The organism is Variovorax sp. 10N412 (genome assembly GCF_056394985.1).
This window is the reverse complement of the sequence record NZ_JBFTIO010000008.1, coordinates 111,294-223,468: the sequence shown is the minus strand read 5'-3', so window position 1 is coordinate 223,468 and position 112,175 is coordinate 111,294. Positions and strand designations below refer to the sequence as shown.

Annotated in this window: 101 protein-coding genes and 1 pseudogene (1 of these 102 only partly in view); 55 read left to right on the top strand and 47 right to left on the bottom strand. The window is 67.4% G+C overall.

Annotated elements, in window-relative coordinates:
- Together AC1DJH_RS20440 and AC1DJH_RS20435 are read right to left on the bottom strand one after the other, a co-directional pair.
- On the bottom strand, positions 1-99 hold the 5' portion of the coding sequence (locus tag AC1DJH_RS20440; RefSeq protein ID WP_435486261.1) for an SDR family NAD(P)-dependent oxidoreductase. Its footprint begins 651 nt before the window's first position; only the first 99 of its 750 coding nucleotides appear in the window; the start codon lies at positions 97-99; its stop codon lies off the left edge, out of view.
- A gap of 124 nt (positions 100-223) precedes the next feature.
- Positions 224-1,204 (bottom strand): LysR family transcriptional regulator, encoded by a 981-nt coding sequence (locus tag AC1DJH_RS20435; protein WP_478186942.1) that lies wholly within the window; start codon positions 1,202-1,204, stop codon positions 224-226.
- A gap of 100 nt (positions 1,205-1,304) precedes the next feature.
- Here AC1DJH_RS20435 and AC1DJH_RS20430 point away from each other — a divergent pair, with 100 nt between their 5' ends.
- Both AC1DJH_RS20430 and AC1DJH_RS20425 read left to right on the top strand, forming a co-directional pair.
- Positions 1,305-2,555 (top strand): YbfB/YjiJ family MFS transporter, encoded by a 1,251-nt coding sequence (locus AC1DJH_RS20430; RefSeq protein ID WP_478186941.1) that lies wholly within the window; start codon positions 1,305-1,307, stop codon positions 2,553-2,555.
- 28 nt (positions 2,556-2,583) lie between these two features.
- A complete protein-coding gene (locus AC1DJH_RS20425; protein ID WP_478186940.1) occupies positions 2,584-2,961 on the top strand; it encodes a hypothetical protein in 378 nt (125 codons plus the stop codon).
- Positions 2,962-2,977: 16 nt separating this feature from the next.
- Here AC1DJH_RS20425 and AC1DJH_RS20420 read toward each other — a convergent pair whose 3' ends face one another.
- Positions 2,978-3,760, bottom strand: coding sequence for a hypothetical protein (locus AC1DJH_RS20420; RefSeq protein ID WP_478186939.1), 783 nt, complete (start codon positions 3,758-3,760; stop codon positions 2,978-2,980).
- Positions 3,761-3,789: 29 nt separating this feature from the next.
- On the opposite strand from AC1DJH_RS20420, the gene AC1DJH_RS20415 reads away from it, so the two are divergent.
- The gene (locus AC1DJH_RS20415) at positions 3,790-4,176 is read left to right on the top strand and encodes a hypothetical protein (protein WP_478186938.1); all 387 of its coding nucleotides are present in this window, start codon (positions 3,790-3,792) and stop codon (positions 4,174-4,176) included.
- A gap of 40 nt (positions 4,177-4,216) precedes the next feature.
- On the opposite strand, the gene AC1DJH_RS20410 is transcribed toward AC1DJH_RS20415, so the two are convergent.
- From AC1DJH_RS20410 to AC1DJH_RS20395, 4 genes are all read right to left on the bottom strand, one after another.
- Positions 4,217-4,555, bottom strand: a complete 339-nt coding sequence (locus AC1DJH_RS20410; RefSeq protein ID WP_478186937.1) for a MoaF-related domain-containing protein — start codon at positions 4,553-4,555, stop codon at positions 4,217-4,219.
- Positions 4,556-4,566: 11 nt separating this feature from the next.
- Entirely contained in the window at positions 4,567-5,388 is an 822-nt protein-coding gene (dkgB, locus tag AC1DJH_RS20405; protein ID WP_478186936.1) for a 2,5-didehydrogluconate reductase DkgB, read from the bottom strand.
- Positions 5,389-5,442: 54 nt separating this feature from the next.
- Positions 5,443-6,645 (bottom strand): MFS transporter, encoded by a 1,203-nt coding sequence (locus AC1DJH_RS20400; protein ID WP_478186935.1) that lies wholly within the window; start codon positions 6,643-6,645, stop codon positions 5,443-5,445.
- 142 nt (positions 6,646-6,787) lie between these two features.
- Positions 6,788-8,368 (bottom strand): hypothetical protein, encoded by a 1,581-nt coding sequence (locus tag AC1DJH_RS20395; protein ID WP_478186934.1) that lies wholly within the window; start codon positions 8,366-8,368, stop codon positions 6,788-6,790.
- A gap of 454 nt (positions 8,369-8,822) precedes the next feature.
- Between AC1DJH_RS20395 and AC1DJH_RS20390 the strand changes: the two genes are divergently transcribed.
- Positions 8,823-9,134 carry a hypothetical protein gene (locus tag AC1DJH_RS20390; protein ID WP_478186933.1) on the top strand — a complete coding sequence of 104 codons (312 nt, stop codon included), beginning with the start codon at positions 8,823-8,825 and terminating at the stop codon, positions 9,132-9,134.
- A gap of 143 nt (positions 9,135-9,277) precedes the next feature.
- Here AC1DJH_RS20390 and AC1DJH_RS20385 read toward each other — a convergent pair whose 3' ends face one another.
- Both AC1DJH_RS20385 and AC1DJH_RS20380 read right to left on the bottom strand, forming a co-directional pair.
- Complete coding sequence (locus AC1DJH_RS20385) at positions 9,278-9,703, bottom strand: hypothetical protein (RefSeq protein WP_478186932.1); 426 nt, start codon at positions 9,701-9,703, stop codon at positions 9,278-9,280.
- 50 nt (positions 9,704-9,753) lie between these two features.
- Positions 9,754-10,785: a M35 family metalloendopeptidase gene (locus AC1DJH_RS20380; RefSeq protein WP_478186931.1), complete on the bottom strand. Its 1,032-nt coding sequence runs from the start codon at positions 10,783-10,785 to the stop codon at positions 9,754-9,756.
- A 362-nt stretch (positions 10,786-11,147) separates the two neighbouring features.
- Between AC1DJH_RS20380 and AC1DJH_RS20375 the strand changes: the two genes are divergently transcribed.
- From AC1DJH_RS20375 to AC1DJH_RS20360, 4 genes are all read left to right on the top strand, one after another.
- The gene (locus AC1DJH_RS20375; protein WP_478186930.1) at positions 11,148-13,316 is read left to right on the top strand and encodes an FG-GAP repeat protein; all 2,169 of its coding nucleotides are present in this window, start codon (positions 11,148-11,150) and stop codon (positions 13,314-13,316) included.
- A 130-nt stretch (positions 13,317-13,446) separates the two neighbouring features.
- Positions 13,447-14,004, top strand: coding sequence for a DUF3455 domain-containing protein (locus AC1DJH_RS20370; protein ID WP_435438041.1), 558 nt, complete (start codon positions 13,447-13,449; stop codon positions 14,002-14,004).
- 114 nt (positions 14,005-14,118) lie between these two features.
- Positions 14,119-14,643, top strand: coding sequence for a sigma-70 family RNA polymerase sigma factor (locus AC1DJH_RS20365; protein ID WP_435486459.1), 525 nt, complete (start codon positions 14,119-14,121; stop codon positions 14,641-14,643).
- Positions 14,640-15,389, top strand: coding sequence for an anti-sigma factor (locus AC1DJH_RS20360; RefSeq protein ID WP_478186929.1), 750 nt, complete (start codon positions 14,640-14,642; stop codon positions 15,387-15,389). The genes AC1DJH_RS20365 and AC1DJH_RS20360 overlap by 4 nt, the downstream gene beginning before the upstream one ends.
- A gap of 186 nt (positions 15,390-15,575) precedes the next feature.
- Here AC1DJH_RS20360 and AC1DJH_RS20355 read toward each other — a convergent pair whose 3' ends face one another.
- Positions 15,576-16,970, bottom strand: coding sequence for a HEAT repeat domain-containing protein (locus AC1DJH_RS20355; protein WP_478186928.1), 1,395 nt, complete (start codon positions 16,968-16,970; stop codon positions 15,576-15,578).
- A gap of 72 nt (positions 16,971-17,042) precedes the next feature.
- Here AC1DJH_RS20355 and dapF point away from each other — a divergent pair, with 72 nt between their 5' ends.
- The 4 genes from dapF to AC1DJH_RS20335 are packed head-to-tail and all read left to right on the top strand — an operon-like array spanning position 17,043 to position 20,215.
- Positions 17,043-17,918 (top strand): diaminopimelate epimerase, encoded by an 876-nt coding sequence (gene dapF, locus AC1DJH_RS20350; protein ID WP_478186927.1) that lies wholly within the window; start codon positions 17,043-17,045, stop codon positions 17,916-17,918.
- On the top strand, positions 17,915-18,616 hold the full coding sequence (locus tag AC1DJH_RS20345) for a DUF484 family protein (protein WP_435438046.1): 702 nt from the start codon (positions 17,915-17,917) through the stop codon (positions 18,614-18,616). The genes dapF and AC1DJH_RS20345 overlap by 4 nt, the downstream gene beginning before the upstream one ends.
- On the top strand, positions 18,613-19,248 hold the full coding sequence (locus tag AC1DJH_RS20340) for a YdcF family protein (protein ID WP_478186926.1): 636 nt from the start codon (positions 18,613-18,615) through the stop codon (positions 19,246-19,248). The genes AC1DJH_RS20345 and AC1DJH_RS20340 overlap by 4 nt, the downstream gene beginning before the upstream one ends.
- Positions 19,223-20,215, top strand: a complete 993-nt coding sequence (locus tag AC1DJH_RS20335) for a tyrosine recombinase XerC (protein ID WP_478186925.1) — start codon at positions 19,223-19,225, stop codon at positions 20,213-20,215. Before AC1DJH_RS20340 ends, AC1DJH_RS20335 begins: the two co-directional genes overlap by 26 nt.
- Before the next feature lie 29 nt (positions 20,216-20,244).
- Here the strand turns inward: AC1DJH_RS20335 and AC1DJH_RS20330 are convergent, their stop codons facing one another.
- Positions 20,245-20,835 (bottom strand): DUF4276 family protein, encoded by a 591-nt coding sequence (locus AC1DJH_RS20330; protein WP_478186924.1) that lies wholly within the window; start codon positions 20,833-20,835, stop codon positions 20,245-20,247.
- On the bottom strand, positions 20,832-22,037 hold the full coding sequence (locus tag AC1DJH_RS20325) for an AAA family ATPase (RefSeq protein ID WP_478186923.1): 1,206 nt from the start codon (positions 22,035-22,037) through the stop codon (positions 20,832-20,834). The genes AC1DJH_RS20330 and AC1DJH_RS20325 overlap by 4 nt, the downstream gene beginning before the upstream one ends.
- 148 nt (positions 22,038-22,185) lie before the next feature.
- Between AC1DJH_RS20325 and AC1DJH_RS20320 the strand changes: the two genes are divergently transcribed.
- Both AC1DJH_RS20320 and AC1DJH_RS20315 read left to right on the top strand, forming a co-directional pair.
- On the top strand, positions 22,186-23,418 hold the full coding sequence (locus AC1DJH_RS20320) for a class I SAM-dependent rRNA methyltransferase (RefSeq protein ID WP_478186922.1): 1,233 nt from the start codon (positions 22,186-22,188) through the stop codon (positions 23,416-23,418).
- 118 nt (positions 23,419-23,536) lie between these two features.
- On the top strand, positions 23,537-24,595 hold the full coding sequence (locus tag AC1DJH_RS20315; RefSeq protein WP_435486234.1) for a CobW family GTP-binding protein: 1,059 nt from the start codon (positions 23,537-23,539) through the stop codon (positions 24,593-24,595).
- Positions 24,596-24,741: 146 nt separating this feature from the next.
- Here the strand turns inward: AC1DJH_RS20315 and AC1DJH_RS20310 are convergent, their stop codons facing one another.
- A complete protein-coding gene (locus AC1DJH_RS20310; protein ID WP_478186921.1) occupies positions 24,742-26,250 on the bottom strand; it encodes a YdgA family protein in 1,509 nt (502 codons plus the stop codon).
- Between the two features lie 403 nt (positions 26,251-26,653).
- Here AC1DJH_RS20310 and dksA point away from each other — a divergent pair, with 403 nt between their 5' ends.
- The 21 genes from dksA (at position 26,654) to AC1DJH_RS20205 (ending at position 51,062) form a co-directional block, all read left to right on the top strand.
- Positions 26,654-27,619 carry an RNA polymerase-binding protein DksA gene (gene dksA, locus AC1DJH_RS20305; RefSeq protein ID WP_478186920.1) on the top strand — a complete coding sequence of 322 codons (966 nt, stop codon included), beginning with the start codon at positions 26,654-26,656 and terminating at the stop codon, positions 27,617-27,619.
- 46 nt (positions 27,620-27,665) lie between these two features.
- Positions 27,666-29,360: an STAS domain-containing protein gene (locus AC1DJH_RS20300; RefSeq protein ID WP_478186919.1), complete on the top strand. Its 1,695-nt coding sequence runs from the start codon at positions 27,666-27,668 to the stop codon at positions 29,358-29,360.
- Between the two features lie 58 nt (positions 29,361-29,418).
- Positions 29,419-29,964, top strand: coding sequence for an ATP-dependent protease subunit HslV (gene hslV, locus AC1DJH_RS20295; protein WP_478186918.1), 546 nt, complete (start codon positions 29,419-29,421; stop codon positions 29,962-29,964).
- Positions 29,965-29,966: 2 nt separating this feature from the next.
- Positions 29,967-31,295 carry an ATP-dependent protease ATPase subunit HslU gene (gene hslU / locus AC1DJH_RS20290; RefSeq protein WP_472120206.1) on the top strand — a complete coding sequence of 443 codons (1,329 nt, stop codon included), beginning with the start codon at positions 29,967-29,969 and terminating at the stop codon, positions 31,293-31,295.
- A gap of 273 nt (positions 31,296-31,568) precedes the next feature.
- Positions 31,569-31,997: a division/cell wall cluster transcriptional repressor MraZ gene (gene mraZ, locus AC1DJH_RS20285; protein ID WP_013539433.1), complete on the top strand. Its 429-nt coding sequence runs from the start codon at positions 31,569-31,571 to the stop codon at positions 31,995-31,997.
- Positions 31,998-32,005: 8 nt separating this feature from the next.
- Positions 32,006-32,929 (top strand): 16S rRNA (cytosine(1402)-N(4))-methyltransferase RsmH, encoded by a 924-nt coding sequence (gene rsmH / locus AC1DJH_RS20280; RefSeq protein ID WP_435438055.1) that lies wholly within the window; start codon positions 32,006-32,008, stop codon positions 32,927-32,929.
- Positions 32,930-32,931: 2 nt separating this feature from the next.
- Positions 32,932-33,297, top strand: coding sequence for a cell division protein FtsL (gene ftsL, locus AC1DJH_RS20275; RefSeq protein ID WP_478186917.1), 366 nt, complete (start codon positions 32,932-32,934; stop codon positions 33,295-33,297).
- On the top strand, positions 33,294-35,042 hold the full coding sequence (locus AC1DJH_RS20270) for a peptidoglycan D,D-transpeptidase FtsI family protein (protein WP_472120210.1): 1,749 nt from the start codon (positions 33,294-33,296) through the stop codon (positions 35,040-35,042). The genes ftsL and AC1DJH_RS20270 overlap by 4 nt, the downstream gene beginning before the upstream one ends.
- 2 nt (positions 35,043-35,044) lie before the next feature.
- Positions 35,045-36,613, top strand: coding sequence for a UDP-N-acetylmuramoyl-L-alanyl-D-glutamate--2,6-diaminopimelate ligase (locus AC1DJH_RS20265; protein WP_478186916.1), 1,569 nt, complete (start codon positions 35,045-35,047; stop codon positions 36,611-36,613).
- Entirely contained in the window at positions 36,610-38,043 is a 1,434-nt protein-coding gene (locus AC1DJH_RS20260; protein ID WP_478186915.1) for a UDP-N-acetylmuramoyl-tripeptide--D-alanyl-D-alanine ligase, read from the top strand. The genes AC1DJH_RS20265 and AC1DJH_RS20260 overlap by 4 nt, the downstream gene beginning before the upstream one ends.
- A 15-nt stretch (positions 38,044-38,058) precedes the next feature.
- The gene (gene mraY / locus AC1DJH_RS20255) at positions 38,059-39,237 is read left to right on the top strand and encodes a phospho-N-acetylmuramoyl-pentapeptide-transferase (RefSeq protein WP_472120216.1); all 1,179 of its coding nucleotides are present in this window, start codon (positions 38,059-38,061) and stop codon (positions 39,235-39,237) included.
- 7 nt (positions 39,238-39,244) lie between these two features.
- On the top strand, positions 39,245-41,452 hold the full coding sequence (gene murD / locus AC1DJH_RS20250; RefSeq protein ID WP_478186914.1) for a UDP-N-acetylmuramoyl-L-alanine--D-glutamate ligase: 2,208 nt from the start codon (positions 39,245-39,247) through the stop codon (positions 41,450-41,452).
- Complete coding sequence (gene ftsW, locus AC1DJH_RS20245; RefSeq protein WP_472120220.1) at positions 41,449-42,747, top strand: putative lipid II flippase FtsW; 1,299 nt, start codon at positions 41,449-41,451, stop codon at positions 42,745-42,747. The genes murD and ftsW overlap by 4 nt, the downstream gene beginning before the upstream one ends.
- Positions 42,744-43,808 carry an undecaprenyldiphospho-muramoylpentapeptide beta-N-acetylglucosaminyltransferase gene (gene murG / locus AC1DJH_RS20240; RefSeq protein ID WP_435441250.1) on the top strand — a complete coding sequence of 355 codons (1,065 nt, stop codon included), beginning with the start codon at positions 42,744-42,746 and terminating at the stop codon, positions 43,806-43,808. The genes ftsW and murG overlap by 4 nt, the downstream gene beginning before the upstream one ends.
- Positions 43,805-45,274, top strand: a complete 1,470-nt coding sequence (murC, locus tag AC1DJH_RS20235; protein ID WP_478186913.1) for a UDP-N-acetylmuramate--L-alanine ligase — start codon at positions 43,805-43,807, stop codon at positions 45,272-45,274. Before murG ends, murC begins: the two co-directional genes overlap by 4 nt.
- Positions 45,271-46,242 carry a D-alanine--D-alanine ligase gene (locus AC1DJH_RS20230; protein WP_435441252.1) on the top strand — a complete coding sequence of 324 codons (972 nt, stop codon included), beginning with the start codon at positions 45,271-45,273 and terminating at the stop codon, positions 46,240-46,242. Before murC ends, AC1DJH_RS20230 begins: the two co-directional genes overlap by 4 nt.
- Positions 46,243-46,244: 2 nt before the next feature.
- Positions 46,245-47,033, top strand: coding sequence for a cell division protein FtsQ/DivIB (locus AC1DJH_RS20225; protein WP_478186912.1), 789 nt, complete (start codon positions 46,245-46,247; stop codon positions 47,031-47,033).
- A 28-nt stretch (positions 47,034-47,061) separates the two neighbouring features.
- Complete coding sequence (gene ftsA, locus AC1DJH_RS20220) at positions 47,062-48,291, top strand: cell division protein FtsA (protein WP_013539446.1); 1,230 nt, start codon at positions 47,062-47,064, stop codon at positions 48,289-48,291.
- Between the two features lie 168 nt (positions 48,292-48,459).
- Positions 48,460-49,680, top strand: coding sequence for a cell division protein FtsZ (gene ftsZ / locus AC1DJH_RS20215; RefSeq protein ID WP_435441254.1), 1,221 nt, complete (start codon positions 48,460-48,462; stop codon positions 49,678-49,680).
- Positions 49,681-49,947: 267 nt separating this feature from the next.
- Positions 49,948-50,871, top strand: coding sequence for a UDP-3-O-acyl-N-acetylglucosamine deacetylase (gene lpxC, locus AC1DJH_RS20210; RefSeq protein ID WP_435494036.1), 924 nt, complete (start codon positions 49,948-49,950; stop codon positions 50,869-50,871).
- A 14-nt stretch (positions 50,872-50,885) separates the two neighbouring features.
- The gene (locus tag AC1DJH_RS20205) at positions 50,886-51,062 is read left to right on the top strand and encodes a hypothetical protein (protein ID WP_435441256.1); all 177 of its coding nucleotides are present in this window, start codon (positions 50,886-50,888) and stop codon (positions 51,060-51,062) included.
- A 30-nt stretch (positions 51,063-51,092) separates the two neighbouring features.
- On the opposite strand, the gene ruvC is transcribed toward AC1DJH_RS20205, so the two are convergent.
- Positions 51,093-51,641: a crossover junction endodeoxyribonuclease RuvC gene (ruvC, locus tag AC1DJH_RS20200; RefSeq protein WP_435445100.1), complete on the bottom strand. Its 549-nt coding sequence runs from the start codon at positions 51,639-51,641 to the stop codon at positions 51,093-51,095.
- A 150-nt stretch (positions 51,642-51,791) separates the two neighbouring features.
- Between ruvC and AC1DJH_RS20195 the strand changes: the two genes are divergently transcribed.
- Positions 51,792-53,864, top strand: coding sequence for an ATP-binding protein (locus AC1DJH_RS20195; RefSeq protein WP_478186911.1), 2,073 nt, complete (start codon positions 51,792-51,794; stop codon positions 53,862-53,864).
- A gap of 95 nt (positions 53,865-53,959) precedes the next feature.
- Here the strand turns inward: AC1DJH_RS20195 and AC1DJH_RS20190 are convergent.
- The 3 genes and pseudogenes from AC1DJH_RS20190 to AC1DJH_RS20180 form a co-directional block, all read right to left on the bottom strand.
- Positions 53,960-54,112: pseudogene (locus tag AC1DJH_RS20190) on the bottom strand (phosphatidate cytidylyltransferase); the annotation flags it as partial.
- Positions 54,109-54,234 carry a hypothetical protein gene (locus tag AC1DJH_RS20185; RefSeq protein ID WP_478186910.1) on the bottom strand — a complete coding sequence of 42 codons (126 nt, stop codon included), beginning with the start codon at positions 54,232-54,234 and terminating at the stop codon, positions 54,109-54,111. The pseudogene AC1DJH_RS20190 and the gene AC1DJH_RS20185, both read right to left, overlap by 4 nt.
- Before the next feature lies 1 nt (position 54,235).
- Positions 54,236-55,117: a lysophospholipid acyltransferase family protein gene (locus AC1DJH_RS20180; RefSeq protein WP_478186909.1), complete on the bottom strand. Its 882-nt coding sequence runs from the start codon at positions 55,115-55,117 to the stop codon at positions 54,236-54,238.
- A 9-nt stretch (positions 55,118-55,126) separates the two neighbouring features.
- Between AC1DJH_RS20180 and AC1DJH_RS20175 the strand changes: the two genes are divergently transcribed.
- Positions 55,127-55,543 carry a ribosomal maturation YjgA family protein gene (locus AC1DJH_RS20175; protein ID WP_478186996.1) on the top strand — a complete coding sequence of 139 codons (417 nt, stop codon included), beginning with the start codon at positions 55,127-55,129 and terminating at the stop codon, positions 55,541-55,543.
- Here AC1DJH_RS20175 and AC1DJH_RS20170 read toward each other — a convergent pair.
- Genes AC1DJH_RS20170 through AC1DJH_RS20150 form a run of 5 tightly spaced genes read right to left on the bottom strand, consistent with a single transcriptional unit; the run spans position 55,509 to position 60,774 of the window.
- A complete protein-coding gene (locus tag AC1DJH_RS20170; protein ID WP_435441261.1) occupies positions 55,509-56,252 on the bottom strand; it encodes a transglycosylase domain-containing protein in 744 nt (247 codons plus the stop codon). The genes AC1DJH_RS20175 and AC1DJH_RS20170 overlap by 35 nt on opposite strands.
- Positions 56,249-57,115 (bottom strand): shikimate dehydrogenase, encoded by an 867-nt coding sequence (gene aroE, locus AC1DJH_RS20165; protein WP_478186908.1) that lies wholly within the window; start codon positions 57,113-57,115, stop codon positions 56,249-56,251. The genes AC1DJH_RS20170 and aroE overlap by 4 nt, the downstream gene beginning before the upstream one ends.
- A 49-nt stretch (positions 57,116-57,164) precedes the next feature.
- Complete coding sequence (locus AC1DJH_RS20160; protein ID WP_435441263.1) at positions 57,165-58,016, bottom strand: energy transducer TonB; 852 nt, start codon at positions 58,014-58,016, stop codon at positions 57,165-57,167.
- Positions 58,017-58,065: 49 nt separating this feature from the next.
- Positions 58,066-60,132, bottom strand: a complete 2,067-nt coding sequence (locus AC1DJH_RS20155; RefSeq protein ID WP_478186907.1) for a ribonuclease catalytic domain-containing protein — start codon at positions 60,130-60,132, stop codon at positions 58,066-58,068.
- Positions 60,133-60,180: 48 nt separating this feature from the next.
- Complete coding sequence (locus AC1DJH_RS20150; RefSeq protein WP_472120243.1) at positions 60,181-60,774, bottom strand: YqiA/YcfP family alpha/beta fold hydrolase; 594 nt, start codon at positions 60,772-60,774, stop codon at positions 60,181-60,183.
- Positions 60,775-61,180: 406 nt separating this feature from the next.
- Here AC1DJH_RS20150 and AC1DJH_RS20145 point away from each other — a divergent pair, with 406 nt between their 5' ends.
- The 6 genes from AC1DJH_RS20145 (at position 61,181) to AC1DJH_RS20120 (ending at position 68,428) form a co-directional block, all read left to right on the top strand.
- A complete protein-coding gene (locus AC1DJH_RS20145) occupies positions 61,181-61,936 on the top strand; it encodes a response regulator (RefSeq protein ID WP_472120244.1) in 756 nt (251 codons plus the stop codon).
- Between the two features lie 6 nt (positions 61,937-61,942).
- Positions 61,943-63,778, top strand: a complete 1,836-nt coding sequence (locus AC1DJH_RS20140; protein WP_478186906.1) for a sensor histidine kinase — start codon at positions 61,943-61,945, stop codon at positions 63,776-63,778.
- A gap of 32 nt (positions 63,779-63,810) precedes the next feature.
- Positions 63,811-64,965, top strand: a complete 1,155-nt coding sequence (gene rodA / locus AC1DJH_RS20135) for a rod shape-determining protein RodA (RefSeq protein ID WP_435441268.1) — start codon at positions 63,811-63,813, stop codon at positions 64,963-64,965.
- Positions 64,966-65,027: 62 nt separating this feature from the next.
- Entirely contained in the window at positions 65,028-66,488 is a 1,461-nt protein-coding gene (gene tldD, locus AC1DJH_RS20130; protein ID WP_435441269.1) for a metalloprotease TldD, read from the top strand.
- A gap of 58 nt (positions 66,489-66,546) precedes the next feature.
- The gene (locus AC1DJH_RS20125) at positions 66,547-67,080 is read left to right on the top strand and encodes a hypothetical protein (RefSeq protein ID WP_472120250.1); all 534 of its coding nucleotides are present in this window, start codon (positions 66,547-66,549) and stop codon (positions 67,078-67,080) included.
- Positions 67,081-67,309: 229 nt separating this feature from the next.
- Positions 67,310-68,428 carry a 3-deoxy-7-phosphoheptulonate synthase gene (locus AC1DJH_RS20120; protein ID WP_478186905.1) on the top strand — a complete coding sequence of 373 codons (1,119 nt, stop codon included), beginning with the start codon at positions 67,310-67,312 and terminating at the stop codon, positions 68,426-68,428.
- A 19-nt stretch (positions 68,429-68,447) separates the two neighbouring features.
- Here the strand turns inward: AC1DJH_RS20120 and AC1DJH_RS20115 are convergent, their stop codons facing one another.
- Positions 68,448-68,957, bottom strand: a complete 510-nt coding sequence (locus AC1DJH_RS20115) for a cupin domain-containing protein (protein WP_435486457.1) — start codon at positions 68,955-68,957, stop codon at positions 68,448-68,450.
- A gap of 5 nt (positions 68,958-68,962) precedes the next feature.
- Positions 68,963-70,375 (bottom strand): UDP-N-acetylmuramate:L-alanyl-gamma-D-glutamyl-meso-diaminopimelate ligase, encoded by a 1,413-nt coding sequence (gene mpl, locus AC1DJH_RS20110; RefSeq protein WP_478186904.1) that lies wholly within the window; start codon positions 70,373-70,375, stop codon positions 68,963-68,965.
- 111 nt (positions 70,376-70,486) lie between these two features.
- On the opposite strand from mpl, the gene AC1DJH_RS20105 reads away from it, so the two are divergent.
- The 7 genes from AC1DJH_RS20105 (at position 70,487) to AC1DJH_RS20075 (ending at position 76,885) form a co-directional block, all read left to right on the top strand.
- Positions 70,487-71,083, top strand: coding sequence for a hypothetical protein (locus tag AC1DJH_RS20105; protein ID WP_435441273.1), 597 nt, complete (start codon positions 70,487-70,489; stop codon positions 71,081-71,083).
- Positions 71,084-71,629 (top strand): TlpA family protein disulfide reductase, encoded by a 546-nt coding sequence (locus AC1DJH_RS20100; protein WP_478186903.1) that lies wholly within the window; start codon positions 71,084-71,086, stop codon positions 71,627-71,629.
- A 101-nt stretch (positions 71,630-71,730) separates the two neighbouring features.
- Complete coding sequence (accB, locus tag AC1DJH_RS20095; RefSeq protein ID WP_435486209.1) at positions 71,731-72,189, top strand: acetyl-CoA carboxylase biotin carboxyl carrier protein; 459 nt, start codon at positions 71,731-71,733, stop codon at positions 72,187-72,189.
- 2 nt (positions 72,190-72,191) lie between these two features.
- Complete coding sequence (gene accC / locus AC1DJH_RS20090; protein ID WP_435441276.1) at positions 72,192-73,541, top strand: acetyl-CoA carboxylase biotin carboxylase subunit; 1,350 nt, start codon at positions 72,192-72,194, stop codon at positions 73,539-73,541.
- Positions 73,542-73,555: 14 nt separating this feature from the next.
- A complete protein-coding gene (gene prmA, locus AC1DJH_RS20085; protein ID WP_478186902.1) occupies positions 73,556-74,446 on the top strand; it encodes a 50S ribosomal protein L11 methyltransferase in 891 nt (296 codons plus the stop codon).
- Between the two features lie 84 nt (positions 74,447-74,530).
- Positions 74,531-75,916, top strand: coding sequence for a zinc-ribbon and DUF3426 domain-containing protein (locus AC1DJH_RS20080; RefSeq protein ID WP_478186901.1), 1,386 nt, complete (start codon positions 74,531-74,533; stop codon positions 75,914-75,916).
- 66 nt (positions 75,917-75,982) lie between these two features.
- Complete coding sequence (locus AC1DJH_RS20075) at positions 75,983-76,885, top strand: carbohydrate kinase family protein (protein ID WP_472120266.1); 903 nt, start codon at positions 75,983-75,985, stop codon at positions 76,883-76,885.
- Positions 76,886-76,998: 113 nt separating this feature from the next.
- Here AC1DJH_RS20075 and AC1DJH_RS20070 read toward each other — a convergent pair whose 3' ends face one another.
- The 8 genes from AC1DJH_RS20070 to AC1DJH_RS20035 form a co-directional block, all read right to left on the bottom strand.
- Positions 76,999-77,553, bottom strand: coding sequence for a histone H1-like DNA-binding protein (locus AC1DJH_RS20070; protein ID WP_435441280.1), 555 nt, complete (start codon positions 77,551-77,553; stop codon positions 76,999-77,001).
- Between the two features lie 197 nt (positions 77,554-77,750).
- On the bottom strand, positions 77,751-78,992 hold the full coding sequence (locus AC1DJH_RS20065; RefSeq protein ID WP_478186900.1) for a ribonucleotide-diphosphate reductase subunit beta: 1,242 nt from the start codon (positions 78,990-78,992) through the stop codon (positions 77,751-77,753).
- Between the two features lie 224 nt (positions 78,993-79,216).
- Positions 79,217-82,132, bottom strand: a complete 2,916-nt coding sequence (locus tag AC1DJH_RS20060) for a ribonucleoside-diphosphate reductase subunit alpha (protein WP_435441282.1) — start codon at positions 82,130-82,132, stop codon at positions 79,217-79,219.
- Between the two features lie 349 nt (positions 82,133-82,481).
- Entirely contained in the window at positions 82,482-83,096 is a 615-nt protein-coding gene (ampD, locus tag AC1DJH_RS20055; protein WP_478186899.1) for a 1,6-anhydro-N-acetylmuramyl-L-alanine amidase AmpD, read from the bottom strand.
- Positions 83,083-84,636, bottom strand: coding sequence for a sigma-54-dependent transcriptional regulator (locus tag AC1DJH_RS20050; protein WP_435486202.1), 1,554 nt, complete (start codon positions 84,634-84,636; stop codon positions 83,083-83,085). The genes ampD and AC1DJH_RS20050 overlap by 14 nt, the downstream gene beginning before the upstream one ends.
- A 4-nt stretch (positions 84,637-84,640) precedes the next feature.
- Positions 84,641-86,338, bottom strand: a complete 1,698-nt coding sequence (locus AC1DJH_RS20045) for a two-component system sensor histidine kinase NtrB (RefSeq protein WP_478186898.1) — start codon at positions 86,336-86,338, stop codon at positions 84,641-84,643.
- The gene (locus AC1DJH_RS20040) at positions 86,335-86,595 is read right to left on the bottom strand and encodes a PP0621 family protein (protein ID WP_435486200.1); all 261 of its coding nucleotides are present in this window, start codon (positions 86,593-86,595) and stop codon (positions 86,335-86,337) included. The genes AC1DJH_RS20045 and AC1DJH_RS20040 overlap by 4 nt, the downstream gene beginning before the upstream one ends.
- Complete coding sequence (locus AC1DJH_RS20035; protein ID WP_472120274.1) at positions 86,592-87,404, bottom strand: cytochrome C assembly family protein; 813 nt, start codon at positions 87,402-87,404, stop codon at positions 86,592-86,594. Before AC1DJH_RS20035 ends, AC1DJH_RS20040 begins: the two co-directional genes overlap by 4 nt.
- A gap of 194 nt (positions 87,405-87,598) precedes the next feature.
- Between AC1DJH_RS20035 and ffh the strand changes: the two genes are divergently transcribed.
- The gene (gene ffh, locus AC1DJH_RS20030) at positions 87,599-88,987 is read left to right on the top strand and encodes a signal recognition particle protein (RefSeq protein WP_478186897.1); all 1,389 of its coding nucleotides are present in this window, start codon (positions 87,599-87,601) and stop codon (positions 88,985-88,987) included.
- A gap of 89 nt (positions 88,988-89,076) precedes the next feature.
- Here the strand turns inward: ffh and AC1DJH_RS20025 are convergent, their stop codons facing one another.
- The 8 genes from AC1DJH_RS20025 to AC1DJH_RS19990 all read right to left on the bottom strand — a co-directional run bounded on the left by AC1DJH_RS20025 (position 89,077) and on the right by AC1DJH_RS19990 (position 99,296).
- On the bottom strand, positions 89,077-90,216 hold the full coding sequence (locus AC1DJH_RS20025; RefSeq protein ID WP_478186896.1) for an AAA family ATPase: 1,140 nt from the start codon (positions 90,214-90,216) through the stop codon (positions 89,077-89,079).
- The gene (locus tag AC1DJH_RS20020) at positions 90,213-91,115 is read right to left on the bottom strand and encodes an RNA ligase family protein (RefSeq protein WP_472120278.1); all 903 of its coding nucleotides are present in this window, start codon (positions 91,113-91,115) and stop codon (positions 90,213-90,215) included. The genes AC1DJH_RS20025 and AC1DJH_RS20020 overlap by 4 nt, the downstream gene beginning before the upstream one ends.
- A gap of 324 nt (positions 91,116-91,439) precedes the next feature.
- Positions 91,440-93,455, bottom strand: a complete 2,016-nt coding sequence (gene mdoH, locus AC1DJH_RS20015; RefSeq protein ID WP_472120279.1) for a glucans biosynthesis glucosyltransferase MdoH — start codon at positions 93,453-93,455, stop codon at positions 91,440-91,442.
- Between the two features lie 402 nt (positions 93,456-93,857).
- On the bottom strand, positions 93,858-95,246 hold the full coding sequence (locus AC1DJH_RS20010; RefSeq protein ID WP_435441292.1) for a sigma 54-interacting transcriptional regulator: 1,389 nt from the start codon (positions 95,244-95,246) through the stop codon (positions 93,858-93,860).
- A complete protein-coding gene (locus tag AC1DJH_RS20005; protein ID WP_472120280.1) occupies positions 95,243-95,863 on the bottom strand; it encodes a hypothetical protein in 621 nt (206 codons plus the stop codon). The genes AC1DJH_RS20010 and AC1DJH_RS20005 overlap by 4 nt, the downstream gene beginning before the upstream one ends.
- Positions 95,864-95,971: 108 nt before the next feature.
- Positions 95,972-97,399, bottom strand: a complete 1,428-nt coding sequence (locus tag AC1DJH_RS20000; protein ID WP_435441294.1) for a sensor histidine kinase — start codon at positions 97,397-97,399, stop codon at positions 95,972-95,974.
- Positions 97,399-98,766: a tRNA (N6-isopentenyl adenosine(37)-C2)-methylthiotransferase MiaB gene (gene miaB, locus AC1DJH_RS19995; protein ID WP_478186895.1), complete on the bottom strand. Its 1,368-nt coding sequence runs from the start codon at positions 98,764-98,766 to the stop codon at positions 97,399-97,401. The genes AC1DJH_RS20000 and miaB overlap by 1 nt, the downstream gene beginning before the upstream one ends.
- A gap of 71 nt (positions 98,767-98,837) precedes the next feature.
- Positions 98,838-99,296 (bottom strand): hypothetical protein, encoded by a 459-nt coding sequence (locus tag AC1DJH_RS19990; protein ID WP_478186894.1) that lies wholly within the window; start codon positions 99,294-99,296, stop codon positions 98,838-98,840.
- 186 nt (positions 99,297-99,482) lie between these two features.
- Between AC1DJH_RS19990 and AC1DJH_RS19985 the strand changes: the two genes are divergently transcribed.
- Both AC1DJH_RS19985 and AC1DJH_RS19980 read left to right on the top strand, forming a co-directional pair.
- Positions 99,483-100,733, top strand: a complete 1,251-nt coding sequence (locus tag AC1DJH_RS19985) for an efflux RND transporter periplasmic adaptor subunit (RefSeq protein ID WP_478186893.1) — start codon at positions 99,483-99,485, stop codon at positions 100,731-100,733.
- Between the two features lie 55 nt (positions 100,734-100,788).
- Positions 100,789-103,965 carry an efflux RND transporter permease subunit gene (locus AC1DJH_RS19980; RefSeq protein ID WP_478186892.1) on the top strand — a complete coding sequence of 1,059 codons (3,177 nt, stop codon included), beginning with the start codon at positions 100,789-100,791 and terminating at the stop codon, positions 103,963-103,965.
- Positions 103,966-103,969: 4 nt separating this feature from the next.
- Here the strand turns inward: AC1DJH_RS19980 and AC1DJH_RS19975 are convergent, their stop codons facing one another.
- From AC1DJH_RS19975 to AC1DJH_RS19955, 5 genes are all read right to left on the bottom strand, one after another.
- Positions 103,970-104,644, bottom strand: a complete 675-nt coding sequence (locus AC1DJH_RS19975; protein WP_478186891.1) for a CAP domain-containing protein — start codon at positions 104,642-104,644, stop codon at positions 103,970-103,972.
- Between the two features lie 256 nt (positions 104,645-104,900).
- Complete coding sequence (locus AC1DJH_RS19970; RefSeq protein WP_435441300.1) at positions 104,901-105,545, bottom strand: histidine phosphatase family protein; 645 nt, start codon at positions 105,543-105,545, stop codon at positions 104,901-104,903.
- A 19-nt stretch (positions 105,546-105,564) separates the two neighbouring features.
- The gene (locus AC1DJH_RS19965) at positions 105,565-106,182 is read right to left on the bottom strand and encodes a DUF4136 domain-containing protein (protein WP_478186890.1); all 618 of its coding nucleotides are present in this window, start codon (positions 106,180-106,182) and stop codon (positions 105,565-105,567) included.
- A gap of 46 nt (positions 106,183-106,228) precedes the next feature.
- Positions 106,229-107,158: a tRNA 2-thiocytidine(32) synthetase TtcA gene (gene ttcA, locus AC1DJH_RS19960; protein ID WP_435441302.1), complete on the bottom strand. Its 930-nt coding sequence runs from the start codon at positions 107,156-107,158 to the stop codon at positions 106,229-106,231.
- 84 nt (positions 107,159-107,242) lie between these two features.
- Positions 107,243-108,175 carry a LysR family transcriptional regulator gene (locus AC1DJH_RS19955; protein WP_435482601.1) on the bottom strand — a complete coding sequence of 311 codons (933 nt, stop codon included), beginning with the start codon at positions 108,173-108,175 and terminating at the stop codon, positions 107,243-107,245.
- Positions 108,176-108,274: 99 nt separating this feature from the next.
- Here AC1DJH_RS19955 and AC1DJH_RS19950 point away from each other — a divergent pair, with 99 nt between their 5' ends.
- Positions 108,275-109,498 carry an MFS transporter gene (locus tag AC1DJH_RS19950; protein ID WP_478186889.1) on the top strand — a complete coding sequence of 408 codons (1,224 nt, stop codon included), beginning with the start codon at positions 108,275-108,277 and terminating at the stop codon, positions 109,496-109,498.
- A gap of 8 nt (positions 109,499-109,506) precedes the next feature.
- On the opposite strand, the gene AC1DJH_RS19945 is transcribed toward AC1DJH_RS19950, so the two are convergent.
- Entirely contained in the window at positions 109,507-109,896 is a 390-nt protein-coding gene (locus AC1DJH_RS19945) for a dihydroneopterin aldolase (protein WP_435441305.1), read from the bottom strand.
- A gap of 8 nt (positions 109,897-109,904) precedes the next feature.
- The gene (locus AC1DJH_RS19940; protein ID WP_478186888.1) at positions 109,905-110,681 is read right to left on the bottom strand and encodes an SDR family oxidoreductase; all 777 of its coding nucleotides are present in this window, start codon (positions 110,679-110,681) and stop codon (positions 109,905-109,907) included.
- A 77-nt stretch (positions 110,682-110,758) separates the two neighbouring features.
- On the opposite strand from AC1DJH_RS19940, the gene AC1DJH_RS19935 reads away from it, so the two are divergent.
- Positions 110,759-111,874, top strand: a complete 1,116-nt coding sequence (locus AC1DJH_RS19935; protein WP_478186887.1) for a class I SAM-dependent methyltransferase — start codon at positions 110,759-110,761, stop codon at positions 111,872-111,874.
- Positions 111,875-112,175: the final 301 nt, after the last annotated feature.

Here is a 112,175-nt window from a genome sequence, read left to right as displayed (position 1 = left end):
GCCGTCGGCGAGCAGGCGGCGGGCGATGGCGAAGCCGATGCCGCTGCTGGCGCCGGTGACGACGGCGGTCTGGCCGCCCTTGGGGTTCTGTGCAGTCATGATGAGTTTCCTTCCGGTTAGCGGGCCGCGACATGCGGCGCCGTCGTGGAAGGAAGTGTGGATTCAGCCGTTCAAAGAGTGAATGCCCGACGTTCGGCGAACAATCTTCCGTGCAGCGAGCGAATCAGCCGCGCCGCGGCTTGGAAACCGTCTTGGCCCTGGCCTTCGGCACAGCCTTGGCCTTGGGCGCACAAGCCTCGCTCCACGCCGCGAAGCCCGCGCGCAGCTTGGGCAACGCAAAGTCGACGAAGGCCCGCACCTTGGGCACCGACAGCCGCCCGTGCGGCGACACCAAGTGCACCGGCAGCGGCGGCGCCTCGTCGCTGGCCAGGATGATGCGCAGCCGACCTTCCGCCACCTCGTCGGCCACGTGGTACGAGAACGAGCGCAGCACGCCGCGCCCTTCGGCCGCCGAGGCCACCGCCGCGCGCAGGCTGTTGACCACGAAGCGCGGCGTGAACTGCACCGTGCGCGGCATGGTGGAGCCCGCTTGCGGCGTGAAGCTCCACGAGTCGATGCCGAAGTGCGTCATGGCCACCACCTGGTGCTGCGCCAGGTCTGCCGGCTGTTCGATGCGCGGGTGCCGCGCCAGGTAACGCGGCGACGCCGTCACCACGCGGCGCACCTCGCCCACCGGCAGCGCCACCAGCGTGGAGTCGGCCAGGTGCGCGATGCGCAGCGCCACGTCGATGCCCTCGTCGATCAGGTTGGCCGGCCGGTCGAGCAGGTGCAGGCGCACCGACACCGTGGGGTGCGCGTTCATGAACTCGTCGAGGATGGGCCGCAGCAGCGCCTCGCCGACCGCCACCGCCGCCGTTACCGTCAGCCGGCCGCGCGGCGCCGAGCGTTCGCCTGCGGCGGCGATGTCGGCCTCTTCCAGGTCGGTAAGGATGCGCCGGCACGCCACCGCATAGCGCTCGCCCGCGTCGCTCAGGCGAATGGAGCGCGTCGTGCGGTGCAGCAGCTCGGCGCCCACGTGCGTTTCAAGGAACGCGATGGCGCGGCTCACGGCCGCGGGCGACTTGCCCAGTTTGCGGCCCGCGCCGGCCAGGCTGCCTTCGGCCAGCGCTGCGACGAAGACCTTCATGGCGTCGATGCGGTCCACGATTCTTCCTTGTTCCGAAATACTGAATGCCCAAGCATAGGGATTCACTCGCAGCGCGGCAATCCATAGCATCGAAGCATCGATTCACTGGAGAGCTTCCATGGCCGCAGGCCCGCGCATTGCCGCCGCCGATACGGTGACTGTTCCGCACCAGCTGCATCGCGCCGCACCGCCGTGGCGCGCCATCCTCGCGGGCTTTTGCGCCACGCTGGTCGGGCTGGGGCTGGCGCGCTTCGGCTACACGCCCTTGCTGCCGGCCATCATCGAAGCGCGCTGGTTCAGCGCCTCGGCCGCCACCTACCTCGGCGCGGCCAACCTCGTGGGCTACCTGCTGGGCGCGCTGCTCGGCGGGCCCATGTCGGCGCGCTGGCCGGTGCGCACCGTGCTGCGCGCCATGATGCTGGCCACGGCCGCCTCGCTGCTCGCCTGCGCATGGCCCATCGACTTTGCATGGTTCTTCGGCTGGCGCGTGGTCTCGGGCATTGCCGGCGGCGCGCTGATGGTGCTGGCCGCGCCCACCGTGCTCGCGCACGTCATGCCGCAGCAGCGCGGGCTGGCCAGCGGCATGGTGTTCGCGGGCATCGGCCTGGGCATTGCGGCCTCGGGCACGCTGGTGCCCTTGCTGCTGCGCCAGGGCCTTTCGGCGACGTGGCTCGGGCTGGCCGTGCTTGCGCTGCTGCTCACGGTGGTTGCGTGGCACGGCTGGCCTGCGTCGGAGGCGGCGCCTGTGGCCCATGCCGCGCGTGCGGCACATGTGCATGCGTCGCGCCCGCCCGTCGCCAAGGGCGCGCTGCGCACGCTGACGATCTCCTACGCGCTGAACGCGGTGGGCCTCGTGCCGCACATGATCTTTCTGGTCGACTTCGTCGCGCGTGGGCTGGGGCAGGGGCTGGCGGTCGGTGCGCAGTACTGGGTGGTGTTCGGGCTGGGCGCCATCGTTGGCCCGGTGCTCAGCGGCTACCTGGCAGACCGCGTCGGCTTCGGCGCCGCGCTGCGCATCGCCTTCGGCGTGCAGGCGGTGGCGCTCGCGCTGCCTGCGCTGGGGCTCATCGGCCACGGCGGGCTCATCGTTTCCAGCGCGGTGGTCGGCGCCTTCACGCCGGGCATCGTGCCGCTGGTTCTGGGCCGCGTGCAGGAACTGCTGGCGCACCATCCGTCGCTGCAGAAGGCGGCATGGAGCCGCGCGACCACCGGCTTTGCCGTGCTGCAGGCCAGCGCGGCCTACGGCATGTCGTGGCTGCTCGGGCATTCGGGTGGTAACCATGCGTTGCTCTTCTCACTGGGCGCAGGCGCCCTCGTGTTGGCACTGCTTACAGACCTTGTTGCCGGCAGGCTGCACCGCGTGCGGTGAATCAGCCTGCCGCACGTAGACTGCGGCGATGGAACGCACAGGGGAAGCACAACGCAGCCTGCAGCCCGTGGTGGAGCTTCGGGAAGAGGGGGCGTTTTACGCCTACTCCGTGCGCGCGCCCCGCTACAAGGGGGTAGTACCGCCCAGCTCGTACGAGGACTGCGGCTTTGCCACCCTCGCCGAGTGCCTGAGCGACGTGGCCAACGCCCTCGGCGGCGACTTCAAACGCATCTACGTGCGGCTGCACGGCCACTGCGTCGGCGAGCGCGACATTGCCGAGCTTCGCCAGTCGCCGGAACTGGTCGCGGCCGCGCTGAGCGCCGCATGCGATCCGCTGAACCTGCGCCCGCTGCCCGGTACAGAAGCCGCTCCCCGAGAGATGGAAGGCCAGATCGCCGCGGGGTAGGCCCCGCGCGAAATGGTCACTCCACGTAACGCAGCCAAAGGTGCGTTCGGCCTTCGATGGCCTGGGTGAACGCATCGGCCAGTGCCTGCCGGTGTTCGTCGTCCGCGTTGTAGAGCGCGCACAGGTCCGCCGCAATGGCCTTGGCTGCCGCCGCATCTGGCGGCGCCGCACGCAGATAGCCCAGATACGACGCACCCACGCCGATCAGCTCATAGCCGTGCGCGCTGTGCAGATGGCGCGCCACCGCAAAGTTCAGCGCCGGGCTCAGGTCGCAGGTGAAGTAGCCGTTCGGAAAGGCCGCGAGCGCTTCATGCGGTTGCGAGACTGGCACCACCAGCGCCGACACCGGCTGGTCGAGCAGCGACAGTGGATCGTTCTGGTAGCCGATCCATTCCTGCAGCCCTTCGTCGTCCAGCGTGAGCCCGTGCGCGCAGGCGTCGTCGAACGAGAACGTGGCCGTGTGCTTGCGAAAGTTGTGCAGGCAGATGAAGAACTCCGCCTTCGTGCTCAGGTAGCCCAGGTACTGGCCGTCTTCGAAGCACTCCGCGGGCAGGCCCGAAATGTCGAGGCCGGCGACGTCCTCCAGCGCCATGTTCATGCGCGCATGCCCGGAGGTGTAGCGCGCCTGGCCGAAGTCATCGAGTGAAAAAAGCGGCGTGCAGCCGGGGTGGTCGGCGGCAATCTGCCGGCGGGCCACGGCCAGCTCGTCAAGGCTGGCGATGTCGCTCAACCGGTACTCGTCGCACAGGCCCTGCGAGGGGTTCGCGTTGGCGCTGTTGCCGCAAAACTTGATGTCCATCGAGGTGTTCCGCAGGAGGGGGGCCGGCGATGGTCGCACAGCCCCGGGGCGTGGCTGCGCCCGGCCCCAGACATGCGCAACTGTCCTACTCCAGCATTGCACTTTTGGCAGTTTTCTCGTTTTCGCGCGATGCAGAAAACGGAACCATGTCTACCTATGAATCAGTGCTGCAGGAGACGGGCCGCTTCGAAGTCGTCGATGCGCGCGACAAGACAGCCACCGTGCTCGAGTACACGGAGTGCCTGTACCGCGTGAGCATTTCAAAGCGGTACCCGGCGATCAGAGGCGCTACCAGCTACAGGCTGCTCGACGGCACGCCGCTGCGCCGATCGAAGAAGGGCTTCTTCGACACGCTCGACGGCATGAAGCGCTTCTTTGTCGTGCAAGGGGTCGAGACGCCGGAAGCGGCGTGCTGACTCCCGCGCCTTTCAGCCAGCGCTTGCAGCGTCGTGTTCATCACGGCGCCTTCACTTCGCGCAAGGTGCCGGCCATGCGAACGAAGTCGTGCCCAGCCGTCGTGTAGTACGAGCGCGATTGCCCGGCCTCGAAGTCGTCGACGTGCACGACCGTGCCCTTGTCGGCCTCTTGCCACGAGAGCGCGTAGAGCCCGGGGGCGAGCTGCTCGCTCTGGTAGCGCACCTCGGCGGTCGCGCCGGTGAAGGGGCCGGCCGTGACCTCGTAGCGCATCGTCTGGCCGTCGGCCGCGTAGATGTTCAGCGCGGTCATCGTGTCGCCGTAGCGCACTTCGAACGTACGGCCCGCGAAAGGCAAGGCGCTTGCCATGTCTTTGCTCATGGCGTTGCCGTTCAGTCCCACGCCGGCGACAGGCCGGCCGGGTCGGTGAGGCGCTCATTGCGGTCGAGTGCGGCCATTTGCGCCATGTCTGCGTCCGTCAGCTTCAGCTGCTGCGCCTTCAGGTTGCCTTCGAGGTTCGCGCGCTTCGTGGACGACGGAATCACCGCGTAGCCCAGCTGCATCGCCCACGCCAGCACCACCTGCGCGGCGGTGGCGCCGTGCGCCTTGGCAATGGCCTCGACCACTGGGTCGCTCAGCACCTTGCCGTACGCCAGCGTCATGTAAGAGGTGATCCGAATGCCCTGGCTCGCAGCGAAGGCCGCCACCTTGCGGTTCTGCAGGTAGGGGTGCAGCTCGATCTGGTTGGTCGCGACGTTCTGCGCGCCCACGGCGGCAATGGCTTCCTTCATCAGCGCGATGTTGAAGTTCGACACGCCGATGTGCTTCGTGAGCCCCTGCGCCTTGGCCTCGGTCAGCGCGCCCATGAACTCGGCCACCGGCACCGCGTTGCCGGGCGAGGGCCAGTGAATCAGCGTCAGGTCCACATGGTCGGTGCGCAGCTTGGCCAGGCTGTCTTTCAGGCTGGGCACCAGCTTGGCGGCGGCGTAGTTGTCGGTCCAGATCTTGGTGGTGATGAACAGGTCTTTGCGGGCCACGCCGCTTTCGGCGATGGCCTGGCCGACTTCGGCTTCGTTGCCGTAGATCTGCGCCGTGTCGATCACGCGGTAGCCCACGGCGAGGCCGTTCTTCACCGAGTCGATGACCACCTGGCCCTTCAGGCGGAAGGTACCGAGGCCGAAGGCCGGGATGGTGTTGCTGTTGTTCGTGTTCATGTGTTGTCCTTGTGCGTTGAAAAAAAAGATGAGGAAAAAAAGCAGAGAGGCGGCTCAGTGCCCGACCGGCATCGGCCCCGACGCCCGCACCGGAATGCCGGCCCGGCGGTCGAGCGCGCCGCTCCAGTAGGTGAGGCCCAGCGACACCAGCACCACCAGCGCGCCGATCCAGGGTGTGTGCATCAGGCCCAGGTGCGTCACGATGAGGCCGCCGGCCCAGGCTGCGAGGGCAATGCCCAGGTTGAAGGCCGCGATGTTCAGGCCCGAGGCCACGTCCACCGCCTGCGGCGTGAAGCGTTCGGCCTGCTTCACCACGTACACCTGCAGGCCCGGCACGTTGCCGAAGGCCACCGCGCCCCACATCAGCACCGCCACCAGCGCCAGCCACTTGTGCGGCGCCGCGAAGTTGAAGACCAGCAGCACGGCGGCCAGCAGCGCGAAGATGATCTTCAGCGCCGGCACCGGCCCCAGCCGGTCGGCCAGCTTGCCGCCCCAGATGTTGCCCACCGCCACCGACACACCGTACACCAGCATCACCCAGCCCACCGCCCCGGCGCTGAAGCCCGACACGTCCGTGAGGATGGGCGCCAAGAAGGTGAACGGAATGAAGGAGCCGCCGTAGCCGATGGCCGTCTTGGCATACACCAGCAGCAGGCGCGGCTCGGCCAGCACCTTGGCTTGCTGCGCCAGCGAGGCCGGCGGCGTGTGGCGGATGTTGGAGGGCACAAAGATCCAGCTGCCGATGAACGCGACCACGCCCAGCGCCGACACGGCCAGGAAGGTCTCGCGCCAGCCGAAGTGCTGCCCGATGAAGGTGCCCAGCGGCACGCCCGTGACCAGCGCCACCGTGAGGCCGGTGAACATCACCGCGATGGCGCTCGCGGCCTTTTCCTTGGGCACGAGGCCGGTGGCGATGGTCGAGCCGATGGAGAAGAACACGCCGTGCGCCAGGCCCGTGAGCACGCGGGCGGCCACCAGCGATTCATAGCTGGGCGCCTTCCACGCCAGCAGGTTGCCGACCGTGAACAGCGCCATCAGCCCGAGCAGCAGCGCCTTGCGCGGCAGCTTGCCCGTGAGGGCGGTGAGCACCGGCGCGCCAATGGCGACGCCCAGCGCGTAGAGGCTGACCAGCAGGCCGGCGGAGGGAAGGCCGATGCCGAGGTCGGCAGCGACGGTGGGGATGAGGCCAACGATGACGAACTCGGTCGTTCCGATGGCGAAGGCGCTGAGGGTCAGCGCTAGTAGGGCGATTGGCATGGGGCACTCCTTCTTGGGTGAGGAGGAGTGTCTTGCGGATACCTTTGCGGATTAAGGCCTGTGCGCAGAGAACATAGTTGACTTCAAATCAATAATAGATTTGAGGCGAAATAAGCGCACGTTGAGCGTTTTTTTTGGGGGGTTAGCCTTCGTAAATCAAAGATGATTTTCTAATTGATTCATCTTTATTGGCGGCGCTAAGGTCTACGATTTGAAACTCATGCACTTTGCGGGCTGCTGTGTATTGACTCAAATCCAACATGTATGCCTCGTATAACTCCCCGGACGCCCCTTTTTTCAAGGTTACTCGGGATTTCACGGGGTGAATCAAGCGCAAGTCAATAAGCTGATCAATAGCTTCTCTAATGGGGCCGGCGAGCTTCTGGGAAATCAAGAAAACATTGCATTTTGATTTTTCCGTGCAAAACGCTACTAGTGACTGCAAGGCCTCCTCTAAAAATGCTCGCTCGGAATCAGTGTCTCTTTTAAACTCTTCTTCTTTTAGGGGTGCATATTCTCCAGTTGCGCGATTAACGTCCTCAGCACCAATTTTTTGCCCTCGATGATGGTCTTTGTCGCGATTTCTTGCCTGTGATATCGAAGAAGCAAAAATTCCGATGAAATCCCGCGTTACACCGCCAGATGCAATTGTTAGCCTGTCAATGGCGGTCGGATTTATTAGCCCCTTCATCGTGACTGGAGGGCTTTCCGTCATCAAATTGGAGAGAATTTTTCGTAGAAAATCTCGCAGCGTGGAAAATTTCTCAAGAGAAATATCGAGATTGATTTCTTTTGCATCGTCGCCCAACTTCATTCCGATCGGCGGATCAGAGTGTTCATACCATTGGCTGCGATGCTTGATCGTGCCTATCTTCAGCCATAGAGAATTTCCCTTTGCAACTCGGTGAAAATAATCTATCACCTTCGCTTGATCGGATTTTCGAATGTGATACAGATCGTCCAATATCAAAAATGACGGACCATCTGCCAAGCCGGATAATTCTTTGAAAAAGCGTTGAAAGCGCAGAATGTTTTGATGTAGATACTCTACTTTGTGTGAAACATATTTCGACTGTTCCTCTGTACTGTCGGCGGCCTTTTTGCTTCCGGCAATTTTGGATTTTGTCTTTATGGCGCTGACATCACTGCCAAGCTCAATTTCAACCGATTGATTTTTTTCCGACGAATTGGTCGTTTTTGTTTGCTTTTCACTGGATTCGGGTTGTGTGAGTTGGTGCTCCAGCGCATCGATTAGGGATTTGAGCTCATTGGATAGTAGAGAGGTCTTGTCGCGCTTAAATGGCGGGCGAGTGGGAATCGCGTTATACAGTTTTCGCCAAAAACTCGTCTTTGATGCTGGTGCGGTAGCCGCGCTATCTAGCCAATGCTTGAACTCATGAAGACTCTTTATAAGAACACTAATTAGCACATCTGGATAGGAGTGACCTTTAAATGTCTCCATATCTACAAATGCTATTGGACGACGCGTGACGGTCAAATCTGCCGCCATTTTTCTTAAAAGGCTGGATTTTCCCGATCCACGCCTGCCAAACACTAGATGATGTTGGCTTGATTTGGCGCGAAGTAAAACGCCAGGAGCGGGTTCAATAAATCTTTGCGCTCCAGCCGGGGTTGCACGCATAACTTCTTCGCAGAGAACAAGTAATTGATCCACTGCTTCAAGGCCTAGTTCAGACTCACCTTTAACTACTACTTTTGGCACGAGATTCCTCCAGCTGTGTTTTACTTTATTGTCCAGAATGGGACGGCGCGCGTTAACACACTAAATTTAATGAACAACGGATCGTTACATGCTTGTGCTTGTTTTGTCTACCCCAAAAACCGGGGGGTCCACATCAATCATGCGTGTATCTGCAAGAAGACGGCTAAGACGCGTCCGCTGACTTACCCGTTCGTCTGTATATACTGCTCTTCGCCGCGAAAAAACGCGGCCGGGTTTGGAAGCCCGTCGAAGTTCTGCGTCGAAAGCCGCAGTCACCGCACATGGTCTGCGGCTTTTCTGTTTGCGCCTCCAGTTTTGGCGGCTCGAACGGGAAGGCGCAAGCCTTGCCGGTTCTCGTCAGAGCTTCCCGGTCTTCCAACCCGTTCGAGCTGCCGCCACCGTTTGGAAGCGGGTGCGGCGGTTGTTGCAAAACCGAAGTTCTGAAAGGCCTCCCATGGCTGAATCTGCATCCGCCCCCGCGCAACCCAGCGCCCGTCCCACTTCCCCCGCAACCGAGCTGAACGACCTCGTCATCCAAGCCTGCGACGACGCCGACAGCCTCGACGGCGTCATGCACGCCTACACAGCGCTGGAAAAACTCGTAGACACCGGCGCCTCTGCCGACAGCGAGGAGCCGAGCGGCCCCCAACTGAGCGCCTTGCTCGGCTTGCTCAACGAAAAGCTGATGGCCCGCATCGAAGCCATCAACGCCACGACCGGCGCCGTGCAAGCCGCCCTGCGAGGCGTCGCGCTTCACGCGCGCTGACGCAGCGGCAGCGCCAGCATTCAGGCAGCCGGCCCGCCCGGCTGCCCCACCTGACTCCCATTGCTCCGACCACCCGCGCTACTCCAGCGCAATCGCCTGACGTCAGACCAGGATCAGTGCCAGGCGGGCAATGGCTCGACCTTTCATCGACGTTGATCCAGCGGGTTGTAGAGCGGGTCGCCCCTCTGGCACGGACACTCGTGGGGGCATGCAGGCAAAAAGTCGATATCGACGCGTTTCACCAAGTTGCTTCCCGCTGGCGCAGGCATGGTGGCGACGTACCCTTTGGTGGGAATGTTGACTTCCCGCACGTCGAATTGCAGGTCTTCCTTGATGACCCTCGCAACATTTCTGGCGCGCCTGACCCCCAGGTTGCTCGCGTCGTGTTCGCCGAATGCAGCTTGCGTCGTCAAGAAAAGCGATTCGCGATTTGGATACTGCGTGCGGAGCACGGCAGTCCAGTTTGCGAGTTTGAGAACCTCCTTGGCCGGAACCGTTGCGGAGTTCCGCTCGAAGACGACGCCGATGCTTCTGATCGGGCTGCAGGCCAGTGCGGCTGGTGCGAGCAATACAGCGAGAGATGCGAAAAGGCACCCCCGAATGGTTTGCCGATGCCCGTTCATTTGGAAGCCTTTGGATCAACGCCAAGAATGTAGGCGGCGATGCTGTCTGCGTTGACCCGAAGCGCCTCAAGGTTCTGGCTGTTGACCTGACTTCTTGATTTGGCCGTGCCGTACCACGTGTCGTTCGCGCTGAATGTGTCGTCGAAGTGCGTGACCTCATGAATCAAGGTCAAGAGTCTGGAGTCGCCGTCGCGAACCTTGTCGGTTCCGAAGATGACGCGGTTGTCGTGCTCGAACTCGCAGTAGGGCAGCGCAATCGCGATGGTGTGGGTCGCTGTGTCTGGCTTGCATACCGCCGCAACGGTGCCGCGACCGTTGTCCATAACGCAGGTCACCAACTTTCCACTCGCTGTGAAGCGAACGAAGTTTTTCCATTCCAGTCCCTGAAGCACGCGAACGCATGCCGCCAAGCCTTTGCGCAGGTGTTCACGCGTGCTCTGGTCGGCGATGCCAAACCACATCCTGACGCGAGCCTGGGCTTCCTCGTCCCAACGCTCCAGTTCGGGGAGACGTTTCTTTGTGATGTAGTCGACTGCCATGTCGCGCAGTTTCAAAGTCGAGGTCGCGAACTCCTTGTTGGTCATGTTCGGGCAGATGTTCTCGGTCTGTTCGGCCTCCGGTGGGTGGGTGACGGCGGCGTCAACCGTCTTCTTGAACGCGGCCATCTCCAGTCCCGGAGTGGTCGCTGCGTCGGTGGCAAGTGCTGCGGCATAGGTGGTTGCTCCAAGCGCGTTCGCATCGTCATCGTCGTATGTCGCCGTCTGCTGCAGCACAGAAAGCAGCGGCTGCGGTACCTGGCAGTGGCAAAGGACGACGTCGCCCTCCAGCGCTACCTCCGATATGAACAGCGCCCGCCGCGGCCCACCCGCCTTGGCGATGATGCCGACGCTGTTGCACCCCTCGCAATACGCCCTGCCGCCGATCAGCGCGGCTCGGTGGCCATACAGATCGAACATCGGCCCGTCGTACGGCAGCACCCGGCCGCCGGGTGCCGGCGGATCGCCGACCACGAGAATTTTTCGCATCATCTTGGAACCTCCCAGTTGTGGTCTGGGGGTTCTAGAAGGATGCGGCCGATGACACTGTGGCCCAGTGTCAACCGGCCTGAACTTTGTCACGCTGGTAGCGGTTTCGTTCAAGGCGGTTGCTGATTGGCCGCACACCAGCCGCGTGTGAACAGGGCGTCGGGTGCTCCCCGCAGCGAAATAAAGGAGGAGCGAAGCGGGGGACATTCGCGGAGGGGAGTACCCGGCGTCCTGTGCACCCGCCCTGAACAACAGGCCTCCCAACGAGCGCCCGACAAGCAAAGCTACCTGTTCTCGGGTATGGCCTTCCCCCCCACCCTGACATACCATCGCCAGCGACAAAAATTGACACAAGGGTTGCGCAGATGGAACAACAGCAGTCGGTGCGAAGCCACCTCCGGACCAGGCGTGCCCTGCGCATTGGTACCGCACTGGCAGCCCTGTTCATCGCCGGCTGCGGCGGAGGCGGTGGCAGCGGCGCAGGCACCGGTTTCCTGCCCATCGTCTCCCCGCCGCCTGCGGCTCCCCCCACCAGCTTCACCATCGGCGGCACCGCCACCGGCCTTGCAGGCACCGTCGTCCTGCGCAACAACGACAAAGACGACCTGAAGCTCATGGCCGATGGCGCCTTCGTCTTCGCCACCGGCGTCGTCACCGGCAACCCCTACGCCGTCACCGTCGCCAAGCAACCCGAGGGCCAGACCTGCGCCGTCAGCGCGGCCCAGGGCACCGTCGCCGGCGCGAACGTGGGCGACGTGCGCGTGGTCTGTGCCGCGCAGACCTACGCCATCGGCGGCACGGTCAGTGGCCTGGCCGCCTCGGGCACGCTGGTGCTGCGCAACAACGGCGCCGACGAACTGAGCGTGTCGGCCAACGGCGGCTTCAGCTTTGCGCAGGCGCTGCCGCATGGCGCGGCCTTCGACGTGACGGTGCGCACGCAGCCGGCGGGGCAGCTCTGCACGCTGGCCGACGCGAGCGGCATCGCCACCGCGCCGGTCACGGCCATCGCCGCGACCTGCGTGGCAGACCCGGCGCTCGCGCCGCCGCCCGTTCCCGCGGTGCCTTCGGTGGCGTATGCGCCCAAGGCGTTTCTGTTCAGCTGGGCGGCGGTGCCCCAGGCCACGTACTACCGGCTCGGCGAAGACCCGACGAGCAGCGGCGTCTTCAGCGTGCTGGCCGGCAACCTTGCCGGCACCACCTACGCGCGGCAGAACCTGGTACTGACCGCGCCGCCCGCCGCCTACCGCTATGCGCTGCAGGCCTGCAACGCCAACGGCTGCAGCCCGTGGTCGGCGCCGGTGCTGCCCGACGCGACACAGGCCATCGGCTACTTCAAGCGGCCGGCGGGCCTCCTGGGCAGCTCCAGCCTGGGCCAGGGCCGCAACGCCGTCGCGCTCACGCCCGACGGGCTCGTGATGGCCGTGGCCGACAGGCTGGCGAACGCGGTCCACCTCTACAACAACGACGCGGGCAGCTGGCGCTGGACGCAGACGCTGGTGTGGCCCGACGCCGCGCCGGGCAGCATCAGCCTGTCGGGCGAGGGCACCCTGCTTGCAGGGCGCAATCAGAGCGGCGCCATTCCGGGTGGCCAGGTCGAGGTGTACCTGCGCGGGCCGCAGGGGTGGACGCACAGCGAGACGTGGACGTCAACGGCGCCTCGCAGCCTCGGCGATTTCGGCGCGGCGGTGAGCGTGTCGCGCGACGGCTCGGCGGCCGTGGTGTCGGAGTACGGCGTCACGGGGCCGGGCAATTTTTATGTGTACCGCAGGACCGCGGGCCAGTGGGCGCTGGAGCAGCGCATCGACGCGCCGAGCGGCCAGGGCGGCTCGCTCTTCGGCGCCTCGGCCACGATCTCCCTGGACGGCGGCACGATCGCGGTCGGCTCGCAGTACGAAGACGTGGGCGGCCTCGCCAAGGCCGGCGCGGCGTACGTGTACAGGCAGGCCATCGGCCCCGGAACATGGACCCTGAACACGCGCCTCGCGCCGCCCGCGTCGGCGGCCGGCGCCTGGTTCGGCGGCTCCGTCGCCATGTCGGGCAACGGCGACGTGGTGACCGTGGGCGCAGCCCGCGACGAAGACGCCGGCTACACGGCGGCCGGCGCGCTGTACGTGTACCGCCGGGTCGGCGCGGGCTACCAGCTGGAGCAGCGCATCTCCGCGCCCTTTCCGCAGCAGGAGGCCCGCTTCGGCGCCAACGGCACGGCGGTCTCCGACGACGGCTCGTTGATCGCCGTTGGGAGCTTCGTCGACGGCGCGGCGTCCGCTGGCGTGAACGGCAGCATGGTGCCAGCAGGGGCCCAATCGGGCGCTGTCATGCTCTTCGAGAAGCGCGCACCGGCGTGGCAGCTGAAGACCTTCGTGAAGGCCCCCAACCCGGGCAGCGGCGATGCCTTCGGCTACGGACTGGCGCTGTCGGCGTACGGCACGACGCTGGCGGTCTCGGCGATCTGGGAGGCAAGCAGCGCGACGGGCATCGGGGGCGACCAGTCGGACAACGCCGCGCCAAATTCGGGGGCGGTGTACCTGTATTGAAGGGGCGGGCGGCCCGGCGCACTCGCGCAGAAAAAAATATCCGCATCGGGTGCATCCGAACGCGCCCCTGGCGTGTAGACCCCTCAGCAGCGAGGAGCTGCTGACCTTCTACAACCCCAGGAGTAATTCCATGCACACCACCCGTTCGATCGCCGTGCTCGGCGCCGTTTCCGCCGCAGCTTTCCTGACGGCCTGTGGCTCGATGTCGATGGCCCCCACGTTCAACCAGTCGAGCCTGCCGCCCACCATCCAGGTGCCGGCCGGCAACAAGGTCGCCATGGAAACCGTGGGCAAGGGCGACATCACCTACGAATGCCGCGACAAGGCCAACGCCCCCGGCCAGACCGAATGGGTGTTCGTCGGCCCCGACGCCAAGCTCATGGACCGCAGCGGCAAGCAGGTCGGCAAGTACTACGGCCCGCCCGCTACCTGGGAATCGATGGACGGCTCCAAGCTGACCGCCACGCAGCTGGCCGTTGCGCCGTCGGGCCCGACCAGCCTGCCGTTCCAGCTCGTCAAGGCCAACCCCGCCATGGGCTCGGGCGCCATGACCGGCGTGACCTACATCCAGCGCGTGGCCCTGCAAGGCGGCGTGGCACCTGCGGCCATGCCCTGCACCCCGGCCACCAAGGGCCAGAAGCAGGTCGTGCAGTACCAGGCTGACTACATCTTCTGGAAGGCGTCCTGATCCGGGGGTGAATGCGCGGCGGGGCCGCCGGGTCCGACTACCATCGGGGCCTTGCCCACCCCCCCGCCGCCGACCTTGCCCGCCGCAGAACCCTTCGACTACGACGCCGCTCTCATGGCCTGCGCCCGCGGCGACCGCCAGGCCCTGCAGCAGCTGTACCAGCGCGAGGGCCGCTACCTGATGGGCGTGGCCCTGCGCATCGTGCGCCAGCGCCAGCAGGCCGAAGACGTGCTGCACGACGCCTTTCTCAGCATCTGGCAGCGCGCCGAAAGCTTCAACCCTGCCCGCGGCGAAGGCCGCGGCTGGATCTACAGCGTGGTGCGCAATGCCGCGCTGAACATGGTGCGCAGCGGCGCGCGCCAGGTGCATGTGAGCGAAGAGGCGGCGGAAGTCATCGACGACCAGGCCGCGCTGGCGGCCTATGCCTCGTCGGCCGACCCGTTCGAGCTGCGCGCCGACCTGGGCAAGCTCGAAGGCTGCCTGGGCGGGCTGGAGCCGGCGCGGCGCGACTGCATCCTGTATGCGTACGTGGAAGGCTGCTCGCACGGCGAGATTGCCGAGCGGCTGCAAACGCCGCTGGGCACGGTCAAGTCGTGGATTCAGCGCGGCATGCGCACGCTGCGGGAGTGCATGGCATGAGCACGACCCCTGGCAACGGCATCAGCAAAGATTTCGAAGACATCGACGCACTGGCGGGCGAGTACGTGCTGGGCACGCTGTCGGCCAGTGCCCGCGCCGCGGTCGACGCCCGCATGCGCACCGAGCCCGCGTTGCGCGACGCCGTGCAGGCCTGGGAAGCACGCCTGCTGCCGCTGACCGCGCTCGCGCCGCCGGTCGAGCCGTCGCCCGCGCTGTGGTCGCGCATCGAACAGAGCCTCGGGCCTGTGGCCAGCAGCGCCGCGGCACCCAAGGCCGCACCGGCGCGCGCATCTGGCCTCGCCAGCTGGTGGAACAACCTGAACCTGTGGCGCGGCCTGGCCGCCGGCGGTTTCGCCGCTGCCGCGCTGATGGTGGCCGTGATGGTCACGCGCCCGCTGCCTTCGCCGCAGTACATGGTGGTGCTGGTCGCCCCGCAGGACAAGGCGCCCGGCTGGGTGATCCAGACCAGTTCGTCGCGCCAGCTGAGCCTGGTGCCGCTGGGCACTTTCGAGGTGCCGCCGCAGAAGACGCTGCAGTTCTGGACCAAGGCCGACCAGTGGCGCGGCCCGGTGTCGCTGGGCCTGGTGAAGCAGCAGGGCCAGACGCTGCGCATTCCCATCGACAAGCTGCCGCCGCTGGAGCCCAACCAGCTGTTCGAGCTGACGCTGGAGCCCGAGAACGGCTCGCCGACCGACCGGCCGACCGGGCCGATCCAGTTCATCGGGCGTGCGGTGAAGGTGCTGTAGCCGGCGACGCGTTTGCGTTTGCATTTGCCTTGCTCCTTCCCCCTCTGGGGGAAGGCCGGGATGGGGGCAGGCAGAGCGCCTGGTGGGTACGCCGCTGGCCCCCACCCCAGCCCTCCCTCGGGAGGGGAGGGAGAAAAACCTTGGGTCCGTCGCTGTTGACCAGGCGCTCTACAGGCTGCGCGCGGCTTAGTCCTCGCCCTTCAGCACCGACTGCGCAGCGGTTCGCACGCGCTCGTCGGTGTCGTGCTGCGCAGCGTGTGCCACCGCCGCATGCCAGGGCAAGCCTTCGGCTTTCCATTCGCCGATGGCCATGGCGGCCGTCCATCGCACGTCGGCATCGTCGTCTTTCAGCAGGCGCTCGGCCAGCACCGGCAGCACGCGCTGGCCGACGGCGCTGCCCGCGCCGCGCTCCCAGCACAGGTTGGCCGCGTGCCGGCGCATGAAGGCGTGCGGCGACGCGAGCCCGCGCAACACCTCGTCGACCTCGCCGGGGCGCAGGGCGCAGTAGCCGCTGCCGGGGCTGAGGATGTCGAGCGCCAGGGCGACCGTGGCGGGCGGGCCCTCGAGCAAGGCCTGCAGCGGCCCGTAGTCCAGCGGCAGCGGTGTGGGGTCGCGAAACGACGAGTAGGGCGCGCACAGGCCTTCGACGGCCATCCTGGCGGCGTCCGGCAGGCTGTCTGCGTGCTGTGGCTGTTGCGCCAGCAGCGCCAGCAGCCAGTCGCTCTGCCCCAGGTACGCCAGCGCCCGCGCGGCCCAGGCGCGAGCGGGTTCGTCGCGTGATTTCGCCATTTGCGTCTTCAGCGCGTCCAGCACTTCGGGCGTGGCCACGCCGATGGCGCCCAGCAGCAGGGCGCTGTCCCACCCGCGTTTGCTCTTGCCCTTGCCGTCGCCCATGCGCGCGAGCAGTGCGGGCACGGCGGGCGCGCCGATGGCGGCCAGCTGCTTTCTGGCTTCTTCGGAGCCGATGGCGCCGACTTCGCGGTCCAGGCGGGCGACCAGGAACTCGACGCGCTCGGCGACAGGCAGCGCGGCCACGCGGGCGCGTTCGCGGTCGTCGCGGGCGTCTTTCTGGAAGATGCGCTCGAAAGTCGCATCGCCGAGGCAGCGCCGGGCCAGCGCGGTGGCGTATTCCTCGTCGTTCACGAACATGACGAAGTCGGGCGTGAGCTGGGGCGCGTCGCCGAGGGCTTCGCGCACCTTTTGCGAGGCCGACACCAGCATGTCGAAGCAGTCTTTCTCGGCCTGCAGCCAATCGGCGCGCGAGCCTTGGCGGGCGGTCTTGTCCGCGGCGTCGGCGGCTTGCTGGAGCGCGTCGCTTTCGAAATCGACCAACTCGTGCGCCCAGTCGGCCGGGTTCCAGTCGGCGTCCCAGAAGTCGTCGGAAGACTGGTCTTCGTTCTCGCGCGCCGATACCGCGTTGGCGCCCAGCGAGGGCAGGGTGATGACGCCGTCGCACTCGCGGTACACACCATGGAAGGCGGCCACGTAGAACCGGTCGTTGGGGTTCTGCGCCATTAGTTCGCGCAGTGCGCGCAGGGCGTCCTCGACGATCAACGGTTCCAGCGCTTTCCAGTGGTTCATGCAGGCCTCTCCCTCGGGGTCTCGTTTGGGCCTGCGATCGTAAAGGGCGGTGCCGGTGGCGATAATCCCGAGATGCGAATCCGCTTTACCAAGATGCAGGGCGCCGGCAACGATTTCGTCGTGCTGGACGAAACACGCGGCACGCTGGGCCTCAGCGCCGCGCAATACCGCTTTCTGGCCGACCGCCATTTCGGCGTCGGCGCCGACCAGATCCTTACCGTGAGGCCATCGCCCGCGGAAGGCATCGACTTCCAGTACGTCATTCACAACGCCGACGGCGGCGAGGTGGAGCAGTGCGGCAACGGCGCGCGCTGCTTCATGCGCTTCGTCAGCGAACACAAGCTCACCGACAAAAGCGAAGTGCGCGTGCAGACGCTGGCCGGCGTCATCGCCCCGCGCATGGGCGCCGACGGCCGCGTGACGGTCGACATGGGCGCGCCGGTGTTCGAGCCCGCGCGCGTGCCCTTCGATGCGGCCGGGCTCGATGCGCAGCCCGACGGTTCATGGGAAAAGTGGCACCTTGCCCTTGGTACACATGCGAGCAGCGCTATCGTTTCGGTAGCGGTGCTGTCCATGGGCAACCCGCACGCGGTGCAGGTGGTCGACAACGTCGACACCGCCCCGGTGGCCGAGCAGGGCCCGCTCATCGAGCACCACCCGCGTTTTCCGCAGCGGGTGAACGCGGGCTTCATGCAGGTGGTGGACCGCACGCACATCCGGCTGCGGGTGTTCGAGCGCGGCGCCGGCGAAACGCTGGCCTGCGGCACGGGTGCCTGCGCGGCGGTGGTGGCGGGCATCCGGCTCGGCCTGCTGGACCGCAGGGTCGACGTGCAGACGCACGGCGGCATTCTCACGATCGAGTGGCAGGGCGAGGGTCAGCCGGTGCTGATGACGGGCCCGGCCACCACGGTTTTCGAAGGCGACATCGAGGTTCCCGACTTGACATGACTTCCTCCTCCAATAACAACGACGCCAACGCCATGAACCCGATCACCGAGGACGACATCGCCAACTACCTGGCGAACACCCCCGACTTCTTCGAGCGCCATGCCCAGCTGCTGGCGCAGGTGCAGCTCACCAGCCCGCACGGCAACCGCGCCGTGAGCCTTCAGGAGCGCCAGGCCGAGATGCTGCGCGAGAAGATCAAGGCGCTGGAGCATCGCCTGATGGACATGGTGCGCCACGGCACCGAGAACGTGGTCATTGCCGACCGCCTGCAGCGCTGGACCAAGGGCCTACTGACCACGCGCGACCCGCGCAGCCTGCCGTACCGCATCGCGGTCGACCTGCAGTCGCTGTTCCTGGTACCGCAGACGGCCATCAAGGTGTGGGACTGCAGCAGCGAATACCTGAACGAAGCCTATGCCCAGTGGGTGAGCGACGACGTGAAGGCACTGGCCACTTCGCTGACCTCGCCGTACTGCGGCCTGAACTCGGGCTTCGAGGCGGCCGACTGGCTGCCCGAGCCCAAGTCGGCCCAGTCGATCGCGCTGATTCCGCTGCGTGCCGACGCCGAGTCGCCGGCCTTCGGCATGCTGGTGCTGGCGTCGCCCGACGCGCAGCGCTTCAACGCCGAGATGGGCACCGACTTTCTGGAGCGCATCGCCGAGCTGGCCTCGGGCGGACTGTCGCGGCTGCGTCCTTGAGCCGTCCGCGCGGGTTGCGGCGCCGCTTGCAGGTCTTGCTGGCTGGCGTGCTGCTGGGCGGGGTGCTGGCGTACGCCGCCATCGGGGCCTTCGTGTGGTGGCAGGCCGAAGAGCTGTTGGCCAACCCGCCGCAGCGAGTGGCCGACGCGGCGCTGGTGCTGGGCAGCCGCGCCTATCTGGACGGCAAGCCGCACCCGTGCCTGTCGGGCCGGGTCGATACGGCGGTGGCGCTGGCCAAGGCCGGCGTCGTCAAGCAGCTCGCCTTCACGGGCGGGGTGGATTCCGAAGACGGCCGCATCGAGGCCAAGGTGATGCAGGAGCGCGCCGTGGCGCAGGGCTTTGCCGGGCCGATGCTGCTGGAGCCCGCGTCTACCTCGACGCGGCAGAACCTGTCGCTGTCGCTCCCGCTGCTGCAGGTGGCCGGGGTGCGCAGCGTGGTGATCGTGTCGGAGCCCTTCCACCTGTGGCGCGTGCAGCGGCTGGTGAAGATGAGCGGTTTCGACCGCAGCTTCGACGTGCAGTACGCGGCGGCGCCCACCTCGTGCTGGAACGCGCTGGGGCCGTTGTCGAAGGGCGCGTTGCGCGAGCCGGCGGCCATCGTGAACAATGCCTTCCGTGGATTCCTCTTCTGAAGCCGCGCTTCCGGCCGATTCGGGCTGGATCGACAAGTACCTCGCGCATGTGCGCGTGGAGCGCCGGCTTGCGGCGCGCACTGTCGAGCTCTATGCCTTTCATTTGAAGGCGCTGACCGACAACGCGGCCGAGGCCGGGCTGACGCTGGACCGCGTGCAGACCGCCCACATCCGCCGCTGGATGACCCGGCTGCACAGCGCCGGGCGCGAGCCGCGCGGCATTGCGCTGGTGCTGTCGTGCTGGCGCAGCTTCTACCGCTGGCTGGGCCATGAAGGCCTGATCGGCTTCAACCCGGTGCAGGACGTGCATGCGCCCAAGGCGGGCCGGCCGCTGCCCAAGGCGCTGGGCGTGGACGACGCGGTGCGTCTGGCCGAGCTGTACGACCCCGAGGCCGACCCCTGGACCGAGACGCGCGACGGCGCCATCGTCGAGGTGCTGTACGGCTGCGGCCTGCGCGTGAGCGAGCTCACGGGGCTCGACGCCCAGGCCAGCCACACGGCGCGCGGCTGGATCGACCTGGACGCGGGCGAGGCCACCGTGCTGGGCAAGGGCAGCAAGCGCCGCATCGTGCCACTGGGCAGCAAGGCGGCCGAGGCGGTGCGCGACTGGCTCGCGGTGCGCGGCAACTGCGCGGCCATCACCGTGGCGCAGGTGCGCGACCCACAGGCGGCCGCGGCCCTGTTCATCAGCGCCAAGGGCGTGCGCATGTCGTCGCAAGCGGTGTGGAAGCTGTTGCGCGAGCGCAGCCTGAAGGCCGGCCTGGCCGCGCCGGTGCACCCGCACATGCTTCGCCATTCGTTCGCCAGCCACGTGCTGCAGTCGAGCAGCGACCTGCGCGCGGTGCAGGAGTTGCTGGGGCACGCGAGCATCGCGACCACACAGATCTATACACGGCTGGACTTCCAGCACCTGGCCAAGGTCTATGACCAGGCCCATCCGCGGGCTAAAGCAAAAAAAGAAAATTAAGAGTTGCGAGAAATGGCTCTACGGGGTTTCTAGCCGCGGTGATGCTTGTGCCATTCGCTGCACAGTTTCTTGAATGAGCGACTTGAATCAAATGCTTGTTGAAGATCCATGCGCGCTGAAAATGCAGGCTGATCAGTTGTCTCGTTGTACCCCGCTCCGCCCATTCTTCTGCTTAACCAACCTTTGGCGTTCCTTGGAATCTCAGGGGCGGCGGCATCTATTGGGTTGTCAAGAACGAAGTTGCGCATTCCATGTAAAGACGGCGCTGCGGCGATGAACCAAGCTTCATATTCGCGATTTGCCAGCACTACTGAGACTTGGCGATGGGGCACGATTTCTTGTGCACGTCTAAGAATTTCGGCGCCACGGGTGGCGGGGCAATCGTCGTCGGCATCCAGTAACACCAGCACCCAGCCGTTATCTTCACACTTCGCCGCCGCAAGCAGCAAGTGCCTACGGAATTCTGCCTCTCGGTTCAAAAATCGATCTTTGTAGACACGAATTGGTGCAGGTATCCGTGCGGGCAATTCAGGTGTTTGCCATTCGCATAGTCGACGAAGCAAAATAGGCACAGCGGCCACTTCACCGTCGCCCTCAACGATGCAAGCTACGTTGATCAAGATGCGACTCGCCCAAATAGCTCGACCTGTTTTTGACTCTGTGCTTCCAAGATCGTGCGATCAGGGACTAATTGATTCATGCGCAAGAGCTCGCCCGCAGAAAAAAGATGGTTTCGCATCGACTCGCGTGACGCAAGATCCAGCGGACCGATCTTGGTTTCTCCGCCTTCTGATACGACTGCTAGAAGCGCGCTTGCATCCAAGTTTCTGTCGTCCAAGAGGTCCGGACTATGGCTCGTCACTATCACTTGAGTCTTCTTGGATGCTCGAATCAATGCCTCTCGCAATGCTGCACTAGCAGCTGGATGAAGTGCGGTTTCCGGCTCTTCAACTCCTATCAGCGAAGGCGCGTAGTCTCGATTGCTTTGAAATAGAGCTGTTAAGACGCCGAGTGCGCGCAGTGTTCCATCCGACATGTTTTGCGCCAAGAAGCGCCAAGGATGCTTCGAGCCGGCCATGTCTTGGCGAAACTCCAAAGTCTCCATCGGACCAATTTTCTTTCGTTCCACGCCCTGAACCATGGGGGCCACAGTTTGCAAGTACTCTTGGATCACAATCATGGCATCGGGTGCGAATCTTTCAAGATGCCCAATGACACTGGCAATGTTTTCTCCCACAGGCTTGAGCAGCCGACCGTCTTGAGGGCTCTGCATTTCTCGCATCAACTTTGGGTTCAAGTTGTAGAACCCCATTGACGTCAGAGCATCAAAAACAGGACGAAATGTGGTGAGGCCTGAAAGGCTGACCAGTGCGAGACGGTCCGAAGTCACCGCTGGAAAGGTGGGCTCGCTGCTTCGTTTGAGGACGCCACGCTCGATTCGAAAGAATGGACCCTTTCCAACTCCACCGATCGCACACTCTTCAGTTTGCACTTCGTGGCCGAGCCCTTGACGTGTTCCTACTTCGAACGCGTAGTGACCTGGTGTGCCGTCGTTCAGCACAAACTCCAACCGGATGCCAAAATGAGTTGGATGCCCATTTGATCGTCTGCGGACCTCAGATAAGCCCCCTCGCTTGTTCAACGCGTTGTCTAACGATCCTGTCAAGGCATCGCCCACTAGATGAAGCGCATCGAGAAAGTTGCTCTTACCGGAGCCATTTGCCCCGACCAGATACGTCAGCGGGCCGAGACCGACGTCGCAACTGCCGATGCTTCGATAGTTTCGCAGCACGACGCGGTTGAGAAAAATTGGAGCGCTCACCTTGAGGGCCTTTCGGATTCGAATGTCGCTGAAAATGCCGGGTGGCAAGTATCCAGCGCTGTGTAGCTAACGTAGTTTCGCACGTGGGATCGTGATCAACGTTTCCGTCACTGTGGACGCCGGAACTGCCAGCAAAGATTTATCAAAAATGAAAACCCTTCGCCTCAAACCCGGCAAGGAGCGCTCGCTCCTGCGCCGACACCCCTGGGTCTTCGAATCGGCCATTGCGCGCGGCGGCGCCGACTCCGGCGAAACGGTGCGCGTGGAATCGCACGAGGGCGCCTTCCTGGCCTGGGCCGCGTTCAGCGCGGAATCGAAGATCCGCGCGCGGGCGTGGAGCTTTGTCGAAACGCAGCGCATCGACGCGGCGTTTCTCGCGTCGGTGTGCGTGCGCGCAGTAAAGGCCCGGAGCCTGTTCGACCTGCAGAGCGACGGTGTGCGCATCGTCCACGGCGAGGCCGACGGCCTGCCGGGGCTGATCGTCGACCGCTACGGCAGCGGACCTGACGGGGTGCTGGTGGCGCAGTTTCTCTCGGCCGGCGTGGAGCGCTGGAAGGACGTGCTGGCCGATGCGCTGCTCGCCGCCACGGGCCTCACCAGGCTTTATGAGCGCTCCGACGCCAGCGGGCGCGAGCGCGAAGGGCTCAAGCCCGTCACGGGCTGGCTGCGCGGGGAGGGCGCCACCGAGATCGCCATTCGCGAGCACGACTGGCGGCTGGGGCTGAACATCGCGACCGGCCACAAGACCGGCTTCTATCTCGACCAGCGCGACAGCCGCCAGCGCTTTGCCGAGCTGGCGAAGCACCGGCGCTTCAAGCGCGTGCTGAACTGCTTTTGCTACACGGGCGGCTTCACCGTGGCGGCGCTGGCCGGGCTCAAGGCCGCGGGCGCGCTCGACGGGGCCGAGCTGGTGTCGGTCGATTCGTCGCTGCCGGCGCTGAACCTGGCGCGCGCCAACGTCGCGCTCAACGGCTTCGGCGGCGAGGGTTCGGGGGTGAAGACGGAGTTTCTCGACGCCAACGTCAACACCCTGCTGCGCGAGTTTGTCGACCAGGGCCGCACCTTCGACGCCATCGTGCTCGACCCGCCCAAGTTCGCGCCCACCGTGGCGCACGCCGAGCGTGCCGCGCGGGCCTACAAGGACATCAACCGCCTGGCGCTGAAGATCCTGGAGCCGGGCGGCGTGCTGCTGACCTTCTCGTGCTCGGGCGGCATCGGCGCCGACCTGTTCCACAAGATCGTGGCCTCGGCGGGGCTGGACGCGGGGGTGGACGGCTACATCAGCGAGCGCCTGGGCGCGGCGCCCGACCATCCGATGACCATCGAGTTCCCCGAGGGCGAGTACCTGAAGGGGCTGGTGGTGGTCAGGAAGCCGCTCTGACACAGGGTCTGACACTTCCTTGACCCCTTCGCCAACGCAACTCAGTGGCATTGGCTAAACTTCCCGCCACGCCTTTTTCGGCTCTTTTCCTGTTTTCCGCTTCCGGAGCACTCCCCCCATGGCCCTCATTCCCGCGACCATCCTGACCGGCTTTCTCGGCTCGGGCAAAACCACGCTGCTCAAGCGCATCCTGACCGAGGCCCACGGCCAGAAGATCGCGGTCATCGAGAACGAGTTCGGCGAAGAGAACATCGACAGCGACATCCTGGTGACGGAGTCTAAAGAGCAGATCGTGCAAATGAGCAACGGCTGCGTGTGCTGCACCATCCGCGAAGACCTGCGCGAAGCGCTGCAGCTGCTGGCCGCCAAGAAGCGCCAGGGCCTGCTGGACTTCGACCGCGTGGTCATCGAAACCACGGGCCTGGCCGACCCCGGCCCGGTGGCGCAGACCTTCTTCATGGACGACGAGATCGCCGAGAGCTACCTGCTCGACTCGATCCTGACGCTGGTGGACGCCAAGCACGCGCCGCAGCAGCTCAACGACCGCCAGGAAGCGCGCCGCCAGGTGGGCTTTGCCGACCAGATCTTCATCAGCAAGAGCGAGCTGGTGTCGGCCGAGGAAACCGAGGCGCTCATCCACCGCCTGAAGCACATGAACCCGCGCGCGCCGCAGCAGAAGGCGCACTTCGGCGACGTTCCGCTGAAGGACATCTTCGACCTGCGCGGCTTCAACCTGAACGCCAAGCTGGACATCGACCCCGACTTCCTGAAGGAAGACGACCACGGCCACGATCATCACGACCATGACCACGCGCATGGCGAGGCCTGCGACCACCCCTCGCACAAGCACGAAGGCCACGGCCACCATCACCACACCGACGACGACGTGAAGAGCTTCGTCTACAAGGCCGACCGCCCCTTCGACCCGGCCAAGCTGGAAGACTTTCTGGGCGCCATCGTCAACATCTACGGCCCGCGCATGCTGCGCTACAAGGGCGTGCTGAGCATGAAGGGCACCGAGCGCAAGGTGATCTTCCAGGGCGTGCACCAGCTGATGGGCAGCGACCTGGGCCCGGAATGGGGCAAGGACGAAGCGCGCCAGAGCCGCATGGTGTTCATCGGCATCGAGCTGCCGCGCGAAATCCTGGAGCAGGGCTTGGAGCAGTGCCTGGTGTGAGCCGCTGAATTGCTTTGCTCCTTCCCCCGCTGGGGGAAGGTTGGGAAGGTTGGGATGGAGGCAGGCCTTCGATCAGGCGCTGTGTTTTCCGGGGAGGCCGTCGTGCCCCCACCCCGGCCCTCCCCCAGCGGGGGAGGGAGAGATCGCTAGTTGCCCGGCGCGCCCAGCGGCTTGCCGTTGATCTTCAGGCTGCCTTCGGTGAACTCGATCTGGCCGGTCACGTCGTCGCCGTCGCGCTTCACGAAGCCCTTTTCCTCCCCTTGCTCGACTAGGCCGGCCACCATTTCGGGAGGAGGCGTCTGGCCGCTCTCGGCGCCGGTTTCGGCCAGCTTCTCGAGCCACTTCATGGGCAGGCGGGCATTGGCCTTGAGCGCGCCGCGCTTCATCAGCAAGGCGGTGCCGGGCAGTTGCAGGTCTTCGTCGGTCACACCGGCCATGCCGGCCATGTAGCTGATCTCGCCGCGCTTGCCGTCGATCTCGACCACCATCTTGTCGATGCCGGCTTCAGGGCTGTACTTGGCCATGGCCTTGAGGTCGGGGGCCAGCTGGTCGGCCAGGGCCTGCATCGCGGCCTGCGCGGCCTTGCTGCCGCCCTTGCCGCAGCCGTTGACGGCGCTGGACTGCATCCAGGCGTCGGCCAGCTTCTTGTAGGTGGCGGCGTGGATGCGGCGCGCGCTGCTGGTCAGCTCGAACTTGTCGATCTTGGTCTCGCCGATCTTGCCGGTGCCCTTGACGGTGCCGCCGGACGCGTAGAGGCCGTCCTTGATGCTGGCTTCGCCGAGCAGGTCGAGGCCCTGCAGCAGCACGGTGGTCACGATCTTGGGCGGGGTGTCGGCCGGCACGGCCGAGGCGCCCAGCGGGCCGCCGGTCTTCCTGACGACGAGCTCGAGCGTGTCGAGCTTGCCCTCGGTCTTGCCGGTGGACAGGAACCAGCCGGCGCTGCTGTCCATGTCGGCCTTGGCGGTGAGCTTGCCCATCTTCATGGTGGTGCCGGTGGGCGCGTCGCTGAAGTCCAGGCCGGGCATGGTCATGTCGTAGCGCACCTGGGTGCGCGCGGCGTTCACTTCCATGCGGGCCTGCGCGCCTTGCCAGGCGAACTGGCCCTTGCCTTCTTCGGTCAGCTTGGCGGGAGCGACGACCAGGTCGGTGGTGAAGGCGCCGCCGAAGCCGACCTTGGTGTGCGAGGTCAGGGGCTTGGCCTCGCCGAACAGCTTCTTCAGGTCGTCCTGGGTCTTGGCGTCGAGCACCAGTTCGCTGTCGATGGTGGCGGCCGCGAGCGAGCCGCCGGCGATCGGGCCGTGGTGGATGGTGTCGCGGATGGTGATGCGCAGCGGCTTGGGCGGCTTGGCGTCGGCTTCTTCTTCGTCGTCGTCGGCGTCCGCTTGCTCGCCTTCGGCCGGCTTGGCCGGGGTGGCGGGGGTGGCTGCGGTTGCATCGGCCGCGCAGCCGATCTCCAGGGTCACGGTGCTGACGGCGCCGAGAAAGCCGCGCTCGTACTGGCGCTCGATCACGCGCACCAGCGCGGTCTGCTTGGGCAGCTCTGCGAAGGCGCTGTCGTAGCGCGACTTGACCTGCGACCCGGCGTACCAGGTGCTGCCGCCGTAGGCCACCACGATGGCTGCGGCCAGGACGCCCAAAACTGCTTTCTTGCTCAAGGTTCTTCTCTCTTTTATGTCGAATGATGGGATAAGCCCCCACTGCCGAATGGGCAAACCAGGGCAGGGCGCGGGCCTGCGTTGTCCCCCCGACAACGCCGCGCGATGCTAACGGAGTTGCCGGCGGCGCCGACCGGCGGGCACGGACAACGCGCGCGTCGGCGAGTTCTCTATACAATCGCGCGCCTGTTCCGCCAGCCACGCCTCGTCCACATGGAAGAGATGTGACTTGTGGCACGGGGCTCCGCACGTTTCTGGCGGGCTTTCGGGGGTATAACCCCGGGGTTCGTCACTGGCGAGCACCCGACAACGGAGACACCGCGCGGCCTGAAGGCCGCAGGGTCTCCATGGGAGGAGACACCCAGTGAAAGCGCGTTCCAGTTCGTCAAAGGAGCCAGTCACCGTGAAGAAACCCGCCGCCAAGGCCACGCCAGCAACCAAGCCCGCCACCAAGAAGGCGCCGGCTGCGAAGCAGGCTGTACCTGCGGCAAAAAAGGTTTCCGCTGCTGCACTCGACTCCGCCGCGAACGAGAAAAGCGCCTCCAAAAAGCCCGCAGCACCACCGGCCAAGGCCGAGACCGCTGCGAAGAAGTCCGCCAAGCCTGCCACTGCTGCAACCAAGACCGCAGGCGCGGGTCCATCGTCATCCAAACCTGTCGGCCGCCCTGCTGCCGTTCCTTCTGCCCCCCCGAGTCCCATGAAAAAAACGGCTGCCGCCTCCACTTCCGCCCCGGCGACACCCTCGATGCCCGCTCAAACCGCCACGCCCGCTCCCGCGCGTGGTGGCCGCGTGTCCCGGCTGTCGCAATTGACCGTTCCCTCGATGCCGCAGTCCGTGGCATCGACCGCCGCCAAGTCCAGCTTCTCGCAGGCACCTTCCACCGCGCTGGTGCCGCCGCCGCCCCTGGCCGTGAAGAAGGACCCGAAGCTGGCCAACAACTGGAAGACCAAGTCCGCCGCCGAGCTGATCGATGCCGAAGTCATTGCCATGCCGGACGACGAGTACATGAACGAAAAGCAGATGGCGTTCTTCCGCCTGAAGCTCGTCGAGCTCAAGCGCGGCATCCTCGAGAACGCCGGCGAGACCACCGAGCACCTGCGTGAAGACACCGTGGTCGTGCCCGACCCGGCCGACCGCGCCACCATCGAGGAAGAGCACGCCCTCGAGCTGCGCACGCGCGACCGCGAACGCAAGCTGCTGAAGAAGATCGAGCAGTCGATCCAGCGCATCGACGCGGGCGACTACGGCTACTGCGACGAAACCGGCGAACCCATCGGCGTGGGCCGCCTGCTGGCACGCCCCACGGCCACGCTGTCGCTCGAAGCGCAGCAGCGCCGCGAGCTCAAGCAGAAGATGTTCGGGGACTGACCGGGAACGAAGCCAGGACACTTTTCCGCTCGATCGTCTTCACCGCATGGCCAAGGAAGAATCGGGTCGCCTTTTTTCCAAGGTGGCCAAGTTTGTTCGCAATCCCCTGAAGGATTGGTCGGAGCTCGACGCGCCGGCCGCGTCCGATTCTTCGCTGCCCGACCAGACCTACAGCCGCGAGATGCTGAAGGAAATGATCGAGCGGCGCCAGCGCAACGACTTCGTGCGCCGGCGCGAGTTCGACATGCTGCGCAAGCTGCGCCAGCGCGAGGCCGCCTCCCACGCCACCGATGCGACGGTCACGCCGTCGTCGTTCAACGTCAACAGTTCCTCCGAGAAGCTCGAAGGCCGCGCGCTCACGCTCAAGAAGATCGACGAGATCGAAGAGCAGATGTCGCAGCAGTGGTGGAAGGGGCGCGGGCCGAACGGCGAACCCCTGGTCAGCCCGCCGCCGGACGCCGGCGCCGAGACGCTGCCGCCCGTGCACGACGACGAGCCTGCAGGGGAGGAGCTCCGGCGGCCGGCGGCTGCCGCCACGCCCATGGCGCAGTCTGCCGTCCCGCCTCTGGCCGCCCAGCCCCACGTCGACGCGCAGGTGTCGGTGCCTGCCGACATGCCCCTGACCTCGTCGCACCTCGCGCACGACGGCGCGCTCGAGGAGGCGGTTATCCGCTTCGCGCACGGCGACGACACGGGCGCCGAAGCCATCCTGCTGCAGGCCCTGGCCTCCGACAGCGCACCGCCCGATGAGGCCGGGCACGGCCCCGCGGCCGACCTCGACGACGACCGCTGGCGCGCGCTGTTCGATCTTTACCGCGCCACGGGCGACGCCGCCAAGTTCGCGGCCGCCCGCATGCGCTACGCCCAGCGCATGCGGCGCATGGGCCCCGACTGGGTCTCGCTCGAGGATCTGGCCCGCAGCGTCAAGGCGGTCACGGCCAGCGAAGAAGCGGCCGAGGCCTCCGCCGAGGGCGGCGCGCACGCCGACTGGGCCAGCCCGGCGCGCCTGGCGCGCGACGGCCTGGTGGAGCTCACGCGCGCGCTGTCGAAGGCGGGCTCGGTCTGGACGCTCGACTGGCGCGGGCTGGCCGGCATCGAGGTCGAAGCCGCCGCGCCGCTGCGCGTGCTGTTCAACCACTGGGCCGATTCGCCGGTGCAGCTGCGCTTCATGGGTTCGCCGCAGCTGCTGGCCGTGCTGTCCGAGGCGGCGCCCAACAACCAGCGCGGCACCGACGACGTGTGGTGGCAACTGCACCTGGCCGCGCTGCGGCTGATGCACCTGCCCGACGACTTCGAGCTGGTGGCGCTGAACTACTGCATCACCTACGAGGTGTCGCCGCCGTCGTGGCAGGACCCGCGCGGCGAATGCACCGCGCTGGCCGCGCCGCCGGCGAACCGGCACAGCTCGGTGTGGTCGCTGCTGTCGGTCGGCGGAGATTCGGAAAGCTTTCCGTCGACCGACACCGGCTTTGCCGCGCTGGCGGGCGACTTGCGGGGTGAATCGCTGTCGAGTTGGCAGCGGCTGGACCACGACCTGCGGCACACCGCCGCGCCGGTCATTTCCTGCGCCGCGCTGCTGCGCATGGACCTGGCGGCCGCCGGCACCCTGCTGGCCTGGGTGCGCGCACGCGACGCCAACGGCGAGCGGGTGCAGTTCGTGGACGCCCACCGCCTGATTGCCGCGCTGTTCAACCTGGTAGGCATTGCCGATCACGCGACGGTGGCGGTTAGGAAAAACTAAGGCCCCGGCCCGCCCTTGCGCGGGTTGCATTGCCTGTCGCCATCCCCAGATGGCTTCGATGGAACAGTTTCACGGCACCACCATCGTGAGCGTGCGCCGCAAGACCCCCCAAGGCGATCAGGTCGCCATTGGCGGGGACGGGCAGGTCACTCTCGGCAATATCGTCATCAAGGGCACGGCGCGCAAAGTGCGCCGCCTGTATCACGGCAAGGTGCTCGCCGGCTTTGCCGGCGCCACGGCCGACGCCTTCACGCTCTTCGAGCGTTTCGAGGCCAAGCTCGAAAGGCACCAGGGTCACCTGACCCGCGCCGCGGTCGAACTCACCAAGGACTGGCGCACCGACCGCGTGCTGCGCAAGCTCGAGGCCATGCTGGCCGTGGCCGACGCGACCACCTCGCTCATCATCACCGGCAACGGCGACGTGCTGGAACCCGAAGACGGCGTGATCGCCATCGGCTCGGGTGGCGCCTATGCGCAGTCGGCAGCCAAGGCGCTGATCGACAACACCGACCTTTCGGCCGAGCAGATCGTGCGCAAATCGCTGGCGATCGCCGGAGAAATCTGCATTTACACGAACATGAACCACACGGTGGAAGCGCTCTGACCATGTCCATGACCCCCCAGGAAATCGTCTCCGAGCTCGACAACCACATCGTCGGGCAGCCGGCCGCCAAGCGCGCCGTGGCCATCGCCCTGCGCAACCGCTGGCGCCGCCAGCAGGTCGACGAGAAGCTGCGCCACGAGATCACGCCCAAGAACATCCTCATGATCGGCCCCACGGGCGTGGGCAAGACCGAAATTGCGCGCCGCCTGGCACGCCTGGCGGACGCGCCCTTCATCAAGGTCGAGGCCACCAAGTTCACCGAGGTGGGCTACGTGGGCAAGGACGTCGATTCGATCATTCGCGACCTGGCCGAAATCGCCGTCAAGCAGACGCGCGAGTCCGAAAGCATCAAGGTTCGCGCGCGTGCCGAGGACGCGGCCGAGGAACGCATCCTCGACGTGCTGCTGCCTCCGGCGCGCGGTGCCGACGGCGCCACGCCCGCGCTGGACGGCCCCAACCCCACGCGCCAGGCCTTTCGCAAGAAGCTGCGCGAGCACCAGCTCGACGACAAGGAAATCGAACTCGACCTGGCCGAGACGCGAACGCCGCTGGAAATCATGGGCCCGGCCGGCATGGAGGAAATGACCGAGCAGCTGCGCGGCATGTTCGGGCAAATGGGCGGCGGCAAGCGCAAGACGCGCAAGCTCAAGATCGCCGAGGCGATGCGCCTGCTGATCGACGAGGAAGCGGGCAAGCTGATCAACGAGGACGAGATCCGCGCGCAGGCCATCACCAACGCCGAGCAGAACGGCATCGTCTTCATCGACGAGATCGACAAGGTGGCCACGCGCAGCGATGCGCAGGGCTCCGACGTGTCGCGCCAGGGCGTGCAGCGCGACTTGCTGCCGCTGGTGGAGGGCACCGCAGTCACCACCAAGTACGGCGTGGTGCGCACCGATCACATGCTGTTCATCGCGAGCGGCGCGTTCCACCTGAGCAAGCCGAGCGACCTCATTCCCGAGCTGCAGGGCCGCATGCCGATTCGCGTCGAGTTGCAGTCGTTGTCGGTAGCCGACTTCGAGAGCATCCTCACGCAGACGCGTGCGTCGCTCGTGAAGCAGTACCAGGCGCTGCTGGCCACCGAGGGTGTGACGCTCGAGTTCACGCCCGACGGCGTGAACCGCCTGGCCACCATCGCTTACGAGGTGAACGAGCGCACGGAGAACATCGGCGCGCGCCGCCTGTCGACCGTCATGGAGCGCCTGCTGGATGAGGTAAGCTTCGACGCGACCCGCCTCGAAGGCCAATCGATCCGCATCGATGCCGCCTACGTCGACCAGCGCCTTGCGGCACTAAGTCACGACGAAGACCTTTCGCGCTTCATCCTCTGAAGTTGCTTCTTCTGCCCCTGTAACGGCGGCAATGCTTCACGCATCACTTTCAGTGCGTGAGCTAAGTCTTTCATTCGCAACGAAATTCGCCGATTCCAAGGTTTTGGAATCGGCGCTAAGTCGTTGATTCCATTACAAAAAATACCACCAACGGCCAGTTGCTTCCTAAGTGTTTCCTGCTACAGTGCAAAAAAGTGCAGTTAAGTGGGAAAAAGTGCGGGTAGTGCCCCCTTCGGGTGCTGCAGCACCTCCCACCACAGGGGTTTCGTGGTCGTGTTTCAAGGCGCTTCATCGCTCAGTCTGGATGCCAAGGGGCGGCTCTCAGTGCCGACCCGGCATCGCGACGTCCTGAGCGCCACGGCAGGCGGCCAGCTCACGATCACCAAGCATCCGCACGGATGCCTGATGGTGTTCCCCCGTCCCGAATGGGAAAAATTCCGCGAGCGCATCGCCGCGCTGCCGATGTCGGCGCAGTGGTGGAAGCGCGTCTTCCTGGGCAATGCCATGGACGTCGAGATGGACGGCACCGGCCGCATCCTGGTCTCGCCCGAACTGCGCGCCGCCACCGGCATCGCACGCGACACGCTGCTGCTGGGCATGGGCAACCACTTCGAACTCTGGGACAAGGCCACGTACGAGGCCAAGGAGGCCGAGGCCACCCAGGGCGAGATGCCGGATGTGTTTCAGGACTTCGCGTTCTGAGGACTCACGTGAACACTCCATGGACCCATACGACCGTCTTGCTGAACGAAGCGGTGGAAGCCCTTCTTTCAGGCAGCACGGCAGCCCCCGGCACCTATGTGGATGCCACCTTCGGCCGGGGAGGGCACGCGCGCGCCATCCTCTCCAGGCTGGCGCCGGAAGGCAGGCTGATCGCATTCGACAAGGATGCGGAAGCAGTGGCCGAAGCAGCGCGCATCTCCGATGCGCGTTTTTCCATCCGGCACCAGGGATTCCGCTCGCTCGGTGAGCTGCCCGATGCAAGCGTCGACGGCTTGCTGATGGACCTGGGCGTGAGTTCGCCGCAGATCGACAACCCGGTGCGCGGTTTCAGTTTTCGTTTCGACGGCCCGCTCGACATGCGCATGGACACCACGCGCGGCGAGAGCGTGGCCGAGTGGCTGGCAACAGCCGAACTTCAGCAGATTGCAGAGGTGATCCGTGACTATGGCGAAGAACGGTTTGCTGTTCAGGTTGCAAAGGCGATTGTTGCTCGCCGACAAGAACGGGGCCCAATTTCAACCACCACCGAACTGGCCGAGCTCGTGGCTGGCACGGTCAAAACCCGCGAGCAGGGCCAGAACCCTGCAACGCGCACATTTCAGGCTTTTCGGATTTTCATCAACGCCGAGCTTGAAGAGCTGCAACAGGCGCTAGAGGCGAGCCTCTCGGTGCTCAAGCCCGGCGGGCGGCTCGCGGTGATCAGCTTCCACTCGCTGGAAGACCGCATCGTGAAGCAGTTCATCGCCAAGCACTCCAAGGAGGTCTACGACCGCCGTGCGCCCTTTGCCGCGCCGAAGGTGATGAAGCTCAATGCGCTGGAGCGCATCAAGCCGTCCGACGACGAAGTGCGCGGCAACCCGCGTTCGCGCAGTGCCATTCTTCGCGTGGCCGAACGTACCGAGGCCAGCTGACCATGGCCCGCATCAACCTGCTCCTGCTGCTGGCCGTCGTTGCGACGGCGCTGTACCTCGTGCACACGCAGTACCAGTCGCGCCAGCTCTACACCGAGCTGGACCGCGTGCAGCAGGAAGCCCGCCGCCTGGAGCTGGACCATGACCGCCTGCAGGTCGAGAAGCGCGCCCAGGCCACGCCGCTGCGCGTGGAAAAGCTCGCCAAGGAGCAGCTGCAGATGCGCACCACCTCGCCGGCCATCACGCAGTACGTGCGCCCGGACGGCTCGGTGATTCCGGCCGTGGCCCCGGTGGCGCCGGCGGTGCCCGCCGCCATGGGTGCGAAGCCTGCGGCCAAGCCTGTCACCGCAGCGAGGACCCCGCGATGAGCCGCCGCAGCGTGCGCTACACCACCAGCCCCTTGCTTGCGAGCAAGACGCCGGTGTGGCGCAGCAAGTTCATCGTGGCGGGCATCGCGCTCGGCTTCGTCATGCTGGCGGGGCGTGCCGCCTACGTGCAGGTGTTCAACAACAGCTTCTTCCAGCGCCAGGGCGAAGTGCGCTTCGCGCGCACGCTGGAGCTGCCGGCCAACCGCGGCCGCATCCTCGACCGCAACGGCCTCATCCTCGCGTCCAGCGTGGTGGCGCCCAGCATCTGGGCCATTCCTGAAGACATCGAGCGCGACGACCCCGAGGTGCGCGCCAAGCTCAAGCAGGTCGCCAAGCTGCTCGAGATGCCGCAGAAGGACTTCGACAAGAAGCTGCAGGACGAGGACAAGACCTTCGTCTGGGTGAAGCGCCAGGTCGACGAGCCCATCGCCAAGCAGATTGCCGCGCTGAACATCAAGGGCATCTACCAGCGCCGCGAATACAAGCGCCAGTACCCCGAGGGCGAGGCCGCCGCGCACGTGGTGGGCTTCACCAGCGTGGAAGACAACGGCCAGGAAGGCATCGAGCTCGCGTTCAACAAGGAGCTGGCCGGCAAGGCCGGCTCGCGCCGCGTCATCAAGGACCGCCTGGGCCGCGTGGTCGAAGGCGTGGGCGACACCGTGCCGCCGCTCGACGGCCAGGACATCCAGCTGAGCGTGGACAGCAAGGTGCAGTTCTTCGCCTACCAGAAGCTGCGCGACGCCGTGACGGCGCGCAAGGCCAAGGCCGGCAGCGTGGTGGTGCTCGACAGCACCACCGGCGAGGTGCTGGCGCTGGCCAACTACCCGAGCTACGTGCCGGACAAGCGCCAGAACCTCACCGGCGAGCAGTTGCGCAACCGCGCGCTCACCGACACCTTCGAGCCCGGCTCGACCATGAAGCCCATCACCGTGGCGATGGCGCTCGAAGCCGGCCGCGTGAAGCCGCAGACGCTGATCGAAACCGGCCCGGGCCGCTTCCAGATCGGCGGCTTCACCATCAGCGACACGCACAACTACGGCACGCTGACGGTCGAGGGCGTGATCCAGAAGTCGAGCAACGTCGGCGCGCTCAAGATCGCGCAGAAGATGACCCCGCACGAGATGTGGGACACCTACACCGCGCTGGGCTATGGCCAGAAGCCGCAGATCCAGTTTCCCGGCGCCGTCACCGGCCGGCTGCGCCCGTGGAAGACCTGGAAGCCGGTCGAGCAGGCCACCATGGCCTACGGCTACGGCCTGTCGGCGTCGCTGTTCCAGATGGCGCATTCGTACACCTCGTTCGCGCACGACGGCTCGCTCATTCCGGTGACCATCCTGAAGAACACCGAGGCGCCGGTCGGCGTGCGGGTGTTCTCGCCCTCCAACGCACTGGCCGTGCGCAAGATGCTGCAGATGGCCGCCGGCCCGGGCGGCACCGGCACGCGCGCCCAGACCGTCGGCTATTCGGTCGGCGGCAAGTCGGGCACGGCGCACAAGCAGGTCGGCAAGGGCTACGCCAGCAACAAGTACCGTGCCTGGTTCACCGGCATGGCACCCATCGAGAAGCCGCGGATCATCGTGGCCGTGATGATCGACGAGCCCAGCGACGGCCAGTATTTTGGCGGCGTGGCCGCGGCGCCCGTGTTCAGCGAAGTCGTGCAGCAGACGCTGCGCATGATGAACGTACCGCCCGACCTGGCGGTCAAACCGCTGGTGATGACGCAGGGCGTCGACGAGAGCTTCTGACCATGCTGACCTTCACTTCCCCCTCCATGGCCGCCGCCTGGCTCAAGGAGCGCGCGCCGCAGGCCGCGCTGCATGCCGACAGCCGGGCCGTGGGCGCGGGCGATGTCTTCATCGCCTGGCCCGGTGCCGCCACCGACGGGCGCAAGCACGTGGCGGCCGCGCTGGCGCAGGGCGCGGCGGCGTGCCTGGTGGAGCACGAGGGCGTCGAGGCCTTCGGTTTCGAAGGCGACGAGCGCATCGTGAGCTACCCCGGCCTGAAGGCCGCCACCGGCCCGATCGCCTCGGCCTTCTACGACAACCCCTCGGCCCTGCTCGACGTGCTGGCCGTGACCGGCACCAACGGCAAGACCTCCACCGCCTGGTGGCTCGCCGAATCGCTCTCCACGTTGCGCGCGGCGGGTGGCGTGCGCGCGATGAATCCCGACGGCACCGTGCAGCGCGATGCGCCGTCGCCCTGCGCCGTGATGGGCACGCTGGGCATCGGCGTGCCGCCCGAACTCACCTACACCGGCCTGACCACGCCCGACCCCGTCATGATGCAGCGCGAGCTGCGTTCGCTGGTGTCGCGCGGCTTCGGCGCCTGCGCCATCGAGGCCTCGTCCATCGGCATCGCCGAACGCCGCCTCGACGGCGCGCAGATCGCGGTGGCGGTGTTCACCAACTTCACGCAGGACCACCTCGACTACCACGGCAGCATGGACGCCTACTGGCAGGCCAAGGCCGAGCTGTTCCGCTGGCCCGGCCTGCGCGCGGCGGTGATCAACATCGACGACACGCACGGCGCGACCCTGTGCGCCAACCTGATCGACGTGGGCATCGGCGCGCTCGACGTGTGGACCGTGTCGGCCGACGGCAAGCCGGCCCGCCTCATGGCGCGCGACATCGGCTACGACGCGCAGGGCCTGCAGTTCTCGGTGGCCGAACAGGGCACCGACGCGGTGCAGCGGCTGTCGACGGGCCTCATCGGCCAGTACAACGTGGCCAACCTGCTGGGGGTGTTGGGCACGCTGCGCGCGCTGGGCCTGTCGCTCGCTCGGGCCGTGGCGGCATGCGCCCATCTGACGAGCGTGCCGGGCCGCATGGACCGCGCCGGCACCGGCGACGGCGCGCCGCTGGCCGTGGTCGACTACGCCCACACGCCCGACGCGCTCGACAAGGCTCTGATCGGCCTGCGCCCGCTCGCCAAGCAGCGCGGCGGGGCGCTGTGGTGCCTGTTCGGCTGCGGCGGCGACCGCGACCCGATCAAGCGCCCGATGATGGCCGCCGTGGCCGAGCGCCAGGCCGACCATGTGGTCGTCACCAGCGACAACCCGCGCAGCGAAAAGCCCGACGCGATCATTGCGCAGGTGCTGCGCGGCTTCTCGCGCCCCGAGGCGGCGCAGGTGCAACCCGACCGCGCGGCCGCCATTGCCGACGTGCTCGCGCAGGCCGCCCCGCAGGACGTGGTGCTGATCGCCGGCAAGGGCCACGAGGCGTGGCAGGAGATTGCCGGCCAGCGCATCGCCTTCTCCGACAAGGCCCATGCGCTGCAGGCGCTGGCCCTGCGAAGCAGCGGAGGGCAGGCAGCATGACCGGCGCCACACCGCTCGCCCTCACGCTGGCCCAATTGCAGCAATGGATTCCGGGTTCACGCCTGGTGGGTGACGCCTCGACCGTCATCGCCCGCGTGCACACCGACACGCGCACGCTCGCGCCCGGCGACCTGTTCGTCGCGCTCAAGGGCGAGCGCTTCGACGCCAACGATTTCCTCGCCGACGCGAAGGCGCAGGGCGCCGTGGCGGCCATTGCGCACCACGGCCTCGAAGCCGCCGGCCTGGCCGGGCTCGAAGTGCCCGATTCGCTGGCCGCGCTCGGTGCGCTCGGCGCCGGCTGGCGCGCGCAGTTCGTGCTGCCGCTCATTGCCGTCACCGGCAGCAACGGCAAGACCACGGTCACGCAGATGATCGCGGCGGTGCTGCTCGCCGGCAGCGCCGAACGCGCCCTGGCGACGGCGGGCAACTTCAACAACGAGATCGGCGTGCCGCTCACGCTGCTGCGCCTGCGCGCGGAACACCGCCGCGCGGTGCTCGAGCTGGGCATGAACCATCCGGGCGAAATTGCGCGGCTGGCCGCCATCTCGCGCCCGACCATCGCGCTGGTCAACAACGCGCAGCGCGAGCACCAGGAGTTCATGGCCAGCGTCGAGGCGGTGGCCGTCGAAAACGCCGCCGTGTTCGCGGTGCTGCCGGACGACGGCACCGCGGTGTTCCCGTACGGCGACCCCTTCACCTCGCTGTGGACCGACATGGCGCGCGACGGCGGTGCCCGCCGCTGCATGACCTTCGGCGAGCCGCAGGACGCCGACATCTCGCTGGAGCGCGCCGAATGGGCGCAGGGCGCCTGGGCCGTGCGCGTCCGCACGCCGATCGGTGCCTTCGACACGCGCCTGCACATCGCCGGGCGCCACAACGTCGTGAACGCATTGGCGGCCACCGCCTGCGCGCTGGCGGCGGGCGTGTCGCTGGACACCATTGCCGCAGGCCTGGACGCCTTCGAGCCCGTCAAGGGCCGCTCGCGCGCCAGCGAGGTCGTGCTGGCCGGCGGCCATGCGCTCACGCTGGTCGACGACAGCTACAACGCCAACCCCGATTCCGTGATCGCCGCCATCGACGTGCTCGCCGCCCTGCCGGGCCCGCGCCTGCTGGTGCTTGGCGAAATGGGCGAAGTGGGCGACCGCTCGCCGGAGTTCCACGCCGAAGTCGGCGCCTGGGCACGGCAACGCGGCATCGAGTCCGTCTACACGCTGGGCGCCGCCACGGCGCATGCCGCCACCGCTTTCCAGGGCGGCGGCGACGGACAACATTTCGACGCGTTCGACGCGCTGTGCGCGGCGGTGCTGGCCCGGCTGCCGCAGGTCGGCAGCGTGCTGGTCAAGGGATCGCGCTTCATGAAGATGGAGCGCGTGGTTCAAGCCATCGAGGCGCAATCAAAACAACAAAAGGAGGCCGGTCATGACGCATGAGCCGCGCGAAAACACATGCTGCTGAGCCTCGCTCAATGGCTGCAGACGCTGTCGCCCGAATTCGGGTTCCTGCGCATCTTCCAGTACCTCACCTTCCGCGCGCTGATGGCCGCGGTGACCGCGCTCGTGGTCGGCCTGGTGGCAGGCCCGTTCGTCATTCGCCGCCTCACCGCGCTGAAGATCGGCCAGCCGGTGCGCGGCTACGGCATGGAAACGCACCTGACCAAGAGCGGCACGCCCACCATGGGCGGCGTGCTGGTGCTGTTCGCCATCGCCTTCGCCACGCTGCTGTGGTTCGATATCTCGAACCGGTTCGTGTGGATCGTGCTGTGGGTCACCATGGGCTTCGGCGCCATCGGCTGGGTCGACGACTGGCGCAAGGTGGTGCGCAAGGACCCGGAGGGCATGCGCTCGCGCGAGAAGTACTTCTGGCAATCGGTGGTGGGCCTGCTGGCGGGCTTCTACCTGCTGTTCAGCATTTCGGAAAGCTCCAACTGGCGCGTGCTGCAGCTGTTCTTTGCCTGGGTGCAGTCGGGCTTCGACCTCGACTTTCCGCCCAAGATCAACCTGCTGGTGCCCTTCTTCAAGGAAGTGAGCTACCCGCTCGGCGGCATCGGCTTCGTCATCCTCACGTACCTGGTGATCGTGGGCGCGAGCAACGCCGTGAACCTGACCGACGGGCTGGACGGCCTGGCGATCATGCCGGTGGTGATGGTGGGCTCGGCGCTGGGCGTGTTCGCCTACGTGACGGGCAGCGCGGTGTACTCCAAGTACCTGCTGTTCCCCAACATCCCGGGCTCGGGCGAGCTGCTGGTGTTCTGCTCGGCCATGGCCGGCGCGGGCCTGGCGTTCCTGTGGTTCAACACGCACCCGGCGCAAGTGTTCATGGGCGACGTGGGCGCGCTGGCGCTGGGCGGCGCGCTGGGCACCATCGCGGTGATCGTGCGCCAGGAAATCGTGTTCTTCATCATGGGCGGCATCTTCGTGGTCGAGGCGATCTCGGTGATGGCGCAGGTCATGTACTTCAAGTACACCAAGAAGCGCTACGGCGAAGGCCGCCGCGTGCTGAAGATGGCGCCGCTGCACCACCACTTCGAGAAGAGCGGCTGGCGCGAGACGCAGGTCGTGGTGCGTTTCTGGATCATCACGATGCTGCTGTGCCTCGTGGGCCTGTCGACGCTGAAGCTGCGCTGAACACACCATGCGGCACCTGAAAGACCTCCCCGTTCTCATCCTCGGCCTCGGCGCGTCCGGGCTGGCGATGGCGCGCTGGTGCGCGCGCCACGGTGCGGTCGTGACCGTGGCCGACACGCGCGAGGCGCCGGCGTCGCTGGCCACGCTGACGGCGGAGCTGCCCGACGTGCGCTTCGTCGGCGGGCCGTTCTCGGCCGCGCTGGTCGAAGGCACGCCGATTCGCGCGGTGTACCGCTCGCCGGGCCTGTCGCCCGAAACCATCGCACCGGTGGCCGATGCGGCGCGGGCCATGGGCCTGCCGGTCGGTGGCGAGCTGGACCTGTTCGCGCGCGCGCTGCTGGACCTGCGCACCGTCGAAGTGCCGGTGGCCGAACCCGAAGCCGAAGCCGATCCGGAGGCCGCACAGGAAGCGATCGCCGAGCCTGAGCAGGCCGACGCGCAGGCCGAACTGCCGCTCGAAACCGCGGCATCGGTCGAAGCGGTCGAACCTGAAACTGAATCGACGCCCGAAGCCGAACCGGTGACCGGGTCGATCGAACCCGCCGACGCCCAGCCCGAGCCGACCGCGCCCGCCATGGCCGAAGCCATGCCGCGCGATCCGTCGACCAGCGTGGCCGTGCCTGTGCCGCCGGAAGCGCACGAAGCACCGGTCGAGCCTGTGACAGCAGAAGAAACGCCGGAGCTGGCCGTTGCTCCTGCGGGCACGCAGCCAGAAGCCGCGGTGCAAGACGCAACCGGCGAAGCCACTGCACCGGACGCCGCCGATTCGCAGGCGCCCGCATCGGAAGTACTGGAAGCGCTGGAAGCGCCGGAAGCGCCCGCTGCTTCGCCCGCAGTCGCCACCGTCTCCCGCCTGCCCAGCACCGGCAAGCCCTACGTCCCCACGGCCGCCCGCGAAGCCGCGGAGTTCGTCGCCAAGATCGCCGAACTGGCCGCCACCAACCCGGCCTCGGCCGTGGCCGAAGAAGAAACACCCCAGCTCGAACTGGCGCCCCCCGTCGAGCCCGAAGCCCCCAAGGGCTACACGCCCGCCGTGCTCGCCGTCACCGGCACCAACGGCAAGACCACCGTCACCTCGCTCACCGGGCAGTTGGTCGAGCGCGCCGGCAAGACGGTGGCCGTGGCCGGCAACATCGGCCCGACGCTGCTGGACACGCTCAGCGCGCACATCGACGCCGGCACGCTGCCCGACGTGTGGGTGCTGGAGCTCTCCAGCTTCCAGCTCGACGGCGTGCAGGGCTTCGAGCCCACCGCCGCCACCGTGCTCAACCTCACGCAGGACCACCTCGACTGGCACGGCGACATGAAGTCGTATGCCGCGGCCAAGGCGCGCATCTTCGGCGCGCGCGGGCTCATGATCCTGAACCGCGACGACGCCGGCGTGATGGCCATGCTGCCGCCGCCCTTGCGCGTCAAGCTGCAGCGCCCGCAGATCCGCACCCACGTCACCTTCGGCGCGGCGATGCCGCTGCGCCCGGGCGACTACGGCATCGAGCGCGTCAACGGCATGACCTGGCTGGTGCGCGCGCTGGAAGCCGACGAAACGCAGAAGCGCAAGCGCGGCGCGGTGGTGGAAGAAGAAATCTTCCTGCAGCGCCTGATGCCGGCCGACGCGCTGCGCATTCGCGGGCGCCACAACGCGATGAACGCGCTGGCCGCGCTCGCGCTCGCGAGTGCCGCCGGCTGCGCACTGGGACCGATGCTCTACGGCCTGCGCGAATACCGCGGCGAGCCGCACCGCGTGGAGTCCGTCGCCATCGTGGACCAGGTCGAGTTCTTCGACGACAGCAAGGGCACCAACGTGGGCGCCACCGCCGCCGCGCTCGTCGGCCTCGGCGAAGAGCGCCGCGTGGTCGTGATCCTTGGCGGCGAGGGCAAGGGCCAGGACTTCGAGCCGCTGGCCGAACCCGTGCGCCAGTACGCACGCGCCGTGGTCCTCATCGGCCGCGACGCGCCGGTCATCGAGGCCGCGCTGGCCGCCACCGGCGTCTCGCTGCTGCACGCCGCCTCGATGCACGACGCAGTCAAGCTCGCCGGCGCGCGCGCCAACCCGGGCGACGCCGTCCTGCTGTCGCCGGCCTGCGCGAGCTTCGACATGTTCAAGGACTACGCGCACCGCGCCGAGGTGTTCCGCGAGGCCGTGCAGGCCTACGAGGACAGCCCGCGCGGGCTGGTGGAAGGTCTTGCTTCCGATTCGACGGAGGAACCGCTGTGAACCCCGCTGCCGCAGGCGCCACGCCCAACACCCGCACCAGCCGGTTCAGCGGCTGGTTCAGGCGCGCCCGCAGCGGCATCGACGCGCTGCCCGTGCACCTGCCCGTGCGGCTGGGCGGCGCCGGCATCGCGCAGACCAAGGCCACGCCGATGCGCGTGCTGGGTTTCGACCAGGCGCTGGTCTGGGTCACGGTCGCGCTGCTGACCTGGGGCCTGATCATGGTGTATTCGGCCTCCATCGCGCTGCCGGACAACCCGCGTTTCGCGCGTGCCGGCTACAGCGCCTCGTTCTTCCTCACGCGGCATGCCGCGTCGGTGGCCGTCGCGTTCGTCGCGGCGCTGCTGACCTTCCAGATCCCCATGAAGACCTGGGAGCGCGCCGCGCCCTGGCTCTTCGTGGCGTCGCTGCTGCTGCTTGTGGCGGTGCTCATTCCGCACATCGGCATCAACGTGAACGGCGCGCGCCGCTGGCTGCCGATGGGCTTCATGCGCTTCCAGCCGTCGGAGCTCGCCAAGCTCGCGATGGTGCTCTACGCCGCCAGCTACATGGTGCGCAAGATGGAGATCAAGGAGCGCTTCTTCCGCGCCGTGCTGCCGATGGGCATCGCGGTGGTGGTGGTGGGCATGCTGGTGATGGCCGAGCCCGACATGGGCGCGTTCATGGTGATCGCCGTGATCGCCATGGGCATCCTGTTCCTGGGCGGGGTGAACGCGCGCATGTTCTTCGTGATTGCCGCGCTGGTGGTGGTGGCCTTCGGCAGCATCGTCGCGAGCAGCCCGTGGCGCCGCGAGCGCATCTTTGCGTACCTCGATCCGTGGAGCGAAGAGCATGCGCTGGGCAAGGGCTACCAGCTGTCGCACTCGCTGATCGCCATCGGGCGCGGCGAGATCTTCGGCGTGGGCCTGGGCGGCAGCGTCGAGAAGCTGCACTGGCTGCCCGAGGCGCACACCGACTTTTTGCTCGCCGTGATCGGCGAGGAGTTCGGCCTCGTCGGCGTGCTGCTGATCATCGGCCTGTTCCTCTGGCTCACGCGCCGCATCATGCACATCGGCCGCCAGGCCATCGCGCTCGACCGCGTGTTCTCGGGCCTCGTGGCCCAGGGCGTGGGGGTGTGGATCGGCTTCCAGACCTTCATCAACATGGGTGTGAACCTGGGCGCGCTGCCGACCAAGGGCCTGACGCTGCCGCTGATGAGCTTCGGCGGCTCGGCCATCCTGATGAACCTGGTGGCGCTGGCCATCGTGCTGCGCATCGACTACGAGAATCGGGTGCTCATGCGGGGGGGGCGCGTATGACCGGCAAGACCGCACTCGTCATGGCGGGCGGCACGGGCGGCCACATCTTCCCGGGCCTTGCCGTGGCCGAGGCCCTGCGCGAGCGCGGCTGGCGCGTGCACTGGCTGGGCGCGCCCGGCAGCATGGAAGAAAAACTGGTGCCGCCGCGCGGTTTTGCCTTCGAGCCGGTGCAGTTCGGCGGCGTGCGCGGCAAGGGCCCGCTCACGCTGTTCCTGCTGCCGCTGCGCCTGCTGCGCGCCTTCTGGCAGAGCCTGGGCGTGGTGCGCCGGGTGAAGCCCGACGTGCTGGTGGGCCTGGGCGGCTACATCACCTTTCCGGGCGGGATGATGGGCGTGCTGCTCGGCAAGCCGCTGGTGCTGCACGAACAGAATTCGGTCGCCGGTCTCGCCAACAAGGTGCTGGCGGGCGTGGCCGACCGTGTGTTCACGGCCTTCCCGAATGTGCTGAAGAAGGCGCAGTGGGTGGGCAACCCGTTGCGCGCGGCATTCACGTCGCAGCCCGACCCGGCTGCGCGTTTCGCGGGCCGCACAGGTCCGCTGAAATTGCTGGTGGTCGGCGGCAGCCTGGGTGCGCGCGGCCTCAACACCGTGGTGCCGCAGGCGCTGGCCCGCATCGCGCCCGAGACGCGCCCGCAGGTGCTGCACCAGAGCGGCGCAAAGCAGATTGACGAGCTGCGTGCCAACTACACGGCCGCCGGCGTCGAGGGCGAACTCACGCCTTTCATCGAAGACACCGCGCAGGCCTATGCGGACGCCGACATCATCGTCGCGCGAGCCGGCGCCAGCACCGTCACAGAAATCGCGGCCGTCGGCGCAGCAGCGCTGTTCGTGCCTTTTCCCTCGGCGGTCGACGACCACCAGACCACCAACGCGCGCTTCCTCGTGGACGCGGGCGGCGGGTGGCTCGTGCAGCAGGCCGACCTCACTCCTGAATTGCTGGCTGATTTGCTACAGACAACCGAGCGCACTGCGCTGATCGACAGGGCCGCCAAGGCCAAGACCATGCAGAAGACCGAAGCAGTGGAAGCGGTCGTCCGCGCCTGCGAGGAGTTGGCCAAATGAAGCACGCGATCCGTCATATTCACTTCGTGGGCGTCGGCGGCTCGGGCATGAGCGGCATTGCCGAAGTGCTGCTGAACCTGGGCTACAGGATCACCGGCTCCGACCTGTCCGACAGTGTCACGCTGCGCCGGCTTGCGGGCCTGGGCATTGGTACCTTCGTGGGCCATGCGGCCGCGCACATCGCAGGGGCCGACGCGGTCGTCACCTCCACCGCCGTGCAGGCGGACAACCCGGAGGTGCTGGCCGCGCGCGAGAAGCGCATTCCGGTGGTGCCGCGCGCGCTGATGCTGGCCGAGCTGATGCGCCTGAAGCAGGGCATCGCCATTGCCGGTACGCACGGCAAGACCACCACCACCAGCCTGGTGGCGAGCGTGCTCGACGCCGCCGGCCTGGACCCGACCTTCGTGATCGGCGGGCGCCTGAACAGCGCCGGCGCCAATGCGCAGCTCGGCAGCGGCGACTACATCGTGGTCGAGGCCGACGAGTCGGACGCTTCGTTCCTGAACCTGCTGCCCGTGATGGCGGTGGTCACGAACATCGACGCCGACCACATGGAAACCTACGGGCACGACTTCGCGAAGCTGAAGAAGGCCTTCGTCGACTTCCTGCACCGCATGCCGTTCTACGGCGTGGCCATTCTGTGCACCGACGACCCGGCGGTGCGCGACATCGTGGCCGACGTGACCTGCCCGGTCACCAGCTACGGCTTCGGCGAGGACGCCCAGGTGCGCGCCATCGACGTGCGCGCCGTCGGCGGCCAGATGCACTTCACCGCGCAGCGCCGCAACGGCGTGACGCTGCCCGACCTGCCCATCGTGCTGAACCTGCCGGGCGAGCACAACGTGCGCAACGCGCTGTCGGTGATCGCCGTGGCGGTCGAGCTCGGCATTGCCGACGAGGCGGTGCAGCGCGGGCTGGCCGGCTTCAAGGGCGTGGGCCGCCGCTTCCAGAGCTACGGCGACGTGGCGGTGCAGGGTCATGAAGAGGGTGCCGCGGGCACCTTCACCGTGATCGACGACTACGGTCACCACCCGGTCGAAATGGCCGCGACCATCGCCGCCGCGCGTGGCGCGTTCCCGGGCCGCCGGCTGGTGCTCGCGTTCCAGCCGCACCGCTACACCCGCACGCGCGACTGCTTCGAAGACTTCGTGAAGGTCATCGGCACGGCCGACTCGGTGCTGCTCGGCGAGGTCTATGCCGCCGGCGAGGCGCCCATCGTGGCGGCCGACGGCCGCACGCTGGCGCGCGCCCTGCGCGTGGCCGGCAAGGTCGAGCCGGTGTTCGTCGACGACATCGCCGACATGCCGCGCGCCATTCTCGACAACGCCCGCCCGGGCGACGTGGTGCTCTCCATGGGCGCCGGCTCCATCGGCGCTGTGCCGGGCAAGGTCGTCGAACTCGCCGCGGCGCTGTCCGCCACGGCTTCCACATTGCAGCGCGACACGCGCAAAGAGGGGGGCGCATGAGCCTTCAGGATCCCGCACGCTTCGGCAAGGTTGCCGTTCTGTTCGGCGGCAGTTCCGCCGAACGCGAAGTTTCATTGATGTCGGGCACCGGCGTGCTCGAAGCCCTGCGTTCGCGCGGTGTGGACGCGCATGCCTTCGACCCGTCGCAGCGCGAGCTGACCGAGCTCAAGCGCGAAGGCTTCGCGCGCTGCTTCGTCGCACTGCACGGCCGCCACGGCGAAGACGGCACCGTGCAGGGCGCGCTGGAGCTGCTCGGCATTCCCTACACCGGCTCGGGCGTGATGGCTTCCAGCGTGGCCATGGACAAGGTCATGACCAAGCGCATCTGGCAGGCCGACGGCCTGCCGACGCCCAAGTACGTGCGCCTGGCCTTCGACCAGCAAAGCCGCGAGCAGGTGATGGCCGTGCCCGACGTGCTGGGCCTGCCGCTGATCGTGAAGCCGCCGCGCGAGGGCTCGTCCATCGGCGTGACCAAGGTCGAGGGCTACTCGCAGATGCAGGACGCGGTCACGCTGTCCGCCAGGTACGACGCCGACGTGCTCTGCGAGGAATTCATCGACGGCGAGGAAGTGACCTGCGCCGTGCTCGGCCACGGGCTGGACGCGCGCGCGTTGCCGGTGGTGCGCATCGCCGCGCCCGAAGGCGCCTACGACTACCAGAACAAGTACTTCACCGACGTCGTGCAGTACCAGTGCCCGAGCGGCCTGTCCGACGCCGAGGAGCACGAGATCCAGCGCATCACGCTGGCCGCGTACCGCACGCTGGGCTGCCGCGGCTGGGGCCGCGCCGACGTGATGATCCGCGCCAGTGACCGCAAGCCGTTCCTGCTGGAGATGAACACCTCGCCCGGCATGACCAGCCACTCGCTGGTGCCGATGTCCGCGCGCGCCGCGGGCATCGCCTACGAAGACCTGTGCCTGCGCGTGCTGGCATCGGCCGCGCTCGACGCAACGGGAGGCTCGCAATAGCCATGGCCGACAGCATTCCCGCGCCCTTCGACGTCAAGCTCATGAACATCGTCGCGAACATTGCGTTCGTGATGGTGACGCTCATGCTGCTGGCGGCGGGGGCCTGGTGGGTGCTGCGCCAACCGTTCTTCCCGCTGGCCGGCATCAAGGTGGACGGCGAGGTCACGCACAACAACGCGGTGACCCTGCGTGCCAACGTGGCGCCGCAGCTGAACGGCAATTTCTTCACCATCGACCTGGCGCGTGCGCGCACCGCCTTCGAGTCGGTGCCCTGGGTGCGCAGCGCAGTGGTGCGCCGCGAGTTCCCGAACAAGCTGCACGTGACGCTGACCGAGCAGGTGCCGGTGGCCACCTGGGGCGACGACGCGGGCTCCAAGCTCATCAACGGCTTCGGCGACGTGTTCGAGGCCAACGTGGCCGAAGTGGACGACAACCTGCCGCGCCTGGATGGCCCTGTCGAACAGGCCGGCCAGGTGCTGGGCATGTACCGCGTGCTGCAACCGCAGTTCCAGCCCTACGACCTCGCCATCGACGAGCTCACGCTGTCGAGCCGGGGCAGCTGGAAGGTGGTGCTGGACAGCGGTGCCGAGCTCGAGCTCGGCCGGGGCCAGAGCGAGGAGGTGACGGCCAGGCTGCAGCGGTTCCTGAAGACCGTGACCCAGGTCGCGGCGCAGTACCGCCGCACGATGGCCGATGTCGAAGGCGCCGATCTGCGCCACAACGACGCGTATGCATTGCGGCTGCGCGGCGTCACCACGGTCTCGGCAGAGGCCCCAAGAAAAATCAAGTAGCGAACACCGAGGAATCGAGGACATATCAATGCCCAAAGAATACAAAGACCTGGTCGTAGGACTGGACATCGGCACCGCCAAGGTCATGGTGGTGGTGGCCGAGGTGCTGCCCGGTGGCGAGCTCAAGCTGGCCGGCCTGGGCATTGCGCCGAGCAACGGCCTGAAGCGGGGCGTGGTGGTGAACATCGACGCCACGGTACAGAGCATCCAGCAGGCCTTGAAGGAGGCCGAGCTGATGGCCGACTGCAAGATCAGCCGCGTCTACACGGGCATCACCGGCAGCCACATCCGCGGCATCAACTCCAGCGGCATGGTGGCGGTGAAGGACAAGGAAGTGACGCCCGCCGACGTGGCCCGCGTGGTGGAGACGGCGCGCGCCATCAACATCTCGAGCGACCAGCGCCTGCTGCTGGTGGAGCCGCAGGAGTTCGTGATCGACGGGCAGGACGTGAAGGAGCCGATCGGCATGAGCGGCATGCGCCTGGAGGCCAAGGTGCACATCGTGACCGGCGCGCAGAGCGCGGCCGAGAACATCATCAAGTGCGTGCGCCGCTGCGGCCTCGAAGTCGACCAGCTGATGCTGAACCCGCTGGCCTCGAGCCAGGCGGTGCTGACGGAAGACGAGCGCGAACTGGGCGTGGTGCTGGTGGACATCGGCGCGGGCACCACCGACGTGGCGATCTTCACCAACGGCGCGATCCGCCACACGGCCGTGATCCCGATCGCGGGCGACCTGATCACGAGCGACATCGCGATGGCGCTGCGCACGCCGACCAAGGACGCGGAAGACATCAAGGTCGAGAGCGGCTATGCCAAGCAGCTGCTGGCCGACCCCGACCAGCAGGTCGAAGTGCCGGGCCTGGGCGACCGCGGCCCGCGCATGCTGAGCAAGCAGGCGCTGGCCGGTGTGATCGAGCCGCGCATCGAAGAAATTTTCTCGCTCGTGCAGCAGGTGGTGCGCGAGTCGGGCTACGAAGAAGTGCTGTCGTCGGGCGTGGTGCTCACGGGCGGCAGCGCGGTGATGCCGGGCATGGTCGAGCTCGGCGAAGACATCTTCCTGAAACCTGTGCGCAGGGGCATCCCGAAGTATTCCAGCGCGTTGTCCGACATGGTGGCGCAGCCTCGCGCCGCTACAGTCATGGGCCTTCTGGAAGAGGCACGTTTCGCACGCATGCGTGGCTTCAAGGTTGCACAGAAGAACGGGTCGGTAAAGACTGCATTCGGACGTTTCAAAGACTTCATCGTGGGGAATTTCTAGCCATGATCAAGTCTCCACTGTGGCTCGCACGCGGAAGCCCCCCTTTGCATTTCAATGAGCGATGGCGACGCACAGGTCCACCATCGTGACGCTCGCACGTTGATCTCGTCACGGCACAAGAATATTCACAGATACATAACGGCAACTGCAAGATTCAAGGAGTTAAAAATGACCATCGAAATGATCGAAGTCGAAGAGTTCAATCAAGGCACGCAGATCAAGGTGATCGGTGTTGGCGGTGGCGGCGGCAATGCGGTCGCCCACATGATGGAGCGTGGCGTGCAGGGCGTTCAGTTCGTCTGCGCGAACACCGACGCACAGGCACTGCAACGCAGCAACGCGCACAAGATCATCCAGCTCGGCACCAGCGGCCTGGGCGCCGGCAGCAAGCCCGACAAGGGCCGTGAAGCGGCCGAGCTCGCGGTGGACGACATTCGCGCGGCCATCGACGGCGCGCACATGCTGTTCATCACCGCCGGCATGGGCGGCGGCACCGGCACCGGCGCGGCGCCCGTGATCGCACGCGTCGCCAAGGAGATGGGCATCCTCACCGTGGGTGTGGTGACCAAGCCCTTCGACTGGGAAGGCGGCCGCCGCATGACCAACGCCGACGCCGGCCTGACCGAGCTCGAAGCCAATGTCGACTCGCTGATCGTGGTGCTCAACGAGAAGCTGCTCGACGTGCTGGGTGAAGACATCACGCAGGACGAAGCCTTCGCGCATGCCAACGACGTGCTGAAGAACGCCGTGGGCGGCATCTCGGAGATCATCAACGAGTACGGCGGCGTGAACGTCGACTTCGAAGACGTGCGCACCGTGATGGGCGAACCCGGCAAGGCCATGATGGGCACGGCCGCCGCAGCCGGCCCGGACCGCGCGCGCATCGCTGCCGAACAGGCCGTGGCCTGCCCGCTGCTGGAAGGCATCGACCTGTCGGGCGCCAAGGGCGTGCTGGTGCTGGTGACGGCATCGAAGGGCTCGCTGAAGCTGAACGAGTCGAAGCTGGCGATGAACACCATCCGCGCCTACGCGTCGCCCGATGCGCACGTGATCTACGGCGCCGCCTACGACGAGAGCCTGGGCGACGAAATGCGCGTGACCGTGGTGGCCACGGGCCTCTCGCGCGCGGAAGCCCGCCGCCAGGCCCCGACGCTGGAAGTGATCCGCACCGGCACCGACAACATCCCGTTCACCGTGCCCACGCTCGGTGGCATGGGTCACGCCGGCAGCGGCGGCAACGGCGGCCACCAGCCGAACTACGACGGCATGGCCGTTCCCAGCGTGTGGCGCACCAACCGCACGATGGCCGCAGCCAAGGTCGACGCGCTGTCTTCGGGCGGCATGGACGACTTCGAGATTCCGGCGTTCCTGCGCCGCCAGGCCGACTGAGCCTGGCTCGCCCCCAGGCTGCGTTTACTTCGTGCCGCTTCGCCACCCCCTGCCGGGGATGCGCGAAGCGGCCTACCTGACGCAGAGGGCACGAGGGATCGCAAGGGGTGCGGGGACGACCTGAAAGGGACGTCTGCCGGCTCTAGGCGCTGCGTTCATCTCGTGCCCTTTGCGTCCATTTGCCTGGATTGCATAGAACCCATGTCTATCGGTGCCATAGCCAGGGGCATAGGGCGCCACGCCGGTGGCGCGCCTAAAATCCCCGGCGTGCTGCAACAACGAACCCTCAAGTCGATCAGCCGCGCCGTCGGCGTGGGGCTTCACAGCGGGCAACGCGTGGAACTGACCCTGCGTCCGGCCCCGGCCGACACCGGCATCGTGTTCCGCCGCGTCGACCTGCCCGAACCGGTCGAGATCCGCATGACCGCCGAGGCGGTCACCGACACGCGCCTGGCGTCCACCGTCTCCGAGGGCGGCGCCAAGGTGCAAACGGTCGAACACCTCATGTCCGCCTGCGCGGGCCTGGGCATCGACAACCTCTACATCGACATCACGGCCGACGAAGTGCCGATCCTCGACGGGTCGGCTTCGTCCTTCGTGTTCCTGCTGCAAAGCGCGGGCATCGCGCTGCAGAAGGCGCCGCGCCGCTTCATCCGCGTGACCCGCAAGGTCGAGGTGCGCGAAGGCGAGGGCGCCAACGAGAAGTGGGCGAGCCTGGAGCCGTACCACGGCTTCAAGCTGGCCTTCGAGATCGATTTCGACCACCGCGTGGTCAATTCGACCGGCCAGCGCGTGGAGTTCGACCTGGGCACCGATTCGTACAGCCGCGACATCGCACGCGCGCGCACCTTCGGCTTCACCAAGGAAGTCGAGTACATGCGCAGCAAGGGCCTCGCGCTCGGCGGCGGGCTGGACAACGCCATCGTGATGGACGACACCAAGGTGCTCAATGCCGGCGGCCTGCGCTACGACGACGAGTTCGTGAAGCACAAGATCCTCGACGCCATGGGCGACCTGTACGTGGTCGGCAAGCCGCTGCTGGCGGCCTACACCGCCTTCCGCTCGGGCCATGCACTGAACAACAAGCTGCTGCGCGAACTGCTCTCGCACAGCGACGCCTACGAAGTCGTGACCTTCGACGACGAGAAGCGCGCACCGCGCGGCTTCAACGAAGTCGCTCGCGCCTGGTAGGGCGCGGTTCCCCCATGCTTCTTTTCCGCTGGGCCATCCTGTTCCTTTTGCTGGTGGCGGGCGTGTCGTTCGCGTTCTACGCGGGCACGGGGCAGGTCAAGTACCGGCGCTTCGGCTGGATCGTGCTGAAGTGGACGCTGCTGGCCGCGTTCGGCTTCTTCGCGGTGCTGATCGCCGAACGCGTGGCCTGAAGCTTTCCGGGCCTCGCGCGACGCGACCGCTCAGCGCGAACGCCCTTGCCGGTAGGTGCCGGCATGCGTCTTCGACAATTCAGCTGCCTGCGCAAGCCGCGCCATCGAACGGCCCACCTGCGCATGCGTGATGGCGATGCCCAGCGCGTCCGCCGCGTCGGCGCCGGGCACGCCGGGCAGGTCGAGCAGGCGCCGCACCATCTCCTGCACCTGTGCCTTGGCGGCGCCGCCGTGGCCGGCCACGGCCTTCTTCATCTGCAGCGCGGTGTACTCGGCCACCGACAGGTTGTTCGTGACCAGTGCCGTCACGCAGGCGCCGCGTGCCTGCCCCAGCAACAGCGTCGACTGCGGGTTGACGTTCACGAAGATGATCTCCACCGCCGACGCATCGGGCTGGTAGCGCGCGGTGATCTCCGCGATGCCGTCGAACAGCACCTTCAGGCGTGCCGGAAGGTTGCCGCTGCCCAGGTGACGGGTGCTGATGGTGCCGCTGGCCACGTAGCGCAGCGCATGGCCGTCCGCGTCGACCACGCCGAAGCCGGTGGTCTGCAAGCCGGGGTCGATGCCAAGAATGCGCATGAAAGGAAACGTAAAGGCCTAAGCCCGGGTAAAGAGAGGCCAAAGAGGTGCGAAGCCACGCGGGAAAGTCGTGCGATCGCGGGCAGAATCCGAGCCGATTCGGACCGTCCGCCCCGCTTCTCGCAGGGCGCGCCACACAAGGAAGCGAATGTGAATGTAGTCGAGTCCTCCGCGCAGCGGCAACTGGACGAAGCCCGGGCCCTTCTCGAACGCGCGCACGACCCCGCCGAACGCGCCGCGGCCCACTTCAGGCAAGCCGAATTGCTCGATGAACTGGGCCGTCGCGGCGAGGCGCTGGCCGCCTGCAGCCGGCTGCTCGAGGAGTTCGCAGGCCAGCCCGCGCATGGCGTGGTGGTGCCGTGCTGCCAGGCGTTGCGCCTGCTGGCGCACATGCTGCGCCAGATGCACCGCCCCGCCGATGCGCTGACCACGCTCGACCGCCTGGTGGCCGCGCACGGGCACCGCAGCGAACCCGAGATCCGCGCGCACATCGCCGACGCGCTGTTCCAGCGCACCTGGCTCATCGACGAGCCCGCAGCCCGCTGCGCGGCGTGCGATGCCATGGGCGAGCTGCTCGACGCGCAGCCCGACACCGTGCTCGACGCGTGGCGCGTGGAAGCCCGGTTGCTGAAGGCCGACACCGAACACCACCGCGGCATGCCGCAGGACGCACTGGCCACGCTGGACGCCGCCATCGAGCGCTTCGACGCCAGCACCGACCCTGGCGTGGTGCTGCGCGTGGCGCGGGCGCGCCTGGCCTCGGTGCTGAACCTGCGCGAGCTGGCGCAGCACACCCAGGCCCAGGTGGTGTGCCTGCAGGTGGCCGACCAGATCGAGGCCGGGCTTGCCGATGCGGCGCCCGAACTGCGCGCCGAGGGCGTGCGTGCATTGACCCTGTTCTTCGACGGGTTGGGCCTCGACGAGCAGGCGCGGCGTGCCGAGCTCGTCGGCTGGCTGCTCGAGCGTTATGGCCGCGATGCGTCGTCGCAGGTGCGCCGCATGGCGGCGGTGCGCGCCTACGACTGGGCCGTGGGGCTGCGCGACCAGGGCGACGGCGCGGCGGCGCTGGCCGCGTGCGACCGGTTGCTCGCCACCTTCGCCGGCGACACCGATGCCGCGGTGCGGCGCACGCTGGCGAGCGCGCTGCTCAACAAGGGTTTCGTGCTGCTCGAGCTGCTGGGCCGGGCAGACGATGCGCTTGCGGCGTATGAGCAGCTCATGATCGACCTGCGCAATGCCGGCACCTCCGAGCTGCAGGACATGCTGGGCAAGGCCACGTCGGGCCGCGCGGCGTGCCTGAGGCGGCTGCGCCGCACGGGCCCGGCCGATGCCGGCGAGCTGTCCGCCGAGCTGCGCGACGAGGTCCGTGACAAGGTGAGGCAGGGCCGCAAGCACGGCGATGCGGGCGAGTCGCTGGAGGCTGTCGCGCGCTTCGACGAGGTGATTGCCGCGCATGGCGCATCGAGCCACCCCGAGTTGCGCCGTCAATGCGCGCGGGCGCTGGTGCACAAGGCGTTCTGCCTGATCGCGCTCGAGCGCTTCGCCGAGGTCGTGGCCGCCGCCGACGCCATGGACGCCAGCTACGGCGCCGATGCCTCGGCGGCCATGCAGGAGCAGGTGGCGCTGTGCCTGCAGTACAAGAGCACGGCGCTGGACCGCCTGGGCCAGCGCGACGAAGAGATGCGGGTGCACGACCAGATCGTCGCGCGCTGGGGCAACTCCGAGCTGCCCGACCTGCGCGCGCGCGTGGCCGGTGCGCTGTTCCGCAAGGGCGCCGCCTTGCGCCAGGCCGGGCGGCTCGCCGAAGCCGTCGCCTGCTACGACGAGGTGGTCATGCGCACCGCCGTGGCCCGCGAGGGCGCGCTGCAGCTGTGGGCGGCCAAGTCGATGATCAACAAGGCCAAGGTGCTCAAGAAACTCGGCGACCCGGCGGGGCAGGCCAAGGCCTACCGCGTGCTCATCGCGCGTTTCGGCGAGTCGGGCGATGCGGCGCTGCGCGAGCGCGTGGTCAACGCCTGCGAATGGCTGGCCGAGGCGGAAGGGCAACAGGGGCGGGTGGAGGCGCAGCGCACGGCGCTCCAGCTGGCCTTGGGCCGCTTCGGCACGGCCTTGTCCGCGGAGCAGCGCACGCGCATGTCGCGCGAACTGCAGGCCGTGAAGGCCAAGGCCCTGGGCCGCATGGCGAAGCAGGCCTTCGACCGCGTGGTGCGCCGCAAGGCCTGAACTTCGGCACGGACGATCAAGTCGTCTTCCGGTGCATGCCGCGGAACCGGCTTTGCCGGGCCGCAGGTATGGCCCCCCTGCAAGGTGGGGGCCGTCTACGCGTTGAAGTACCAGCGAATGGAGTGGAAGAAGATGGGTGCGGCGAAGCACAGCGCGTCGACCCGGTCGAGCAGGCCGTTCGCACCGGTCACGCCCACGCCCTTCTTGCCCCAGTTGGGAATGCCCCGGTCGCGCTTGAGGGCCTTCAGCGGCGCTCCCTGAAGGTCAGGAAGAAGGCCGTGGTGCTCACGATCACGAGCACGCCGAAGACGATGAGGAAAAGGGCCGCGACCTGCTGGGTCGGGGTGAGGTTGCGCAAAAACTGGTTCATGTCAGACGTCGCGCAATGCGATCACGGCGGCACGCGCGCGATCGAGGAAGGGTCGGCGCTCTTCGCCTTCTTCCACGCGAAGCGGCGCGCCGAAGGTCACGGAGCAAAGAATGGGCACCGGCACGATCTCGCCCTTGGGCATGACGCGCTGCACGTTGTCGATCCAGGCCGGCACCAGCACCACGTCGGGGAACATCGTCGCGAGCGCGTAGAGGCCCGACTTGAACTTCTGCGGCTCGCCGGTGTGGCCGCGCGTGCCTTCGGGAAAGATGATGATCGAGTCGCCGCTGCGCAACGCTTCGATGAGCGGGGCCAAGGGGTCGGGGGCGGGCGGTGCGTCGGCTGCTGGCGGCTCGGGCTGCGCTGCCATGGCCGGTGGTTCAGGCGCGCGCGGCGGCGGCGGTGGCGGGGCGGGAAGGTCGAGCCGGCCCTGCACGTCGTTCACGACTTCCGTGGGTGTGTCCGCGAAGGGCAGCGACATCGGAAGCAGCGGCTCCATCGAGGGCTCGATGCGTTCGGCGGGCGGCGCCGCGACGGCGCGTGGCGGGGGTGGTGGCGGTGGGGCTTCTGCCGCTGCCGCTGCGGCGGGAGCCGCTGGCGCCGTTGCGGCGCGCTCCACATACACCGCGTTGAACACTTCCGTGGTGATCCAGCGCTTGAACGGCGTGTTGGCCCAGTAGTCGCGTGCCGCGATCGGCCGCGTGATGCTGCGCAGTTCCTCGGGCAGTGCCGCCCAGATCATCACGAGGTCGGCGTGGCTCTGGTGGTTGGCGAAATAGATGCGTTGCTCGGCCTTCGGTGGACACCCGTACCAGCGCGCTTGCGCGCCTGTGAGCAACCGGACGATTCCCAGCAACAACCAACCCGTGAGCTTAGCCAGCATATGGGCGCGATGATACGGGCCATGCGATGGCGTTTCGATCCTCTTTCTCTGGCATGGGCGGTGGCCCTTTTCATCTTGCTCGTGCTGCTGGCCACCGTCGGCGCGCGATGGGGCTGGGTGCGCAGCTTCTTCGGCGACGTGCTGGCCGTGGTGTGGGTCTACTTCGTGTTCAAGACGGCGATCGGCGCGCGCGTGTGGCCACTGGCGCTGGCCGCGCTGGGCGTGGGTTGCGCCGTCGAACTCGGGCAGTACCTGGCATCGGTGTGGCACCTGCGCATTTCGAACCGCGCGCTGCGCATCGTGCTCGGCAGCACGGCCGACTGGTGGGACGTGGCGGCCTACGTGATCGGCTTTGCGGCGGTGCTGGCGCTCGAAGGCCTGCGCGATTCGATCAGGGCAGCTCGGCCGAGGACATCCGCGCCATGACGGTCGACGCCCGAGTGCTCAGGTAGGGAGAGCCGGGCCGCCGCTCGAAGAACTTGGGGCTCGGCAGCATCACCGCGAGGCGCGCGGCCTCGTTGGCGCTCAGGCGCGACGCGGGCTTCCTGAAGTAGTACTGCGACGCCGCTTCGGCGCCGAACACGCCTTCGCCCCACTCGACGTTGTTGAGGTACAGCTCCAGGATGCGCTGCTTGCCGAGAAACACCTCGAGCAGCGTGGCGAGCACCAGCTCCTGCCCCTTGCGCAGCATGGTGCGCTCGCCCGACAGCAGCAGGTTCTTGGCGAGCTGCTGCGTGATGGTGGAGCCGCCGCGCAGGCGCACCGGCTGCACCGGCCTGCCGCGCGCCACCCCGCGCGCGGTGCGCTTGGCCGCCAGCTCCTCGGCCTTGGCGTTGCGCTGGCGCGCGCGCTCGATGGCCTCCCACTCCACGCCGTTGTGGTCGACGAAACCGGCATCCTCGCTCGCGATGACGGCACGCTTGAGCGTGTCGTTGATCTGCGCATAGGGCACCCACTCCTGCCGCCAGCCCGCGCCGCGGCCCTGGTGAATGGCGATCTGCCAGGCCTCGGAGCGCTGGAAGGCGGTGCTCTGCGGATCGACCACGGCCATCGTGGCGATGCGCACCACGAAGAACAGCTCGAGCGCCACGCCCGCCACCACGAGGCAGGCGATCAGGCGCAGCACGGCCTTCATGGTTTCGCCTGAACAGGAGCGAGCGTTGCGCGCACTTCCGCCAGCACCTGCGCCGACGGCGGGCGCACGCCGCGCCAGATCTCGAAGGCCTCGGCCGCCTGCTCGACCAGCATGCCGAGCCCGTCGCGCGCGACCGCACCGTGCGTCTCGGCCCACGCCATGAAGCCCGCGGCCGCCGGGCCGTACATCATGTCGACCGCGAGCCCGCCGGCACGCAGCACGCGTGCGTTCACCGGCACCGCATCGCCCGCGAGGCTGGAGGCCGTGGCGTTGACCACCACGTCGAAGCTGCCCGGCACCTCGTCGAGCGCCCAGGCTTCCAGCGCGGCGCCGTGGCGCAGCGCGATGGCCGCATGACGGCGCACCAGTTCTATGGCCTTGCCGACCGTGCGGTTGGCCACCACGACGCGCGACGCGCCGGCGTCGAGCAGCGGGCCGAGCACGCCGGCGGCTGCGCCGCCTGCGCCGATCAGCAGCAGCGACTTGCCCTTCAGCGGCACCGCGGCGTTGTGCACGATGTCGTTGACCAGGCCGATGCCGTCGGTGTTGTCCGCGTGGATGCTGCCGTCGTCCGCGAAGCGCAGCGTGTTCACCGCCTGCGCGAGCGAGGCGCGTTCGCTGACGTGCTGCGCGAGCGCGGCGGCGTCGAACTTGAAGGGCACGGTGACGTTACAGCCGCGCGCGGTGTCGCCGCGCTCGGCGGCCTCCCGGCGGAAGGCCGCGATGCCTTCGGCGAAGGCGCCGAGGGGCACCAGCCGCCGGCCGTAGTCCATCTGCTGGCCGCAGAGTTCGGCAAAGCGCGCGTGGATGCGCGGCGAGCGGCTGTGCTCGACCGGGTTGCCCACTACACAGTACAGGTCCATGGCCTTGTCTCCGCTGCCGCCGGTGGCGTTGTCTTGTCGTGTTGACGGGTTACTGGGACGAGAGCTCGATGGTCTCATCGCGCGTGAACTTGAATCGCGACTGCAGCACGATCTGGTCGCTCTGCTTGCGCATGGCGTCGGTGAACTTGCCGAAGTTGCCCACGCTGCGCACGATGGCCTGCGCGCGCCGGTCGAGCGTGACGTCGCCAGAGCTTTCGTCGACGGCGGTGTCGAGCACCTTGCCGTCGAAGTTGACGGTGATGGTCATCTTCAGCTCGCCGTAGAGCTTCTTGCCGGCGGCCGAAGGAAAGTTCTCGGTGCCCTTCAACTCGATGCGGCGGCGCAGCGTGTCCACGTAGATCGCGTAAGCCGCTTCCCGCGTGGCGGGGCTCAGGTAGCGTTTCTTGGGGCGCGCGTTTTCCTCGTTCACGCGGCGCTCGATCTCGGCGACCAGCTCGACCATCTGGCGACGCTTTTCCTCGCGCGCTGCGGCCTCGGTCGGCTCGCCCGCGCTGCGCGGATCGGGCACCGGCATGGCGGCCAGTTCGCGCTTGATCTGCGCGAGCATCTGCATCTGCTGGGCCTGCAGCGCCTCGACCTGGCGGCGCGAATCCTCGAACGAATCGCCCATGGCGGTGAAGCTCGACGGCGGCAGCGGGCTGGTCGCGCGGCCCCTGTCGAGGTCGCCGCCGCCCGCGAGCGAGGTCTGCGCCATCACGCGCGCGTTCGCATCGGGCTTGTCGTTGGTCTTGCTGTTGACTAGGATCACTTCGAGCGGCGTTTCGCTGAAGACCTTGTTGAACGACTCAGGGTCGACGAAGCGCACCGCGAGCAGCGCGGCGTGCGCAATGACCGACACGCCCAGAGCGATCTGCAGCGTGCTGAGGTCCTTGAAGTTCATTGCTAGAAACTCCTCCAGGGGCGCATTTCTCCGGACGAACCGCCGGCGTTCATGCGGGCGTGTTTTCGGGCGCGGCCTCGTTGTCCGTCAGATCGACGGCAATGGCGATCGGGCCTGCGACCACTTCTTCGTCGTCACCCTCTTCGTCGGCAGCCGCATCGGCCGCGTCGGTTTGAGGCGCGTCGAGGCGTTCGATCACCGTGCCGGACACGTCGAGCGCGATCTCGTCGATCTCGCCGAGCTTCACGCGCAGGCGCGCGCCGCGCTCCTGCTGGCCGGCCACGGGGAACACCAGCGGCAGCGTCTCGGCACGCACCAGCGCGCCGTTGGGCAGGTCCTTGATGACGGTCGCTTCCAGCTCGGTGATGCCCTGCTGCTGCAGGTACTTCAGTGTCCAGAAGCGCTCCATGCCGCCCTGGTAGGCGTTGTAGGTCGCGTAGGCCGCATCGAAGCCCGAGAGGATCGAGAACAGGTCGGCGTCCTTCGGCTTGAACGGCGCGGCCAGCGCGGCGGTCTTGCCGTGGCGCGCGGCCGCGATGATCTGCCACTGGTTCACCAGGTCGGTGTAGCGGCGCAGGGGCGAGGTGCTCCAGGCGTAGCTCTTCACGCCCAGGCCCGCATGCGGCAGCGCGCGCGTGCCCATGCGCACCTTGATGCCGGGCGCCAGGCTGGCCTGGCTGCGGTAGAGGCCGGGCACGCCGAGTTCGCCCAGCCAGTTGCCCCAGGTGCTGTTGGCCAGGATCATGGCCTCGGACACGATCAGGTCGAGCGGCGCGCCGCGCTGGCGCGTGCCGATCTGCACCTGCTCGTTGCCGACCGGCTCCTTGCCGTCGTTGCCCACGAGGCGGAAGTTGTAGTCGGGCCGGTTGAAGTTCTCGGGCTTGCCGCGCGCCACTTCGCGCTGCGCCTTCAGCTGCTTCGCCAGGCGGAACAGGAACGAGAGCGGGGCGCGCAGCTTGGCCGCGGCGTCGGGCGTGTTGTCGCTCTGGAAGGAGGCGTCTTCGAGCCAGGGCTGCGTGACGACGGCATCGAGCTGGTCGTGGCGCAGGTTGGCCACGATCGGCACGCGCTCCAGCTTGGTTTCGGTGCCCTGCAGCTCGAGCGTGGCTTCGTCGAAACGCGCATAGAGCGACACGGCCGGGCGGTCGCCGCCTTCGAGCAGCGTGTAGGTGTCGACCACCTCGTCGGGCAGCATCGTGATCTTGTAGCCGGGCATGTAGACCGTCGACATGCGCGCACGCGCCACGTTGTCGATGGCGCTGCCGGGCGTGAGCGCCAGGGCAGGCGCCGCGATGTGGATGCCGACGGTGACGGTGCCTGTGCCCAGGCCCTGCACGGACAGCGCATCGTCGATTTCGGTGGTCTGCGAATCGTCGATCGAGAAGGCCTCTACGCCGGTGGCGACGGGCAGTTCGTCCACGATGGCCGGTGCCGCGAGCGTGGGAAAGCCGGTGCCCTTGGAGAAGTTCTCGAACAGGAAGCGGCGCCAGTGGAACTGGTAGGGCGAGTCGATGGCGCCGGCGCGTTCCAGCAGGTCGAGCGGGGCGCGCTGCGTGGCGCGCGAGGCATCGACCACGGCCTTGTATTCGGGGGCGTTCTTGTCAGGCTTGAACAGGATCTTGAAGAGCTGCTCGCGGATCTGCGGCGGGCACACGCCCTCGGCCAGCTGCCCGGCCCATTCGACGATCTGCGCCTGCACGGCCTTTTTTTTCTCGATGGCGGCCAGCGCCTGCTGCACGATCTCGGCCGGCGCTTTCTTGAAACGCCCCTTGCCCGCGCGGCGGAAGTAATGCGGCGCCTCGAACAGCGCGAACAATGCCGCGGCCTGCTGTGCGAGCGACGGCTTGTCGCTGAAATAGTCGGCCGCGAGATCGGCAAAGCCGAATTCCCCCTCGGCTGCGAATTCCCAGGCGAGGTCCAGGTCCATGGTGGCGGCGAGCGTGCGCGCCTCGGCGATCAGCTCAGCGGGCGACGGTTTTTCGAACCGAAGCACGATGTTGGCGCTCTTGACCTTGACGCGCTTGCCCGTGTCGAGCTCGACCTGCGCCGACGCTTCGGCCTCCGACAGTACGCGGCCGCCGAGGTACTTGCCGGCTTCTTCAAACAATACAAACATGGGCAGGATTCTCCCACGCAGGAGGGAGGCCGCCCGGCCCCGCCGTGTTCAGACGGGGTTGATGAACGCCATCACGTCGTCGAGATGGGCTTTCTCGAAATCCGACAGGGCGTGGTCGCTGCCTTCGAGCAGCTTGATGTTGCTGTCGGGATAGCGCGCGGACATTTCGTGCCAGTCGAGCGCCTCGTCGCCCTTGGCGATGATCGCGAAGACGCGCTCGGGCCGCGTGAGCTGGCCGACTTCCATCGCGCGCAGCTCATGGATGTACTCGGGACGGAAGTAGAAGTGCTCGGACGGGTCGTGCCACACGGTCTGGTCGCCGATGTAGCGTGTGAGGTCGCGCGCTGGATGCACCGCGGGGTTGAGCAGCACGGCGCGGCAGCGCGTCATGCCGGCCACGTAGGTGGCGTAGAAGCCGCCGAGCGACGAGCCGACCACCGCCATCGACTTGCGCGGCCAGTGCGCGATGCCCTTCATCACCAGGTCGATCGCGTCGTGCGGCGACGGCGGCAGTTGGGGGCACCACCAATGCAGATCCGGGTGGCGCTGCGCCACCCGCTCGGCCATGATTCGAGCCTTGGTCGAACGGGGCGAAGAGCGAAAGCCGTGCAGGTACAACAGGTGAGTGGTTTGCGGATCCATGCGAGGAAAAAAGGGTGGGTGCCGACGTAGCTCCTCACTTGCGGGAAGCGGGTAATTTTGCATGAGGTCTGTTCTCGCGAGGCCGCTTCCAACGTACAAAAACCCCGCTGTGCGGGGTTCTTCGGTAAAGACACAGCTTACCGTTGACAGGGGTGCTTGGGCGTCCTGCATGCACCCTTGTCAGGTGTTTTGCATGCGAGGAATTCAAAAGTATTCAGAGCACAGCCATGGAAGCTACGAATGGTCTACGTTCGGACTACTTCGTCTGCGCAGAGCCTGGCATGTGCGGGTGTGCCATTGCGCTGCTCAGGCTGCTGAAAGCGGCGCAAGTGTCGTGGCGAGGCTGGCTGTGCGCATCCCATGAACGGGTGAGGCTCGCCGGGATGTGCGGCGTACCGCGCGGCTTATGCTTGCACCCATGAACACCGAGACCCAGCACGACGCCACGCCACGCCGCTGGGGCGTGCTCGTTGTCGAAGACGACAGTCGCGCGCGCGCATTCTTCGAAGCCAGTGTGCAGCGCAGCCCGCGGCTTTACTGGCTCGGCAGCGCCGGCACGGTGCAGGAGGCGCTGGCCTGGTTGGCCCATACGGCCACGATTCCCGATGTGCTGCTGGTCGACCTCGGCATGCCCGACGGCACCGGGCTGGACGTGATCCGCGACGCCGTGACGCGTTTTCCGGGCTGCGAGCCGCTGGTGGTGTCGGTCTTTGGGGACGAGGAGAACGTGCTCGCGAGCATCGAGGCCGGTGCTGTCGGCTACATCCACAAGGACGCCGCGCCGGAGGACATCGCGCAGACCATCGTGGAGATGAAGGCCGGCGCCTCGCCGATCTCGCCCATGATCGCGCGCCGCGTGCTGGCCAAGTACCGCAGCCTGCAGTCGGCCGCCTTGCCTGGCGCATCCGCCGCCGTGGCGGGCGCCGCCCTCGAGGCGGCTTCCGAGGAGTCCGACCGCGGGTTGCTCTCGGCGCGCGAGCACGAGGTGCTCACGCTCATCGCACGCGGTTTCTCCTATGCGGAAATCGCGCGGCTCAAGGGTCTGAGCGTGCACACGGTGCAGACCCACATCAAGAACCTCTACGGCAAGCTCGCGGTGCACTCCAAGAGCGAGGCGGTGTTCGAAGCGACGCGGCTCGGCCTGCTGTCACATCCGGGCTGAGGCCAGATGCGGCCGAGGCTGGTGTCGCTGCTGGTGCTGTGGCTGGCGCTGCTCGTGGCAGGCTGTTCGGGCGTCGCGACTGCGGCGGAAACGCCTGTCGAGTTGCGCCGCGGTACCGTGACCACCGTGGTCGACGGCGTCATCCGCACCGAGCCGGTCGATCTGTCCTACCATTGGGACCGCCGGCACCACGGGCGCCCCGGGTTTGCGCGATTCGACCTGCCGTTCAGGCTCGATGCCGCGCCCGAGACGCCGTGGGGCATCTTCATTCCGCGCGTCGGCAATGTCTTCGAGGTGCAGCTCAACGGGGCGCTGCTGCAGGTCTACGGCGACCCGGAACGCGGCAACGACGCCGACTATGCCAAGGCGCCGATCTATGTGCCCGTGCCCGGGCGGTTGCTCAAGCAGGGCGACAACCTCCTGCAGATCCGCCTGCGCGCCGACACCGCGCGGCGCGCCGGCCTGTCGCGCGTGGTGATCGGTCCGGCGGCGCCGGTGCGAACCGAACTGTTCGAGAGCGCGTATGCGTGGCGCTTCACCGGCTCGGTGCTGCTGACCGCCTTCAGCCTGGTCGTGGGCGGTATCGCGCTGGGGCTGTGGCTCACGCAGGTCGACGCCCCGGGCAACGGCGCAAGCCGGCGCGACGGCATCTACCTTTGGGCCGCGCTGGCCGAGTTCTGCTGGGCGGTGCGCGTGGCCGACGGCGTGATCGCCGAGCCGCCGCTGCCCTGGGGCGTCTGGGGCGTGCTCATGGCGGCCTGTTATGCAGGCTGGACCGCCTCGGCCATGATGTTCTGCTTTCACCTCTCGGGATGGGCCCGCGAGCCCCGCCTGCAATGGCTGCGCTGGCCCCTGTCCGCGCTGGTGGCCGGCACCGTGGCGGCGAGTTCGCTGGCGTTGCGGCGCGAGGAGCCGCTGTGGCTCACCGGCTGGCTCGCCGTGGAGATCGTGTTCGTCGCAGGCTTCGTGGGTGCGTTCCTGGTGGCCACGGTGCGCCGGCCGGGCACCGAGCAGTGGCTGGTGGCCGGCGCGGCGCTGGTGTCGGTGGCTTTCGGCGTGCGCGACTGGCTGGTGATCCGGCTGAGCGACGCCTATGGCGAAACCACGTGGGTGCGCTATTCGTCGGTGTTCTTCGGTGTGGCGCTGCTGCTCATCGTGCTGCGGCGCTTCCACGCCGCAACGGTCCAGACGCGCGGCTGGGTCACCGCGCTGGGCGACCGCGTGGCACAGCGCGAGCGTGAACTGGCGGCCACCTATGCGGAGCTCGAGGCGGTGGCGCGTGACCAGGCGCGCACCCACGAGCGCGAACGCATCCTGCGCGACATGCACGACGGCGTGGGTTCGCACATCAGTTCGGCCATCCGGCAATTGCAGTCGGGCCAGACCAGTTCGGGCGACCTGCTGCGCACGCTGCGCGATTCGCTCGACCAGCTCAAGCTGTCGATCGACTCCATCCACCTGCCCCCTGGCGACGTGGGCGCCTTGCTGGCGGCGGCGCGCTACCGGCTGGAACCCCGGCTGGCGGGGGCGGGCATCGCGCTTGAATGGGCGGTGGACGAGCTGGCGCCGGTGGCGCGGCTCGACGCGCAGGCCATGCGACAGCTGCAGTTCCTGCTGTTCGAGGCGATCTCGAACGTGCTGCAGCACGCCCAGGCCAGAGTGCTGCGCATCGAGGCCGGCATGCAGGGCGCAACGCTGCTGTTGCGCGTGATCGACAACGGCAAGGGCTTCGACGCAGCGCTCGCGCCGCGGGCGCTGTCGGAGCGCGCGGGGGCCATCGGCGCCCGGCTGGCGGTCGAAAGCCGACCGGGGCGCACGGTCGTTCAACTCACTTTCGATTGAGTCGGCCGGCAGGGCGCGGATAATCCGCCCCCATGTCTGCCGTGTTCAATCAGCCCTCCCTGGCGCGTCGCATCGCGCCCATCTTCCAGGGCTTCGACGGCTTTCTGGCCTTCGCCGTGCTGCTGCTCGCCTTTGCCGGCTTGCTGACCATGTATTCCTCGGGGTACGACCACGGCTCCCGTTTCATCGACCACGGCCGCAACATGCTGCTGGCCGGCTTCATCATGTTCGTGGTGGCGCAGGTGCCGCCGCAGCGCCTGATGGTGGCCGCCGTGCCGCTCTATTCGATGGGCGTGGCGCTGCTGGTGGCGGTGGCGCTGTTCGGCATCACCAAGAAGGGCGCGCAGCGCTGGATCAACCTGGGCGTGGTGATCCAGCCCAGCGAAATCCTGAAGATCGCCATGCCGCTGATGCTGGCGTGGTGGTTCCAGCGTCGCGAAGGCCAGCTGCGCCCGCTCGACTTCGTGGTCGCCACGGTGCTGCTGGCGGTGCCGGTCGGTCTCATCATGAAACAGCCCGACCTGGGCACCTCGCTGCTGGTGCTGGCGGCCGGGATGGCGGTGATCTTCTTTGCCGGGCTGCCCTGGAAGCTGATCGTGCCGCCGGTGGTGCTCGGCGCGGTGGCCGTCGCGCTGATCGTGGGTTTCGAGCCCCAGCTGTGCGCCGATGGCGTCGACTGGCGGGTGCTGCACGACTACCAGAAGCAGCGCGTGTGCACGCTGCTCGACCCGAGCAAGGACCCGCTGGGCAAGGGTTTCCACATCATCCAGGGAATGATCGCCATCGGTTCGGGCGGCGTGGGCGGCAAGGGCTTCATGCAGGGCACGCAGACGCACCTCGAGTTCATTCCCGAGCGCACCACCGACTTCATCTTCGCGGCCTATTCCGAGGAGTTCGGGCTGGTGGGCAACCTGGCGCTGATCGCATCCTTCATCCTGCTGATCTTCCGCGGGCTGACCATCGCGGCCAACGCGACGACGCTGTTCTCGCGCCTGCTGGCGGGCGCCGTGACCATGATCTTCTTCACCTACGCCTTCGTGAACATGGGCATGGTGAGCGGCATCCTGCCGGTGGTGGGCGTGCCGCTGCCATTCATCAGCTACGGCGGCACGGCCATGGTGACGCTGGGGCTCGGGCTGGGCATCCTGATGTCGATAGCCCGGGCGAGGAAGCTGGCGCAAAACTAGCGCTGGCGCGCCGAGTGCCCTTTGGGGCAGCGCGGAGGAGGGTGGCTGCCTAGAATGTCGGAATGATCTCTCGCGAACCCACCATCGAGCGCCTCGCCACGGCGCAACAACTGCTCCTCACGCCGTTCGGACTCGACGAATCGCACCTGAGCAAGGCCCTGGCCGAGATCACCGCCCACAAGGTGGATGACGCCGACCTGTACTTCCAGTACACGCGCAGCGAGGGCTGGAGCCTCGAGGAGGGCATCGTCAAGACCGGCAGCTTCAGCATCGACCAGGGCGTCGGTGTGCGCGCGGTCAGCGGCGAGAAAACCGCCTTCGCCTACTCGGACGACATTTCCGAAGCTTCGCTGCTCGATGCGGCCCGCACGGTGCGCTCCATTTCCTCCGCAGGCCGCACCGGCCGCGTGAAGACACCGCCCCGCAAGATCGCTTCGAGCCGGTCGCTCTACGACGGCGTCGACCCCATCTCCACGCTCGACAGCACGGCCAAGGTCAAGCTGCTCGAAAAGGTCGAAAAACTCGCCCGCTCGCGCGACCCGCGCGTCGCGCAGGTCATGGCCGGCCTGGCGAGCGAGTACGACGTGGTGCTCGTGGCGCGCGCCGACGGCACGCTGGCCGCCGACGTGCGCCCGCTGGTGCGCCTGTCGGTCACCGTCATTGCCGAGCAGAACGGCCGCCGCGAAGTCGGCTCTGGCGGTGGCGGCGGGCGTTTCGGCCTGGCCTATTTCACCGACGAGCAGATCGCCGAGTACGTCGACCATGCCGTCAAGGCGGCCCTGACCAACCTCGACGCCCGCCCGGCTCCGGCCGGCGAAATGACCGTGGTGCTCGGCTCCGGCTGGCCCGGCATCCTGCTGCACGAGGCCATCGGCCACGGGCTGGAGGGCGATTTCAACCGCAAGGGTTCGAGCGCTTTCTCGGGCCGCATCGGCCAGCGCGTGGCGGCCAAGGGCGTCACCGTGCTCGACGACGGCACCATCGCCGACCGCCGCGGCTCGCTCAACGTCGACGACGAGGGCAATGCCAGCCAGCGCAACGTGCTCATCGAAGACGGCATCCTGAAGGGCTACATCCAGGACTCGATGAACGCGCGCCTCATGAAGGTCAAGCCCACCGGCAACGGCCGCCGCGAGAGCTATGCGCACGTGCCGATGCCGCGCATGACCAACACCTACATGCTCGGCGGCGACAAGGACCCCAAGGAAATCGTCGCCAGCATCAAGAAGGGCCTGTACGCCACCAACTTCGGCGGCGGGCAGGTCGACATCACCAGCGGCAAGTTCGTGTTCTCGGCCAGCGAAGCGTATTGGGTGGAGAACGGCAAGATCCAGTATCCGGTGAAGGGCGCGACCATCGTGGGCAACGGCCCCGACGCACTGACCCGCGTGACCATGATCGGCGACGACATGGCGCTCGATTCGGGCGTGGGCACCTGCGGCAAGGAAGGCCAGAGCGTGCCCGTGGGCGTGGGCCAGCCCACCCTGCGCATCGATGGGTTGACCGTGGGCGGCACGGCCTGACGGATTGTTAAGGCTTGTTAAGCTGCGCTCCGTTGTTTTTCAAACAAGGAGCGTATCGATGAGGATTAGGATCAATTCGTCCGCGGCTCTGCTGGCCGCGACTGTCGTCGTGGCACTGGCGGGTGCGGGTTGCGCGTCGCGCGGCGGTTCCGCTGGCAGCCAGACCGCTGCGGCGCCCGCAGCAGCGCCCACGGCGCCGGCACGTGGCGGCGCCAAGGCGGGCATGGACGCCCAGGGCAACGTGGTCGACTCGTCGAAGGTCGAGGCCGGCAGCGGCCGCACCGTCAAGGGCCTGAACGGCTACGAAGGCGAGATCACCGGCAACCCGGCGCGCAACAGCAAGTTCACGCGGCTGCAGATCGGCATGAGCGCCAAGCAGGTCACCGACCTTGCCGGCCAGCCGACCGACCAGGGCGCCTACGTGACCGGCAAGGCCTTCATTCCGTTCTATTTCGGCAGCGACCGCCATCGTTTCGAGATGACGTACAAGGGGCAGGGCCGTCTCATCTTCGCGGGCGGCGGGATGGGTGACTATTCCGGCGGCAACCTCATCTGGATCATCCACAACCCCAACGAATCGGGTTACCGGTAAAAACAACGATCGCCCGGCCCCTGGGCCGGGCTTTCTTTTTCCGTGCTACATTCCGCCCACATGTCCGCCCTGCGCTCTTATTTCTTTGCCTACTTTTGGTTCCCGGTTTCCGGCGGACGAGAGGCGAGCGCGTAAAGCACACGAACACCCTCCCAGAACCGCCGGTGGCCTCAAGCCCCCGGCGGTTTTTTTATGCCCTGACGATATTCACTCCAACAAGGAAGCACCCATGAGCACGAACACTGCCCCCGCCGGCGACAGCTGGTATGCGAGCGTCGAGAAAACCAGCAAGACCGACGACGAACGCATCAAGGACATCAACGTGCTCCCCCCTCCTGAACATCTGATCCGCTTCTTCCCGATTCGCGGCACGCCCGTCGAGACGCTGATCGAAGGCACGCGCCGCAGCATCCACAACATCATGGCGGGCAAGGACGATCGGCTGCTGGTGATCATGGGGCCGTGCTCCATCCACGACCCGGCCGCCGCACTCGAATACGCCCGCCGCCTGAAGGTCGAGCGCGAGAAGTACGCCGGCACGCTGGAAATCGTGATGCGCGTGTACTTCGAGAAGCCGCGCACCACGGTCGGCTGGAAGGGGCTCATCAACGACCCGTACCTCGACGAGAGCTTCCGCATCGACGAAGGCCTGCGCATTGCGCGCCAGTTGCTGATCGACATCAACCGCCTGGGCCTTCCGGCGGGCAGCGAGTTCCTCGACGTGATCTCGCCGCAGTACATCGGTGACCTGATCGCCTGGGGCGCCATCGGCGCGCGCACCACCGAAAGCCAGGTGCACCGCGAGCTGGCGTCGGGCCTGTCGGCCCCCATCGGCTTCAAGAACGGCACGGACGGCAATATCCGCATTGCCACCGACGCCATCCAGGCGGCGGCGCGCGGGCACCACTTCCTGTCGGTGCACAAGAACGGCCAGGTCGCGATCGTGCAGACCAACGGCAACCCCGACTGCCACGTGATCCTGCGCGGCGGCAAGGCGCCCAACTACGACGCTGCCAGCGTCGAGACCGCCTGCAAGGATCTCGAAGCCGCCAAGCTGCCGCCTACGCTGATGGTCGACTGCAGCCACGCCAACAGTTCCAAGCAGCACCACAAGCAGATCGAGGTGGCCACGGACATCGCCGCGCAGATCGCCAGCGGCTCGAAGCGCGTGTTCGGTGTCATGGTCGAAAGCCATCTGCAGGCCGGTGCCCAGAAGTTCACGCCGGGCAAGGACCAGCTGTCGGGCCTCGAGTACGGCAAGAGCATCACCGATGCATGCATCGGCTGGGACGATTCTGTGAAGGTGCTCGACACGCTGTCGCAAGCCGTCAAGCGGCGCCGGGGCTGACCGGCGCCGAGGCAGGCTTCTAAAGCATTCCGGCCAGGTCGGGCCAGTGGTGCCGCATCGACGCAGCCTCGTCGCTGTCGGGCGGCACCAGGGAGAAATCGGCGAAGTCGAAGCCCGGCCCGACCATGCAGGCGACCAGCGTGTAGTCGCCTGCGGTGTGGCCCTGGATCGGCTGGGCGGCCTGCCATTGGCCGGCGGGCACCACGTGCTGGGGCCGGTTGCCATGGACGTCGACCCGGCCCAGCCGCACATGGGCCGGCGCGGTGCGCATTGCGGCGTCGCAGGTCCACAGCGCCAGCGGCACGCCTTCCAGATGGACCCAGACTTCGTCGGACAGCACCCGGTGCCAGCGCGAATGCTGGCCCGCTTCGAGCAGGAAGTAGATGCTGGTCAGCGCGCTGCGCGTTGCGCGGCCATCGGTGGGCGCGACGCTCGCGGCCGAACGGAACACTTCGCTGTACCAGCCGCCCTCGGGATGGGGCTGCAACTTCAGGGTGTCGATCAGCTCGCGTGCGCGTGGGACGGGCATGGCGCTCATGATGCCGCCGTCGCGCGCAGCGCCGCAAGCAGTTTGTCGTGCACACCGCCGAAGCCGCCGTTGCTCATGCAGACGATGTGATCGCCCGGCCGCGCCGCGGCCACGATCTGCCGCACCAGCGGCTCGATGGCACCGGCCGCCTGCGCCCGATCGCCCATCGGCGCGAGCGCCGCGGCGGCATCCCAGTCGAGCCCGGCCGTGTGGCAGAACGACAGGTCGGCCGATTCCAGGCTCCAGGGCAGTTGCGCGGCCATGACGCCCAGCTTCATCGTGTTGCTGCGCGGCTCGAAGGCCGCGAGGATGCGCTCACTTTTCTTGCCGGCTGCATCCAGCTTGCTGCGCAGCCCGTCGAGCGTGGTGCGGATGGCGGTCGGGTGGTGGGCGAAGTCGTCGTACACCGTGATCGCACCGCCTGTGCGCTCGACCGTGCCGCGCAGCTCCATGCGGCGTCGCACGTTGCGGAAGCTGCCCAGCGCCCGAGCCGCCTCGGCTGGCGCCACGCCGACATGCTCGGCCGCGGCGATGGCCGCCAATGCATTCATCTGGTTGTGCAGGCCAGAGAGTTCCCATTCGACCCGGCCGACCGCCTCGCCGCGCCGAAGCACGTCGAAGGCATCGTGCGTGCCGCGCGCCTGCCACTGCGTATTCGCTCCGCCGGCACCGAAGCGCGCCAGTTCGCTCCAGCAGCCCTGCGCCAGCACGCGCTGCAGGCTGTCTTCGGTCGCGTTCACCACCAGCCGCCCGGTGCTCGGCACCGTGCGCACGAGGTGATGAAACTGGCGTTCGATGGCGGCAAGGTCGTCGAAGATGTCGGCGTGATCGAACTCGAGGTTGTTCAGCACGGCAGTGCGAGGCCGGTAATGCACGAACTTGCTGCGTTTGTCGAAGAAGGCAGTGTCGTACTCGTCCGCCTCGATGACGAAGGCCGGGCCGTCGCCCAGCCGGGCCGACACCCCGAAGTCGAGCGGCACGCCGCCCACCAGGAACCCCGGCGCCTTGCCGCCTTGTTCCAGGGCCCAGGCCAGCATCGAGGTGGTCGTCGTCTTGCCGTGCGTGCCGGCCACCGCCAGCACGTGGCGACCGAACAGCACATGCTCTGCGAGCCACTGCGGTCCGCTGGTGTAGGGCTTGCCCGCGTCCAGGATGGCCTCCATCAGCGGGAACTTGGGGCTGCCGTCGGGCAGGCGCGCGCGGGACACCACGTTGCCGACCACGAACATGTCGGGTGAAAGGGAGAGCTGGTCTGCGCCGAAGCCCTCGATCAGGTCGATGCCAAGGGCGCGCAGCTGGTCGCTCATGGGCGGGTACACGCCGGCGTCGCAGCCCGTGACCCGGTGGCCCGCCTCGCGCGCCAAGGCGGCCACACCGCCCATGAACGTGCCGCAGATACCCAGAATATGAATGTGCATCGGTCGATTCTAGGGAGGCGACCTGCGCGCCCCGCGTGGCCCCCTCGCGTTTGTCCCGTGCTTCGTACTGATGTTGATGTGGAGGATGTCTTCAGCAGGCAAAATGCCCCGATGGACACGTCCAAGCGTGAAATTGCCGCCACTGCAGCCCGCCTCGTCGTCGAGGAGGGACTGGAATACGGTCCGGCCAAGCGCCGGGCACTGCGTGATCTGGGGCTGTCGGCGCGCACGGCGCTGCCGAACAACGACGAAGTCGAGGCCGAGGTGCGCGAGTACATCGAGCTGTTCTGTGCCGACACCCAGCCGCAGGAACTGCATGCATTGCGCTTGCTGGCGCTCGAATGGATGGAGCGCATGGCGGTGTTTCGCCCTCATGTGGGCGGCGCGGTATGGCACGGTACCGCCACCCGTCTGTCAGACATTTATATTCAATTGTTCTGCGATGATTCCAAGTCGGCCGAAATCGCCCTGATCGATCACCATGTGGACTATGAGCCGCGCATGGTGACCGGCTTCCATGGCGAGCAGGTCGAGGCCTTGAGCGTGCACGCCCCAAGCCGTGCGCTCGGCGAGGAAATCGGCGTGCACCTGCTGGTCTACGACTTCGATGACCTGCGCGGGGCCCTGAAGCCCGATGCCCAGGGACGCGCGCCACGCGGCGACCTGCCCGCATTGCGTCGACTGATTGAACAAGAAAAGGACCAGTGAATGACTTCTTCGCCTACCCGTCGCGGCATGCTCTATGCCGGCGTGGCGGCAGCGGCTGCGGCCGCCGGGCTCGGTGGCGCCTGGTGGAAGGAACGTGGCAGCGGCGCGGGCGGTGAGATGCTCGATGCGACTTTCTGGGCGCAGAGCTTCGAGCGTCCCGAAGGTGGCGACCTCGTGATGTCGAGCCTGCGCGGCAAGCCCTTGCTGCTCAACTTCTGGGCCACGTGGTGCCCGCCCTGCATCGAAGAAATGCCGATGATCGACGCCTTTTTCCGTGAACATGGCGGTAACGGTTGGCAAGTGGTCGGATTGGCTATCGATCAGCCCAGCGCCGTGCGCAAGTTCCTGCAGCGCACGCCCGTCACCTATCCGACTGGATTGGCGGGCCTGCAGGGAACTGAGTTGGTCAAGAATCTGGGCAACACGGGCGGTGGGTTGCCCTTCACGCTGGTCCTGAATGGAGGCGGCTCGGTGGCGGCCCGTAAAATGGGCAAGCTCGAACCCTCCGACCTGGACACCTGGCGGCGTGAACTTGTTCATGGTTAGAATCAGCCCCCTTCCCCTGGCGTTAGACGCCGAACGCCGAAAATCAACGATTTTCGAACAAGTTATATCCTGAAGACCGGCCAAGCCGGCAATGGAGTCCCATGGACCTGCGCAAACTCAAGACACTGATCGACCTGGTGTCCGAATCGAATATTTCCGAACTGGAAATCACTGAGACCGAAGGCAAAGTCCGCATCGTCAAGGGCGGCGGCGCCGCACCGGTGCAATATGTGCAAACCCTGTCGGCGCCTCAGGCCGCTGCCGCCCCGGCTGCAGCCGGCGTGGCCGCAGCACCCGCTGCCGAAGCTGCACCTGCCGCACCGGCCGGTCATGCCGTGAAGTCGCCGATGGTCGGCACCTTCTACCGCTCGTCGAGCCCGGGCGCCGCGGCGTTCGTGGAGGTCGGCAGCAAGGTGAACGAGGGCGACACGATCTGCATCATCGAGGCGATGAAGATCCTCAACGAAATCGAGGCCGACAAGTCGGGCACGATCACCCAGATCCTCGGCGAAAACGGGCAGGCGGTCGAATACGGCCAGCCGCTGTTCATCATCGAGTGACCATGTTCAAGAAGATCCTGGTTGCAAACCGGGGGGAAATTGCCCTCCGGATCCAGCGCGCCTGCAGCGAGCTCGGCATCAAGGCCGTGATGGTGTATTCCGAGGCCGACCGCGACGCCAAGTACATCAAGCTCGCCGAGGAGGCCGTGTGCATCGGCCCGGCCCCGTCGGCGCTGAGCTACCTCAACATGCCGGCGATCATTTCGGCGGCCGAAGTGACGGATGCCGAGGCCATCCACCCGGGCTACGGCTTCCTGAGCGAGAACGCGAACTTCGCCGAACGCGTGGAGCAGAGCGGTTTCCAGTTCATCGGCCCCACGCCCGACAACATTCGCACGATGGGCGACAAGGTGTCGGCCAAGCAGGCCATGATCAAGGCTGGCGTGCCTTGCGTGCCGGGCTCGGAAGGTGAGCTCTCGGACGATGCGGCCACCAACAAGCGCATTGCGCGTGCCATCGGCTACCCGGTCATCATCAAGGCGGCAGGCGGCGGCGGTGGCCGCGGCATGCGTGTGGTGCACACCGAGGCGGCACTGGTCAACGCGATTCAGATGACCAAGGCGGAAGCCGGTGCGGCCTTCAGCAATCCGGCCGTGTACATGGAGAAGTATCTCCAGAACCCGCGCCACATCGAGATCCAGATCCTCGCGGACAAGCACAAGAACGCGGTCTACCTGGGCGAGCGCGACTGCTCCATGCAGCGCCGCCACCAGAAGGTGATCGAGGAATCGCCCGCACCTGGCATTCCGCGCAAGCTGATCGAGAAGATCGGCGAGCGCTGCGCGGCCGCCTGCAAGAAGATCGGCTACCGCGGCGCCGGCACCTTCGAGTTCCTCTACGAAAACGGCGAGTTCTACTTCATCGAGATGAACACGCGCGTGCAGGTGGAGCATCCGGTGACGGAGTTCACCACGGGCATCGACATCGTCAAGACGCAGATCATGGTCGCGGCCGGCGAAAAGCTGCCGTTCACGCAGCGCCAGATCCAAATGCGCGGCCATGCCATCGAGGTGCGCATCAACGCCGAGGACGCCTGGAAGTTCACGCCGTCGCCGGGCCGTATCACCATGTGGCATCCCCCGGGCGGTCCGGGTGTGCGCGTCGATTCGCATGCGTACACCAACTACTTCGTGCCGCCGAACTACGACTCGATGATCGGCAAGATCATCGTCTACGGCGACACGCGCGAGCAGGCCATGGCCCGCATGCGCACGGCGCTGAACGAGACCGTGATCGAAGGCATCCAGACCAACATCCCGCTGCACCGCGAGCTGATGGTCGATTCCAAGTTCATGACCGGCGGCACCAACATCCACTACCTCGAAGAGTGGCTGGCGGCGCACAAGCGCTGACCCGGGACGCAGCGATGTTTGAACTCCGCCTGATGGCGCCGGAAGACCGGGTCGAAACGCTCAGCGATGCGCTCGACGCCCTCGACGCGCTGAGCGTGTCGGTGGAAGACGCCGACGCGCAGACCGACGCCGAGCAGGCGCTGTTCGGCGAGCCCGGCATGCCGCCGCCCAAGGAGGGCTGGCAGCGTTCGCGCGTGATCGCGCTGTTCCCCGACGAGGCGCTCGCGAAGGAGGCCGCATCGGTGCTCGCGCTGCAGGACTTCTTCGAAGGCTGCGAGGTGCTCGGCATTGCGTCGGTGCCCGAGCAGGACTGGGTGCGGCTCACGCAATCGCAGTTCGCACCGGTCGAGATCACGCCCGAGTTCTGGATCGTGCCCACCTGGCATGAGCCGCCGGCGCAGGCGAAGCAGGTGATCCGGCTCGACCCGGGCCTGGCCTTCGGCACCGGCACGCATCCCACCACGCGCATGTGCCTGCGCTGGATCGCCACACGGGGCGAGGGCGCGCTCGGCAACCAGCGCGTGCTCGACTACGGCTGCGGCTCCGGCATCCTCGCGATCGGCGCGGCCAAGTTCGGCGCCACCGACATCGACGCTGTCGACATCGACGAAGCCGCGGTTTCCTCGACCGTGCTCAACGCCGAGGCCAACGCGGTGCAATTGAAGGCCGGGCTGCCTGAAGCCGCCAAGGGCGCGTACGACACCGTGCTCGCCAACATCCTGGCCACGCCGCTCAAGGTGCTTGCACCGCTGCTGCGCAGCCATGTGAAGGCCGGCGGATCGCTGGTGCTGGCCGGCATCCTCGCGCGCCAGGCCGACGAACTGAAAGAAGCCTACGCGCCTTACGCCGCGCTCGAAGTCAGCGACACCGAGGACGGCTGGATCCTCATGACTGCGCGCTGCTGAGTTGTCGATGGTGCGCGCGGCCGGCGGTTCGCGCCGCCTCGCATCCCTCACGCGGCGAGGGCCCAACCCTACAATCGCCCGGTTATGAGCCTCGTCACGCGCTGCCCCGCCTGCACCACCACCTTCAAGGTGGTGCGCGACCAGCTTCGCATCTCCGACGGGTGGGTGCGTTGCGGCCGATGCAGCCACGTGTTCGACGCCACGCTCGACCTGCACGAGGCACCCGATGGTGCGCTGCCTCCGGTGCAGGGTGGCTACATGCCCGGGCTGGTCGAGCCTTCGGGTGAACCCAAGGCCCTCGTGCCTGCGACACCGGAGATCACGCCGCCATCGCCGCCCGAGCCCGCGATGCCTGTGCCGCAGTCGGAGGACGCGGACTTCTTCGACGAAGAACTCGAACTGCCGCCGCGCGCAGAGCCAGCGCCCCCGGCGCCTGTGCCAGCTACCGAGCCTGCCGAACCCGCCGAACCCGCGAAGCCTCCTGTTTTCTCGCTGGCGTTGCCCGACCACGGCATTGCTGCGGACGAGCCCTGGTCCGACCTCGATGTCACCGAGCCCGCGTGGAAGCCCCCGCCGAGCACGTTGCCGCCGTTCCCGAACATCGACCTGAACCTCACGTCGCCGCCACCCGCGGCCCGCCCGCCGGCCCCGCCGCTGCCGGTTGCATCCCGCATCAAGGTGCGCGCCCTCATCGAGCGCGCGAGCGACGACGGGGAAGGGGGGCGCGAGCAAGAGGAAAAAGACCACGACCAGGTGCAGATGCAGAAGGCGCTGCGCCGCGCCCGCGCCAAGTCGGCCAAGATCGCGGGCGCCAAGGCACGCGACGAGCGCGCAGCCGCCAAGGCCGCCGGGGCCGCCAAAGGGGCGGTGGTGCAGGTGGCCAGCGAGCCCGACTATTCGCTGTCCTCGGCTTTCGAGCTGCCGGTGGGGCACCCCCTTGCCGACGAGGACGAGCTTGTCGACACCTCCCCACGCTTCTGGCATCGCAAGGGCGTGCGCATGGTGCTGGTCGTGCTGGCGTTGCTTGCCGTGCTGCTGCTTGCCGCACAGGTGCTGCGCCACAACCGCGACGGTATCGCCGCGCGCCAGCCCAACCTGCGCCCCGCGCTTGCCATGCTGTGCCAATACACCGGCTGCGAACTTGCGGCCCTGCGCCAGATCGGCGACATCGTGATCGAAGGCGCGGCCTTCGCGCGCGAGAAGACCGGCGCCAGCGACTACCGGCTGAGCTTCACCCTGCGCAACGGCGCCACCGTGCCGCTCGCGATGCCGGCCGTCGAGCTCTCGCTGCTCGACACGCAGGAGCGTGCCGTGGTGCGCCGCGTGCTGATGCCCGCTGACTACGGCGCACCGGCGGTGCTGCAGGCGCGCACCGACCGCGCGGCCTCGCTGCCCCTGAGTCTTTCGGCCTCGGAGGCCGCGGCATTGCCGCCCATCGCGGGGTACCGCGTCGAAGCTTTCTATCCCTGAGCGGGGTGCTTTCACGCATCCCGCTCTTCCTCCTTCATTCTTTCAACTTCAACCAACGGTTCAACCATGGCAGCAGTGATTTGCGGTTCTCTCGCGTTCGACACCATCATGACTTTCGAGGGCCGGTTCGCCGACCAGATCCTGCCGGACCAGCTGCACATCCTCAATGTGTCGTTTCTGGTGCCGACGCTGCGGCGTGACTTCGGTGGCTGCGCCGGCAACATCGCGTACAGCCTCAACGCGCTAGGCGGGACGGCGCTGCCCATGGCCACGCTCGGCAACGATGGTGCCCCGTACGTGGAGCGCATGCGCACGCTGGGCATCGACACCGAGTTCGTGCGCCAGCTCGACGACACCTACACCGCGCAGGCGATGATCATGAGCGACGTCGACAACAACCAGATCACCGCCTTCCACCCCGGTGCGATGCAGCAGGCGCACATCACCAAGGTGGCCGCGCGCGACGACATCAAGCTGGGCATCATCGCGCCCGACGGCCGTGACGCGATGCTGCAGCATGCCGAGCAGTTCGCCGCGGCGGACATTCCCTTCGTGTTCGATCCGGGCCAGGGCCTGCCGATGTTCGACGGCGAGGCGCTGCGCCACTTCGTCGAGCTTGCGAGCTGGGTGGTGGTGAACGACTACGAAGGCAAGATGCTCTCGCAGCGCACCGGCTGGAGCCTGGCTGAGATCTCGCAGCGCGTACGCGGCCTGGTGGTCACGCTGGCGGGCGAGGGCTGCGAGGTGTGGGTCGACGGCGAGCGCGAGCATGTGCCCGGCGTGGTGGCGACCGAGGTGGTCGAGCCCACGGGCTGCGGCGACGCATGGCGCGGCGCGCTGCTGTTCGGTCTGGAAAAGGGCTGGTCGCTGGCGCAGTGCGCGGCGCTGGGCAACAAGGTCGGCGCGATCAAGATCGCGCAACGTGGCCCGCAGAACTACGAGATCGACCGCAAGGCCCTGGGCCTCTGAGCGTCTTCTTCCCGCGCCGGTTCGCCGGCCTGCGCTCGTTCATCGAGCGCTCATGAAAAAAGCCCGGCACCGTGAGGTGCCGGGCTTTGCGCCTTCAAGGCTGCTGAGAAAACTCAGGGCTTGCTGGCCGTGGGAAACGGCCAGGCTGCCTGAGGGTTCAGCGTCGTTTGCGCCGCAGGAGCGGGCGCTACGGCAGCTGCCTTGGCAGGCGCTGCTGCCTTGGGAGCCTTCTTTGCAGCGGGCTTCTTGGCAGCAGCGGCAGGCTTGGCGGCAGCGGGCTTTTTCGCGGCTTTCTTGGCCGCAGCCTTTTTCGCAGGCGCCTTCTTGGCAGCAGCCTTCTTCGCAGGCGCCTTCTTGGCGGCGGCCTTCTTCGCCGGAGCCTTCTTGGCAGCGGCCTTCTTGGCCGGTGCTGCCTTCTTGGCGGCTACCTTCTTCGCAGGTGCCTTCTTGGCGGCGGCCTTCTTGGCCGGTGCTGCCTTCTTGGCCGCAACCTTCTTGGCCGGCGCTGCCTTCTTGGCGGCTACCTTCTTGGCAGCGACCTTCTTTGCCGGTGCTGCCTTCTTGGCGGCTACCTTCTTGGCCGGAGCCTTCTTAGCAGCCACGACCTTCTTTGCCGGAGCCTTCTTTGCAGCGACCTTCTTGGCCGGCGCTTTCTTTGCAGTTGCCATTTCTATTTCTCCTTGATCAAGTTGAAAAAAATCAACCTATTGAAGCACTCCACGCACGTTGGGTAGCGTGAAGTGATTCATGGCGTTGGAATCTGAGCTCCAGCACCATGAACACCTGAGCCCTCATCCATGCCGCGCTCTTTGGCGCAGTCGGTGGCAAGGGCAATTCTTGAATTCACCAATTCTTGTCGAAAGATTCAATCCCACGAGAGCGCGCCGCCCGATTGGTACTCGATCACGCGCGTCTCGAAAAAGTTGCGTTCCTTCTTCAGGTCAATCATTTCGCTCATCCAGGGGAACGGGTTTTCCTCGTTCGGGAAGAGCGTTTCGAGGCCAATCTGCTGTGCACGCCGATTGGCGATGTAGCGCAGGTAGCCCTTGAACATGGAGGCGTTCATGCCGAGAACGCCACGCGGCATCGTGTCTTCGGCGTATTTGTACTCGAGCTCGACGGCCTTCATGAAGAGGTCCTTGATCTCGGCCTTGAACTCTGGGGTCCAGAGGCCGGGGTTCTCGAGCTTGAGCTGGTTGATCAGGTCGATGCCGAAATTGCAGTGCATCGACTCGTCGCGCAGGATGTACTGGTACTGCTCGGCGGCGCCGGTCATCTTGTTCTGGCGGCCCAGCGCCAGGATCTGCGTGAAGCCGACGTAGAAGAACAGGCCTTCCATCAGGCAGGCGAACACGATGAGCGACTTGAGCAGCGTCTGGTCGGTTTCGTGCGTGCCGGTCTTGAAGTGCGGGTCGCTGATGGCGTCGATGAACGGGAGCAGGAACTGGTCCTTCTCGCGGATCGACTGCACTTCGTTGTAGGCGTTGAAGATCTCGCTCTCGTCCAGGCCGAGCGACTCGACGATGTACTGGTACGCGTGCGTGTGGATCGCTTCCTCGAACGCCTGGCGCAGCAGGAACTGGCGGCATTCGGGGGCCGTGATGTGGCGGTAGGTGCCCAGCACGATGTTGTTCGCGGCAAGCGAGTCGGCGGTCACGAAGAAGCCGAGGTTGCGCTTGACGATGCGGCGTTCGTCTTCGGTCAGGCCGTTCGGGTCTTTCCACAACGCGATGTCGCGCGTCATGTTCACTTCCTGTGGCATCCAGTGGTTGGCGCAGGTGGCGAGGTATTTTTCCCACGCCCACTTGTACTTGAACGGCACCAGCTGGTTGACGTCGGTCTGGCCGTTGATGATGCGCTTGTCGGAAGCCTTGACGCGTTGGGCGACGGCGGGCGTTGCTGCGGCTGCGGGGGCAACCGAACGCTGCGGCGCTGCGCCGTCATCGAACGTGCTGACGGTGCGATGAGCAGGTTGTGCAATCGACGAAGTCGGAGCATCCAACGAACGACCTGCCGGCGAACCGACGGTCGATGCGTTGTGGTGCTGCAATCCTTGTTGCATATCCTTTGATAAGGAGGGCTTGACTTCTTCGTCCCAGGTCAACATAGAAAAATCCAATGCTCAAATTATCGGAGTAACGATGTGAGTTGCAAAGTGCTCGTTCACACCGCACGCCATTTATGTGGTTGTTATGTTGCTCGCATGCATCGCGCGATGTCAGTCAATGCCGTCATTGAGTGAACGTCGAGTGTCTTTCGCATGCACCTCGCTGAATCGCTGAAGCGCCGCGCGCGCATTTCGAATGCATCGCGCGGCGCTTCACTTGCACATCACTGGCAGGCTTCGCAGGTCGGATCGTCCACACCGCAGAACGCGATGTCGGTGGCGGGCATCGCGCTCATCTGTGCCTTCGCGGCAGCCGCGGCGGCTTCGAGTGCGCTCATGCCCGAGGGTGCGTCGTTGCCCGACGACACCGCGTTGAGACGGCCCGATTGCACCGTCGATTTTTCAGCGTGCGTCGCGCTCTGCGTGCGCAGGTAGTACGTAGTCTTCAGGCCGCGCAGCCATGCGAGCTTGTACGTGTCGTCGAGCTTCTTGCCCGATGCGCCGGCCATGTAGATGTTCAGCGACTGCGCCTGGTCGATCCACTTCTGGCGACGCGAGGCGGCTTCGACCAGCCAGGTGGTTTCCACTTCGAACGCGGTGGCGTAGAGCGCCTTCACGTCTTGCGGCACACGGTCGATCGGACGCAGCGAGCCGTCGAAGTGCTTCAGGTCCATGACCATCACGTCGTCCCACAGGCCCAGGCGCTTCAGGTCGCGCACCAGGTAGTGGTTGATCACCGTGAACTCGCCCGACAGGTTCGACTTGACCGACAGGTTGCCGAAGCAGGGTTCGATCGAGGCGTCCACGCCGATGATGTTCGAGATGGTCGCGGTCGGCGCGATGGCCACGCAGTTGGAGTTGCGCATGCCCTGCGCCTTGATCTTCTGGCGCAGCGCGTCCCAGTCCAGCGTGGACGAACGGTCGACCTCGACGTAGCCGCCGCGCGCCTTCTCGAGCAGGTCGAGCGTGTCGATCGGCAGGATGCCCTTGTCCCACAGCGAGCCCTTGTAGCTCGAGTACTTGCCGCGTTCGCGCGCCAGGTCGGCCGATGCCGAGTACGCGTGGTAGCAGATGGCTTCCATCGACTCGTCGGCGAACTGCACGGCTTCCTGCGAAGCGTACGGAATGCGCAGCTCGTACAGCGCGTCCTGGAAGCCCATCAGGCCCAGGCCGACCGGACGGTGGCGCAGGTTCGAGTCGCGCGCCTTCTTCACGGCGTAGTAGTTGATGTCGATCACGTTGTCGAGCATGCGCATCGCTGTGGAGATCGTCTTCTTCAGCTTTTCCTGGTCGACCTTGCCGTCCTTCAGATGCTGCAGCAGGTTCACCGAACCCAGGTTGCACACTGCGGTTTCGGTGTCGCTGGTGTTCAGCGTGATCTCGGTGCACAGGTTCGACGAATGCACGACGCCGGCGTGCTGCTGCGGCGAGCGCACGTTGCAGGCGTCCTTGAACGTGATCCAGGGGTGGCCGGTCTCGAACAGCATCGTGAGCATCTTGCGCCACAGGTCCGAAGCCTGGATGGTGCGCGCGGGCTTGATCTCGCCGCGGGCAGCCTTCTCTTCGTAGGCGACGTACGCCTTTTCGAAGTCGGCGCCGAACAGGTCATGCAGGTCGGGCACGTTGGAGGGCGAGAACAGCGTCCAGGTGCCCTTTTCCATCACGCGGCGCATGAACAGGTCGGGGATCCAGTTGGCGGTGTTCATGTCGTGCGTGCGGCGGCGGTCGTCACCGGTGTTCTTGCGCAGCTCCAGGAACTCCTCGATGTCGAGGTGCCAGGTTTCCAGGTACGTGCAGACGGCGCCCTTGCGCTTGCCGCCCTGGTTCACGGCCACGGCCGTGTCGTTCACCACCTTCAGGAACGGCACCACGCCCTGCGATTCGCCGTTGGTGCCCTTGATGTGGCTGCCCAGCGCGCGCACGCGGGTCCAGTCGTTGCCCAGGCCGCCCGCGAACTTCGAGAGCAGCGCGTTTTCCTTGATCGACTCGTAGATGCCGTCCAGGTCGTCGGGCACGGTGGTCAGGTAGCAGCTGGAGAGCTGCGAGCGCAGCGTGCCGGCGTTGAACAGGGTGGGAGTGCTCGACATGAAGTCGAACGACGACAGCACTTCGTAGAACTCGATGGCGCGCGCTTCGCGGTCGATCTCGTTCAGCGACAGGCCCATGGCCACGCGCATGAAGAAGGCTTGCGGCAGCTCGATGCGCGACTTGCGCACGTGCAGGAAGTAGCGGTCGTACAGCGTCTGCAGGCCGAGGTAGTCGAACTGGTTGTCGCGCTCGGCCTTCAGGGCGGCGCCCAGGCGGGGCAGGTCGTACTGCAGCAGCTTTTCGTCGAGCAGCTCGTTGTCGACGCCCTTCTTGATGAACTGCGGAAAGTAGTCGGCGTAGGCGGTGGCGCGGTCGACCGGCATCACTTCGCGGCCGATGATCTCCTTGAAGATCGTGTGCAGCAGCAGGCGCGCGGTGGCGAAGGTGTAGTCGGGGTCTTTCTCGATCAGCGTGCGGGCGGCCAGGATGGAAGCCTTGTAGACCTCGTCGAGCGGCACGCCGTCGTACAGGTTGCGCATCGTCTCGGCGACGATCGGCGCGGCGGTGATGCTGTCGCCCAGGTTTTCGCAGGCGGATTCGATCAGGCCCTTGAGCTGGTTCAGGTCGAGTTCGACGCGTTCGCCGTTGTCCAGCACGTGAAGCGCCTGCTGGGCCGGCATTTCATGCTCGCCCTGCTTGGAACGCTCCTGCGTGCGGCGTTCGCGGTAGAGCACGTAGGCACGCGCGATTTCGTGGTGGCCGCCGCGCATCAGGCCGAGCTCGACCTGGTCCTGCACGTCCTCGATGTGGAAGGTGCCGCCGCCCGGACGCGAACGCACCATGGCGCGAATGACGGCCTGGGTGAGCGTGTCGACCGTTTCGCGCACGCTGGCCGAAGCCGCGCCCTGGGTGCCGTGCACGGCCAGGAAGGCTTTCATCATCGCGATGGCGATCTTGTTCGGCTCGAAGGGCACGACCGCGCCGTTGCGGCGAATGATCTGGTAGTGGGCGAGGTTCTGGCCGGTGTGCGAGCCCGCGGTGTCGCGTTGCTGCTGTGGCGGCGTCGAGGGAACGGCGCGCGGGGTCGATTGGGGGTTCAGGGCTGTTTGCATTCGCTTCCTCTCGGTTGGCAATTCTTGTTGGTCGGCGATGCCTGGGTCGGCGTCGCGCCGGTGCGGATGACCGGACGGAGGACACTATATCTGGGGTGTCGGCACCCTACAAGCCACTACAGGTAGTGTTTTCCTCCGGATACACGCGCGGCCCGATTTTCATTCGGCAAGCGACAACGCCAGCGATGCCGCGTGGATACTGGCCTATGGTGTCCCAACCCGCATGGCGCTTGGCTTGCAGGCCGATTTGGGCTTGCAGCCCGCATGGTTGCTGGGTGCGGCAGTTGCAATCCGCGCGTCGATGCGCGTCAGGCTCAGCGCATCGCGTCGCGCCGCGCGATTGGAAAAATTAGCGCTGCACCACCTGCGCCGGAAACATCTGTGGATTCCAGCCGAGTTGTTCGCGCAACAGCCGCCAGTCGAAGCCGGCGCCCGGGTCGTGTTTGCGCCCCGGCGCGATGTGCTCGTGGCCGGCGATGTACGCGATGGCGTAGTGCTGCGCGATGGCGGCGCACAGGCTCGCGAGCGTTTCGTATTGCGGCTCGTCGAACGGCAGGCCTTCCAGGCCTTCGAGCTCGATGCCGATGGAGTCGTCGTTGCAGTTGCCGCGCCCGCGCCACGACGACACGCCGGCATGCCAGGCGCGGTCGTCGCAGCTCACGAACTGCCAGAGCTCGCCGTTGCGCCGCACGAAGAAATGCGAGGACACCGCGAGCCCGCGGATCGACTGGAAGTAGGGGTGCGCGTCCCAGTCGAGCCGGTTGGTGAAGAGTTGCTGCACCGCGTCGCCGCCGTACTCGCCGGGCGGCAGGCTGATCGAGTGCAGCACGACGAGGTCGGTCTGCGCACCGGTGGGGCGGGGCCCGAAGTTGGGCGAGCGCAGCGCCTTCGCGAAGCGGTACCAGCCGGCGTGCCAGAGGCCGTCGTCGGCGGGGGCCTGCGCAGGGGTGTCAGTCGTCGGCATGGCTGCTCGCGCCATCGTCGCCGTTGGGTGTGGTGATGCCCAGCCGCGCGATGCGGTAGCGGATCTGCCGCAGGCTCATGCCCAGCCGCGCGGCGGCCGCGGTGCGGTTGAAGCCGCTCTCGTGCAGCGCGCGCACGAGGATCTCGCGTTCCTGCTGGTCGAGGTAGGCCTGCAGGTCGGAGGGCAGCGGCGGCGGCGCGGCCTTGGGCGATGCGGCCGGTGCGGCGGAAGCCGCGGGGGCGACCGGCGAAGGCGCGTCGAAAGCCGGCAGCAACGGCGCCGGCGCGGACGCCGCGGCCTCGGCGGCGGCCGTGAAGCCGCCCATCAGGTCCAGGTGCAGTTCGTCGCCGTCGTTCAGAGCCACTGCGCGGTGCAGCAGGTTCTCGAGTTCGCGCACGTTGCCGTCCAGCGGATGCAGCGACAGCCGGCGCAGAAGGTCGTGCGACAGGTGCGGCACGGGCAAGCCGCCGTCCTGCGCGATGCGCGAGAGCAGCGCGGCGCACAGCGCGGGCAGGTCTTCGCGGCGCTCGCGCAGCGCGGGCACCGCGATCTCGATCACGTTGAGGCGGTAGAACAGGTCTTGCCGGAACCGCCCGGCCTGCACCTCGGCGTGCAGGTCCTTGTGGGTGGCGCTCACGATGCGCACGTCGACCGCGTCTTCCTGCGTCGAGCCGATCGAGCGCACGCTGCGCTCCTGGATCGCGCGCAGCAGCTTCGATTGCATGGCCAGCGGCAGGTCGCCGATTTCGTCGAGAAACAGCGTGCCGCCGCGCGCGGCCTGGAAGTAGCCGTCGCGGTCCTGCGACGAGCCGGTGTACGAGCCCTTGCGCGCGCCGAAGAATTCGGCCTCCAGCAGGTTCTCCGGAATGGCGCCGCAGTTCACCGCCACGAACGGGCCTTCGCTGCGCTGGCTGCAGGCATGCACCGCGCGCGCCACCAGTTCCTTGCCGGTGCCCGACTCGCCGCGCACCAGCACCGGCGCCATGCCGCGCGCCACTTTCGCGATGCGCGACTTGACGAGGCGCATGGGTTCCGAATCGCCCACGAGGCGCTCGAGCGCGGCGATGCCGGTGCCCGAGGCCATCACCGGCGCATCGAGGGTGCCGGCGGGCGCCGCCTGCGCGGCGCGGGCCGGCGGCGGCATCGCCTGGCGCGCCTGCACGGCGGACGCGACGACGGCTCGGAACTGCTTCAGGTCGACCGGCTTGGTGAGGTAGTCGAAGGCGCCTGCCTTCAGCGCTTCGACCGCGTTCTCGGCCGAGCCGTAGGCCGTCATGACCACGCAGCGCTCGCTGCGCTGGTCTTTCTGGATGCGGTGGATGATCTCCATGCCCTGGCCGTCGGGCAGCCGCATGTCGGTGATCACCGCGTCGAAGCGCCCGGCCTCCAGGTACTGCCACGCCTCCGACACGCTGCCCGCCGCCTCGACACGGTAGCCCTCGCGCAGCAGGGTCAGCTCGTACAGCGTGCGCAGGTCGGGTTCGTCGTCGATGACCAGGATCTGCGCCGGCCGCGGGGTGGAAGGGGGGGAAATGCTCACGGCGCTATTGTGTCAGCCGGTTTTCGCTCGCGGCGAAGCTGACGAAGAATTCGTTGCCCTCGGGCCCGCCCGGCACCAGTGCGCGCCGCTCGTAGCCGATGGTGGCGCCGTGCCGGCGGCACAGCTCGCGGCACAGGAACAAACCGAGCCCGCTCGAGCGGCTCTCGGAAGAAAAGAAGGGCTCGAACAGGTGCCGCTGCACCGCGGGCTCCAGCGGCGCGCCGTCGCTCCACACCATCAGGCTGGGGCGTGCGGTGGTGCCGCGCTGCAGGCTGGTCAGCACCTGGATCGAGCCTTCGCGCTTGCCGGCATAGCGTGCCGCGTTGTCCAGCAGGTTGACGATCAGGCGGCGCAGGTGCTCGGCGTCGAAGCGCACGTCGCTGCTTGGCGCATCGAGCGAAACCTGCACGCCCTGGCGCTGCGTCTGGCGCACCCATTCCTCGGCCAGCACCTGCACCGCGGGGTCGAGCACCACCTGCTCGCCGAGCGACAGCACGCGCTGCTGGCGGGCGCGCGACACGTCGAGCACGTCGTCCACGATGCGTGCCAGGCGCTGCGCGTTGTGCTGCACCATGCTCGTGAGCTTGCGGTGCGCGAGGTCGGTCAGGTCTTCGTTGAGCAGTGCGCTGGCCTGCGTGATGGCGGCCAGCGGGTTGCGGATTTCATGCGCCACCGCGGCCGACATGCGGCCCATGGCCGCGAGTTTCTCGGTGCGGATGCGCGCCTCGAGTTCGCGCAGGTCCTGCAGGAACATCACGCACAGGCTGTCGGCGCGCTGCTCGCTGGTGGGCGTGAGCCGTGTGCGCACGCGCACCTCGCGCGCCGCGCCGCGCGCCTGCGCCACCGGAATTTCCTCGGTCTGCGGCGCCCGACGCGCGAAGGTCTGGCGCGCCAGCGCAGCCAGCGCGTGCCAGGCGGGTTGCGCATGCAGCGGGAACGGCAGCGTCAGCTTCGCCAGCCCCTGGCCCAGGATGGCATCGGCGGCCGGGTTGGCCGCGTGCACCAGGCCTTCGGCGTCGATCACCAGCACGCCTTCGCTCAGCGTCTCGATGACCAGGACGTTGACCTGCGCCTGCATCTGCGCACTGCTGCGGTTGCGCTGGGCCACCGTTTCTTCGCGCGCCAGCCGGCGGGCCAGTTCGTGCGCGAGCAGCGCCACCACGAACAGGCCGGTGCCGGTGAGCGCGGCCTGCACGAAGCGGCCCGAGGAGTCGACCGGTTGCTGCAGCCAGTGCCAGCCCGCGTCGGCCAGCAGCAGCAAGGTGACGCCGGCCGTGGTGCCCAGGCTCACGATCATGGTGCCGAGCACCGCGCTCATGAGCACCGGCAGCGCGAACAGCGGCGTGTAGTTGACGTTGCCGCCCTGCAGCACCTGCAAGGCGGTGAAGGCGCCCAGGTCGATGCCGATGGTCAGCAGCCAGAGCGCGGTGAAGCCGCGGATCGGCGGCTGGAAGCGCGTGTAGCGCATGCCCAGCCAGCTGGCGACCACGTACAGCGCGGAGATGGCCATGGCCGCCGGCTGCATCGGCTGTCCGAGCACGAAGGCCACGCCCTGCAGCACCACCAGCACCAACGCGACGAAACAGCGCGCGCCCATGAAGCCGCGCCACAGGCGGGTCAGCGCGCTGCTTTCGCCGGGGCCGAGGTCGAGCAGGTCCCAGTCGGTGACGGGGTCGCCGCGCGACGGCAGGGGCGCGTTCATCGCACCGCGGCGGCTTCGCGGTGCGCGGTACTGCAATAGACCGTGCCGCCCGGGCCGCCGATGGCGTCGGTCGCCGGCAGGTGCAGCCCGCAGTGGGCGCAGCGCACCATGGCCTGCGGCGCCGCGACCTGCGTGGGCGCGCGTTGCTGTGCCTTGGCCGCGCGCTCGCGCATCGCGTCGCGCATTTCTTCGCGCCGGTTCTTGCGCCAGAGCCAGATCGCGATCCACAGGACGGCGAGAACGAGGAGGTATTTCATACGGGAGGACGCGCCAGCACCACTTCGAGCACGAAGCGCGAGCCCACATAGGCCAGCAGCAGCAGGGCCGAGCCGGCGTACAGCACGCGGCGCGCGGTGCGGCCGCGCCAGCCGAAGCGGGCCCGGCCGATCAGCAGGATCGCGAAGGTGATCCAGGCGAGCACCGAGAAGGTGGTCTTGTGGTCCCACTTCCACGCGCGGCCGGCCGCGCCGTAGAGCTGCTCGCTGAACAGCAGGCCGGCAAGCAGCGTGGCCGACAGCAGCACGAAGCCGGCGGTGACGAAGCGGAAGGTGAGGCGCTCGAGCGTGAGCAACGGCACGCCGCCCTGCGGCTCGGCGGTGGCCAGGCGGATCTGCTTTTCGGCGCGGGTGATCAGCCAGGCGTGCACGACGGCCGCGCCGAACAGGCCGTACGAGGCAATGCCCAGCGCCAGGTGCAGCGGCAGCCACGGCGAGGCCATGACGTGCAGCGGCGTGCCGGGAAACAGGATGGCCAGCAGCACGGCCGCCGCGCCCAGCCAGGCGAGCGCGCGGCGCACCTTCAGCTGGGGATACATGCGGCTTTCAATGGCATACACGGTGAGCACCAGCCACGCGGTGACCGACAGGGCGGGCGCGAAACCGAAGCGCGGCTCGCTGCCGATGAGGCCGTGAGCCAGCACGGCGGCGTGCAACAACCATGCAATGCCCAAGGCCCACTGTGTCGATTGGCGACTCAGTTTTGCGCCTGCAGCGGCGGCAAAACCATAGGCAACCGCGGTGGCGATGCCCAGCGCCACGCCGAGTGGGGAGGGGATCGCTAAAATCATCGGTCGGAGTGTAATGGCTCGCCCCCAGGCTTCGCGCACTTCGTGTCGCTATGCCAACCCCCTGCGGGGGGCAACACCTGCGGCCCGGCAAAGCCGGTTCCGCGGTGTTTCGCGAAAAAGGCAGTGCCTGCTGTTGGCTCCAGGTTCCACGACTTCCATCGGTTCGCTCCAGCGGACAACAAGGTATTTCCTCCATGGCCACCGCCCTCACAGAAAAGTTCTCCCGCCTCGTCAAGACGATGAGCGGCCAGGCCCGCATCACCGAAAGCAACGTGCAGGACATGCTGCGCGAAGTGCGCATGGCGCTGCTGGAAGCCGACGTGGCGCTGCCCGTGGTGCGCGACTTCGTCGCCCGCGTGAAGGAAAAGTCGCTCGGCCAGGAAGTGCTGGGCTCGCTCAAGCCGGGCCAGGCGCTGGTGGGCATCGTCAACCGCGAACTCGCCGCCACCATGGGCGAGGGCATCTCGGACATCAACCTCGCGGCCCAGCCGCCCGCGGTGATCCTCATGGCCGGCCTGCAAGGCGCCGGCAAGACCACCACCACCGCCAAGCTCGCCAAGCACCTGATCGAGAAGCGCAAGAAGAAGGTGCTCACGGTGTCGGGCGACGTGTACCGCCCGGCGGCCATCGAGCAGCTCAAGACCGTCACGAAGCAGGCCGGCGCCGAGTGGTTCCCGAGCACGCCCGACCAGAAGCCGCTGGACATCGCGCGCGCCGCGCTCGACCATGCCAAGCGCCACTACTTCGACGTGCTGCTGGTCGACACGGCCGGCCGACTGGCCATCGACGAAGTGCTGATGACCGAGATCAAGCAGCTGCACGCGGCGCTCGACCCGGTCGAAACCCTGTTCGTGGTCGACGCCATGCAGGGCCAGGACGCGATCAACACGGCCAAGGCCTTCAAAGAAGCGCTGCCACTCACCGGCATCATCCTGACCAAGACCGACGGCGACTCGCGCGGCGGTGCGGCGCTGTCGGTGCGCCAGGTCACGGGCGTGCCCATCAAGTTCGCCGGCACCAGCGAGAAGATCGACGGCCTGGAGGTGTTCGACGCCGAGCGCCATGCGGGCCGCATCCTGGGCATGGGCGACATCGTCGCGCTGGTCGAGCAGGTCACCGCCGGCGTCGACGTGGTGGCGGCGCAGAAGCTCGCGGCCAAGGTCAAGAGCGGCGCGGGCTTCGACCTGAACGACTTCCTCGGCCAGTTGCAGCAGATGAAGCAGATGGGCGGCCTCTCGAGCCTCATGGACAAGCTGCCCGCGCAGATGGCCGCCAAGGCGACCGAGGTCGACATGAACCGCGCCGAGCGCGACATCCGCCGCAAGGAAGGGATCATCCAGAGCATGACGCCGCTGGAGCGCCGCAAGCCCGAGCTGCTCAAGGCCACACGCAAGCGCCGCATCGCGGCCGGCGCGGGCGTGCAGGTTCAGGAAGTGAACCGCCTGCTCAACGAGTTCGAGCAGATGCAGGGAATGATGAAGAAGATGAAGGGGGGCGGCCTCATGAAGATGATGAAGAAGATGGGCGGCATGAAGGGCATGGGCGGCATGGGCGGCCCCGGCGGCCCCAAGCTGCCGTTCTAGGCGAACGCTGCGTCACTGCATATATATAAGAGGGCCCGCCGGTTCGCACCGGCGGGCCCTCCTGCCTTCAGGTCTGCACCAGGTCTGGACTAGGTCTGGACTTCGTAGACCGTCTCGTGCGCCTCGACGGGCGCCGGCAGCTCCCATCGGTGCAGCATCCGCTCGATGCCCGCGTTCGACAGCGTGGTGTCGCGCTCGCGGTTGCGGCGCATCAGCTCGGCATGCGGCGCCTCCAGGTACACCAGCTCGGTCTGCGCGTGGTAGTTCCACAGCAGGTCGAGTGTCTTGGTGCGCATCTGCTGGCTCAGGTGCGTGGCGTTCCACACGAAGCGCTCCTGCCTGCGCAGCAGCGCCTTGGCCTGGTCGACCGCATGGTGTGCCGCCATGCCGTCGTTCTCGCCGTGCTTCAGCCCCAGCTCGGCGCGCGCATCGTCGAAGGACACCACCGGCCAGCCCTTGCGGTGCTGCGCCGCCCAATGGTTCTTGCCGCTCGCGGGCAGGCCGCACATCACCGTCACCTGCGAGCCCGCGGTCTGGAACAGCGGGTAGTCGGGGCTGGTGTCTGCGCCGCGAAAGTAGGCCAGGCGCGTGTGCGCGTCGGCCATTCGCCGCGGGCCTTCCCAGCAGCCTTCTTCCTGCGCGAGTTCCTCGAACAGCGCGATGTCGGCCATGCTGTCCGCGCGCTTCTCGAAGTGGCGCCCGCGCATGTCGCAGCGCGCCACGCAGCACAGGTCGGGCAGGCTCAGCTCCCACGAGAGCTTGTGCGCCAGCCACTCGGGCCGCACGCCCTTGCGCGAAGCGAAGGCGTGGAACGGCAGCTGGTGCACCGCGATGATCCGGCACACGGCTTCGCGCAGCGCGAACGGCACGCGCGCCTTCCACATCAGCACGCGCACGTCGACCGCACCGCGGCGCGAATGGCCGGGTTGGCCGATGCGGCCGCTGGCCTCGTCGATCACCGTGGTGTCGGGCTTGGCGATGTCGTGCAGCAGGCAGGCCATGAACAGCACGAAGCGGCCGTCGGCATCGGCGCGCGGGTAGTGCGCGTCCTGCATCAGCGCGTCGAGCACCATGCGCGTGTGGATGCCGACGTTGCCTTCGGCGTGGTAGTACGGGTCTTGCGGCGTCTCCTCGAGGCGCAGCAGGGCCGGCAGCAGGTCGCAGCATTGCGGCCAGTCGGTGCCCTTTCCGGGCGCGGGCACCAGCGCTTTCAGATCGGCGAAGTTCATCGCGACCTCCTTGAAGTTGTTGTTGTCAGCTCGGCCGGGTCTCGCAGCGTGCGCAGCCCCAGGTCTTGCCATGTCGTCGTCGGCGTCGGTGCGTAGAGGTCCACGCCCGGCGCCAGCTGGTTGGGCAGCACCGGCCGCCGGCTGTGGTGCGAGCCCGAGTCGAGGATGGTCTGGACAAAATCCGGCCGCACCCACTTGTAGCGGCCCGTCACCTGGCCGTCCGATTCGGTCTTGAGGTACAGGCCCTCGGCCAGGTCGGACGGGTCGGTCTGCTGGCGCACGAGGTCGAGCGGCTGGCCTTCGTGCGCCACGGCCTGTTCGAACGCCGCCTTCCAGTCGGCACTGCGCGCGAGCGACGGCTGCACGAGCGAGCGCAAGGCCTTCGCCTGTCGCGGCATCTCGCCGTCGTAGAGCACCGGCACGGAGAGCACCGGGCCGCCGTCGAGCAACGCATGCCGCGCCGGCGTCGACAGAAAGCACTGCGCCCGCCGGTCGTAGAGATCGAACTCCAGGAAGAACGCAGGCAGCCGGTCGTACCAGCAGCTGTGCTTGGCAAAGCACCACTCGCCGTACATCACGTAGCGGTCTTCGAGCCGCGCCAGCAGCGCGCCTTCATGGGCTGCGGCCCAATGCTTGAAGAGATTGAACTGCCGCTCGCCGGCGCCGCCCGCGAGGTAGTGTCCGCGCGACTGCAGCAGCAGTTCGCCCGCCGAGGTGAAGGACACGGCGGCATTGGCGCCGTCGAGCTTTTCCTCGATGACCACCTGCATGCCGTGCAGCGCGGCGAGCGGCGTCTGGCCGTCGTCGGTGTCGCCCGCCTGCAGGCGCGAGCCTTCCAGGTGCGCAGTACGCGGGTACTTGAGCAGCGGAATCGATGAGAGAGAAGAGAGAGTGAACACGTGGGTTCTCCAGATGCGAATCAGGAAAGACCGACAACGTGCGGGAGCGAAGCTGAGAGATCGGGAGCGACTTCTTCGGCCTGTGTCCCCCGTGTGGGGGCGGCCGTGTCTGGTCAGTGGGTACGCAGCTTGGCGCCCGACATGACCAGCAATGAAGCGGTGTTGTCGGCGTCAGAGAGTGATGACGGCGAATCGGGGCACTTGGCGCTCCAGGGGATCGAACGATCCGTGGGTTGAAAGAAAAAGAGTGGGCGATTCTAGCCACGCACCATGAAAAAAGCCGACCCTGAGGTCGGCTTTCTGGAGGGCTGTGTCTTCAGCGCATCAGGCGGTGGCCAGTGCGGCCGGGCGGGCCAGGCGCACGGCGTGCATCCAGGCGCGGCGCAGAACGGCCGGCGAGCGCGATTCCTCGGGAATCAGCAGGAAGCCACGGTCGCGCAGCGTGGTGCCCAGCGCGATCTGGCTGGTCAGCACGGTCAGCGGGATCGCCAGCAGCAGCGGCAGGCCCACGGGCATCAGCCAGATCAGCGCGCTCGGGTCGATCATGGCGACGCCGACGGCCAGCATGGCGATCACCAGGGTCATGGGCGCCAGTTGCGCGGCAGCGATCTTCCACGGCACGGCATTGGCTTCACGCGGGGGCGACTTCCAGTCGAGCTTGATGCCGGTGAGGGCGACGACCACGAACAGCGAGTGGGCCAGCATGCGGACCGGAGCTTGCACGATGGCCAGGCCGCTTTCGAGCACCGAGCTCTTCACCAGGCCCCACACACCGCCGTACTGGCGTTGCTCGCCGCGCATCAGCACGGCGGCGATGCCCAGCACGCGCGGCAGGAACAGCAGGCACAGGGTCCAGATCCAGAGGCCGGCGAGTTCGGCGGGCAACACGCTCCAGCTCGACACCAGGCTCGAGCCGCTCAGCCACAGGGCCGTGCCCAGCGTCAGGAACGCGAGCCACAGCGGCGCCGAGGCGTAGGCCATGGTGCCGGTCACGAACATGGCGCGGTGCACCGGGTGAATGCCGGGCTCGGCCATCAGGCGGGCGTTCTGCAGGTTGCCCTGGCACCAGCGGCGGTCGCGTTGCAGCTCGGCCAGCAGGTCGGGCGGTTGCTGCTCGTAGCTGCCGACCAGGTCGGACACCAGCCACACGTTGTAGCCGGCACGGCGCATCAGCGCGGCTTCGACGAAGTCGTGCGACATGATGCCGCCCGACATGCCGCCGGTGCCCTTGATCGGGGCCAGCGCGCAATGCTTCATGAAGGGTTCGACGCGGATGATGGCGTTGTGGCCCCAGTAGTGCGATTCGCCCAGTTGCCAGAACTGCATGCCCAGCGTGAACAGGCGGCCCGTCACGCGGGAAGCGAATTGTTGTGCTCGGGCATGCAGCGTGACGTGGCCGATGGCCTGCGTCGCGGTCTGGATGATGCCGGCGGTGGGGTTGGCTTCCATCAGCTTGACCATCGAGGTCAGGCAGTCGCCGCTCATCACCGAGTCGGCGTCGAGCACGACCATGTAGCGGTAGTCCTTGCCCCAGCGACGGCAGAAGTCGGCCACGTTGCCGGCCTTGCGGTGCGTGCGGCGGGTGCGCAGGCGGTAGTACACCTCGACTTGCGGCTGGTTCGGGCTTTCGGCGAGTGCGGCGCGAAGGTCTTCCCAGGCGGCGCGCTCGGCGGCGGCGGTTTCGGGCGTGTAGCTGTCGGACAGCACGAACACGTCGAACTGCCTGGCGTGGCCGGTGGCCGCGACCGATTCGCAGGTGGCGCGCAGGCCGGCGAACACAGTGGACACGTCCTCGTTGCAGATCGGCATGATGATCGCGGTGCGCGCTTCGGGGTTCATCGGGTGGTTGGCCACCTGCTTCACCGACAGCGCGTGCTTGTCGCCGCGCACCGAGACGTAGAAGCCCATGAGGGCCGTCACGAAACCGGTCACGACCCAGCCCGAGAGCAGGCCGTACAGGCCGATCTGGCCGTATTCGAGCCAGACGTTGTCGTAGTCGGGTTGCACGCTGGCGAACAGCGACGACGCGATCACGGTGCTCAGCAGGGTGAGCATCATGAAGGCGAAGCGGCGCTGCGCGGCGGCGCGCTGCCAGGGTTGCTTGACCTGCTGGACCGATTCGGCGCTGGCGGTTTCGCCCGAGCGGCCGGCGCCGAGCTTGACCAGGGCGGCGGTGCCCAGGCTGTTCCAGAAACCGCGCCAGGGGCGGGGCGTCATGGAACCGCGGTTGACCGGCGGTGCGGTTTCGGCGTTGGGATGGCGCTCTTCACGCACCGCACTGCGGTTCGAGAAGTCGGCATCGGCCAGAACATTCAGTTGCGAGAAGTCGTTTGGCTTCATGGGATTTACCAACGTTGCTTGTCGAGGGAAGGGGTGTCGCCAATGGCAGGAAAGCGCTTGATCACGCAATCCGGCTCGGCGCCGCCTGCGCTTGCGAGCGCGGCCAGCGAATGACCCGCGGCACGGGGCCGCGAGAGGGAAAACTGCTTTTGACGCAGGCCGTCGCGCTGCTGGCGCAGTGCGAAAGATGGGCTGGTAAGTGCTGTCATGCCAGTACAGGGGCAAACCCTGTGCCAGGCTGGAAAAACGCTTTCAGATCAATGACTTGCGTCGATCCGGAGTGGTTTTTCGGGGGTGGATGCCGCCGGAAGGCCTCCAAACCCCTCTTTTTGTCGCCGAATCCCGACAAGCCCGGGAGGCTGGCGGTGAATGGCTATATGAATCAACGACTTAGGTGCGTCGCTACTCGGCGACAGGGTCGCTGCCGTTAGCGACAGGGTCGGCCTTGAAGTGGCCCGGCGTGAGCTCGTGCTTCTGCAACAGGCGGTAGAACTCGGTGCGATTGCGGTCGGCCAGGCGGGCCGCGTCGGCCACGTTGCCGTCGGTCAGCTTGAGCAGGCCGACCAGGTAATCGCGCTCGAAACGCTGCTTGGCGTCGGCATAGGTCTGGACCTCGACGCTGGGCACGCGCAGTGCGCGTTGCACCAGCGCCAGCGGGATCAGCGGCGAACTCGACAGCGCGCACACCTGTTCCACCACGTTGAACAGCTGCCGCACGTTGCCCGGCCAGGCGGCCGTGGTCAGCGCCTTCAGCGCCTCGGGCGCAAAGCCCGACAGGCGCTTGCCGTACTTGGTCGACAGGCGCTGCAGGAAGTGGTTGGCCAGCAGGGGAATGTCTTCGCGCCGCGCCGACAGCGGCGGCAGCGTGAGCGTCACCACGTTCAGGCGGTAGTACAGGTCTTCGCGGAACTGGCCGGCCTCCATGGCCGCGTCCAGGTCGCGGTGGGTGGCCGAGACGATGCGCACGTCCACCTCGATCGACTGGCTCGCGCCCAGCGGGCGCACCGCGCGCTCCTGCAGCACGCGCAGCAGCTTGACCTGCAGGGCGGGCGGCATGTCCCCGATTTCGTCGAGCAGCAGCGTGCCGCCGTCGGCCTGCTGGAACAGGCCCTTGTGGTTGGCGTGGGCGTCGGTGAAGGCGCCCTTCATGTGGCCGAACAGCTCCGACTCGAGCAGCGCTTCCGGAATGGCGCCGCAGTTCACGGCGACGAAAGGCTTGTCGGCGCGCGCGCTGGCCTTGTGGATGGCGCGCGCCAGCAGTTCCTTGCCGGCGCCGGAGTCGCCGCGCAGCAGCACGGACGCGTCCGACTTGGCGACCATGCGCGCCTCGGCCAGCAGCTCGGCCATGCGGTTGCTGCGGCTCACGATCTCGGAGCGCCAGCTTTCGTCGCCGGCCTTGCTCGGGGTGGTGGCGGGTGCGCCGAGCGCCAGCGCCTGGGCGATCTTGTCGAGCAGCTCGCGGCCGTCGTAGGGCTTGGTCAGGTAGGTGAACACGCCGCGCGCGGTGGCTTCGACCGCGTCGGGAATGGTGCCGTGCGCGGTGAGCAGGATCACCGGCAGCGAGGGGTGGCGCTTGCGGATCTCGTCGAACAGCTGCAGGCCGTCGCGTCCGGGCAGCCGCACGTCGCTCAGCACGAGCTGCGGATGCTCGATCTCGAGCTGCGTGAGCGCGGTTTCGGCCGAGGTCACGGCCGTCACCTGGTAGCCCGCCGAACTCAGCCGCATCGACAGCAGGCGGAGCATGTCCGGGTCGTCGTCGACCACGAGAAGGCGGGCACCGGTGTTGCTCATGGGCTTTGTCTTGTTCCGTTGGGTGACGCGGACGGCGCCGTGGGCGCCGTGTTGGGCCGCGCAAAGCTGCGCTCGATGGCGCGCAGGGCTTCGATGCGGTCGTTCAGCTGGTCGATGCGGCGCTGGCTGTCGCGCAGCTGCTGCACCTGCTTGTCGCGGTCGTCTTCCACCCGGCGCTGTTCCACGTAGCGCGCGGCCAGCGCACGGGCGAGCGGCTGCAGCGGTTGCGCCTCGGGCGACGGGTTGGCGATGACGCGCTGCATCAGCCCCAGCGCGCGTGCCAGGTCGGCCGGCACGCGGGTCTGCGAGAGCAGCAGCGCCAGCTGCATCTGGTTGGTGGGCGAATCGCCGGGGTCGCCGATGCGCGAGATTTCCGCGCCCAGGTCGGCGCCGTTGAGCGAGCGCATCTTGTCGGCATACGACAGCATGGCGGCCACCGGCCCCTGCGTGATCAGCGTGAAGAGCGACGCGGGCTGCGTTGCCGGCGCACGGGGCTCGGCCTCGACCGGCATCACGCGCGGCATCACCGGCGGCGGCGGCGGTAGCGCGTCGGCCTCCGCGGGCGGCTTGGGCGGGCTGGCGCAGGCGGCCAGCAGCAGGACGAAAGGCACGGTCATCGCCCCGGCAAAGGAGGAACGGCGGACGAACGGGAAAAACATGGGTCGAAGAAGGGACGCGATGCGGTGAGGCGGTGTTGCGATAGGGGAGAGGGGGGAGCGGCGTAGTCAGGCCGTGCGCGGCAGTTCGATGCGAAAACGTGCACCGGGTCCGTCAGGCTGCAGGGTGATGCGGCCCCCGTGGGCTGCAATGTACTCCTGCACGATGGAAAGTCCGATGCCGGTGCCTTTCACCGTGTGCTCTGGCTGGCGTTCGCCGCGGAAGAAGGGTTCGAAGATCCGGTCGCGGTCGCCTTCGGCGATGCCCGGCCCCGCGTCGTTCACGTCAATGTAGACCGCTTCCGGCGTCCCCGACACCGCCAGGGTGATGACACCGCCGGTTACCGAAAAGCGGATCGCGTTGCTCAACAGGTTGGCGATGGCCGTGCCGAGCTTGGTGCGGTCCACCGTGAGGGCGATGGGCTGGCCCTCGGCGCGCACACGCAGGCCGTGCGACTGCCACTGGAGGCGCTGGGCTTCGATCTGCTCTTCGATCAGCGGCAGCAGCTCGGTGCGCTCGCGGCGCAGCTCGCGCGCCTCGAAGGCGGCGGCGTTGAAGCGCAGCAGCGCCTCGATCTGCCCCTGCAGCGAGATGGTGTTCTGCTGCAGGATGTGCGCGACTTCGAGCTGCGCCGCATTCAGCGGGCCGGTCACGCCGTCTTCCAGCAGCGACACGCCTTCGCGCAGCGCGGCCAGCGGTGTCTTCAGCTCGTGCGACACGTGGCGCAGGAAGCGCGCCTTGTCCGCGTCCAGCTCGGTCAGGCGAAGCCGCAGCCACTCGAGCTGCTGCGACACGCGCCGCACGTCGGCCGGGCCGCGGATGTCGATGGGCTCGTCGAGCCGGTTCTGCCCGAGGCCGACGATGGCGTGCTCCAGCCGCTTGAACGGCCGCGCCAGCCAGATGCCGAAAGCGAGCGCCAGCGACACGGCCAGCACGCTCGCGGCCACCACTTCGCGCATCAGCCGGCGCCGCGCGTTCTCGATGCGCTTGGCCAGCGCGTCGTTCTGCGTTTCGATCAGGAACTGCGCCTGCTGCGCCAGGTTGGTGTTGAGCGCGTCGAGCTCGCGGAACTGCATGGCCATGGTGCTTTCGCGGGCGAGGGCACTGTCGCCGCTGCCGCTCATCAGGCCTTCGATCACGCCGAGCTGGGTGCGCCACATCTCGATGCCGGTGGGCGCCAGGCCGTTGTTCTCCAGGCGTTCGAGCACCTGGTGGGCTTCTCGCGCGGCGTCGTCGAAGCGCCGGCGCAGCACCGCGTCGTTGAGCACCAGCGACTGGCGCCCGGCGCGCTCCATGGCGGCGCTGCGTTCGGCCAGCGACTGGGCCGCGCCCGACAGTCGCAGCGCGCGCGCCGCGGCGTCGCGGCTTTGCGTCATCAGCACGTCGTACTGGAGCACCGAGCGCAACGCCACGCCGACCAGCAGCGCGGTGATCAGCAGGAACGCAAACAGCAGCAGCTGCTGGAACGAGCCCCGGATGGAGGGTCGCTTGGCCATCAGTGGGCCAGCGCCGTGGCGGCGGCCATGGGCGTCTCGCCCGATTCACGCGTCGGCACTTCGCCGCGCAGCGTGTACGACAGCGAGCGGGTGATGCGCAGGTCGGTCATCTGGCCGACCAGGCGCGCGTCGCCTTCGAAGTTGACGACCCGGTTGCAGGCCGTGCGGCCCATGAGCTCGTTCGCGTCCTTGCGCGAGGCTCCTTCCACCAGCACGCGCTGCGTGCTGCCCACCAGCGCCTGGCCGAAGCGCTTGACGTTGGTGTCGATGGCCGCCTGCAGCGTGTGCAGGCGCGCGAGCTTCACCTCGTGCGGCGTGTCGTCGTGCAGCGCGGCGGCCGGCGTGCCGGGGCGCGGGCTGAAGATGAAGCTGAAGCTGTTGTCGAACTGGCAGTCGTCGATGAGCTTCATCATCTTCGCGAAATCTTCGTCGGTCTCGCCGGGGAAGCCGACGATGAAGTCGCTGGAGAGGGCCAGCTCGGGGCGGATGGCGCGCAGCTTGCGCACCGTGCTCTTGTATTCCATGGCGGTGTAGCCGCGCTTCATGGCCATCAGGATGCGGTCGCTGCCGTGCTGCACCGGCAGGTGCAGGTGGCTCACCAGCTGCGGCACCTTGGCGTAGGCCTCGATGAGCCGCGGCGTGAACTCGTTCGGATGGCTGGTGGTGTAGCGGATGCGCTCGATGCCGGGGATCTCGGCCACGTACTCGATGAGCAGCGCGAAGTCGGCGATCTCGGCGGTGTCGCCCATCTTGCCGCGGTAGGCGTTCACGTTCTGGCCCAGCAGCGTGATCTCGCGCACGCCCTGGTCGGCCAGGCCGGCAATTTCGACCAGCACGTCGTCCAGCGGGCGGTTCACTTCCTCGCCGCGGGTGTAGGGCACCACGCAGTAGCTGCAGTACTTGGAGCAGCCTTCCATGATCGACACGAAAGCCGTCGAGCCTTCGACGCGCGCGGGCGGCAGGTGGTCGAACTTCTCGATCTCGGGGAAGCTGATGTCCACCTGCGGGCGGTTCAGGCGCACGCTGTCGTTGAGCATCTCGGGCAGGCGGTGCAGCGTCTGCGGGCCGAACACGATGTCCACATACGGCGCGCGCGCGATGATGGCCTGGCCCTCCTGGCTGGCCACGCAGCCGCCCACGCCGATCTTCACGCCCTTGGCCTTCAGGTGCTTCACGCGGCCGAGGTCGGAGAACACCTTTTCCTGCGCCTTCTCGCGCACCGAGCAGGTGTTGAACAGGATGAGGTCGGCCTCGTCCACGTTCTGCGTCGGCTCGTAGCCCTGCGCGGCGTGCAGCACGTCGGCCATCTTGTCCGAGTCGTACTCGTTCATCTGGCAGCCGAAGGTCTTGATGAATACTTTTTTCATGGGGAGCTCTCTGTCTGCCCTCCGAGGGTGGAGGGCACTTTCAGGCGCTGGCGCACGGGTGCGCCGCGCAGTTATTGCGTGTTGACGGTGTCGTTCGAGGTGAACGGCCAGATGTTCAGGAACGGCTTGCTCATGGCCTCGCGCGGGGCCGAGGCTTCGTCGGGCGTGAGGATCCACACCTCTTTCAGCAGCCCGGCGGCGTCGCGCGTGTAGTTGACGAGGTAGAGCTGGCCGACCAGCGCGCCGGTCATCTGCAGCAGGTTCTGCTGGTTGCGGATGCGCGCGCCCGGCGAGAGCCGGGCCGGGTTGCCGTCGAGCTGCACATCCTTGCCGTCGACCACCATGAACTTGCCGCGCAGGGCGCCGATGGGGAAGGTGCGTCCGCCGACCAGCGATTCGTTCTGGGTCTGCGGGCGGGGCACGTCGTCCTGGGCGCTGGCCGGCAGCGAGAACAGGCCGGCCACAGCGGCGGCTGCGGCGCAAAGCGCGAGGAAGGGAAGGGGGTTCGTGGGTGTCTTGCAGCGGTTCATGGGGTTTATCCAGAGGCTGTGGAGCGGGGATTTTAGCGAGGGGGGTGCGTCGCTGGGGTCCGTCCACGGCAGGTGTGCGCAGGGCGTCGGCCCGATTTGCTTTACATTTCTTTACAGGAGTGGTGAACACTGCGCCTCGGCCACTGATTCAATAGCCGATGTCAGCTCAAAGTGCACAAAAACCCCATGAAAAAAAATGCTGCCGTTGCCCTCGTAGGCGTGTTGATCGTAGCTGCCGCGGGCGGCTGGTGGAGCATGTCCGGCGGCAAGACCGATGGAAAAAGCGCCAAGGCGCCGGTCCCGGCGGGCGGCGGCGCGGCCGCACTGGTGACGCTGGCCACGGCACAGAAGCTGGACGTGCCGGTCACCGTGCAGGTCAACGGCAGCGTGGTCTCCCTCAACAGTGTCGACCTGCGCCCGCAGGTGACGAACACGGTGAGCGCGGTGCACGTGAAGGAGGGCCAGTTCGTCAAGTCGGGCCAGTTGCTCTTCACGCTGGACGACCGCAATGACCAGGCGAACCTGGCGCGCGCACGGGCGCAGCAGCAAAAGGACGAGGCCACCATGGCCGACCTGGAGCGCCAGTACAAGCGCAGCCAGGACCTGGTGGCGCAGAACTTCATCGCCAAGAGCGCGGCCGACGCCACGCTCTCGCAGCTGGAGGCGCAGCGCGCCGCGGTGGCGGCCGACCGCGCCGCCGTGCAGAGCGCGCAGGTGGCGCTGGGCTATGCCACGCTGCGCGCGCCGATTGCCGGGCGCATCGGCGCCGTCAACATCTACCCGGGCACGCTGGTGCAGCCGACGCTGTCGCTGGTCACCATCACGCAGCTCGACCCGATTGCCGTGAGCTTCCCGGTGCCCGAAGGCAACCTGCAGGACCTGCTGGCCGCCGCGCGCACCCGCTCGAAGGTCGAGGCGCTTGTCAGTGGACGCAAGGCGCCGCTGAGCGGCACGCTCGACTTTGTCGACAACACCGTCGATCCGCAGATCGGCACGGTGCGCGCCAAGGCCGTGTTCGCCAATGCCGACCAGGGGCTGTGGCCGGGGCAGTTCGTCGGCACGCGCATCACGGTGCGCACGCTGGAGGGCGCCACGGTGGTGCCGGCCGCGGCGCTGATGATGCTGGCCGACGGCACCTCGCTCTACGTGGTGGACGCTGCCAGGACCGCCACGCGGCGCAAGGTGAAGACGCTGCACACCTTCGGCACCCAGGTCGCGGTGAGCGGCGTGGAGCCGGGCGAGCAGGTGGTGATCGAGGGCAACCAGAACGTGCGCCCGGGCGGCAAGGTGCGCGTGGATGCCAAGGCGCCGGCGGCTGCGCCGGATGCGCCGGCCGCACCGGCCACGCCGACGAACGGCACCAGCGGTGTCACGCCCGGCAGCGCAGCGTCTTCCGACGGCGCGGACGCCAAGCCGCCGAAGCAGGAACGCGCATGAGCCGCCGGGCCGCTCCCAAGGCGAATGCCGCAGCGCGCAGCGCGGAGGTTTCGCCATGAACATTTCCGAACTCTGCATCCGCCGTCCCGCGATGACGGTGCTGCTGTCGGCCGCCGTGGTGGTGATCGGCATCTTTGCGTACTTCAGCATCCCGGTCGCGGCGCTGCCCAGCTACAACACGCCGGTCATCAACGTCAACGCGCAGCTCCCCGGCGCCAGCCCGGACACCATGGCGAGCTCGGTCGCGCTGCCGCTCGAAAAGCAGTTCTCCACCATCCCCGGCCTGCAGACCATCAGCTCGGTGAACACGCAGGGCGTGACCTCGCTCACGCTCGAATTCGTGAGCAGCCGCGACATCGACGCCGCCGCCGTCGACGTGCAGGCCGCGCTCTTGCGCGCGCAGCGCCAGCTGCCGCAGGAGCTCACGCAACTGCCCTCGTACCGCAAGGTCAACCCGGCCGACGCGCCGGTGCTGTTCATCGCGCTGATCTCGCCGTCGATGAACCCGGCCGAGCTCAACGACTACGCCGAGAACCTGATCTCGCCCACGCTCTCGACCATCGACGGCGTGGCGCAGGTGGGCGTGTACGGCCGCAAGGCCTTCGCGGTGCGCATCAAGGCCAACGCCGACCTGCTCAACGCGCGCAACATCACGCTCGACGAGCTGGCCAAGGCGGTGAACTCGGCCAACGCCAACACGCCGGTCGGCGTGCTCGACGGCCCGCGCCAGACGCTCACCATCCAGGCCAACCGCCAGCTCGTGAAGGCGGCCGATTTCGCCAAGCTCATCGTCGGCCAGCGCAACGGCGCACCGGTGCGGCTCGATGAAGTGGCCACCATCGAGGACAGCTTCGAGTCGGTCAAGACCGCCAGCAGCTTCAACGGGCAGGACTCCATTTCGCTGGCCGTGCAGCGCCAGCCCAATGCCAACACCGTGCAGGTGGTGGACGCGGTGCGCGCGCTCATTCCGCGCTTCAAGGCGGAGCTGCCGCAGTCGGTCGAGATCCAGATGGTGAACGACCGCTCGCTGTCCATCCGCGAGGCGGTGCACGACGTGCAGCTCACGCTGCTGGGCACCATCGCGCTGGTGGTGCTGGTGATCTTTCTCTTCCTGCACCGGCTGGTGGCCACGCTGATTCCGGCGGCCACCATTCCGATCTCGCTGATCGGCGCGGTGGCGCTGCTCTACGCCTTCGGCTACAGCCTGGACAACGTGTCGCTGCTGGGCATCACGCTGGCCGTGGGCCTGGTGGTGGACGACGCCATCGTGGTGCTCGAGAACATCATGCGCTACGTCGAGAAGGGCATGGAGCCCTACGCGGCGGCGCTGCGCGGGGCGCGCGAGGTGGGCTTCACCATCGTGTCGATCTCCATCTCGCTGGTGGCGGTGTTCATCCCGATCTTCTTCATGCCGGGCGTGATCGGCCTGCTGTTCCACGAGTTCGCGGTGGTGGTGGCGCTGGCGGTGCTGGTGTCGGCCGTGGTCTCGCTCACGCTGGTGCCGATGCTGGCGAGCCGGCTGCTCAAGCACGTGCCACGGCGCGAGGGCGCGATGGACCATGAAGAGCAGCACCCCGAACCCGGCACTGCCATCGGCCGCGCCTTCGAGCGCGGCTACCGCGCGGTGCACGGCGGCTACATGCGCTCGCTCGACTGGACGCTGGGGCACCGCAAGGTGATGCTGGCGATCGCGGGCCTGACCTTCGTGGTCACCGGCTGGCTGTTCGCCACCATTCCCAAGGGCTTCTTCCCCGAGGAAGACATCGGCCAGATCCAGATCACCACCGAGGCGGCCGAAGACATCTCGTTCGCGGCCATGAAGGCGCTGCAGGCGCGCGTGTCCGACGCGCTGCAGGCTGACCCTAGCGTGGACTACGTGAGCTCCTTCGTCGGCGTGGGCGGCCCGACCGCCACGCAGAACTCCGGGCGCCTGTTTGCGGTGCTCAAGCCGCGCAGCGAGCGCCCGCAGATGGCCAAGGTGCTCGAGTCGCTGCGCCAGCGCTTTCGCGAGATTCCGGGCGTTGCCGTCTACATGCAGCCGGTGCAGAACCTGCGCCTGGGCGGGCGCCAGAGCAAGGCGCGCTTCCAGTACACGCTGCAGAGCGTGAACGCGGGCGAGATGGTGCCGTGGGCCACCAAGCTGATGGAGCGCATGCGCGCCGATCCCGCGTTCCGCGACGTGACCAGCGACTCGCAGAACCGCGGCCTGCAGGCCACGCTCGACATCGACCGCGACAAGGCCGGCGTGCTCGGCGTGGCGGTGGGCGACCTGCGCACGGCCCTGTACAACGCGTACGGCGACCGCCAGATCGGCAGCATCTACGCGGCCAGCAACACCTACCAGGTGATCCTGTCGGCCGCCGACAGCGACCGCCAGTTCGAGGACGACGTGTCGCGCCTGTCGGTGCGCAGCACCACCGGCCGGCTGGTGCCGCTGTCGGCCTTCTCCACCATCAACCGCACCGTGGGGCCGACGTCGGTCAACCACCAGGGCCAGCTGCAGGCTGTGACGGTGTCGTTCAACCTCGGGCCCGACGTGCCGCTGGGCAACGCGACCGCGAAGATCGACCAGTTCAAGGACGAGCTGAAGATGCCGCAGTCGATCATCACCACCTACGGCGGCGATGCCGCGGTGTTCCAGAGCTCGCAGTCGAGCCAGGCGGTGCTGCTGGTGCTGGCGGTGCTGGTCATCTACGTGCTGCTGGGCGTGCTGTACGAGAGCTACATCCATCCGCTGACCATTCTGGCCGGGCTGCCTTCGGCGGCGGTGGGCGCGCTGCTGTCGCTGAAGCTCTTCGGCTTCGACCTGACGCTGATCGCGACCATCGGCATCCTGCTGCTGATCGGAATCGTGAAGAAGAACGCGATCATGCTGATCGACTTCGCCCTCGATGCGCAGCGCACCGAGGGCATGAAGCCGGTGGACGCCATTCGCGAGGCCTGCCGGCTGCGCTTCCGGCCGATCCTGATGACCACGCTGGCCGCGCTGATGGGCGCGCTGCCGCTGGCCCTGGGGCTGGGCGCGGGCGCCGAGCTTCGGCAGCCGCTCGGCGTGGCGGTGGTGGGCGGGCTGATCTTCTCGCAGGTGATCACGCTGTACATCACGCCGGCGATCTACCTGGCGCTGGACCGCTACAGCGGCACGGGGCCGATGGTCGATCTGCCCGGGGAAGCGGATGCGAAGGCCGCCGGTGCCGGTACCGTGGGGCACGCGGCGGCCTCGCACACCTAGGGCGTCAGGGCGCGGGGTAGGGCGGGTGGCCGGTGACATTGCCGGACGGGCTGTAGTTGCACACGAGCACGGTGCCGGGGCCGATGTCCTTGCCATTGTCGGTGATGTTCCCGCAGGTCTTCGCCGCGCAGCCGACCTCGGTGGTGGTGCTCCAGATGACCTGCGTGTAGTGGCCGCAGGCCTTGTTCTTTGCGCAGGTGCCGCCGGTCGCGCCGTAGGTGTAGTCGGCCTTCTCGCCCATCCACGCCTTGACCGCGTTGCCGGGGCTCGCGGTCGAGGCCGAGGTCATGTACAGGTTCTGGCCCTGTCCCTTCGGCATCGAATGGTCGAACTTGCATTGGTCAGCCCATGCCTGGGTGTCCGTCTGCAGATTGGCCGACCATTTCAGGCTGGCGAGGCCCTTGCCTTCCCCGGCGCGCGCCGCGTTGTGGGCATCGAGCGCTTCTTGCTGGAAGGCGTCCAGCGCGGGGGTGGATGCCTGTGGTTCCGCGGGCGCGGCGGGTGCCGTGGGCGCTGCGGGGGCCGAGGAGGCCTGCTGTGCAGGCACTGCCGCGGCGGGCGCGGGCGCTGAAAAGGCGGGCGAATCCGAATTGCCACCCCCGCAGGCCGCAAGCAGCAAGCCGGCGGCGAGGCACAGCAGGCCTTTCGCCAATGATTTGTTCACGGAATTTGTTTGCATGAGACTCCCATCGTTAATAACTATTGACTGGCTGGCCTCGATGAATTTCGGGGCCGCGCGATTATTGGGAGTCGCAGGCGAAGTCAATGGCTGGGAGCCGCTGCAGCAGGTGGCGTGGGCGTGAAGAACTTCACGGCAGCTGGCGATTTGGGACGGCGCGTTCGGGCGCCCTATGCACTGGACACGCTGCTGGCGCACCCCGTCGGCGTGCGCGTGCCCTGAACAGCGGCGTGTATACGCAACCCGCGAGAAAAACTCAGCTCGTGATCTCGTCGAGCGCGTCGCCCGCCGTCAGGTGAGCGGTATCGCTCCACCCCACGAGGCTGAACCCGCCGGAGGTCCACAGCATGCGGTTGATGGCCGCATTGCCCAGTTGCCAGGTGCGCGGCGCCTGCAGCGCCTGCCGGGTGGCGGCGCGGTAGAGCACGTCCATCACCCCGCCGTGCGCGACCAGCACCACCAGCTCGCCAGGATGGCGCGCCGCCAGTTCGGCCGCCACGCCCGTCACGCGGTCGCGAAACACCAGCAGGCTTTCGCCGCCCTCGGGTTCGAACTCCGGGTCGCGCTCGCGCCAGCGCCTGGCCTGCTCGGGCAGCGTGGCCTCGATTTCGGCAAAGCTCATGCCCTCGAAGGTGCCGAAGGCCCGCTCGCGCAGGCGCGGCTCGGGCTGCACGGCCAAGCCGTGGGGCCTGGCGATTTCCTCGGCGGTCTGCCAGGCACGCGACAGGTCGCTGGCATAGACGACGCCGATGGGCTCGTCCGCCAGCGCCCCGCCGGCGCGCCGCGCTTGCCAGACGCCGGTGGCGTTGAGCCCGATGTCGAGCTGGCCCTGGATGCGGGTGTCGACGTTCCAGGCGGTTTCGCCGTGGCGAACGGCGATCAGGCGGGTGGGTTCTTCCATCCGCGGGATTCTAGAAGCGCTACTTTCCGGCCGCCGGCAGCTCGATGTTCACCCGGCGCTCGCCCTGCGGCGGATTGGGAAAGCCCTGCAGGGCGGCCTCGAACATCACCGGCAGGATCGCCGCGCTGACGTTGTACGGCCCGTCGTTGCGTGCGCGGGTCTCGTAGACCACGCGGTTGGAGCCCGCCTCGCGCAGCACGATGCTCACCTCGCGCTCGTACCAGGGATTGGCCGGCGGCGCGAACCCCGGGCCGCCGTACCAGCCGCCGCCATACCAGCGCCGGCCGTAGTAGCCGTAGCCGCCATACCCGCCACCCCACGGGCCGCTGTAGAGCCACGGATCGGCCCACGGCGACAGCCCTGCCGAGACGCGCGCGCCGATCTGCGCGGTGTACTGGGGCTTGGCGTCGTCGCGGCGCAGGCCGGCCTTGTCGAGTGCCGCGCCGGCCATGGCTTCGAGCGATGCCTGCCGGGCGCCGTCGGCCTGCTGCGAAGGCAGGCGATCGAAGCGGTAGGTGGCACCGGGCGCCACGGTGCCGGGCGAGGCAAAGCTCTTCACGTCGCTGTCGACCACCCAGGAGGTGGCGCAGCCGGTCAGGCTTGCTATCAGAAAGAGAGCGGATAACGCACGTTTCATGAGGGTCTCCGGGCTGAAAAGCCCCAAATTCCCCTGGGTTGCCCGGTCAGCCCTGGACGATGCGCAGGGCCGAGGGTGCCTGGGAGAGCAGATCGAAGGAGGGCGTGTCGAAGGCGGTGTCGCCGTTCTCGTCCGCCACGCCCGTCGCCTTGAGACCCTTGAAGTCGTGCAGCGTTCCGTCGAGCAGGTGGGACGGCACCACGTTCTGCAGCGACGTGAACATGTTCTCCACACGCCCGGGGTACTTCTTGTCCCATTCGCGCAGCATTTCGCCGACCTGCTTGCGCTGCAGGTTCTCCTGGCTGCCGCACAGCGTGCACGGAATGATCGGGAACTCGCGGTGCTGCGCCCAGCGCACGGTGTCTTTTTCGGCCACGTAGGCCAGCGGGCGGATCACGATGTGCTTGCCGTCGTCGCTCACCAGCTTGGGCGGCATGCTCTTCAACTTGCCGGCGAAGAACATGTTGAGGAAGAAGGTCTGCAGCATGTCGTCGCGGTGGTGGCCCAGCGCAACCTTGGTGGCGCCCAGCTCGTCGGCCACGCGGTACAGGATGCCGCGGCGCAGCCGGCTGCAAAGTCCGCAGGTGGTCTTGCCCTCGGGAATCACGCGCTTGACGATGCTGTAGGTGTCCTGGTTCTCGATGTGGAAGTCCACGCCCAGGTCGCTCAGGTACTTCGGCAGCACGTCTTCGGGAAAGCCGGGCTGCTTCTGGTCGAGGTTGACCGCCACGATGTCGAAGTGAATGGGCGCGCGCGCCTTCATCTTGAGCAGGATGTCGAGCAGCGCGTAGCTGTCCTTGCCGCCCGAGACGCACACCATGACCTTGTCGCCCTCCTCGATCATGTTGTAGTCGACGATGGCCTGCCCGACCTGGCGGCACAGGCGCTTTTCGAGCTTGTGCGTTTCGCGTTCGATCTTCAGGGAGTGGGTGGCGTCCGCGGCGGCGGGCGCCTCGTCGATCCAGACGGCGTTCATGGGCAGGCTACTTCGGGGAGTCGGGGGAGGGTGCGATTGTCCCCGATCATCCTTTCACCTGCCATCGTGGCGTTTTTATGCGGTTCACTGCACCGGAAACGCCGTGCGCATCGCATCGACGAAGCGGCGCAGCTTGGCCGGGTAGAAGCGCGCGTACGGGTACACGACGTACACGGGCGCATGGGCTGCCTGCCACTGCGGCGCCAGGTGCACCAGCTGCCCGGCCTCCAGCGCCTCGGCCAGCATCCAGGTCGACAGCACCCCCACGCCCACCCCCAGCACGGCCGCGCTGCGCAGCGCGTTCAGGCTGTCGGTGATCATGCGCGGGCGGATCTGCACCCTGTGCACCTCGCCACTGGTCTCATGCGTCAGCACGACCTCGGTGCGGTAGAAGTTCTTCGCCGCCAGCCAGGGGAGCGCCTCCAGGTCGCGGGCGTGCACGGGCGGCGCCACGTCCTTGAACAACGAGGGCGCGCCCACCGCGATGCGCGGCACCTCGGACAGCCGGATGGCCACCACCGACGGGTCGGTCACTTCGCCCACGCGAATCGCGCAGTCCACGCCCTCGGCGATGAAGTCGGGCGTGCGGTCCTGCGGGCCGTCGTGCAGCAGCCATTCGACCGTCATCTGCGGGTAGCTGTGCAGGTAGGCGGCCAGCGGCCCGACCAGCAGCTGCTGGCCGAACACGTGCGGCGCCACCACGCGCAGCCGCCCTTCGGGCTGGTCGACGGCGCCGCGCACCTCGGCCTCGAAGGCGTTCCAGCTCAGGATCAGTTCCCGGGCGCGCTCGAAGCAGCGCTCGCCGTCCTCGGTGAGCTTCATCGCATGGGTGGAGCGCTGCAGCAGGCGCACGCCCAGCGAACGCTCCAGCGCCTGCAGGCGGCGGCTCACGGTGGGCTGGGTGGTGCCCATCTGCGCGGCCGCGGCCGACAGGCTGCCGGCCTCGACGATGCGCACGAAGGTCTGCATCAACTCGATGCGGTCGGCGGAAGCGGTGGGTGGGAGCGGAGCGGCCATACGTGCAGCGTATATCAATTGTTCAAAGCAAGGGGCTACCTTCAAGGGGCTACGGCGAGCACACTCCAGCCCTTGTTTTCGAATCCTAGGGTTAACACCATGTCTTCCATTCAATCAACGTATGAGAGGCTGCCGAGCTCGCTGATCCTGCTGCTGGCCGCCAGCGCAGGTTTCGGCGTGGCGGCGCTCTACTACAGCCAGCCGATGCTGGGCGTGCTGGGCCCGGACATCGGCGCCTCCGCCCGCTCGGTGGGCTTCGTGCCCACGCTCACGCAGCTGGGCTACGCGCTGGGCATCCTGCTGCTGGCGCCACTGGGCGACCGCTTCGACCGGCGCCGCATCATCCTGGCCAAGGCCACCGTGCTGGTGCTGGCGCTGCTCGGCGCGGCGTTCTCGCCTTCGGTCGGCCCGCTGCTCGTGGCCAGCCTCGTCATCGGCCTGGCCGCCACCCTGGCGCAGGACGTGGTGCCGGCCGCCGCCGCGCTGGCGCCCGAGGCGCACCGCGGCAAGATCGTCGGCACGGTCATGACGGGGCTGCTGCTGGGCATTTTGCTGTCGCGCGTGCTGAGCGGCTTCGTGGCCGAGCACTTCGGCTGGCGCGCGATGTTCGTGGTGGCGGCGGCCAGCATCGCGTTCATCGGTGTGGCCGCGGCGCGCGGCCTGCCGCACCTGCGCCCGACCACGCAGCTGGGCTACGGCGCCTTGCTGGGCTCGCTCGGCAAGCTGTGGCGGCGCCACGGCGCGCTGCGCCGCGCCACGATCGCGCAGGCCTTGCTGTCGGTCGGTTTCAGCGCTTTCTGGTCGACGCTGGCCGTGATGCTGCACGGCGCGCCGTTCCACCTGGGCAGCGCGGCAGCAGGAGCCTTCGGCCTGGCCGGAGCGGCCGGTGCGCTGGCCGCGCCCATCGCCGGCCGGCTGGCCGACCGGCGGGGGCCCGAGCTGGTGATCCGCATGGGTGCGGCGTTGGTGGTGGTGTCGTTCGCCGCGATGCTGTTCGCGCCGCTGATGGCGCCCGCCGCGCGGCTGGGGCTCATCGTGGCCAGTGCCATCGGCTTCGACTTCGGCCTGCAGGCCGCGCTGATCGCACACCAGACGGTGGTCTACGGCATCGACCCCGGTGCGCGCAGCCGGCTCAACGCGGTGTTCTTCACGGGCGTGTTCGTCGGCATGGCGACGGGCTCGGCGCTCGGTGCGCTGGTGCTGGCGCAGTGGGGTTGGCCGGGCGTGGCGCTGATGGCCGCGGTGTCGGCACTGGGTGCGCTCGGCGTGCGGATGTGGCCGGCGGGCGCCGGGCCCGCCGTGGCCTGCGGTTCAGCCGCCTGAAAAGGCGGTTACCACTCGCCGGCTTCCATGCGGATCGCCACCTCGCAATCGTCGAAGATTTCGAGCTTGGCGATCTTCACGCGCACGCCCACCACGCCGGGCAGTTGCAGCAGGCGCTGCACCAGCTTGCCGATGAGGCTTTCGAGCAGGTTGACGTGCTCGGCGGTGCACTCCTCGATGATGATGCGGCGCACCTTGCGGTAGTCGAGCACGTGGAAGATGTCGTCGTCCTGCGGCAGCAGCGGCTGCGGGCCGAGGCTGAGTTCGGCGTCCACCAGGATGGGTTGCGGCGCCGTCTTCTCGTGGTCGAGGATGCCCAGGTTGGCATCGAAGCGCAGGCCCTGCAGGGTGAGGGTCTGGCGGCCCTGGGTGGGCGAGGGCGTGGAGGGGGTAGACATGGTGCTGCTCACATGAGCGAGAAATCGCGCTCGAATTTCATCAGGTGCTGGCCGCCGTCCACCAGCAGCGTGGTGCCGGTGATCGAGCTGTTTTCCAGCGCGAACTTCACCGTGGCGACCACGTCGGTCGGGGTGGAGGAGCGGCCCAGCGGCGACAGCTTGTGCAACTGCGCGAAGGTGTCGTCGTCCAGCATGTGGCTGGCCAGCGTGAGGCCGGGCGCCACGCCCACCACGCGCACGCGCGGGGCCAGCGCCAGCGCCAGCATCGGCGTGGCGGCTTCGAGCGCGGCCTTCGACAGCGTGTAGCTCAAGAAGTCGGGGTTCGGGTTCCACAGCTTCTGGTCGAGCAGGTGGACCACCGCACCGTGCGCGTCGCGCGCCGCCAGGTGCTCGTGCAGCGCCTGCGCCAGCAGGATGGCCGCGCCGGTGTTGCTGCGCGCGTGGCGTTCCATGAGCGCGTAGCTGAAGGTGGCGGCCTCGTCGTGCTCGAACAGGGCTGCGCTGTGCACCACCGCGTCGATGCCGCGAAAGCGCGCGACCACGCGGGGCAGCAGCGCGCGCGTGGCGGCCTCGTCTTCCAGGTCGGCGGCGAAGAGCGCCGAATCGCCCGAGAGCGCGGCGCAGTCGGCCACCGTCTGCTCGGCCTCGGCGCGCGAGTTGCGGTAGTGCACCGCCACCTGCCAGCCGCCCGCGGCGAGCCCCAGCGCGATCTCGCGGCCCAGCCGGCGACCCGCGCCCGTGACGAGAACGGTGCGGGGGGCCGGGGAGGGGGATGCGGTGCTCATGCGAAGAGAGGAGAGAAGAGAGGGCGGGAAGACGGCAACGGGGGCAAGGAAAATGCGAGGAGAGAGACAATTGCGTGGTGACGACCAAGACCACCCCCAGCAGTTTACCCACCGCCCTCGACCATCTCATCGCGCGTTCCGTCGAACGCGCGGGCGGCTGGATCGGGTTCGACCGCTTCATGGCGCTCGCGCTGTATGCGCCCGGCCTGGGCTATTACGCCAACACGTCGGCCAAGTTCGGGCACATGCCTTCGTCAGGCAGCGATTTCGTCACCGCGCCTGAGTTGACGCCGATGTTCGGCAAGACGCTGGCCGCGCAGGTGGCGCAGGCGCTGGAGAAGACCGGCACCGACACGGTCTGGGAATTCGGCGCGGGCTCGGGTGCGTTGGCGGTCCAGTTGCTGCATGCGCTCGACGAGATGGGCCGCACCGACGTGCGCTACCGCATCGTCGACCTGTCGGGCACGTTGCGCGAGCGGCAGCAGCAGGCGCTGGTGCGCTATGCGGACCGTGTCGAGTGGCTCAACGAACTGCCCGAATCGATGGAGGGCGTGGTGGTCGGCAACGAGGTGCTCGATGCGATGCCGGTGCAACTGCTGGCACGCGTGGGCGGGCAATGGTTCGAGCGCGGCGTGGTGCGCAATGCGCACGACGACGGCTGGACCTGGGCCGACCGCGCGACCGAGCTGCGTCCGCCGGTCGACGTGCCGGGCGCGCATGACTACCTCACCGAGATTCATCCGCAGGCGCGGGCTTTCATGGCCACCCTGGCGGACCGGCTGAAGAAGGGCGCGATCTTTCTCGTCGACTACGGGTTTCCTGAAGGCGAGTACTACCACCCGCAGCGGCACATGGGGACCGTGATGTGCCATCGGGCGCACCAGGCAGACGGCGATCCGCTGTCGGACGTGGGCTACAAGGACATCACCGCGCATGTGGACTTCACCGGCATCGCGCTGGCGGGGCAGGACGCGGGGCTTGTCGTGCTGGGCTATGCGAGCCAGGCGCGGTTTCTGCTGAACTGCGGGCTGCTGGCTCTGATGGAAGCGGGGACCGTGACTGAACGTGCCATGGCGGCGCGGCTCATTCATGAGCATGAGATGGGGGAGCTGTTCAAGGTTGTGGGGTTTGCTGTGGGCGAGGGGTGGGATGCGATGGGGTTTGTTGAAGGGGATCGCAGTCATACGCTTTGAGTGACTGGGGGTTGTTGTTTTCCGGGGCCGGGACTCGCCCCGGCGGGCGACTTACTTTCTTTTGCTTCGCCAAAAGAAAGTAAGCAAAGAAAAGGCGACCCCACTGTCTGCGACCCTTCGCTTCGCTGCGGGCAACCTGCGGTGCTCGCGTTTCGCGGGGTCTCGCAGAACTCGCTTCGCTCAAACAGCTGCGAGCCCTTGTCCGCGAAACGCTGCGCTCCTCGGCGCAGCCAGAGGGGTGGGAGCCACCCGGGCCATTGCTTCGCTCGGCCACCAAGCCGCCACAGGCGCTGCGCGCCTG

What these genes read in the sequence shown, in the direction of transcription:
- tldD (WP_435441269.1), top strand. Translation starts at nt 65,028, where the DNA reads ATGATCTCTCGCGAACCCACCATCGAGCGCCTCGCCACGGCGCAACAA.
- AC1DJH_RS20365 (WP_435486459.1), top strand. Translation starts at nt 14,119, where the DNA reads ATGGCCTGCGCCCGCGGCGACCGCCAGGCCCTGCAGCAGCTGTACCAG.
- accB (WP_435486209.1), top strand. Translation starts at nt 71,731, where the DNA reads ATGGACCTGCGCAAACTCAAGACACTGATCGACCTGGTGTCCGAATCG.
- AC1DJH_RS20430 (WP_478186941.1), top strand. Translation starts at nt 1,305, where the DNA reads ATGGCCGCAGGCCCGCGCATTGCCGCCGCCGATACGGTGACTGTTCCG.
- AC1DJH_RS20065 (WP_478186900.1), bottom strand. Translation starts at nt 78,992, where the DNA reads ATGTTGACCTGGGACGAAGAAGTCAAGCCCTCCTTATCAAAGGATATG.
- accC (WP_435441276.1), top strand. Translation starts at nt 72,192, where the DNA reads ATGTTCAAGAAGATCCTGGTTGCAAACCGGGGGGAAATTGCCCTCCGG.
- ftsL (WP_478186917.1), top strand. Translation starts at nt 32,932, where the DNA reads ATGGCCCGCATCAACCTGCTCCTGCTGCTGGCCGTCGTTGCGACGGCG.
- AC1DJH_RS20425 (WP_478186940.1), top strand. Translation starts at nt 2,584, where the DNA reads ATGGAACGCACAGGGGAAGCACAACGCAGCCTGCAGCCCGTGGTGGAG.
- hslU (WP_472120206.1), top strand. Translation starts at nt 29,967, where the DNA reads ATGTCCATGACCCCCCAGGAAATCGTCTCCGAGCTCGACAACCACATC.
- AC1DJH_RS20225 (WP_478186912.1), top strand. Translation starts at nt 46,245, where the DNA reads ATGGCCGACAGCATTCCCGCGCCCTTCGACGTCAAGCTCATGAACATC.
- AC1DJH_RS20300 (WP_478186919.1), top strand. Translation starts at nt 27,666, where the DNA reads ATGGCCAAGGAAGAATCGGGTCGCCTTTTTTCCAAGGTGGCCAAGTTT.
- rodA (WP_435441268.1), top strand. Translation starts at nt 63,811, where the DNA reads ATGTCTGCCGTGTTCAATCAGCCCTCCCTGGCGCGTCGCATCGCGCCC.
- AC1DJH_RS19985 (WP_478186893.1), top strand. Translation starts at nt 99,483, where the DNA reads ATGAAAAAAAATGCTGCCGTTGCCCTCGTAGGCGTGTTGATCGTAGCT.
- murC (WP_478186913.1), top strand. Translation starts at nt 43,805, where the DNA reads ATGAAGCACGCGATCCGTCATATTCACTTCGTGGGCGTCGGCGGCTCG.
- AC1DJH_RS20320 (WP_478186922.1), top strand. Translation starts at nt 22,186, where the DNA reads ATGAAAACCCTTCGCCTCAAACCCGGCAAGGAGCGCTCGCTCCTGCGC.
- AC1DJH_RS19955 (WP_435482601.1), bottom strand. Translation starts at nt 108,175, where the DNA reads ATGGCCGCTCCGCTCCCACCCACCGCTTCCGCCGACCGCATCGAGTTG.
- AC1DJH_RS20265 (WP_478186916.1), top strand. Translation starts at nt 35,045, where the DNA reads ATGCTGACCTTCACTTCCCCCTCCATGGCCGCCGCCTGGCTCAAGGAG.
- AC1DJH_RS20170 (WP_435441261.1), bottom strand. Translation starts at nt 56,252, where the DNA reads ATGAAGGCCGTGCTGCGCCTGATCGCCTGCCTCGTGGTGGCGGGCGTG.
- AC1DJH_RS20370 (WP_435438041.1), top strand. Translation starts at nt 13,447, where the DNA reads ATGCACACCACCCGTTCGATCGCCGTGCTCGGCGCCGTTTCCGCCGCA.
- AC1DJH_RS19980 (WP_478186892.1), top strand. Translation starts at nt 100,789, where the DNA reads ATGAACATTTCCGAACTCTGCATCCGCCGTCCCGCGATGACGGTGCTG.
- mdoH (WP_472120279.1), bottom strand. Translation starts at nt 93,455, where the DNA reads ATGAAGCCAAACGACTTCTCGCAACTGAATGTTCTGGCCGATGCCGAC.
- AC1DJH_RS20035 (WP_472120274.1), bottom strand. Translation starts at nt 87,404, where the DNA reads ATGATTTTAGCGATCCCCTCCCCACTCGGCGTGGCGCTGGGCATCGCC.
- AC1DJH_RS19990 (WP_478186894.1), bottom strand. Translation starts at nt 99,296, where the DNA reads ATGAACCGCTGCAAGACACCCACGAACCCCCTTCCCTTCCTCGCGCTT.
- AC1DJH_RS20410 (WP_478186937.1), bottom strand. Translation starts at nt 4,555, where the DNA reads ATGAGCAAAGACATGGCAAGCGCCTTGCCTTTCGCGGGCCGTACGTTC.
- miaB (WP_478186895.1), bottom strand. Translation starts at nt 98,766, where the DNA reads ATGAAAAAAGTATTCATCAAGACCTTCGGCTGCCAGATGAACGAGTAC.
- AC1DJH_RS20375 (WP_478186930.1), top strand. Translation starts at nt 11,148, where the DNA reads ATGGAACAACAGCAGTCGGTGCGAAGCCACCTCCGGACCAGGCGTGCC.
- AC1DJH_RS20345 (WP_435438046.1), top strand. Translation starts at nt 17,915, where the DNA reads ATGACTTCCTCCTCCAATAACAACGACGCCAACGCCATGAACCCGATC.
- AC1DJH_RS20040 (WP_435486200.1), bottom strand. Translation starts at nt 86,595, where the DNA reads ATGAAATACCTCCTCGTTCTCGCCGTCCTGTGGATCGCGATCTGGCTC.
- AC1DJH_RS20335 (WP_478186925.1), top strand. Translation starts at nt 19,223, where the DNA reads ATGCCTTCCGTGGATTCCTCTTCTGAAGCCGCGCTTCCGGCCGATTCG.
- AC1DJH_RS20005 (WP_472120280.1), bottom strand. Translation starts at nt 95,863, where the DNA reads ATGACCGTGCCTTTCGTCCTGCTGCTGGCCGCCTGCGCCAGCCCGCCC.
- AC1DJH_RS20000 (WP_435441294.1), bottom strand. Translation starts at nt 97,399, where the DNA reads ATGGCCAAGCGACCCTCCATCCGGGGCTCGTTCCAGCAGCTGCTGCTG.
- AC1DJH_RS20145 (WP_472120244.1), top strand. Translation starts at nt 61,181, where the DNA reads ATGCTTGCACCCATGAACACCGAGACCCAGCACGACGCCACGCCACGC.
- hslV (WP_478186918.1), top strand. Translation starts at nt 29,419, where the DNA reads ATGGAACAGTTTCACGGCACCACCATCGTGAGCGTGCGCCGCAAGACC.
- AC1DJH_RS20420 (WP_478186939.1), bottom strand. Translation starts at nt 3,760, where the DNA reads ATGGACATCAAGTTTTGCGGCAACAGCGCCAACGCGAACCCCTCGCAG.
- AC1DJH_RS20360 (WP_478186929.1), top strand. Translation starts at nt 14,640, where the DNA reads ATGAGCACGACCCCTGGCAACGGCATCAGCAAAGATTTCGAAGACATC.
- AC1DJH_RS19950 (WP_478186889.1), top strand. Translation starts at nt 108,275, where the DNA reads ATGTCTTCCATTCAATCAACGTATGAGAGGCTGCCGAGCTCGCTGATC.
- AC1DJH_RS20270 (WP_472120210.1), top strand. Translation starts at nt 33,294, where the DNA reads ATGAGCCGCCGCAGCGTGCGCTACACCACCAGCCCCTTGCTTGCGAGC.
- murD (WP_478186914.1), top strand. Translation starts at nt 39,245, where the DNA reads ATGCGGCACCTGAAAGACCTCCCCGTTCTCATCCTCGGCCTCGGCGCG.
- ftsA (WP_013539446.1), top strand. Translation starts at nt 47,062, where the DNA reads ATGCCCAAAGAATACAAAGACCTGGTCGTAGGACTGGACATCGGCACC.
- AC1DJH_RS20415 (WP_478186938.1), top strand. Translation starts at nt 3,790, where the DNA reads ATGGTCGCACAGCCCCGGGGCGTGGCTGCGCCCGGCCCCAGACATGCG.
- AC1DJH_RS20080 (WP_478186901.1), top strand. Translation starts at nt 74,531, where the DNA reads ATGAGCCTCGTCACGCGCTGCCCCGCCTGCACCACCACCTTCAAGGTG.
- dkgB (WP_478186936.1), bottom strand. Translation starts at nt 5,388, where the DNA reads ATGAACACGAACAACAGCAACACCATCCCGGCCTTCGGCCTCGGTACC.
- dapF (WP_478186927.1), top strand. Translation starts at nt 17,043, where the DNA reads ATGCGAATCCGCTTTACCAAGATGCAGGGCGCCGGCAACGATTTCGTC.
- AC1DJH_RS20025 (WP_478186896.1), bottom strand. Translation starts at nt 90,216, where the DNA reads ATGAACTTCGCCGATCTGAAAGCGCTGGTGCCCGCGCCCGGAAAGGGC.
- AC1DJH_RS19945 (WP_435441305.1), bottom strand. Translation starts at nt 109,896, where the DNA reads ATGTCTACCCCCTCCACGCCCTCGCCCACCCAGGGCCGCCAGACCCTC.
- AC1DJH_RS20100 (WP_478186903.1), top strand. Translation starts at nt 71,084, where the DNA reads ATGACTTCTTCGCCTACCCGTCGCGGCATGCTCTATGCCGGCGTGGCG.
- ffh (WP_478186897.1), top strand. Translation starts at nt 87,599, where the DNA reads ATGGCCACCGCCCTCACAGAAAAGTTCTCCCGCCTCGTCAAGACGATG.
- AC1DJH_RS19975 (WP_478186891.1), bottom strand. Translation starts at nt 104,644, where the DNA reads ATGCAAACAAATTCCGTGAACAAATCATTGGCGAAAGGCCTGCTGTGC.
- ttcA (WP_435441302.1), bottom strand. Translation starts at nt 107,158, where the DNA reads ATGAACGCCGTCTGGATCGACGAGGCGCCCGCCGCCGCGGACGCCACC.
- AC1DJH_RS20380 (WP_478186931.1), bottom strand. Translation starts at nt 10,785, where the DNA reads ATGATGCGAAAAATTCTCGTGGTCGGCGATCCGCCGGCACCCGGCGGC.
- AC1DJH_RS20140 (WP_478186906.1), top strand. Translation starts at nt 61,943, where the DNA reads ATGCGGCCGAGGCTGGTGTCGCTGCTGGTGCTGTGGCTGGCGCTGCTC.
- ftsZ (WP_435441254.1), top strand. Translation starts at nt 48,460, where the DNA reads ATGACCATCGAAATGATCGAAGTCGAAGAGTTCAATCAAGGCACGCAG.
- AC1DJH_RS19965 (WP_478186890.1), bottom strand. Translation starts at nt 106,182, where the DNA reads ATGAAACGTGCGTTATCCGCTCTCTTTCTGATAGCAAGCCTGACCGGC.
- mraY (WP_472120216.1), top strand. Translation starts at nt 38,059, where the DNA reads ATGCTGCTGAGCCTCGCTCAATGGCTGCAGACGCTGTCGCCCGAATTC.
- prmA (WP_478186902.1), top strand. Translation starts at nt 73,556, where the DNA reads ATGTTTGAACTCCGCCTGATGGCGCCGGAAGACCGGGTCGAAACGCTC.
- mpl (WP_478186904.1), bottom strand. Translation starts at nt 70,375, where the DNA reads ATGCACATTCATATTCTGGGTATCTGCGGCACGTTCATGGGCGGTGTG.
- AC1DJH_RS19970 (WP_435441300.1), bottom strand. Translation starts at nt 105,545, where the DNA reads ATGGAAGAACCCACCCGCCTGATCGCCGTTCGCCACGGCGAAACCGCC.
- AC1DJH_RS20260 (WP_478186915.1), top strand. Translation starts at nt 36,610, where the DNA reads ATGACCGGCGCCACACCGCTCGCCCTCACGCTGGCCCAATTGCAGCAA.
- AC1DJH_RS19940 (WP_478186888.1), bottom strand. Translation starts at nt 110,681, where the DNA reads ATGAGCACCGCATCCCCCTCCCCGGCCCCCCGCACCGTTCTCGTCACG.
- AC1DJH_RS20175 (WP_478186996.1), top strand. Translation starts at nt 55,127, where the DNA reads ATGATACGGGCCATGCGATGGCGTTTCGATCCTCTTTCTCTGGCATGG.
- AC1DJH_RS20355 (WP_478186928.1), bottom strand. Translation starts at nt 16,970, where the DNA reads ATGAACCACTGGAAAGCGCTGGAACCGTTGATCGTCGAGGACGCCCTG.
- AC1DJH_RS20160 (WP_435441263.1), bottom strand. Translation starts at nt 58,016, where the DNA reads ATGAACTTCAAGGACCTCAGCACGCTGCAGATCGCTCTGGGCGTGTCG.
- AC1DJH_RS20120 (WP_478186905.1), top strand. Translation starts at nt 67,310, where the DNA reads ATGAGCACGAACACTGCCCCCGCCGGCGACAGCTGGTATGCGAGCGTC.
- AC1DJH_RS20390 (WP_478186933.1), top strand. Translation starts at nt 8,823, where the DNA reads ATGGCTGAATCTGCATCCGCCCCCGCGCAACCCAGCGCCCGTCCCACT.
- AC1DJH_RS20125 (WP_472120250.1), top strand. Translation starts at nt 66,547, where the DNA reads ATGAGGATTAGGATCAATTCGTCCGCGGCTCTGCTGGCCGCGACTGTC.
- ampD (WP_478186899.1), bottom strand. Translation starts at nt 83,096, where the DNA reads ATGCCGACGACTGACACCCCTGCGCAGGCCCCCGCCGACGACGGCCTC.
- AC1DJH_RS20075 (WP_472120266.1), top strand. Translation starts at nt 75,983, where the DNA reads ATGGCAGCAGTGATTTGCGGTTCTCTCGCGTTCGACACCATCATGACT.
- ruvC (WP_435445100.1), bottom strand. Translation starts at nt 51,641, where the DNA reads ATGCGCATTCTTGGCATCGACCCCGGCTTGCAGACCACCGGCTTCGGC.
- AC1DJH_RS20400 (WP_478186935.1), bottom strand. Translation starts at nt 6,645, where the DNA reads ATGCCAATCGCCCTACTAGCGCTGACCCTCAGCGCCTTCGCCATCGGA.
- AC1DJH_RS20105 (WP_435441273.1), top strand. Translation starts at nt 70,487, where the DNA reads ATGGACACGTCCAAGCGTGAAATTGCCGCCACTGCAGCCCGCCTCGTC.
- AC1DJH_RS20150 (WP_472120243.1), bottom strand. Translation starts at nt 60,774, where the DNA reads ATGGATCCGCAAACCACTCACCTGTTGTACCTGCACGGCTTTCGCTCT.
- AC1DJH_RS20010 (WP_435441292.1), bottom strand. Translation starts at nt 95,246, where the DNA reads ATGAGCAACACCGGTGCCCGCCTTCTCGTGGTCGACGACGACCCGGAC.
- AC1DJH_RS20070 (WP_435441280.1), bottom strand. Translation starts at nt 77,553, where the DNA reads ATGGCAACTGCAAAGAAAGCGCCGGCCAAGAAGGTCGCTGCAAAGAAG.
- AC1DJH_RS20185 (WP_478186910.1), bottom strand. Translation starts at nt 54,234, where the DNA reads ATGAACCAGTTTTTGCGCAACCTCACCCCGACCCAGCAGGTCGCGGCC.
- murG (WP_435441250.1), top strand. Translation starts at nt 42,744, where the DNA reads ATGACCGGCAAGACCGCACTCGTCATGGCGGGCGGCACGGGCGGCCAC.
- AC1DJH_RS20230 (WP_435441252.1), top strand. Translation starts at nt 45,271, where the DNA reads ATGAGCCTTCAGGATCCCGCACGCTTCGGCAAGGTTGCCGTTCTGTTC.
- AC1DJH_RS20060 (WP_435441282.1), bottom strand. Translation starts at nt 82,132, where the DNA reads ATGCAAACAGCCCTGAACCCCCAATCGACCCCGCGCGCCGTTCCCTCG.
- AC1DJH_RS20045 (WP_478186898.1), bottom strand. Translation starts at nt 86,338, where the DNA reads ATGAACGCGCCCCTGCCGTCGCGCGGCGACCCCGTCACCGACTGGGAC.
- AC1DJH_RS20315 (WP_435486234.1), top strand. Translation starts at nt 23,537, where the DNA reads ATGGCCCTCATTCCCGCGACCATCCTGACCGGCTTTCTCGGCTCGGGC.
- AC1DJH_RS20180 (WP_478186909.1), bottom strand. Translation starts at nt 55,117, where the DNA reads ATGCTGGCTAAGCTCACGGGTTGGTTGTTGCTGGGAATCGTCCGGTTG.
- AC1DJH_RS20155 (WP_478186907.1), bottom strand. Translation starts at nt 60,132, where the DNA reads ATGTTTGTATTGTTTGAAGAAGCCGGCAAGTACCTCGGCGGCCGCGTA.
- AC1DJH_RS20115 (WP_435486457.1), bottom strand. Translation starts at nt 68,957, where the DNA reads ATGCCCGTCCCACGCGCACGCGAGCTGATCGACACCCTGAAGTTGCAG.
- AC1DJH_RS20205 (WP_435441256.1), top strand. Translation starts at nt 50,886, where the DNA reads ATGCTTCTTTTCCGCTGGGCCATCCTGTTCCTTTTGCTGGTGGCGGGC.
- aroE (WP_478186908.1), bottom strand. Translation starts at nt 57,115, where the DNA reads ATGGACCTGTACTGTGTAGTGGGCAACCCGGTCGAGCACAGCCGCTCG.